Origin of the sequence: Bifidobacterium sp., from assembly GCF_022640935.1 — a bacterium.
Classification (GTDB): domain Bacteria; phylum Actinomycetota; class Actinomycetes; order Actinomycetales; family Bifidobacteriaceae; genus Bifidobacterium.
This window is the reverse complement of the sequence record NZ_JALCCV010000003.1, coordinates 1-115,343: the sequence shown is the minus strand read 5'-3', so window position 1 is coordinate 115,343 and position 115,343 is coordinate 1. Positions and strand designations below refer to the sequence as shown.

87 protein-coding genes, 4 tRNA genes and 2 pseudogenes (1 of these 93 running past the window's edge) are annotated in these 115,343 nt (G+C 61.9%); 36 read left to right on the top strand and 57 right to left on the bottom strand.

Annotation, left to right across the window (positions count from 1 at the left end; all coding sequences use genetic code 11):
- The 3 genes from LKG04_RS02115 to LKG04_RS02105 form a co-directional block, all read left to right on the top strand.
- Positions 1-343: the 3' portion of an ECF transporter S component gene (locus LKG04_RS02115; protein WP_291759013.1), read on the top strand. Its footprint begins 341 nt before the window's first position; 343 of the gene's 684 nt are visible here — the last part of the coding sequence; its start codon lies off the left edge, out of view; its stop codon occupies positions 341-343.
- Between the two features lie 54 nt (positions 344-397).
- A complete protein-coding gene (locus LKG04_RS02110; protein WP_434734831.1) occupies positions 398-2,857 on the top strand; it encodes an energy-coupling factor transporter ATPase in 2,460 nt (819 codons plus the stop codon).
- A gap of 129 nt (positions 2,858-2,986) precedes the next feature.
- Entirely contained in the window at positions 2,987-4,333 is a 1,347-nt protein-coding gene (locus tag LKG04_RS02105; protein ID WP_291759017.1) for a metal-dependent hydrolase family protein, read from the top strand.
- Between the two features lie 171 nt (positions 4,334-4,504).
- Here the strand turns inward: LKG04_RS02105 and LKG04_RS02100 are convergent, their stop codons facing one another.
- The 15 genes from LKG04_RS02100 to hisS all read right to left on the bottom strand — a co-directional run bounded on the left by LKG04_RS02100 (position 4,505) and on the right by hisS (position 25,255).
- Positions 4,505-5,542 (bottom strand): D-2-hydroxyacid dehydrogenase, encoded by a 1,038-nt coding sequence (locus tag LKG04_RS02100; RefSeq protein ID WP_291759020.1) that lies wholly within the window; start codon positions 5,540-5,542, stop codon positions 4,505-4,507.
- A 137-nt stretch (positions 5,543-5,679) separates the two neighbouring features.
- On the bottom strand, positions 5,680-7,092 hold the full coding sequence (locus LKG04_RS02095; RefSeq protein ID WP_291759023.1) for a replication-associated recombination protein A: 1,413 nt from the start codon (positions 7,090-7,092) through the stop codon (positions 5,680-5,682).
- Between the two features lie 593 nt (positions 7,093-7,685).
- Positions 7,686-10,283, bottom strand: a complete 2,598-nt coding sequence (locus tag LKG04_RS02090) for a DEAD/DEAH box helicase (RefSeq protein ID WP_291759028.1) — start codon at positions 10,281-10,283, stop codon at positions 7,686-7,688.
- A gap of 432 nt (positions 10,284-10,715) precedes the next feature.
- Positions 10,716-11,603, bottom strand: a complete 888-nt coding sequence (locus LKG04_RS02085; RefSeq protein WP_291759030.1) for an HAD-IIA family hydrolase — start codon at positions 11,601-11,603, stop codon at positions 10,716-10,718.
- Positions 11,604-11,870: 267 nt separating this feature from the next.
- Entirely contained in the window at positions 11,871-13,151 is a 1,281-nt protein-coding gene (locus tag LKG04_RS02080) for an ABC transporter substrate-binding protein (RefSeq protein WP_291759033.1), read from the bottom strand.
- Positions 13,152-13,235: 84 nt separating this feature from the next.
- The gene (locus LKG04_RS02075) at positions 13,236-14,588 is read right to left on the bottom strand and encodes an MBL fold metallo-hydrolase (RefSeq protein WP_291759036.1); all 1,353 of its coding nucleotides are present in this window, start codon (positions 14,586-14,588) and stop codon (positions 13,236-13,238) included.
- A complete protein-coding gene (locus tag LKG04_RS02070; RefSeq protein WP_291759038.1) occupies positions 14,572-15,390 on the bottom strand; it encodes a carbohydrate ABC transporter permease in 819 nt (272 codons plus the stop codon). Before LKG04_RS02070 ends, LKG04_RS02075 begins: the two co-directional genes overlap by 17 nt.
- 103 nt (positions 15,391-15,493) lie before the next feature.
- The gene (locus LKG04_RS02065; RefSeq protein ID WP_291759041.1) at positions 15,494-16,477 is read right to left on the bottom strand and encodes a carbohydrate ABC transporter permease; all 984 of its coding nucleotides are present in this window, start codon (positions 16,475-16,477) and stop codon (positions 15,494-15,496) included.
- Positions 16,477-17,640 carry an ABC transporter ATP-binding protein gene (locus LKG04_RS02060; RefSeq protein ID WP_291759044.1) on the bottom strand — a complete coding sequence of 388 codons (1,164 nt, stop codon included), beginning with the start codon at positions 17,638-17,640 and terminating at the stop codon, positions 16,477-16,479. The genes LKG04_RS02065 and LKG04_RS02060 overlap by 1 nt, the downstream gene beginning before the upstream one ends.
- Positions 17,641-17,873: 233 nt before the next feature.
- Positions 17,874-19,124 carry an amino acid ABC transporter permease gene (locus tag LKG04_RS02055; protein ID WP_291759047.1) on the bottom strand — a complete coding sequence of 417 codons (1,251 nt, stop codon included), beginning with the start codon at positions 19,122-19,124 and terminating at the stop codon, positions 17,874-17,876.
- Positions 19,121-19,798 (bottom strand): amino acid ABC transporter permease, encoded by a 678-nt coding sequence (locus LKG04_RS02050; protein WP_291759050.1) that lies wholly within the window; start codon positions 19,796-19,798, stop codon positions 19,121-19,123. Before LKG04_RS02050 ends, LKG04_RS02055 begins: the two co-directional genes overlap by 4 nt.
- A 119-nt stretch (positions 19,799-19,917) precedes the next feature.
- Positions 19,918-20,775 carry a glutamate ABC transporter substrate-binding protein gene (locus LKG04_RS02045; RefSeq protein ID WP_291759350.1) on the bottom strand — a complete coding sequence of 286 codons (858 nt, stop codon included), beginning with the start codon at positions 20,773-20,775 and terminating at the stop codon, positions 19,918-19,920.
- Between the two features lie 113 nt (positions 20,776-20,888).
- Complete coding sequence (locus LKG04_RS02040; protein WP_291759052.1) at positions 20,889-21,725, bottom strand: amino acid ABC transporter ATP-binding protein; 837 nt, start codon at positions 21,723-21,725, stop codon at positions 20,889-20,891.
- A 209-nt stretch (positions 21,726-21,934) separates the two neighbouring features.
- On the bottom strand, positions 21,935-23,734 hold the full coding sequence (gene aspS, locus LKG04_RS02035) for an aspartate--tRNA ligase (protein ID WP_291759054.1): 1,800 nt from the start codon (positions 23,732-23,734) through the stop codon (positions 21,935-21,937).
- An 87-nt stretch (positions 23,735-23,821) separates the two neighbouring features.
- Positions 23,822-25,255 carry a histidine--tRNA ligase gene (gene hisS / locus LKG04_RS02030; RefSeq protein ID WP_291759057.1) on the bottom strand — a complete coding sequence of 478 codons (1,434 nt, stop codon included), beginning with the start codon at positions 25,253-25,255 and terminating at the stop codon, positions 23,822-23,824.
- Between the two features lie 91 nt (positions 25,256-25,346).
- Between hisS and LKG04_RS02025 the strand changes: the two genes are divergently transcribed.
- Positions 25,347-26,786: a DUF349 domain-containing protein gene (locus LKG04_RS02025; protein WP_291759060.1), complete on the top strand. Its 1,440-nt coding sequence runs from the start codon at positions 25,347-25,349 to the stop codon at positions 26,784-26,786.
- A 208-nt stretch (positions 26,787-26,994) separates the two neighbouring features.
- On the opposite strand, the gene LKG04_RS02020 is transcribed toward LKG04_RS02025, so the two are convergent.
- A complete protein-coding gene (locus tag LKG04_RS02020; protein WP_291759063.1) occupies positions 26,995-29,595 on the bottom strand; it encodes an ATP-dependent Clp protease ATP-binding subunit in 2,601 nt (866 codons plus the stop codon).
- 102 nt (positions 29,596-29,697) lie between these two features.
- Between LKG04_RS02020 and LKG04_RS02015 the strand changes: the two genes are divergently transcribed.
- Complete coding sequence (locus LKG04_RS02015) at positions 29,698-30,792, top strand: universal stress protein (protein ID WP_291759066.1); 1,095 nt, start codon at positions 29,698-29,700, stop codon at positions 30,790-30,792.
- A gap of 11 nt (positions 30,793-30,803) precedes the next feature.
- Here LKG04_RS02015 and LKG04_RS02010 read toward each other — a convergent pair whose 3' ends face one another.
- From LKG04_RS02010 to LKG04_RS01990, 5 genes are all read right to left on the bottom strand, one after another.
- Positions 30,804-32,027 carry a DUF3027 domain-containing protein gene (locus LKG04_RS02010; RefSeq protein WP_434734826.1) on the bottom strand — a complete coding sequence of 408 codons (1,224 nt, stop codon included), beginning with the start codon at positions 32,025-32,027 and terminating at the stop codon, positions 30,804-30,806.
- Positions 32,028-32,029: 2 nt separating this feature from the next.
- Complete coding sequence (locus LKG04_RS02005) at positions 32,030-32,419, bottom strand: cold-shock protein (protein ID WP_291759069.1); 390 nt, start codon at positions 32,417-32,419, stop codon at positions 32,030-32,032.
- A gap of 119 nt (positions 32,420-32,538) precedes the next feature.
- Positions 32,539-34,353, bottom strand: coding sequence for a sensor histidine kinase (locus tag LKG04_RS02000; protein WP_291759355.1), 1,815 nt, complete (start codon positions 34,351-34,353; stop codon positions 32,539-32,541).
- Between the two features lie 17 nt (positions 34,354-34,370).
- On the bottom strand, positions 34,371-35,114 hold the full coding sequence (locus LKG04_RS01995) for a response regulator transcription factor (RefSeq protein ID WP_291759071.1): 744 nt from the start codon (positions 35,112-35,114) through the stop codon (positions 34,371-34,373).
- Positions 35,098-35,952, bottom strand: a complete 855-nt coding sequence (locus LKG04_RS01990; protein ID WP_291763189.1) for a TPM domain-containing protein — start codon at positions 35,950-35,952, stop codon at positions 35,098-35,100. The genes LKG04_RS01995 and LKG04_RS01990 overlap by 17 nt, the downstream gene beginning before the upstream one ends.
- A 123-nt stretch (positions 35,953-36,075) precedes the next feature.
- On the opposite strand from LKG04_RS01990, the gene LKG04_RS01985 reads away from it, so the two are divergent.
- Positions 36,076-36,366, top strand: coding sequence for a WXG100 family type VII secretion target (locus tag LKG04_RS01985; protein ID WP_291759074.1), 291 nt, complete (start codon positions 36,076-36,078; stop codon positions 36,364-36,366).
- 126 nt (positions 36,367-36,492) lie between these two features.
- Here LKG04_RS01985 and groL read toward each other — a convergent pair whose 3' ends face one another.
- The 3 genes from groL to LKG04_RS01970 form a co-directional block, all read right to left on the bottom strand.
- Positions 36,493-38,118 carry a chaperonin GroEL gene (groL, locus tag LKG04_RS01980; RefSeq protein ID WP_291759077.1) on the bottom strand — a complete coding sequence of 542 codons (1,626 nt, stop codon included), beginning with the start codon at positions 38,116-38,118 and terminating at the stop codon, positions 36,493-36,495.
- 286 nt (positions 38,119-38,404) lie between these two features.
- Complete coding sequence (locus LKG04_RS01975) at positions 38,405-38,608, bottom strand: cold-shock protein (RefSeq protein ID WP_291759080.1); 204 nt, start codon at positions 38,606-38,608, stop codon at positions 38,405-38,407.
- Positions 38,609-38,851: 243 nt separating this feature from the next.
- Complete coding sequence (locus tag LKG04_RS01970; protein ID WP_291759081.1) at positions 38,852-39,487, bottom strand: LytR C-terminal domain-containing protein; 636 nt, start codon at positions 39,485-39,487, stop codon at positions 38,852-38,854.
- Between the two features lie 263 nt (positions 39,488-39,750).
- On the opposite strand from LKG04_RS01970, the gene LKG04_RS01965 reads away from it, so the two are divergent.
- The 12 genes and pseudogenes from LKG04_RS01965 (at position 39,751) to LKG04_RS01910 (ending at position 52,527) form a co-directional block, all read left to right on the top strand.
- Positions 39,751-40,617, top strand: a complete 867-nt coding sequence (locus LKG04_RS01965) for a uracil-DNA glycosylase (RefSeq protein ID WP_434734827.1) — start codon at positions 39,751-39,753, stop codon at positions 40,615-40,617.
- A 41-nt stretch (positions 40,618-40,658) separates the two neighbouring features.
- The gene (locus LKG04_RS01960; protein ID WP_291759082.1) at positions 40,659-41,726 is read left to right on the top strand and encodes an AAA family ATPase; all 1,068 of its coding nucleotides are present in this window, start codon (positions 40,659-40,661) and stop codon (positions 41,724-41,726) included.
- The gene (locus tag LKG04_RS01955; RefSeq protein ID WP_291759084.1) at positions 41,723-42,682 is read left to right on the top strand and encodes a DUF58 domain-containing protein; all 960 of its coding nucleotides are present in this window, start codon (positions 41,723-41,725) and stop codon (positions 42,680-42,682) included. Before LKG04_RS01960 ends, LKG04_RS01955 begins: the two co-directional genes overlap by 4 nt.
- On the top strand, positions 42,679-43,209 hold the full coding sequence (locus tag LKG04_RS01950; protein WP_291759086.1) for a hypothetical protein: 531 nt from the start codon (positions 42,679-42,681) through the stop codon (positions 43,207-43,209). The genes LKG04_RS01955 and LKG04_RS01950 overlap by 4 nt, the downstream gene beginning before the upstream one ends.
- Positions 43,206-44,282 (top strand): VWA domain-containing protein, encoded by a 1,077-nt coding sequence (locus tag LKG04_RS01945; RefSeq protein ID WP_291759090.1) that lies wholly within the window; start codon positions 43,206-43,208, stop codon positions 44,280-44,282. The genes LKG04_RS01950 and LKG04_RS01945 overlap by 4 nt, the downstream gene beginning before the upstream one ends.
- Positions 44,279-45,304, top strand: coding sequence for a vWA domain-containing protein (locus LKG04_RS01940; protein ID WP_291759093.1), 1,026 nt, complete (start codon positions 44,279-44,281; stop codon positions 45,302-45,304). Before LKG04_RS01945 ends, LKG04_RS01940 begins: the two co-directional genes overlap by 4 nt.
- Complete coding sequence (locus LKG04_RS01935; RefSeq protein ID WP_291759095.1) at positions 45,301-46,047, top strand: DUF6466 family protein; 747 nt, start codon at positions 45,301-45,303, stop codon at positions 46,045-46,047. The genes LKG04_RS01940 and LKG04_RS01935 overlap by 4 nt, the downstream gene beginning before the upstream one ends.
- Positions 46,048-46,169: 122 nt before the next feature.
- Complete coding sequence (locus tag LKG04_RS01930; protein ID WP_291759097.1) at positions 46,170-46,490, top strand: hypothetical protein; 321 nt, start codon at positions 46,170-46,172, stop codon at positions 46,488-46,490.
- Complete coding sequence (locus LKG04_RS01925) at positions 46,487-48,055, top strand: alpha/beta hydrolase (protein WP_291759098.1); 1,569 nt, start codon at positions 46,487-46,489, stop codon at positions 48,053-48,055. The genes LKG04_RS01930 and LKG04_RS01925 overlap by 4 nt, the downstream gene beginning before the upstream one ends.
- 32 nt (positions 48,056-48,087) lie before the next feature.
- Positions 48,088-49,521 (top strand): annotated as a pseudogene (gene purB / locus LKG04_RS01920) (adenylosuccinate lyase); the annotation flags it as partial.
- Between the two features lie 68 nt (positions 49,522-49,589).
- Positions 49,590-52,100, top strand: coding sequence for a lysylphosphatidylglycerol synthase transmembrane domain-containing protein (locus LKG04_RS01915; RefSeq protein WP_291759101.1), 2,511 nt, complete (start codon positions 49,590-49,592; stop codon positions 52,098-52,100).
- Positions 52,101-52,245: 145 nt separating this feature from the next.
- Complete coding sequence (locus LKG04_RS01910; RefSeq protein WP_024463720.1) at positions 52,246-52,527, top strand: HU family DNA-binding protein; 282 nt, start codon at positions 52,246-52,248, stop codon at positions 52,525-52,527.
- A 99-nt stretch (positions 52,528-52,626) separates the two neighbouring features.
- On the opposite strand, the gene LKG04_RS01905 is transcribed toward LKG04_RS01910, so the two are convergent.
- The 6 genes and pseudogenes from LKG04_RS01905 to LKG04_RS01880 form a co-directional block, all read right to left on the bottom strand.
- The gene (locus LKG04_RS01905; RefSeq protein WP_291759108.1) at positions 52,627-54,144 is read right to left on the bottom strand and encodes a proteasome accessory factor PafA2 family protein; all 1,518 of its coding nucleotides are present in this window, start codon (positions 54,142-54,144) and stop codon (positions 52,627-52,629) included.
- The gene (locus LKG04_RS01900; RefSeq protein ID WP_291759110.1) at positions 54,144-54,353 is read right to left on the bottom strand and encodes a ubiquitin-like protein Pup; all 210 of its coding nucleotides are present in this window, start codon (positions 54,351-54,353) and stop codon (positions 54,144-54,146) included. The genes LKG04_RS01905 and LKG04_RS01900 overlap by 1 nt, the downstream gene beginning before the upstream one ends.
- A 207-nt stretch (positions 54,354-54,560) precedes the next feature.
- Positions 54,561-55,397: pseudogene (locus LKG04_RS01895) on the bottom strand (inositol monophosphatase family protein); the annotation flags it as partial.
- 79 nt (positions 55,398-55,476) lie between these two features.
- On the bottom strand, positions 55,477-57,153 hold the full coding sequence (gene dop, locus LKG04_RS01890) for a depupylase/deamidase Dop (protein ID WP_291759113.1): 1,677 nt from the start codon (positions 57,151-57,153) through the stop codon (positions 55,477-55,479).
- Complete coding sequence (arc, locus tag LKG04_RS01885) at positions 57,150-58,760, bottom strand: proteasome ATPase (RefSeq protein WP_291759359.1); 1,611 nt, start codon at positions 58,758-58,760, stop codon at positions 57,150-57,152. The genes dop and arc overlap by 4 nt, the downstream gene beginning before the upstream one ends.
- Before the next feature lie 185 nt (positions 58,761-58,945).
- Entirely contained in the window at positions 58,946-59,623 is a 678-nt protein-coding gene (locus LKG04_RS01880) for a DedA family protein (protein ID WP_291759114.1), read from the bottom strand.
- Positions 59,624-59,660: 37 nt separating this feature from the next.
- On the opposite strand from LKG04_RS01880, the gene serB reads away from it, so the two are divergent.
- Positions 59,661-60,380, top strand: a complete 720-nt coding sequence (gene serB, locus LKG04_RS01875; RefSeq protein WP_291759116.1) for a phosphoserine phosphatase SerB — start codon at positions 59,661-59,663, stop codon at positions 60,378-60,380.
- 57 nt (positions 60,381-60,437) lie between these two features.
- Here the strand turns inward: serB and fmt are convergent, their stop codons facing one another.
- From fmt to LKG04_RS01835, 8 genes are all read right to left on the bottom strand, one after another.
- Positions 60,438-61,460, bottom strand: a complete 1,023-nt coding sequence (gene fmt / locus LKG04_RS01870; protein WP_291759362.1) for a methionyl-tRNA formyltransferase — start codon at positions 61,458-61,460, stop codon at positions 60,438-60,440.
- A 183-nt stretch (positions 61,461-61,643) separates the two neighbouring features.
- Positions 61,644-62,357 (bottom strand): HAD family hydrolase, encoded by a 714-nt coding sequence (locus LKG04_RS01865; protein ID WP_291759118.1) that lies wholly within the window; start codon positions 62,355-62,357, stop codon positions 61,644-61,646.
- Positions 62,358-62,471: 114 nt separating this feature from the next.
- Positions 62,472-64,811, bottom strand: a complete 2,340-nt coding sequence (locus tag LKG04_RS01860) for a primosomal protein N' (protein WP_291759120.1) — start codon at positions 64,809-64,811, stop codon at positions 62,472-62,474.
- A gap of 57 nt (positions 64,812-64,868) precedes the next feature.
- A complete protein-coding gene (locus tag LKG04_RS01855) occupies positions 64,869-66,161 on the bottom strand; it encodes a class I SAM-dependent methyltransferase (RefSeq protein ID WP_291759122.1) in 1,293 nt (430 codons plus the stop codon).
- Between the two features lie 164 nt (positions 66,162-66,325).
- On the bottom strand, positions 66,326-67,531 hold the full coding sequence (metK, locus tag LKG04_RS01850) for a methionine adenosyltransferase (RefSeq protein ID WP_291759124.1): 1,206 nt from the start codon (positions 67,529-67,531) through the stop codon (positions 66,326-66,328).
- 251 nt (positions 67,532-67,782) lie between these two features.
- Positions 67,783-68,067 carry a DNA-directed RNA polymerase subunit omega gene (rpoZ, locus tag LKG04_RS01845; RefSeq protein ID WP_291759127.1) on the bottom strand — a complete coding sequence of 95 codons (285 nt, stop codon included), beginning with the start codon at positions 68,065-68,067 and terminating at the stop codon, positions 67,783-67,785.
- 164 nt (positions 68,068-68,231) lie between these two features.
- The gene (locus LKG04_RS01840) at positions 68,232-69,365 is read right to left on the bottom strand and encodes a DUF1648 domain-containing protein (protein WP_291759130.1); all 1,134 of its coding nucleotides are present in this window, start codon (positions 69,363-69,365) and stop codon (positions 68,232-68,234) included.
- A 90-nt stretch (positions 69,366-69,455) separates the two neighbouring features.
- A complete protein-coding gene (locus tag LKG04_RS01835; protein WP_291759364.1) occupies positions 69,456-69,845 on the bottom strand; it encodes a GntR family transcriptional regulator in 390 nt (129 codons plus the stop codon).
- Between the two features lie 513 nt (positions 69,846-70,358).
- Here LKG04_RS01835 and LKG04_RS01830 point away from each other — a divergent pair.
- The 3 genes from LKG04_RS01830 (at position 70,359) to LKG04_RS01820 (ending at position 75,514) form a co-directional block, all read left to right on the top strand.
- Positions 70,359-71,396 (top strand): D-alanine--D-alanine ligase family protein, encoded by a 1,038-nt coding sequence (locus LKG04_RS01830; protein ID WP_291759132.1) that lies wholly within the window; start codon positions 70,359-70,361, stop codon positions 71,394-71,396.
- Between the two features lie 166 nt (positions 71,397-71,562).
- The gene (gene ilvD / locus LKG04_RS01825; RefSeq protein WP_291759135.1) at positions 71,563-73,419 is read left to right on the top strand and encodes a dihydroxy-acid dehydratase; all 1,857 of its coding nucleotides are present in this window, start codon (positions 71,563-71,565) and stop codon (positions 73,417-73,419) included.
- A 208-nt stretch (positions 73,420-73,627) separates the two neighbouring features.
- Positions 73,628-75,514 carry a glycosyltransferase gene (locus tag LKG04_RS01820; protein ID WP_291759137.1) on the top strand — a complete coding sequence of 629 codons (1,887 nt, stop codon included), beginning with the start codon at positions 73,628-73,630 and terminating at the stop codon, positions 75,512-75,514.
- Between the two features lie 143 nt (positions 75,515-75,657).
- Here the strand turns inward: LKG04_RS01820 and LKG04_RS01815 are convergent, their stop codons facing one another.
- Positions 75,658-76,491 carry a PAC2 family protein gene (locus LKG04_RS01815; protein WP_291759140.1) on the bottom strand — a complete coding sequence of 278 codons (834 nt, stop codon included), beginning with the start codon at positions 76,489-76,491 and terminating at the stop codon, positions 75,658-75,660.
- 217 nt (positions 76,492-76,708) lie between these two features.
- On the opposite strand from LKG04_RS01815, the gene LKG04_RS01810 reads away from it, so the two are divergent.
- The 6 genes from LKG04_RS01810 to LKG04_RS01785 all read left to right on the top strand — a co-directional run bounded on the left by LKG04_RS01810 (position 76,709) and on the right by LKG04_RS01785 (position 78,543).
- Positions 76,709-76,781: transfer RNA gene (locus LKG04_RS01810), tRNA-Gly, on the top strand.
- A 27-nt stretch (positions 76,782-76,808) separates the two neighbouring features.
- A tRNA-Cys gene (locus LKG04_RS01805) sits at positions 76,809-76,879 on the top strand.
- A 42-nt stretch (positions 76,880-76,921) separates the two neighbouring features.
- Positions 76,922-76,993 (top strand) — tRNA-Val (locus tag LKG04_RS01800).
- Between the two features lie 37 nt (positions 76,994-77,030).
- Positions 77,031-77,103 (top strand) — tRNA-Val (locus LKG04_RS01795).
- Between the two features lie 55 nt (positions 77,104-77,158).
- Complete coding sequence (locus LKG04_RS01790; RefSeq protein ID WP_291759142.1) at positions 77,159-77,695, top strand: phosphatase PAP2 family protein; 537 nt, start codon at positions 77,159-77,161, stop codon at positions 77,693-77,695.
- Positions 77,692-78,543, top strand: coding sequence for a diacylglycerol/lipid kinase family protein (locus LKG04_RS01785; RefSeq protein WP_291759144.1), 852 nt, complete (start codon positions 77,692-77,694; stop codon positions 78,541-78,543). Before LKG04_RS01790 ends, LKG04_RS01785 begins: the two co-directional genes overlap by 4 nt.
- A gap of 91 nt (positions 78,544-78,634) precedes the next feature.
- Here LKG04_RS01785 and LKG04_RS01780 read toward each other — a convergent pair whose 3' ends face one another.
- The gene (locus tag LKG04_RS01780; protein ID WP_291759147.1) at positions 78,635-79,504 is read right to left on the bottom strand and encodes an undecaprenyl-diphosphate phosphatase; all 870 of its coding nucleotides are present in this window, start codon (positions 79,502-79,504) and stop codon (positions 78,635-78,637) included.
- Between the two features lie 214 nt (positions 79,505-79,718).
- On the opposite strand from LKG04_RS01780, the gene LKG04_RS01775 reads away from it, so the two are divergent.
- Complete coding sequence (locus tag LKG04_RS01775; RefSeq protein WP_291759149.1) at positions 79,719-80,507, top strand: fructosamine kinase family protein; 789 nt, start codon at positions 79,719-79,721, stop codon at positions 80,505-80,507.
- 96 nt (positions 80,508-80,603) lie between these two features.
- Here the strand turns inward: LKG04_RS01775 and dnaJ are convergent, their stop codons facing one another.
- Positions 80,604-81,755, bottom strand: a complete 1,152-nt coding sequence (gene dnaJ, locus LKG04_RS01770) for a molecular chaperone DnaJ (protein WP_291759150.1) — start codon at positions 81,753-81,755, stop codon at positions 80,604-80,606.
- A 123-nt stretch (positions 81,756-81,878) separates the two neighbouring features.
- Positions 81,879-83,018 (bottom strand): heat-inducible transcriptional repressor HrcA, encoded by a 1,140-nt coding sequence (gene hrcA / locus LKG04_RS01765; RefSeq protein ID WP_291759152.1) that lies wholly within the window; start codon positions 83,016-83,018, stop codon positions 81,879-81,881.
- A 553-nt stretch (positions 83,019-83,571) separates the two neighbouring features.
- On the opposite strand from hrcA, the gene tkt reads away from it, so the two are divergent.
- Positions 83,572-85,671 carry a transketolase gene (gene tkt / locus LKG04_RS01760; RefSeq protein WP_291759155.1) on the top strand — a complete coding sequence of 700 codons (2,100 nt, stop codon included), beginning with the start codon at positions 83,572-83,574 and terminating at the stop codon, positions 85,669-85,671.
- A gap of 251 nt (positions 85,672-85,922) precedes the next feature.
- Complete coding sequence (gene tal / locus LKG04_RS01755) at positions 85,923-87,026, top strand: transaldolase (RefSeq protein WP_291759158.1); 1,104 nt, start codon at positions 85,923-85,925, stop codon at positions 87,024-87,026.
- 405 nt (positions 87,027-87,431) lie between these two features.
- Here the strand turns inward: tal and LKG04_RS01750 are convergent, their stop codons facing one another.
- From LKG04_RS01750 to uvrA, 10 genes are all read right to left on the bottom strand, one after another.
- Positions 87,432-88,292 (bottom strand): alpha/beta fold hydrolase, encoded by an 861-nt coding sequence (locus LKG04_RS01750; protein WP_291763185.1) that lies wholly within the window; start codon positions 88,290-88,292, stop codon positions 87,432-87,434.
- Positions 88,293-88,357: 65 nt separating this feature from the next.
- Positions 88,358-89,203 carry an HAD family hydrolase gene (locus tag LKG04_RS01745; protein WP_291759162.1) on the bottom strand — a complete coding sequence of 282 codons (846 nt, stop codon included), beginning with the start codon at positions 89,201-89,203 and terminating at the stop codon, positions 88,358-88,360.
- Positions 89,204-89,230: 27 nt separating this feature from the next.
- On the bottom strand, positions 89,231-89,482 hold the full coding sequence (gene secG, locus LKG04_RS01740) for a preprotein translocase subunit SecG (RefSeq protein WP_291759366.1): 252 nt from the start codon (positions 89,480-89,482) through the stop codon (positions 89,231-89,233).
- A 130-nt stretch (positions 89,483-89,612) separates the two neighbouring features.
- On the bottom strand, positions 89,613-90,422 hold the full coding sequence (tpiA, locus tag LKG04_RS01735) for a triose-phosphate isomerase (protein ID WP_291759165.1): 810 nt from the start codon (positions 90,420-90,422) through the stop codon (positions 89,613-89,615).
- Positions 90,423-90,600: 178 nt separating this feature from the next.
- A complete protein-coding gene (locus LKG04_RS01730) occupies positions 90,601-91,806 on the bottom strand; it encodes a phosphoglycerate kinase (RefSeq protein WP_291759168.1) in 1,206 nt (401 codons plus the stop codon).
- 264 nt (positions 91,807-92,070) lie between these two features.
- Complete coding sequence (whiA, locus tag LKG04_RS01725) at positions 92,071-93,015, bottom strand: DNA-binding protein WhiA (protein ID WP_291759170.1); 945 nt, start codon at positions 93,013-93,015, stop codon at positions 92,071-92,073.
- A gap of 177 nt (positions 93,016-93,192) precedes the next feature.
- Positions 93,193-94,182 (bottom strand): RNase adapter RapZ, encoded by a 990-nt coding sequence (gene rapZ / locus LKG04_RS01720; RefSeq protein ID WP_434734828.1) that lies wholly within the window; start codon positions 94,180-94,182, stop codon positions 93,193-93,195.
- Entirely contained in the window at positions 94,176-95,387 is a 1,212-nt protein-coding gene (locus tag LKG04_RS01715; RefSeq protein WP_291759172.1) for a shikimate dehydrogenase family protein, read from the bottom strand. Before LKG04_RS01715 ends, rapZ begins: the two co-directional genes overlap by 7 nt.
- Before the next feature lie 237 nt (positions 95,388-95,624).
- Positions 95,625-98,213: an excinuclease ABC subunit UvrC gene (uvrC, locus tag LKG04_RS01710; protein ID WP_291759175.1), complete on the bottom strand. Its 2,589-nt coding sequence runs from the start codon at positions 98,211-98,213 to the stop codon at positions 95,625-95,627.
- 31 nt (positions 98,214-98,244) lie between these two features.
- Positions 98,245-101,193, bottom strand: a complete 2,949-nt coding sequence (gene uvrA / locus LKG04_RS01705) for an excinuclease ABC subunit UvrA (protein WP_291759372.1) — start codon at positions 101,191-101,193, stop codon at positions 98,245-98,247.
- Positions 101,194-101,521: 328 nt separating this feature from the next.
- Between uvrA and LKG04_RS01700 the strand changes: the two genes are divergently transcribed.
- The 5 genes from LKG04_RS01700 (at position 101,522) to LKG04_RS01680 (ending at position 108,455) form a co-directional block, all read left to right on the top strand.
- Positions 101,522-102,334, top strand: a complete 813-nt coding sequence (locus tag LKG04_RS01700) for a hypothetical protein (RefSeq protein ID WP_291759177.1) — start codon at positions 101,522-101,524, stop codon at positions 102,332-102,334.
- A 407-nt stretch (positions 102,335-102,741) separates the two neighbouring features.
- Positions 102,742-104,343, top strand: coding sequence for an ABC-F family ATP-binding cassette domain-containing protein (locus LKG04_RS01695; RefSeq protein WP_291759180.1), 1,602 nt, complete (start codon positions 102,742-102,744; stop codon positions 104,341-104,343).
- Between the two features lie 205 nt (positions 104,344-104,548).
- The gene (locus LKG04_RS01690) at positions 104,549-106,411 is read left to right on the top strand and encodes a bifunctional ADP-dependent NAD(P)H-hydrate dehydratase/NAD(P)H-hydrate epimerase (protein ID WP_291759182.1); all 1,863 of its coding nucleotides are present in this window, start codon (positions 104,549-104,551) and stop codon (positions 106,409-106,411) included.
- A 222-nt stretch (positions 106,412-106,633) separates the two neighbouring features.
- Positions 106,634-107,293 carry an HAD family hydrolase gene (locus LKG04_RS01685; protein ID WP_291759184.1) on the top strand — a complete coding sequence of 220 codons (660 nt, stop codon included), beginning with the start codon at positions 106,634-106,636 and terminating at the stop codon, positions 107,291-107,293.
- Positions 107,294-107,528: 235 nt separating this feature from the next.
- Positions 107,529-108,455, top strand: coding sequence for a LysR family transcriptional regulator (locus LKG04_RS01680; RefSeq protein WP_291759185.1), 927 nt, complete (start codon positions 107,529-107,531; stop codon positions 108,453-108,455).
- Between the two features lie 176 nt (positions 108,456-108,631).
- On the opposite strand, the gene LKG04_RS01675 is transcribed toward LKG04_RS01680, so the two are convergent.
- The 5 genes from LKG04_RS01675 to carB all read right to left on the bottom strand — a co-directional run.
- Complete coding sequence (locus tag LKG04_RS01675) at positions 108,632-108,874, bottom strand: hypothetical protein (RefSeq protein ID WP_291759188.1); 243 nt, start codon at positions 108,872-108,874, stop codon at positions 108,632-108,634.
- Positions 108,875-109,521: 647 nt separating this feature from the next.
- The gene (locus tag LKG04_RS01670) at positions 109,522-110,307 is read right to left on the bottom strand and encodes an acetoin reductase (RefSeq protein ID WP_291759190.1); all 786 of its coding nucleotides are present in this window, start codon (positions 110,305-110,307) and stop codon (positions 109,522-109,524) included.
- A gap of 175 nt (positions 110,308-110,482) precedes the next feature.
- Positions 110,483-111,154, bottom strand: a complete 672-nt coding sequence (gene gmk / locus LKG04_RS01665) for a guanylate kinase (RefSeq protein ID WP_291759192.1) — start codon at positions 111,152-111,154, stop codon at positions 110,483-110,485.
- Positions 111,151-111,996: an orotidine-5'-phosphate decarboxylase gene (gene pyrF / locus LKG04_RS01660; protein ID WP_291759374.1), complete on the bottom strand. Its 846-nt coding sequence runs from the start codon at positions 111,994-111,996 to the stop codon at positions 111,151-111,153. The genes gmk and pyrF overlap by 4 nt, the downstream gene beginning before the upstream one ends.
- An 83-nt stretch (positions 111,997-112,079) precedes the next feature.
- A partial coding sequence (carB, locus tag LKG04_RS01655) for a carbamoyl-phosphate synthase large subunit (protein ID WP_291763184.1) occupies positions 112,080-115,343 on the bottom strand: 3,264 nt, incomplete at its 5' end.

The following is a 115,343-nucleotide window of genomic DNA, read 5'->3' as shown; positions in this document are numbered from 1 at the left end:
CAGCGTGCTGGGCTTCATGCCGCATGTGCTGATGGACCCGTGGGGCACGATCATGGCGGTGCTGGTCGCGCTGACGCTGAGCGTCCCTGCGGCCATGATCTACAAGATCCGCCGCACGCAGCGCGGCGCCATCGCAGGAATCCTGCTGGGAACAGTGTGCGCGCTGGCCGCTGCGATATTGGGCAACCTCGTCATTACGCCGATCTACGCGCATATGAGTATCGCTCAGGTCGCGCAATTGATAATCCCGGCCCTGCTGCCGTTCAATCTCATCAAATTCGCCATCCACGGCGTCGCCACATACCTGATTTACAAGCCGGTCTCGAACCTGCTGCATCGCTGAACAATGCTGCACGCGAAACCCGACGAAAATATTTCGAACGAGCCTATGCCTGCTATGAATGACGTCATATCCGCGCACCGCCGGTATGCGGCGGGGCCGACGAACGCCGCTGCTGCGGAATCAACAGCTGTGCAATTGACCGACGTGCGCTTCAGCTACGATCGCGGCGCAAGCTGGGCGCTTGACGGCATCGATCTGACGATCCACGCCGGCGAGCGCATATGCCTGGTCGGCCCGAACGGATCGGGCAAATCCACGCTCTCGCGCATTATCGCCGGTCTCGTGGCGCCGGATGCAGGCGTTGTGGAGCTGCTGGGCCATAGGGTATTCGATGGCGCCAAACCCGACCCGCAAGCCTACCGCGAAGCCCGCCACGGCATCGGCGCGGTATTCCAGAATCCCGAAGACCAGATCGTCACCACCGTGGTCGAAGACGATGTGGTATTTGGGCCGGAAAATCTCGGCCTTGCCCGCCCGCGCATCGCACAGCGGCTTGCCGAGGCGCTCGACGCGGTGGATATGGCACGGCATCGCCATGCCGACCCCACGCATATGAGCGGGGGCCAGCAGCAGCGCGTGGCCATCGCCGGTACGCTGGCCATGGCGCCCGACATGGTTGTGTTCGACGAGCCGACCGCGATGCTGGATATCGCGGCGCAGCGCGAGGTCATGGCGATCCTTGACGATTTGCAGGCGCAAGGCGACACGATCGTGCACGTTACCCATCGCGAAAGCGAGACCCGGCACGCCGACCGCATCATCCGGCTCGAGCATGGGCGCATCAGCGGCGTCGGCACGCCTGATTCAGGCGGTGCCGACGCCGCAGGCATATCGGCACCTCTCACCGCCGTTCCCAACGAACCTCCCACCACGCAATTCCTGTCGTCGCGCAGCGATTCGCCAACGCGCATGGCCCAAAGCATGATCACGCCAGCGGCAACTGATCACACTGCATGCACCGATGCGTTTCCCGCAACGGCGGCACCTGCCGAACACGCCGAGAACCAGGAATCTCCGCCGGCTTCCACCGCCATATCTCCCATCATCGAAGTCAGCCATGTTTCGATGCGCTACCCGAATGCGCAAGAGCCGGCACTGAACGATCTGTCATTGACGATCGAGTCAGGCGACACCGTTGCGATCATGGGTCGCAACGGCTCCGGCAAGACCACGCTTACCCGTTTGCTCGCCGCGTTGGAGAAGCCGATCTCCGGCACGATCCGCATTGCAGGGCTCGATCCGAGCACGCGATCGCGGCGCAGCCGCGAGCAGCTGCGCCGACAGGTGGGGCTGGTGATGCAGCGGCCCGAACGCCAGCTCTTCGCCGAAACCGTGGCCGAGGATATCGCTTACGGGCCGTCGAATCAGCATCTGCACCGGGCAGAAATCGATGATCGTGTACGTGATGCCATGGCGCTGCTGCATATCGACGGGCTCGCCCGACGCTCGCCTGCGAAATTGTCCGGCGGCCAGCAGCGTTTAGTCGCGATCGCCGGCGTGATCGCCTGCCGGCCGAATATCCTCATCCTGGACGAACCGACGGCGAGCCTTGATTCGGCGGCCGTGGCGCGCATCCACGAGCTGGTGCGCGAGCTGCACCGGCGCGGGGTGACCATCGTCATGGTTACCCATTCGCTCGAAGAGGCACATGCTTTAGCCGACCGCGTCATCACGCTGCCCGAAACCGCCGCCCGCCCGCTTTCGGTGGCCAAGCCGACGCCGCAGGGCACGCCGGTCCCGCTTTCGATCGTGGCGGGACTTGATCCCCGGGTGAAAATGGTGTGCTTCCTGGCGCTCATGTTCACGGCGTTCGCGATCCGCACGCCGGCCCAGCTTGCGCTGACCGGGTTGATGGCCGTCGCCGTCATCGCGGCGGCCAAACTCAACCCGCTGCGGCTGCTTGCTTCGATCCATATGTTCCTGGCCCTGTTCGTGATGATGGGCTTGGTCAACATCTTCTTCGTGCGCACCGGCACGCCGTTGTTCACCCTTGTTGCCCTTCCGATCACCACGGATGGGCTGGTTATTGCGACGCTATACACCTGCCGTTTCGCACTGGTGGTGATCCTCGGCGCGGTGTTGTTGGCAACCACAACGCCCACGGCGCTGACCGATGGCCTCGCCTCGCTGTTCTCCCCGCTGCGCCGTGTCATGCACACTCAGGAGCTGGCCCTCGTGATGAGCTTGGCGCTGCGCTTCCTGCCCACCTTGGGTCAGGAGACGCGAGCGATCACCGATGCGCAGTCGGCGCGCGGCGGCAGCATCGAGACTGGTTCTCCGCTCGCGCGCATCAGGGCGCTGGGCGCGATCATCGTGCCCGTCTTCGCCGCTACGCTGCGTCACGCGGATAATCTGGGTTTGGCGCTTGACGCGCGTTGCTACGAGGAGGGTGCGCGCCGCACCCGTTGGCATCAGATGCAGGTGCGTACGCCCGACATCGCGTTCGCGATACTTGCAGCAGCTTATATCGCCGCGCTGCTGGTGCTCGGCACGACGATGGGAACGGTGGCGTAATCTGTGTGCTTTAATCGAAGCCGACGCGCTGCCGCCGCAGTTGCGCCATAAGCGTTAGCACCGCCACGCGCCAGCGGCACAGAGTGATAGAGTGAGTCGGAAACCAGTGACTATCGAAGGAGATTGACCATGGCATCACGTAAGCGTCATACCACAGTCGAACCGTTTGCTCTCGAGCATACGAATATCGTCACTGGCGACGACGAAGGCCGCACGCTGCACGATATGACGATCGTGATCGATGAGAGCGGCCGGATTTCGGATGTTATGCCCAGCCCGCAGATCGCGGTGCCGCAGGGCTACCACCGCATCGACGCCTCCGGCAAATTCGTGGCATCGGGCCTTATCAACATGCATGTGCACCTCTTCGCCGACGGCAAGCCGATCGATCCCAGACAGGCCACGCCGCGCGGCCAGGCGCTGCTTGCCGGTCTGGTGCGCACTCCGGTCGGGCGCGCGTATATTCGCAAAAAAGCCATTTCAGGCCTTGATACGCTTTTGAATTCCGGTGTCACCACCATCCGCACTGTTGGCGATGTGGGCTACACGGTGGTCGGCTTGCGTGACAAAATCGCGGCCGGCAAGCTGCTTGGGCCCAGGGTCTTCGCATCCGGTCCGATGCTCGCATCCCCCGGTGGGCACGGCGCCCCGCTCGTGGCGTTGGAATGCAAGGACGAGGAAGCCGCCCGCAGGAACGCCGAGGCGAATATCGATCATGGCGTCAATGCGATCAAAATCGCGGCCACCGGCGGCATCACCGATTCGCAGGTGGCCGGCGAGGCCGGAAGCCCGCAGATGGATGTCGCCAGCATGCGCACGATCTGCGATGCCGCGCACGCCTGCGGCCTGATCGTCGCCGCGCATGCGCAAAGCCCCGAAGGCGTCATGAACGCGCTGACGGCAGGCGTGGACACGATCGAGCATGGCAGCGAGCTGACTGACGAGATGATCGCCTTGTTCCACGAGAACCCCAATTCGCTTCATGGCTATTCCTCGCTCATTCCAACGTTGTCCGCAGGCATGTCGATCAATGCGTTCCCGCGCGAGGTCACGGGCATCACCGAGATCCAATACGAGAATTCCAAGCCGGTGGCCGAAGGCATGCTCGAAGGCGCACGGCAGGCGCATATGAACGGCATCCGCGTGGGCGTCGGCACCGACACCGGCATGACCTTCGTCACCCAGTACGCCACATGGCGCGAACTGTATCTGCTTACCCATTACGCCGGTTTCACCGCAGCCGAGGCCTTCTACGCAGCGACGCGAGTCAACGCGGAGATCTTGGGCATCGGCGGCGAAACAGGCTCCATCGAAGTCGGCAAATGCGCCGATCTGCTCGTGCTTGATGCCGATCCGACCCAGAATTTGCGCACGCTCGCCGCGCCGAAGCTCGTGGTCGCCGCCGGCCGGCCGGTCTGGCGCCCGAGCGTCAAGCGCTTCGACGACATCGACAGGCGGCTTGACGAACGGCTCTGAGGGGCAGTGTGATGTCAAGCGGCCTCAGCTAGCTGAAACGCGCCCGGCCATCTTCTCTTCTTATGTGACGCTGCGCAGTGCATAGCGATGCCGTACACCGCCGTTTTCGTGTCGCTGCAGGTGCCATGGCATCTGCCAAACATGATCAACGATCATGGTCAAGGCCGGAAGTCAGCGCCGGCGGTTGATGAACGGCTTGCCCGCCGCGTATCGCCGCACGTTTTCGAGGGCGATGCTGATGATCGCCGTGCTGGTCTGCGCGAGATGATTGCCGCCCGCGACATGCGGCGTGATCAGGCAGCGCGGTTCGTCCCATAGCGGATCGTCCGCGGGCAACGGCTCCGGCTCGGTCACGTCCAGTCCGGCGCCACGGATGCCGCCCTCGTGCAGCACATCCAGCAGCGCCTTGGGATCGATCGCGTCGCCACGGCCGGCGTTGATCACGATGGCGTTGGGTTTGAGCAGCGCAAGACGGCGGGCGTCCAACAAGTGATGCGTCTGCGGTGTGGATGGAACGACCATCGCCACGACGTCAGCGAGCGCAAGCAGGTCGTCCAGATCGTCGAAGCTGTGTATTTCGTCGATACCGTCAGCGCCGCGCGAGGCGTCCCTGCGCACGCCGTAGGTGTGCATGCCTACTGATTTGGCGAGCCGCGCGAAATACGAGCCGATGTCCCCGGTCCCGATCACTACGACCGAGCCTCCTTGCGGACTCAGCACATCGCCGGCGTCTTCCCATCGGTGCGCCGCCTGATTGCGGCTATAGTCGGGCAGCTGCTTCATCAGCGCCCACATGAGCGCGAACATGTGCTCGCCTACGGGCAGGCCGTAGGCTCCGGTGGCATTCGTGACGACTGTATGCTCGCCCAGTGCACCGGGCGCCACATACCGGTCGACGCCTGCGCTCCAAGTTTGCAGCCATTCCAAGCGCGGGCATGCGCTGGCCTGCTCCGGCTTCACATTGCCCAGGATCGCAGTTACCTCAGTTTGCAATTCTTCGGGGACTTCGGCATGCCACAGCATGTTGCCGCGGTCGGCCACACTGTTGACGAACTTTTGGCGTATCCCGCCGGCCGCCTGCACGAAGCGTTTCCGTTCCTCGTCGTTCACGGGCAGTGCGTTGACGATCAGCCGTGAAGAGATGTTGCGATTGCCCGATGAGGCGCCCGCAGATTGCGCCTCGGGCGCTGTATCTTGCTGTGATTCCATAGCTTCAATCTAATCCCCGCCGTTACCTTCCCGTTGCCTACGCCTCGCGCGAAGCCTGCACAGAGCGACAAACAGACATGCACGACAGTACGCCGGCTGATCCCCGCCCAGTCCGCTGCCGTCATCAGCATGCGCACTCAGGCGATATTGCCGTCGCCGTCTGTATTCGTGCCACTGGCGTTTGGTGTTCCGCTTCCGCGCAGGATCGAGCGAATGCGTTCCAGCCGCGGGCCGAGCTCATGTTCATAACCACGCTCATTGGGGTGGTAATACTCATGCCCGATCAGCTCGTCGGGCATGTACTGCTGCGCGGCGACAGCGCCAGGTGCATCGTGGGCGTACTGGTAGCCCTCGTGATTGCCCCAGGATTTCATGAGCTTGGTCGGTGCGTTGCGCAGGTGCAGCGGCACTTGGCCGATCAGTCCGGCGTCCACGTCGGCGAGCGCGGCATTGATCGCGTTGTAGCTGGCGTTCGACTTGGGTGCGGTGGCCACGGCGATGGTTGCTTCGGATAGGATGATGCGGGCTTCGGGCATGCCGATCATCGCGACAGCCTGGGCTGCGGCCACCGTCACCTGCAATATCTGGGGCGCTGCCATGCCGACTTCCTCGGCCGAGGCGATCATGATGCGCCGCGCGATGAATCGAGGGTCCTCCCCCGCCCTGAGCATGCGCGCAAGATAGTGCAGCGCGGCGTCGGGGTCGGAGCCGCGCATCGATTTGATGAAGGCCGAGATCACGTCGTAGTGATCATCGCCTTTCTTGTCGTAGCGCACGGTGGCCGCGTCCATGACCTTGCCGACTACTTTCGGCGTGATGATCGGCCTGCGAGCGCCCTTCCTGCGCTCCTTGTCACCGGTAACCGCGCCTGCTGCGGCTTCGAGGATGGTCAGCGACCTGCGTGCGTCTCCCGAAGCCATGCGGATGATCTCGTCGATGGCTTCGTCGTTGGCCTTCACCTCGCCTTTGAGCCCGCGCTGGTCGTCGAGCGCGCGCGTAAGCAGCACCTGCAGATCGTCAGGCTCCAAAGATTCGAGCCTGACGACCACAGAGCGGCTCAGCAACGGCGAGATCACGGAGAAGCTCGGGTTTTCGGTCGTGGCACCGATAAAAGTCACATCGCGGTTCTCCACACTGGGCAGCAATGCATCCTGCTGCGATTTGGAGAAGCGGTGCACCTCGTCGATGAACAACACGGTTTCGCGCCCCTGCGCCACCAGCCGCTCATGCGCCCGCTGCAACACCGCGCGCACATCCTTGACCCCGGAGGTGACGGCAGAAAGCTCCTCGAACACACGCCCTGACTGCTTGGCGACGATATAAGCCAGCGTCGTCTTGCCTACTCCTGGAGGTCCGAACAGAATGATCGAACTCGGCGCAGTCAGCGAGCCCTTCGATGCGGGATTGGCCAGCCGACGCAGCGGCGAGCCCTCCCCCAGCACGCGATCCTGTCCCACCACCTCGGCCAACTTTGAGGGCCGCATCCGCACCGCCAGCGGCCGCGTCATATCCTCAGGCGCCTCAGCCGCGCCAAACAAATCCTCAGTCATACTGCCAGTGTAGTCAGGCGGTCACAACAGTGCGCCGCCACCTTGAACCAAAATGGAGCGGCAACAGGCCTTCGTGCCTCATATCCGACTTGACTGCCTCAATCGTGAAAGTTTTCTTCATCGCATAAAGAGCATCTGAAAAACATCCTGGGCACCGCGCCATTATGTTTTCACACTGCAGAACTGCTGCGCGGCAACAGGGACGGCCCATGCCTAACTAAAATGGTTGCACTGGAGAAGACGGCGGGAAACGGCATGCGGGAAATCTTACGAGTGTTCTTGTATTCGACAAGAATGAGCGTTGCGTGCCTGTTGCGCAAGAACCACGGGGATCCGCGTGAAGACGCCTGGTGGATCAGGATTGGCGTGGGCTTTGAACACGGAGAGTCTCAGTCCGAGACGCTTGCCCGGGAGATATTGGAAGAAGCGGGCATGGCGCTGACTACAACCTCCAAAATCTTCGAACTGGCAACACGACGAACCGAGCGCGTCGGAAAGCCCTTGGCGTACGCATAAAAGCACGAAAATCCACTATTCGGCAGACTCATACAGCATACCGGTGCCATCAAAACCGCCATTTGAAGAAAAACGTCTCACACCGTCGCGACCGGGCCAACGTGGTAGTCGACGAACACGACTTCGCCGCCTTCCTGCGTGGCATCGAGATCTACGGTGCCGGTGATGGCCCAGTCGTGGTCACCATCGGAATCATCGATGATCTGGCGGACCTTCCACGTATGCTCGTCGCGCTCGTGGGCATCGTCCAGGATGAACAGCTCGCCGCTGCGGGCCTTCGCGTCGATGCCGACATACTCATGCTGGTCGTAGTAGCCGTCGAGCGTATCCTCCCACTCGTGCACGTTGTAGCCCCAGTCCTTGTCGAGCGCGCCGAGTTCGGCGGGCTTGTCGAGATCCATGAGCTGGACGCGGCGGAACACGGCGTTGCGGATGAGCACGATGAGCCCGCGCCGGTCCTCCACTACCTGATTGGCAGCGCCCGGCGCGGCTGCAGACAGCGCGTCCAATTCGCCCGGCGAAGCTTCGCCTGCATGCTCCCATTCATCGATAAGGCTCGAATCGACCGAGCGCACGACGACGCGCAGCCAAGAGATCACATCCTCGAGCTGCTCGTTGCGTTTCTCGACCGGCACGGTGCGGGCCAGCGAACGATAGGCATCCGACAGGTAGCGCAGCAGCGTGCCCTCGGAACGCGCGATACCGTAGCGGGAGATGTACCCCGTGAAGTCGCTCGCCGTCTCGACCATGTCGCGCACCACGGATTTGGGACTCAGCCAATAATCGTTCGCCCATGGCACATCCTTGCAATACTGCTCGAAGGCAGCATCAAGCAGTTCCTCCAAGGGCTTGGGGTAGGTGACCTCCTGCAGACGCTCCATGCGCTCTTCGTAATCGAGCCCATCCGCCTTCATCGTCGCCATCGCCTCGTCGCGAGCTTGGCGTTGCTGCGCCTTGAGCACTTGGCGCGGGTCATCCAGCGTGGCCTCGACCATCGATATCACGTCGAGCGCATAGCTGTCCGATTCAGGGTCGAGCAGTTCCAGCGCGGCCAATAAGAATGGCGACAGCGGCTGGTCGAGCGCGAAATTGTCCGGCAGGTCGACGGCGAGATAATAATCCGTGCCGCCGCGCCCGTTGTCCTCCGTCTCAATGAATTCGGAATCGAACATCGTCTGGAATATCTCGCCGACCCGCTCGTGCAGATGCTCCTTCTGATCCGTCGTCTGCGCGGAATCGTCAACGAGCTGGTCGAGCCGCGCCCGAGCGTCGCCGCCCTGCGCGACTTCGTTCAAGACCATGGCATGCGTGATGACCATATGCGGCACCAAGGTTTCCGGCTCGGCGTTGACCAGTTTGCCGAACGTGCCCTTATTCCACGTCACAAAGCCTTCGGGCGCGCTCTTGCGCTTGATCTTCTTAAGCTTCTTCGGGTCGTCGCCTGCCTTGGCAATCGCCCGCGCGTTCTCGATCTCAAATTCAGGCGCCTCAGCCACCACCAAGCCTTCGGTGTCGAAGCCCATGCGGCCGGCGCGCCCGGCGATCTGATGGAATTCGCGGGCGCGCAAGCGGCGCATTTTCGTCCCGTCGAATTTGGTCAGCGCGGTCAGGACCACGGAGTGGATCGGCACGTTGATGCCGACGCCGAGGGTGTCGGTGCCGCAGATGACCGGCAGCAGCCCTTGCTGCGCCAGCTGCTCGACCAAGCGCCGGTAGCGCGGCAGCATGCCGGCATGATGAATGCCCACGCCGGTGCGCAGCAGACGTTGCAGGATCTTGCCGAAGGCCGTCGTGAACTTCGTGTCTTGCATCGCCTCCGCAATCGCCTTGCGCTGCTCCTTGCTCGACACTCCAGAGCCGGCCAAGGCCTGAGCAGTCTCCAGCGCCGCGTCCTGCGAGAAATGCACAACGTAGATCGGCGTATCCTGCCGGTTGAACAGCAGCTCCACAGTGCCGGCGAGCTGTTTGTCGGTATACTCGTAGCTCAGCGGCACCGGTCTGGGCGCGTCGGCGATGACATCGACGTCGGTCCCGGTCATCGTTTCCAGCTTGTCGGCGATCGCGTCGACATTGCCCAACGTGGCGCTCATCAGCAAAAATTGCGTATGCGGCAAGGTCAGCAACGGCACTTGCCACGCCCAGCCGCGCTCGCGGTCGCCATAGTAATGAAATTCGTCCATCGCCACGCAGCCCACATCGGCGCGCGCGCCCTCGCGCAGCGCCTGATTAGCCAAGATCTCCGCCGTGCAGCAGATGATCGGAGCATCGGCGTTGATGCGTGTGTCCCCCGTGATCATGCCGACATTCTCACGTCCGAAAGCCTCGACCAAATCAAAGAACTTCTCGGAGACCAGCGCCTTGATCGGCGCGGTGTAATACGAACGTCTGCCGGTGCACAGCGCAGCGTAATGCATGCCCAACGCCACCAACGACTTGCCCGAGCCCGTAGGGGTGCTGAGCACCACATGATCGCCGGCCAGCAGATCGGTGATAGCATCCTCCTGATGCGGCCACGGCTCGATGCCTTTGGCATCCTGGACCCAGTCGAAGAAACGCTCGTAGATCTCATCGACATCGATTGACCGATCCTCGTCGCCCCAGCGTGGCGCAAGCTCGGCCAGTGTTTGCCTACCCAGTGTTTGTTGCCTATCGTGCTTTTCCTGTGAATCCGCCATAATGCCACCAAGTCTATCGTCCAGCCGTTACCGCTGGATCAGCTTGTTAGACCGCGTGGGCAAAGAACCTCGTCCACAGCCGCGCATCATTGACGAAATGCCTTCCGCGTACTGCTTCGAGAGTGCAGAGCCGTGCGCAGGAACGCCGGCATCAGCTGCACGGGCTCGAAGTCGTCGGTCGGCACCCATCTGAACGAATGGATGGCGGACAGGTCGATGTCGCCGTCATCGACATCGTAGTAGAAAGCGACCTCATGCGCCTGCTGATGGTCGGCTTACTCAAAGGAGTGTTCGCTGGAAAATGAAAATACGCCCCTATCAACGTGTAAGCCCATCTTTTCGCGCAGTTCGCGCCTGCACGCCTCGATCGAGGACTCCCCTTAGCCTCTCACCTTGCCGTCCGCCAGACGATAGAGAATCGGACGTCCGACGCTACTTGCGCTTTGCCGCAGCGGCGAGCGGCGCCGATTGAATCGATCGCACCGGCTTCGAAATCCCATTGGGCGCCTCAAGCGTATCGGGATTCTCCCCTTGCGCTAGGGGAATGAGATCCTTGATGCTTTTGACGACATGGGAGGGCTTATAGGGGTATTTGTCGACCGAGTCGGCCTTGGAGATGCCGGTGAGCACGAGGAAAGTCTCGACGCCGGCTTCAAGGCCTGCGCGAATGTCCGTGTCCAAACGGTCACCGATCATCGCGGTGGTCTTGCTGTGGGCGGCGAGCTTGTTCAAAGCCGTCCTGAAGAAGATCGGGTTCGGCTTGCCGATGAAATACGGCTCGAAGCCCGATGCCTTGTGGATCATCTCTGCCACGGCGCCGGCCGCGAGCAGGTCGCCGCTTGACGAAGGACCGGTATAATCCGGATTCGTGCAGATGAAACGGGCGCCTCCCTGGATGAGCTGGAGCGCCCTGGTCAGCTGTTCGAAGGAATAATTGCGTGTTTCGCCGATGATCACATAATCCGGGTTCTTGTCGGTGAGCACGTAGCCGACATCATGCAGCGCCGTGGTGAGTCCCGCCTCGCCGACGACATACGCCTTGCCGCCCGGCATCTGCTGATTGACGAATTCGGCCGTGGCAAGCGCGCTCGTCCAGATGTTCTCCTCAGGGATGTCAATGCCGCTGGCGTGCAGCCGCCAGTTCAGATCGCGTCGCGAGAAAATCGAGTTATTGGTCAGCACCAGGAACGGCGTGCCCGCTTCCTTCAGCGCCTCGATGAATTCGATGGCGCCGGGAAGCGCCTCGTCCTCATGGACGAGCACCCCGTCCATATCGGTAAGCCAAGCCTGGATGCCGCGCCTCTTCATTGATTCACTCATACTCGTAAGCATACCCCCCGTGGTCTTGCGCTGACGTCGAAAAAAAAGAAATCCGCATGAATACAGCGGTGAGCCGAATCGGGCCCACCAACTGGTCAGTTCGACACCACAGCAGTTCGATGAACAGGCAAAAGAGAATCCCCGTGTTCCGGCCAATTATTCAAGTCAGAACACAGGGATCCACATCACTGCCCATTCACCGGGTCACCGGGTCACGAAATTACTGTTTCGCGGTCTCACAGCCCTATCGGTTCACCGGTCGGCGGCTCACTGATTCCAATCGGAATCGTAGGTCGTCTTGAAGTTCGACAGCGCGCTCTTGACATCGTTATTGGGCTTGGCAAGGAAGGATTCCAAGGCCTTTTCGGTGTCGTCCATCGCCTGCTGATAGCCATCGGTGACTGGCGGGGTGAATACGTTCTTGGTCGCGTCGGCCAGGATCGGGGCAATGGCGCTGTCGGAACCCGAGTACTTCGGGTCGGCGATGGCGGACTTGCGGATCGGCATGTAGCCGGTGCCTAGCGCCCAGGTGACCTGGCTGTCTTTCGTGGTCAGGAACTTCTCATAAAGGTAGGCCGCTGTGCGCTGCTCGGGGCTGGCCGAGGTGAACATGTAGATATCGGTGCCCTGTTGGAGCGCGTACTTGGCCGGGTACGGCGCGGCGCTGTATTCGAACTTGCCTGCGGCGCCCTGTTTGACGAAGGTCTCGCCTGCGTTCGAGCCGATGTACATGGCCGCCTTCTGGCTGCCGAACGGGCCGGACATGTACTTGTCGGTGCCGGCGATGCGGAAGCTGCCATCGTTGATTCCGGAGCCATAGTATTCGAAGGCCTTGGTAGACTCCGGGCCGGTTACATCAAGGTTCTTGTCAAAGGTTTTGCCTTCGTTCTTCAAGTAGGTGATGTAGAAGTTCGACAGCGAATCGAAGCCGATGCCGGGGATGCCCTTGGCCTTCTGGATCTGCTTGGAAGCTGCTGCGAGCTCGTCGTAGCTGGTCGGCGGCTTGATGCCAAGAGAATCGAGCATCGTCTTGTTGTACCACAAGACCTCGGTCGACTTGTTGAAGGGCATGCCGAGGGTCTTGCCGTCGAAAGTCACGCCATCACGCAGGCCGGGCAGCACATCGCTCGTCCAGCCGTCGAAGGCGAGCTTGGAATCCTTGGAATTGATGTAGGGATTGAGATCGACGACCTGATCGTCGCCGAACGCCTGGGTCAGCCAGCTCGGATAAGCCTGCGTGATGGTCGGCAGGTTCTTCGGACTCTGCAGCGTCGACGTGAGCTTCTGCTGCAGATCGGCGTAGCTGGACTGGTTCTGCAGATTCACCTTGATCTTCGGGTTCGCCTTCATGAATTCGTCGGTGAGCGTCGTCAAGGTCTTGCCCTGTTCGCCGGTCATGCCATGCCAGAAAGTTATCTCGACATTGCTAGTGATATCAGTCACCGGCGCGGCCGAATCCGAATCGCCTGAACCGCTGCCGCCGCATCCGGCGAGTATAAGCGCCGAAGCTATCGCGGCAGGCAGCAGCACGGTATGCATTTTTTTCATGACATCTCTCTTTGCTCTGTGGTTGGTGGATGGTTGGGATGTTGCCCGGTGGGATGCCGGGCAGGTGTGTTGTCAGATCGGAGCCTATAGCTCGACGACGAGCCCGGGCTCGGGAAGCACCATTGAGCCGTACTGGTTGAAGTAGCGCTCGGGATGTTCGCCATGCACGGGAAACAGCACGTGCGGCTTGATGGCGTCGATGATGCTGAAGGCGGCGTCCACGTATGCATGACCGGTGCATGAAATCGCCTCGGTCTCGATGCCGTGGTCCGCGAACGCTTGGAAGAACGGCGCATAGGAGGGGTCGTACGGCCCCAGCGGCGTCGCACCGGTGTGGATGTACAGCCCGCCGCGCGCCAGATCGTCCAGGTGCGCGCCGCGCACCGCATCGTCAAGCTGCCAGAAGTATTGGTGGTCGTCGTGGATCAGATCGGCCAAGGAAATTTCGTACTCCGGATCAAGCTCGCCGCATGTGCAATCGCATTCCGAACGGTAGTAATGCACTGGCCGGCCGGTCACTGCGCTGAACACGTAGGCGGCGTAGTCGCTCAGCACCGTCGTGCGATCAATAGCATCGATGAGGTGCCCGATGCGTTCGATGTTGGTCAGATAGTAGTTGAAGGTGATCTGGCGGTCGGGATTGCTGGCTACCAGCTGTGCAATGTCTTCGCACACGCTTGTTTCGGTTGGTTTGTCGTCGTTGCCGCACCCACCCGGTTTTCGGAACGACAGCGATGTGCCTTCCATGATGAGGGCGTCGGCGCCGGCGTTGGCAGATAGGAACGCGCGTGACCTGTCGGCGAGGAATCCGTGGAAACGGATATCGCCGGTGTAGGCGATGGCCTTGTCCGGGGTTTCGATACGGAAACCGCTGGCGCCGTAAGCGTCGTGGTCGACTTGCAGCACCGTCACTTTAATCTGGCCGACCTGCACGCTATGGCCCCATGCCACGCCCTCGATGGGTCTGGTGTGCGGGCCGCCTTCACCGCGTTCGATCGCGTAAGGCGGGTAGTCGAAATCGTCGGTCGTGTTCATCGCCTCGAGCACGGCCTTGGTCTGTACGGAGGCATACAGCGGGATGTCGCGGTCGATGTAATTGATCATCTTGCTGTGGTCGAGATGCGCGTGCGAGATAAAGACCGCTGCGTGAGCGTGCGGATCGGGATGCCAGTCATGACCGGGAACAGGAATATCGCGATCGAATATTCCCTCGATGTACGGTACGTAGCCCAAGTCCACCAGATCGGGCAGATTGCTCGGCTGCTGCGGTTCGGCGGGCTTGTACACGGTGCCAAAGTCGAAGAGAATATGGCTGTCGCCGTATTCCACGTCGATGAGATTGCCTCCGATGGTGCGGATCCCCCGGTAGAAGGTGATCCGCGTCCTCAGAGGACGACCCGACGCCGAGACCGAGGTCTCGCTATCCTTTGATGCCATTTCTTGACACTCCTTCGATGATCTGTTTGTGGAACATGATGTACAGCACGAGAATCGGTATGATGGTGATCGCGCTGGCGGCCATCTGCAATTGCACGGCAGTGCCGCTTTCGGTGGCGAAGGCGCTCAGGCCATTGCCGATCAGGCGCATATCGGTGGAATTGGTCACGAGAATGGGCCACAGGAAGGAGTTCCACCCTTGGATGAACAGCAGCAGCCCCATGGTGAACAGCGCCGGCCGCGACATGGGGACCATCACTTTCCAGATGAACTCCAAGTCGCCGCAGCCGTCGACCTTGGCCGCGTTGTAATACGTGTCCGGCACCGCGGTGAGATACTGCTGCAGATAGAAGATGTAAAATACGCTGGCCAGCGAGGGCAGGATGAGCGCCCAATAGGTGTCGATGAGCTCCAGCTGCGCGATCGTGCGGTAGTTGGTGAACACCACCACCTCATAGGGCACCATGAGCAGCGCCACCATGGCGTCGGCGAGGATCTTCTTGCCGCGGAACCGCAGCCGCACCAAAGCGAACGAGGCCAGCACCGTGGTGGCTATCGTGCCCACGGTGGACGCGGCCGAGACCAGGATGGTGTTGAAGAAATAGCGTGCGAACGGCGCCTGGCGCATGGCTTCGGCGAAGTTGCTCCAACGCAGCGTATGCGGCAGCATGGTCGGCGGGATGCTCGTCGCCTCCTGATAGCTCATCAGGCTGCCCGAAAGCATATAAATGAATGGGAATACGGTGATCAACGCCATGATGATGATGAAGACATGGATCGTTGCGGTGTTGAAATGCCTCATACCCTCCCCTTCCTCATTGCGGCCTTCGCTGCAATAATCCTCGCCGTGGCCGCCATCACATCGGCATCCTTCGCATGAGCCATATCGATGGGCGCCGGCCCGATCATTTCGACAGCTTCCGCAGCGCGAGGTTCTGCAGCAGCGTGAACACGAGTATCAGCAGGAAGAGCAGCACGGCGCCCGCCATGCCCTGGCCGTACTTGTTGTCGACGTAGAACTTGTTGTAGATGTAGAACACCGCGGTCGACGCGGCCCCGGCGATGCCAGCCTGCCCGTTGAACAGGGCATAGACCTCCGTATACACCTTGAACGAGCTGATGAAGTCGACGATGGACAGGAAGGTGAGGATCGGGATCATCTGCGGCATGGTGATGCGCCGGAACTGCTCCCATGCGCTCGCGCCGAACATATCGGCCACCTTGTAGTAGTCGGGGTTGATGCCGCGCAGACCGGAGAGCATGATGATGATGTTGAAAGCGAGCGAGGACCAGATGCCGAAGATGATCAGGGTCGGCATGTTTAGGCTCGGGTTGTTCAGGAAGTTGAACGGCCCCAAATGCACCAGGCCCAGCAGGTAGTTGATCAGGCCGTAGTCGCCGTTGAACAGGTAGCGGAAGACGATGCCGATGGCGATGACGCTGGTGAGATAAGGCACGAAGAACAGCGCTTCGAAGAAGCCCTTGGCTTTCATCCGGCTATGGATCATGATGGCAATGAGCATCGAAAGAATCAGACCGACAGGCACCACCACGAAGGCATAGAGCGCCGTGTTGATGATAGCGGTATGAAATTCCGGGTCACGCAGCACGAAGGCGAAATTGCGAAAAGCATAGAACTTCGGGTGCAGCAGACTGCCGCCTTGGAATGCCATGACGAAGATGCGGATGAGCGGCAGGATGTTGAAAGCCCCGATGAACACCAATGCGGGAAGCAGGAACAGCCAAGCCCGCGGCTGGCTTTCAGCGCTGTAATGGCCTCGAAAGCGGCCGCGGCCCGTGCGTCCTCCCTTGCGTCCAGCCCGTTTCCGGCCGATCGCCTTGGGCGCTGTAGCCTCTTCGGCCGTTGCCTCTGCGCGGCTGACGGTCATCAGTAGACCCTCGTTCCGTCGTGCTGAAAGAGATAGATGTTCGGGTAGTCGATGTTGAACGGCACCAGCTGTCCGGCGCGTATCGCGGCACGGGCGTCCACGATCGACCTGGCGTGCACGCCGTCAACGTCGAAATGCAGGACGCTGTAGCGGCCTATCATCTCGACTGATTCGATTCGGGCTTCGAACACGGCGCGCCGTGCCCCGCCAAGCGCGGCGCCTCCGCCTACCAGTGAGCCCTGCGCGGCATCGATGCCGGGTTCGGAGGCGTCTACCAAGAAGTGCTCGGGACGGATGCCCACCTGGTATGACTCCCGGTTGAGCCTGCCTCCGGCGGCCGGGTTCCGGAAGCGGCTCGCATCAAGGGCTGCGAGCGGGATGTCGAATGCCGGGCTCGTCAGCATCTTGGAGTCAGGATTATAGGCCATGTCAATGATATTGATGATCGGGTTGCCCATGAAGGTCGCGACGAACAGATTGGCCGGATCCAAGTAGAGCTGCTGCGGCACGTCGTACTGCTGCACGACACCTTCGTTCATCAGCACGATGCGGTCGCTGATCGAGAGGGCCTCCTCCTGGTCGTGCGTGACGAAAATCGTCGTGATATGCATCTCTTTGACCAGTCTGCGGATCTCGGCGCGGATGCGCAGCCGCAAGCGCGCGTCGAGATTGCTCAATGGCTCGTCGAGCAGCAGCATCTTGGGCTTCTGCACCATGGCTCTGGTGATCGCGACGCGCTGCTGCTGTCCGCCGGAGATGTCATTCGGCTTCTTGTCGGCCAGATCCTCGATATTCGTCACGGCCATGTACTGCTTGGCAATGGCCTCCGCCTCCGCCCTGCTTTTGCGGTGGGCGCCGACGCGCAACGGGAAAGTGACGTTCTCCAGCACCGTCATGTGGGGATACAAGGCGTAGTTCTGAAACACCATGCCGATGTTGCGATCCTTGGGATGCCGGTGGATGACCGACTCTCCGTCAATGCTGATGTCTCCCCCGGTAGGGTCGAGCAGCCCGGCGATGAGATTGAGCGTTGTGGATTTTCCGCAGCCGCTGGGGCCGAGCAGACACACCAGATCGCCGTCTGCGATGTCGATGCTGATGTCTTTGAGTGCCTGATGCCCGTTATCGTATGTCTTCTTGAGATTGCTGATCGTGATCGTCATGAATGTCCAATACACTTTGCGCACTAAGATACATGACCACTATAATTCGCCGTCGCATTCACGCGCCGCACTTTACCTGTTGTTTACAATGGGTTTGCCGTGACATCATGTACGCATTTCCTGCCGGGAGCCGGAAGACATCCGGGTCCCGGCAGTCATCACGCGCGTCGTCGATTCTCTATCGCTAATGCAATGCATTCCCTGCCGGGAGGCACAGCCTGCGCAGCGGCCGGTTATGCCTCGCCGCGGGGCCGCCCGCCGCGTTTGCGCCTGTCCTCAGGCCGGCCGGCAAGCCGGGGCTTGAGGAAGTCAAGAATCTGCAAGGCACGCGGATCGATCTGCGTCTCGGGATGCGTGAAATCATAGCCTTGGATGTAGGAGATGCGCTGCCAGTCCTGGATTGCGGCGTTAGAGCCCCGGTAACGCACATGGTGCTGGAGCGGCGCGCCGCCGTAAGGCAGCTCTTGACTCTCCTTTGCCACGGCGATCTGGCTGAGGTTCGAGGCGTCGAGGATGGCGATCGGCGCAACCGGTTCGAGTTCACTCGCACCCGTGGTACGGCGTTGCATGCGCGCGGGCAGCCATTCGGCCAGCCGCGACAGCAACCAGCAGACGATGAAATAGATGACCGCGGCCACCAGCAGCGTCTGCAGGATGTTGAAGTACGCCGAGCCCAAGCGGCGCGATTCCTGCAGCAGATCGGTGTATACGATGATCGAACCAAGCGCCGTATCCTTCAGGACCACGACAAGCTGGGTGACCGCGGCCGGCAGCATGGCAATGACGGCCTGCGGCACTTCGATGGACAGCAGGGAGCGCAGCGGACTCATGCCGAGCGCTATAGCAGCCTCGCGCTGGCCTCTGGGCAGATTGCCGACTCCGGAGCGCACCAGCTCGGCGATCACCGAGCCGTTATACAGGATCAGCCCCAACACCACCGCGTAGAAGGAAGCAGCGTCTGAAATCCCTATAGCCGAGAAAAGCCTCCAGAAGAAGATCATGAAGAGCAGCACCGGCACGGCCCGGCAGAATTCCACGATCACCGAGCAGACCGCGCGCACAGGCCATAGGGGCACGAGTCTGCCGATGCCGAAGACAATTCCGAAGACCACGGCGCCGATCACTGCGACGACAGCGGCCTCAATCGTGCCGATGATACCGGGAAGATAGAAATCCGTCCATGCTTCAAGCGAAAGCGCCGGTTTCCACAGCGCGCCGCTGAGTTGGTTCTGGCCGTGCGGCGGGGCGCTCAGCCGCAGCAGCACGAGTGCCAGCAGCCCGAGCAGCACCAGCACCCCGATGACATTGGCGACAGCGATCTTGCGCCGGGTGCGCGGCCCCGGCTCATCGAACAGCAGCGACGAGGAAGCTCGATTGCTCCGGCGACGCTGCACCTTCACAGGAGTAGGTTTCGGCGAAACCGGATTCGCGGATGGCGCAGCCGAACCGGCAGGGCTCATCGCCAATGCAGAATTCCCACTCATCGTCTTACCGCCAATCTGTTGGAAAGCCATGTCGTGAGCAGGCCGAAGGGAATAATCAGAATCACATAACCGAAGGCGAAAATCAAGAAGATGCTGACGATGGCGTTCGCATTGAATTCGATCATCGTGCTCATCAGGCTTGATGTTTCAGTGGCCACCGAGGCGGCTGCGGCAACGGTCGAGTTCTTCAGCAAAGCGATGAAGGTGTTGCCCAACGGCGCCACTGCACCGCGGAACGCCTGAGGAAGAATGATCAATAAGGCCGACTGCCCGAAGCTGAAGCCCAATGATCGGGCCGCCTCCGACTGGCCGATCGGCACGGTGTTGATGCCCGAGCGCAACGATTCGCACACGAATGCGGAGGTGTAGAGGGTCAGACCGGTGACCGCCAGCCAGAAGAAATTCATGTTGAAATTGCTCGAAAACTGGAATTTCAACTGTCCGAAGACCCCCAGCACCATGAAGACCATGATGATGGTCAACGGGATGTTCTTGAACAGCTCCACATAGCCCGAGGAGAATATCCTTAGCGATGGCACCGGGGAGATTCTCAGAATGACAAGAATCACGCCGAGAATCATGGAGAACAAGGCGCTCCACAAAGTCAATTCAACGTTGACCACGAACGCGCCGACGATGTTGTATTGGCTGAACAGCCGTATCACGTCATCCATTGCACCTCACCTGCAACCGTTGGCACACCCTGCCGGGCGCGCCGCGTATACCTGCACGAAGAAGAGCATCCTGCCGCCGCGGAAGCCATGGCTGGCCCTGCGGCGGCCGAAAGCCTCTCTCACAGATTCTGGACCCAGCTCGCATCGCCGATGTTGGTGGGCGGGTTGAACTCCGCGTTCGGCGTATAGCCCGTGCCCTTCGTGGCATTGTCCACAGCCTTCTTCCATGACCCATCCTTGATCATGTCCTCGATGGCGCTGTTGATCTTCTTGACCATATCCGTTTTGCCCTTCTGCACCCCAATGCCATACGGCTCCTTAGAGAACGGCGTGCCGAGCACCTTGAGCTGACCGTTGCCCTTGGCCGCAGCCAGACCGGCGAGGATGATGTCATCGGTGGTCACGGCGTCAACGGTCCCGGAGATGAGCGCGGTGACGCATTCCGCGTAACCGGGCTGTTCCATGAGCTGCACCTTGTTGGAATACTCCTGCTTGACGCGCTCGGCCGAATTCGAGCCGGTCACGGAGCACAGGTTCTTGCCGTTCAGCGTCTTGGGGCCGGTGATGGACTTCTCATTGGAGCGCACCAGGATGTCCTGGGCGGCCACGAAATACGGTCCGGCGAAATCGATGACCTCAGAACGAGGCTTGTTCATCGTGTATGTCGCCACGACCATGTCCACCTGCTTGTTCTGCAGCAGGCTTTCGCGCTGGCTGGAAGGAGCCTCCTTCCAGACGATCTGATCTTCGGAATAGCCGAGCTTCTTGGCGACATAACGTGCCACGTCAGTGTCGAGGCCGGTGTAGCTGTTGCCTTGCTTGAAGCCGAGGCCGGGCTGATCAAATTTGATGCCGATGGTGATCTTCTTGCCGCTGTCGGACTCCGATCCGGACGACGAGCCTCCGCACGCCGCCATCGACGCCATCGCCGCAAGGGATGCCGCTGCGGCAATAGTCCTCGTAATCATGCGCTTCATCATGTGCTCTCTTTCTCACTCTCTTCTTGGGTGATTGGTTGGTGTTTTCGATTATGAGATAACGGTTAAGGGTAAACTTCCGTCCGCGCCCTCCCCACATCGGGCAGAGGACGTCAATGCGTGAGAATCTTGCCGAGGAAGTCTTTGGCCCGCTCGCTCTTCGGATTCTCGAAGAACTCCTCCGGCGTGCCCTCCTCGAGGATCTGCCCATCGGCCATGAACACGACGCGATTAGCAGCCTGACGCGCGAAACCCATTTCGTGCGTGACCACGATCATCGTCATGCCCTCTTTGGCCAGGTTCACCATGACGTCGAGAACCTCGTTGATCATCTCCGGATCCAGGGCCGAGGTCGGCTCGTCGAAGAGCATGACCTTGGGGTGCATGGCCAGTGACCGAGCGATGGCGACGCGCTGCTGCTGACCGCCCGAAAGCTGCACGGGAAGCTTGCCGGCCTGCGAATCCACACCTACCCGCGCCAGCAACTCCATGCCTTCCTGCTCCGCCTTAGACTTGGACATTCCCCTGACTTTGCGCGGGGCAAGCGTCACATTGTCCAATATCGTCTTATGGGAGAACAAGTTGAAGGACTGGAACACCATGCCGACCTCGGCGCGGAGCTTGGTGAGCTGCCTGCCCTCTTGGGGCAATGGCTGGCCATCGATGAGTATCTCGCCCGAATCGATCGATTCAAGGCGGTTGATAGTGCGGCACAACGTCGATTTGCCCGAGCCGGATGGCCCGATGATCACCAGAACCTCGCCTTTGGACACCGACAGGTTGATGTCCTTGAGCACGTGCAGATCGCCGAAGTATTTGTTCACATGGCGCAGCTCCACCAACGGACGCCCGGCATCCGCCGTGGATCCCTCATTGGTTGCAGCGGCAGGAATATCTGCCCCGTTGGTTTTGGCCAGCGTACCGGCCATAGGCGAATCCAAGGATGTCATAAGCGTGTTGCTCCTCTCCAGCACTAATTTGAAAACCACCTTAGCGGAAAATTATTACGCTTGGAATACGAATCAGGCCTGCGCAGTGTTTCCAGCAGGACCATATGATCCGATGGAAAAGCCGTGCAGGCCTGAAATCGCAGGGCCAGCGAGGTGCCCTTGCCGCCGTCCGCATGATGAGACGGCTACGCTAAAATTGTTGTAGCCAATCAATCCTTGTCTTCATCCGGGTCGTAGTCGACGCCAGTTTCGGCGCGCTGCGCATCGGAGATCGGCGCGGGGGCGCCTGTGAGCGGATCGCGGCCGCCGCCTGCCTTCGGGAAGGCGATGACATCACGGATGGAATCCGTCCCGGCGAGAATCGACACGGTACGATCCCAGCCCAGGGCGATGCCTGCGTGCGGCGGCGCGCCGTATTTGAAGGCCTCGAGCAGGAAGCCGAATTTCTCTTTGGCCTCCTCGGGCTCGATGCCGAGCACGTTCAGCACCCGATCCTGGATATCGTCGCGGTGGATGCGCACCGAACCGCCGCCCATCTCCTCGCCGTTGCATACGATATCGTATGAATCGCTCATCGCATGCCCCGGGTCCTTGTCGAACCTATCGATCCAATCGGCCGATGGCATGGTGAATGGGTGGTGCATCGAGGTCCACTTGGAATGCCCCACGGCCACATCGTCGTCATCCGGGTCGTCAGTGCGCTTGAACAGCGGGAAATCCACGACCCAAGTGAAGGCGAACTCGTCGGGGTGCAGCATGCCGGCGCGCCGCGCCAGTTCGACGCGGACCGCGCCCAGCAGCAGTTGGGAGGATTCGCGGGAGCCCGCGGCGAAGAACACGGCATCGCCGTCCTCCGCGCCGACTGCGGACTTCAGCCCGTTGCGCTCCTGATCCGACAGGTTCTTGGCGACTGGACCCTTGAGCTCGCCATCGGCGGTGAACTGGACATATGCCAGTCCTTTGGCCCCGCGTTGTTTGGCCCATTCCTGCCAGGCGTCGAACTGCCGGCGGGGCGTGGAAGAGCCGTTCTTGAAGACGATCGCACCGACATAGGGTGCCTGGAACACACGGAAAGGCGTGTCCTTGAAGTACTCGGTGAGCTCGACGATGGGATTGCCGAAGCGCAGATCCGGCTTGTCGGAACCATACTTATCCATGGCGTCCCGCCAGCTGATTCGCGGCAGCGGCAGCGTGACCACATAACCACGGGTTTTCCAAATCGCCGCGATGACCTTCTCGGCCATCGCCATGACGTCCTCCTGGCTCACATAGCTCATCTCGATGTCGAGCTGGGTGAACTCGGGTTGGCGGTCGGCGCGGAAGTCCTCGTCACGATAGCAGCGGGCCAGCTGGTAATAACGTTCGACGCCGCCGACCATCAATAATTGCTTAAGCAGCTGCGGAGACTGCGGCAGCGCGTACCAGGAGCCGGGCACCAGGCGGGCCGGCACCACGAAATCGCGCGCGCCCTCCGGCGTGGACTTGATGAACGTCGGCGTCTCCACTTCAGTGAAGTCCATATCCTCCAAGGCATGGCGGGCGGCACGGGTCATATCAGAACGGAGCTTGAGGCTCTTCTGCATCTGCGGGCGCCGCAGATCGAGATAGCGGTACTTCAAGCGCACGTCTTCGCCGGGAAGCTTGTTCTCGGACTCGTTCTCGAGCGCGGTCGACACCTGGAACGGCAATGCTTCCGACTTGGCGAGCACAGTGAGCTCGCGCACCACGACCTCGACTTTGCCGGTGGCCAGATGCACGTTCTCGTTGCCTTCAGGCCGTTCGCGCACCTTGCCGACCACCTGCACGACGAATTCGCTGCGCAGCGGCCTCGCGATCTCTTCGTCGTTGATGACGACCTGCACCAGACCGGTGCTGTCGCGCAGATCGATGAAGGCGACGCCGCCATGATCGCGACGACGATCGACCCAACCGGCGAGCGTGACCGTGCTGCCGATCAGCGCCTCGGTCACTTCGATGGCATGATGTGTTCTGTAAGCCGTGCGGCCCATGCTGCCTCTATTCCTTGAATTCTTGTCCATCCGTACCAAATTCTCATGCCGCGTCCGAAACGCGGCCACCCTGCAAAGCCTTGGAAATCAGGCCTTGAGACTGACGGTTTGCCGAGCGTACACAGTATCCGGCTCCCACGACTTGGGATCGGCCGGGAGCTGTTGTCCGGACACGATATCGCGCACTTCGTCGCCGCCGGTCTCCTCCTCGCTCTCGTCGCCCTCTGCAGCCGTCCCGGCATCATTGCGCGCAGCCTGTGCCGGGAACCACACATAGGGTATGCCCAGCCTGTCCGCATACCTGATCTGCCTGCCGAGCTTCACGGCCTTCGGCGCGACATCGGCGGCAATGCCCCGAGTCCGCAACACGTTGGCGATGGCGTTCGACTGCGCCCGATCGCCCTCGTTCCACACGGCGACCAGCACCGCGGCAGGAGACACACGCGATGCATGAGCTCCCGCCGTGTGCAGCATGTACGACACGAGCCGTGACAAACCGATGGACAAACCCACCCCCGGGTATCGTTTGGAGCCTTGCGCCGCCAGATTGTCGTAACGCCCGCCCGAGCAGATCGAGCCAAGCGAGTCCGCGTCCTCGAGGAAAGTCTCGTACACCGAACCCGTGTAGTAATCCAACCCGCGCGCGATCTTGAGATCCGCGATCACCGAGCCCGGGCGGATTTTCGCAGCCTCGTCCACGATCATTGCCAGCGTATCAAGACCTTCGCGGGCCAGCGCATAGGCGTCGTTGTCGTGGCCGATGCCGCAGCTGCCGCAGAGCATATCAAAACGTTTGCCGAGCTCGGCACCATTGTCGGCAGTCAGCTGCGCGAGTTCGAGGCAGGCTCTCGCCTGGGACTCGTTCGCCCCGCAGGATTCGATCAGCAGTCGCACCACTTCGTCGGCGCCGACCTTGTCGAGCTTGTCGATCTCGCGCAGCACGCCTTCGATGTCGCTCAGCCCAAGCCCGCGATAGAATCCTTCGGAAAGCTTGCGGTTGTTGGCATGCACCGTAGCCTTGGGCAGTCCGAACGCACGCAGCTCCTCCAGCGCGCTGACCATCACCAGCGGCAATTCGACCTCGTAATGCGCCGGGAGATCGCCATTGCCCACCACATCGATGTCGGCCTGCACGAATTCGCGGAAACGGCCCTCCTGCGGGCGTTCTCCTCGCCACACCTTCTGGATCTGCCAGCGCTTGAAAGGAAAGGCGAGCGAGCCCGAATGCTCGACGACGTACCGGCTCAGCGGCACAGTCAGATCGAAATGCAGACCGAGCCGATCCTCGATCGGAGTATCGGATTCATGGCCGACCTCCTGCAGACGCGAAAGCAGGTAGATCTCTTTGCTGGTCTCGCCTTTTTTGAGTAGACTGGCCCCCTGCTCCACCGCGCGTGTCTCGATGCCGATGAAACCATTCAGCTCGAAAACCCTACGCAGCGTATCGATGACGCGCTGCTCCACGACCCGTTCGGAAGGAAGCCACTCCGGAAATCCTGATATTGATGCACCTTTTGACACGATTCCCTATAATAGGTGAGGTCGCGGAAAAACACGGGAACAACTCCCGCGCCTGCGTACCCTGTGCACCACAAGCCGTAAGGAGCTGGCCATGGCCGACGAAACCGTCACCGAATCCGAACACACCCCTAAGACCACCGAACAGCCCGCGACGCCACAGGCCGTGGCTTCGACGTCAAAGGCCCCCGCACCCAAGGCTTCGGTGCCCAAGCCGCATATCCCCTCCCCTGCCGCACTGGCGAAGAAACCCGTGAGGCACAAGGTGCCGGTTCCAGCAAATGTCCACTCGCAAGCCGATGTCAAGGCCGCCGAGGCCTTCGGCCGCGTGGACGAGCAGGGCACGGTATTCGTGCGCGAAGGGGAAGCGGAGCGCGAGGTCGGGCAATTCCCCGGCGCGGCCAATGAGGAAGCGCTGAGCCTGTATGCGCATCGCTTCCTCGATCTCAAGTCGAAGCTCGAGGTCTTCGCTACGCGCCTGGATGCGGCGAATATCAAACCGCGCGAAATTGACGAATCGATCAAATCGCTTGGCGAAGAGGTCGCGAGGCCGGCGGTCGTCGGTGATATCGCGTCTTTGCGGGCGCGATACGAGGAATTGAAGAAGTCAGGCTCGGCAAAGAAAGCGGAACTGGCGAAGGCGCGCCGGGAGGCCACGGCGAAAGCGGTAGCCGAACGCACAGCGATTGTGCAGAAGGCCGAGATGCTTGCGGCGTCGTTGGACGACACGACGAACTGGCGATCCACCGCCGACAAGTTCCGTTCCCTGTTCGACCAGTGGCAGCAGCATCAGCGCACATCGGTCAAAATCGACAAAGCTGACGCCGACGCGCTGTGGAAGCGCTTCTCCTCGGCGCGCACCGTGTTCAATCAGGCCCGGCGCAAGTGGGCTCAGGCGCGCGACAGCGAGCGCAGCGAAACCAAACATGCCAAAGAGCAGATCATCGCCGAGGCCAACGAGCTCAAGGATTCGACGGCATGGGGCGAAACTTCGCGCAAATTCAACGACCTTATGGACCGTTGGAAGCAGGCTGGACGCGCCGGCCGCACCGAGGACGACGCGCTGTGGACGCGCTTCCGCGAGGCTGCTGACACGTTCTTCAACGCACGTCAGGCCGATCGCGAACAGACGAACTCTTCCGAACGGGAGAATCTGATCAAAAAGGAGGAGCTGCTCACGAAAGCCGAAGCGCTCGTCCCGGTCAAGGACGCCAAGGCGGCCAAGCAGGCTCGCCAGGCGCTGGCTGCGCTCCAGGAGCAGTGGGACGAAATCGGCTATGTGCCACGTGAGGATATGCGCCGCATCGAAGGCCGGCTTGATGCCGTAGACAAACAGATCAAAGCGGTCGAGGATGCCGAGTGGAAGAGCCGTGACCCTGAGGCCGACGCCCGCAAGTCGAGCTTCGAAGAGCAGCTGACCGCTCAGCTCGCCGAATTGGACGAGCAGATCGGCGCGGCTGGCGATCCCAAGAAGAAAGCCAAGCTCGAAGCCGAAAAAGCAACCAAAGAGCAGTGGCTCAATGCTGTGAAGTAGGTCGGTGGCTCTTTGGCAACGAGAACCAAAGGCCACCGACCTACGCCATCCGGCTTTTTTCTGCCAGTACGCGAGGCAATTGGCAGAAAAAACCACTGCGCAATAAGCAGCCAAACAATGCGCAATGGCCCGGTTGCAACCTGCATCAACAGGTTGCAACCGGGCCATTGCCATATGCCTTTCGGGCTCAGCTACACTATAGCCAGTGTCAACTATGCTGCTCGGCGCCGTCCTCGGCAATGTCGTCGTTGGGACTATCGCCCGATTCATCCAAATCGTTCGCGCCCACTGAAGCGACGACCAGCTCGTCCTCGTCTTCCGGCTTGGGTTCCTCGAAAGCCACGCCCTTGAAGGTGAACTCCCCGAGAATGCCCTCGCCTTCGGAATCGACCAAGACACGCTGCCCGTCTTCGAGCTTGCCCATCAGAATCTGCTCGGAGATGGCATCCTCGATGTCGCGCTGGATGACGCGGCGCAACGGACGCGCGCCAAGCAGCGGGTCAAAGCCCTTCTGCGCGAGCAAATCCTTGGCGCTCTCAGTCAGCTCCAGCGACATATGGCGTTCGAAAAGACGATCATTGAGCTGTGCGATATCGAGATCGACGATCTGACGGACCTGCGGCTCGGTGAGCTGTTGGAAGACGATGATGTCATCCAAACGGTTGAGGAACTCGGGACGGAACTGCTGCTTGAGCTCGCTCGTGACCTGGTCCTTCATCCGCTGGTAGCTCGTCTCGACGTCCGAACCAAGGTTGAAACCGGTATTGGCCGCCTTGGCGATGTCGCGCGTACCGAGGTTCGTGGTCAGGATGATGATCGTGTTCTTAAAATCGACCTTGCGTCCCTGGCCGTCGGTCAGATGGCCATCATCCAGCACCTGCAGCAGAGTATTGAAGATGTCGGGGTGGGCCTTCTCGATCTCATCGAACAGCACCACGGAAAATGGCTTACGCCGCACCTTCTCGGTGAGCTCGCCGCCCTCTTCGTAACCGACATACCCCGGAGGGGCTCCGAAGAGCCGCGAAGCCGCGTACTTTTCGGAGAATTCGGACATGTCGACGCGAATCAGCGCATCCTCGTCGTCGAACAGGAACTGCGCCAGCGTCTTGGCCAGCTCGGTCTTGCCCACGCCGGTGGGTCCGGCGAAGATGAACGAACCCGCAGGGCGCTTCGGATCCTTCAAACCGACGCGCGTGCGCCGGATCGAACGGGACAGGGCCGAAACGGCCTCGTCCTGGCCGATGATGCGTTTGTGCAGTTCGGATTCCATGCCCAGCAGCTTCTTGGATTCAGCCTGAGTGAGCTTGAAGACCGGGATACCCGTGCTGTTCGAGATCACCTCGGCGATCACGTCCTCGTCCACGACCATCTTGACGTCGGAGCCGCCTTCGCGCCAAGAGGCCTCTTTCTCCTTGCGCTGGGCCTCGAGCTTCTCCTGGCTGTCGCGCAGCTCGGCGGCCTTTTCGAAGTCTTGGTCCTTGATCGCCTTGTCCTTCTGAGCTGAGATCTTCGCGATCCTCGCATCGAGCTCTTTAAGCTCGGGCGGGGCGGTGAGCCGCTTGATGCGAAGCCGGGCACCGGCCTCGTCGATCAGATCGATGGCCTTGTCGGGCAGGTTGCGGTCTTGGATGTAGCGCGCGGAAAGCTCGGCAGCCGATTGCAACGCGCCATCGGTGATCGTGACATGATGATGGTTCTCGTAGCGTTCGCGCAGGCCTTTGAGGATCTCGATGGTCTCGGCGATCGTCGGCTCATGGACCTGGATAGGCTGGAAACGGCGCTCCAGCGCAGCATCCTTCTCAATATACTTGCGGTATTCGTCGGTGGTCGTAGCCCCGATGGTCTGCAGCTCGCCGCGTGCCAGCAAGGGCTTGAGCATATCGGAGGCGCCCAACGCACCGTCCGCGCTGCCTGCGCCCACGATGGTGTGGATCTCGTCGATGAACAGCACGATATCGCCGCGCGTCTTGATCTCCTTGAGCACTTTCTTGAGCCGTTCCTCGAAGTCGCCGCGGTAGCGCGAACCGGCGACCATCGAACCCAAGTCAAGCGAGTACACCTGCTTGTCCTTCAAAGTCTCAGGCACATCTCCCACGCTGATCTTCTGCGCCAAGCCTTCGACGACGGCTGTCTTGCCGACGCCCGGCTCGCCGATCAGCACAGGGTTGTTCTTCGTGCGGCGCGAAAGCACGACCATGACGCGTTCGATCTCGTTCGACCGCCCGATGACCGGGTCCAGTTTGCCTGCCTCGGCCTCGGCCGTAAGGTTGCGCCCAAACTGGTCGAGGATAGCCGAGCCGGTCTGCCGGGCCTTGTCCTGCACGCCGCCTGCATTGGCGAGATCGCCCTTGGCTGTGGCATCCGGAGTGGTCGAGTTGCCACGGATCATGTCGATGGTGGAACTGCGCAGTTCTCCCAGATCCACATCCATCTTGATGAGCACCTGGGTGCCCACGCCTTCGCCTTCGCGTATCAGGCCGAGCAGGATATGCTCGGTGCCGATATAGCTGTGCCCCAGCTGCAGCGCCTCGCGCAGACTCAGCTCCAGCACCTGCTTGGCATGCGGCGTGAACGGGATGTGCCCGTTCGGCGCGGCATTGCCCTTGCCTATCATTTCCTCGACCTGCTTGCGGGTGTCTTCGAGGTTCACGCCTTTCACCGCGAGCGCCTTGGCAGCGACTCCTTCGCCTTCGCGTATCAGGCCGAGCAGCAGATGCTCGGTGCCGATATAGTTGTGCTGGAGCGCTCTGGCCTCTTCCTGTGCCAACACGATCACACGCCTGGCACGGTCGGTAAACCGTTCGAACATGCTTGTCCTTCCACTTCTTGATAATCTACTTCACTCTACCGATTCGCGGTGACGTTTATTTCCTGGCTTCTGCGAATTGCGCTGAGAACGCAACGGGGCGATATGCTTGAAGGCATCAGTCGGCAGCTCGAGGAGGATGCTATGGACGACCAGCGGCAATTGCATATCAACGACGGCGGCAAGGCTCGCCCGGAAGGCGGCGGCGCAAGCGGATACGACGCCGATATCGTCGTCGGCTTGGACGGCTCGCCTGAGTCTTTCGCCGCCCTGCGGTGGGCCCTGCGCGAGGCCGAATGCAGCCGGCAGCGCGTCAATGCGGTGTTCGGATGGACGCCATCCTGGGAGCTGGGCGCCGAACCGGACAACGACAAAGACTGGGACACCATGCGCGAGCGTATGCTCGGGCGATTGCACGGCTGGGTCAAGGAGGCGAGCAAAGGGCTTGACATTGACCTGGGAAAGATCGAGCTTACGCCGGAGCGGGCCTCTGGCGAAGCAGCCTTGCTGCGCATCGGATCGCATGCCCAGCAGATCGTCGTCGGGCGACGCAGCATGGGGCGCGTGATGCGCTGGCTGACGAATTCGACATCCTCCTCGCTGGCCGAGGAGTCGCAGGTGCCTGTCACGATCGTGCGTGGTGCGGACGCCGACGAGCATGACGTGCAAGGCGGCATCGCCGCAGCCCTAGGGCCGACGGTTTTGGGGCCGGCGGCCGGCGATGATCGGGTCAAGCCGGAGAACGGATCGGGCGCCGAAGCCGCTGGCCGGACAATCGTGGTAGGCGTGGACGGCTCCCCCGCTGCCGACCGTGCGTTGCGCTTCGCCATATGCCGCGCTGCTCTGCACCATGCCTCCGTGCATGCCGTATACTGCTGGCAATTCAAAGAGCTCGGCGTCATCCCGGGCTACGAGAACGCGATAGCCCCCATTGAGGCCGGTCAGGAATACGCGGCGAAGCTTGTCCGTGACATTGTCACAGCCCGAATTCACGACTCGCCGGCCACGGCCGAGGCTCTGTCCATCAGCACGCACGCCTTCCACGTTTCCGCGGTCAAAGGGCTGCTCAGCGCCTCACGCTACACGGACCACATCGTGATCGGCACCAGGGGCCTGGGCGGGCTAGACGCGCATTTCCTTGGATCAGTTTCGAGGCAGGTCGTAAATCTGGCTCAATGCACCGTCACCGTCGTGCACTGAGCAACGCATACTCACGCCTTATCGTTCTTGTTCTTATCGTCACCATTGCGGCTGCTGCCATCTGCCTTGCCATCATTTGCGCCGGTCTTGGCCTGAGCAGCATCGGCAGGAGCATTCGCTTCGGCGCCGTCAGGCGCCCCCTCGGTTTCAGTGCCGTCCTCGGCGGCAAGTTTTTCGATGAGTTCGATTTCGCTGCGCTCCTCGCGCGGCGTCTGCGCGAGGACGTCGATATGCAGATCGTCGAATGCGGTCTCGGGCTGCACCCACAAGCGGCTGGGCTCCGGCGGATCGATCTCGGAGTGCTCACCGCACCCGTGATCGATGGACACCACGCGGCCGTCGTCCGGACTCCATTTGTTGGCGCATACCCCGAATAACACGTTAAGATCGCCCTTGAGCGGGATGAAGAAGCCGCAGGTGGAGCACACCTCGCCCGCCGCCGTCTTGGTCGAAAGCGATTTGGGGCCGTGCTGGCCCTCATACCAGCGTTTCGCCGTCTGCGAGCGGCCAAGGAGGCTCATCACATGCCGCCGTGAAAGGTCGAACTCCTCCACGGCATCGTCGACATCCTGCTGCGAAGCCGTAAGCCGGGCCTGATCTTGCCCGGCGCCGCCGGTTTGGCCGTCAGCGCCGGCATTATCAGCATGGTCGTCGCCAAATTCGCCCGCCGGAGACTCGTGTGCGGGTGCCGTCGAAACTGAATCCATTGCCGCGGCGCTTTCTGGAGTGCCAGCGGAATCGGCAGAATCATCGCGCGTGGATTCGGTTTTGCGAAAACCGTCCTCAAGGCGCGGATCATTGGGATCGGTGCCGATCGAATCGGTCACTGACAGATCGGCCGCCGTGAGGCGGTCCTTCCACGGCACCCATTGAGGCGGCCGCAACGCGCTGTCAGTGGGAATCAGCGTGGCCTCGTTCACGGTCCATCGGCCGAGCTCTGCGTCGTGATACAGCGTGACCGACCACTGCCAGCCCTCGTAGCCTCGGTTCAGCGCGACGAAGCGGAAATCGGTGACGTCGCCACCAAGCTCGATGCTCTGTACGAATCCGCCGACCAGGCTTGGGTCTTCGGCTGTCTCACTGGCCGCCTGGCGGGCGAGATCGCTCGCTTCAAGCAACGGGTCGCCCGATGCCGATTGCCCCGATGGTGATTCACCATGCGTTGATTGGCTCAGTGCCATGCCGCGTGATATTTCGTCGCCGGGCGTCCTATCATTCGATGATGTTGTGCTCATATTCAATCCTGTACGTCGAAATCGTCTGCGACAGCGCGCAGCAGTGTGGCGAGCTTCTTGCTCTCCACAGCCGACGGATAACGGTGACGTCGCAAGGCGTTGCCCGCCGAGTCAAGCAGTTTGATGAGATCTTCTACGATAGCCACCATGTCGTCGGGCTTGGGTCGTGTCGCCTTCACAATCGACGGGGCAGGGCCAGCCACGCTCAGATCCATGGCCTGGGGCCCCTTGCGCCCGTCCACCACTGAGAATTCGACTTTGGCGCCTTTGCGCAGGGTAGACACTCCCGCAGGCAACGCCATCTTGGGGAGGAACACATCCTTCCCGTCGTCGCCGGTGATGAACCCGTATCCTTTGTTCGCATCGAACCAACGTACCCGTCCGCTGGGCATATCACACCTCACTCGTTCCGACTCGTTCTTCCGCGGGATCGTCCATGCGCCCCGCGAACCAAATCACCAGTTTAGCGCAACCCGAGCCGGGCGCCGCATCCCTGCGCTGCAGGCACATCCTAGGCTGAAGCCGGTTTGTTCGCCTTAGGCTCCTTGTTTCGCCGCGCACGCCTCTCCGTTTTCTGCCGAGGCTTCGTCTTGCCCTTGGACCGTGCGCCTGCATCATCCTTGTGCGGAGGCATCGGCACGTTTCCGGCAGACAGCGCCACTGTGAGCGTCAATCCGCCACCAGGAGTGGTGGAGGCGCAGATGAAGCCATGATGCGCCTTGACCACGGACTGCGCGATCGACATGCCCAGTCCGGTACCGCCCTTCTGCCGGGCCCGCGAAGGATCGGCAGTATAGAAACGCTCGAATATCTGCGATTGGGATGAATCCGCAACGCCCGGGCCATGGTCGATGACCTGCACCACTGCGTAGTTCGTCCCTGTATTCAGGGACTGGCCGACCTCAGCGGCCTCGAGGAAATGGCGCAGCGAGGTTCCATCGGAAACCATGTGCGAGAGGCTCAGCGGATCGATAGCGGCCGGGAATACACCCAGCGCCACTTCGACCGGGGAATCCGGCGGCGTGTAACGGTGGATATTGCCCACGATATTGGTCACGACCTGCCGCAGCCGCGACGAATCCCCTGTCAGAGTCACACCGGGAAGCGGAACCGCCTCGAAGCATAGCATGGCGCCTTGCGAACCTGGTTCGAGATGAAGCGTGCCGCATGTGATGCTCCGGTCCGGATCCAGCGCGTGCAGGTCGTCGGCCGCGTCGGCGAGCAATCCGGTCAGCCGCACTTGCTGGGTGATGTCGATTCCCCGGCCTTCGTCAAGCCGCGCCAAGGAGAGCAGATCCTCGACCAGCACCGTCATGCGCGAGCTCGACGCCTCGATATGGGCTATGGACTCGTCGGCCCGCTCCAAAGCGCCGGGCATGTCGCGCTGCATTGCATAGAGCTCCGAATAGCCGTGAATCGTGGCAAGCGGCGTGCGCAGCTCATGGCTGGCATCAGAGACGAAGCGTTTCATCTTCTCTGTGCTCTTCTCCTGCTCGCGGAAACTGCGCTCGATGCGCGCCAGCATGGTATTGAGCGAGGCTGCGAGTGAGCCGACTTCCGTGTTTTCCGGGGCCGCGGGGACTCGCTGGCTGAGGTCGCCGGCGGCGATTTTGGCGGCTGTCTTCTCGATGCGTTTCAATGGCGACAGTGTCTGCTGGATCAGCAGCGAGGCAATGACGCCGCCGAGCAGCACGATGGCTATGCCCACCATCGCGCAATAGCGTGTCAGGGTGTTGACTGTGTCGATCTGGTCGCTCAGCGACAGGCCGATATAGACCACGCCGCCAACCCTGGTGGTGTCGTCATCGAGTTTCGCCACCCACCGCAACGCCACCACCCGCCACGGCGCCTGCGCGGCCATGAGCGTTGCGCGCGAGACCGGCCCTTCTCCCACCTTCACGCTCGCCGGGGCAGTGAAGGGCCGGTCGAGCTCCACATCACCCATGGAGCCGTTCGGCGGCAGAATGGGCACTGAGACGACGTCATCCTTGAGCGTGGGAACCAGCAAATCGCCCACGATCTTGTTCTTTGTATCCCGCATCTGCAGGAAGTAGTCGGTTGGGCCGGCGCTGCCTTGCTGCGAGTCCTTATTGCGCAGCAGGTCTATGTTCTCATAGACCAGCTGCGCCTGATCCATGAGCTGCGTGTTTGTCCGCTCGAGCATGTAGTTGCCCACCAGCTCACGGATCGACAGCGTCATCCCTGCGGCGCCAATCATGAGCAGGGCGAGCGTGACCGCAAGGACCTTGGTGCTCAGCGCAATGGCATCGAAACGTCGGCGCACGGCCCGGCGCAGCCAGCCGAACAGTCGGAAACGCGCAGGCATGCCTGCATCCGCCGACATCAGGCGCCCTGGCTCGTTTTCGGCTCACGGATCATGTAGCCGATGCCGCGTTTGGTCTCGATCAGCGGCACGACCTTGCGTTTGCCGCCTTGGCCGTCATCCACTTCGATCCCGTCGACCTTCTTGCGCAGATACGAGATATAGGATTCCACAATGGCCGCATCACCGCCCCAGTCGTACTGCCAGACGTGGTCGAGGATCTGCGCCTTGGACAGTACACGGCCCTCATTGTCCATAAGATAGCGCAGCAGCTTGTATTCCGTGGGGCTCAGATCGATGCCTTGGCCGGCGCGTGAGACATCGTGGGAGTCTTCGTTGATTTCAAGATCGCCGACGCGGATGATCGGATCGTCCTCGATCTGATCGCGGGTCCGCCGCAGAATGGCACGGATCCGCGCCACGACTTCCTCGAGGCTGAACGGCTTGGTGACATAGTCGTCGCCGCCGACGGTCAATCCCATGACTTTGTCCTGCGTGTCATCGCGAGCCGTGAGAAACAGCACGGGGGCGGTGATGCCCTCCTGGCGAATGCGCCGGGTCACCGTGAACCCATCGATATCAGGCAGCATGACGTCCAAGACGATGAGATCGGGCTGGATCTTCTCGATAACCTCAACTGCCTGCGAGCCGGAAGCCGCGGTCTCAACCTCGAATCCGGCGAAATGAAGGGACGCGACAAGCAGCTCACGGATAGAGGGCTCGTCGTCGACAACAACAATCGATGCTTCAATGGAATTGCTCATGCCCACCAGCTTGGTCCGAAGTGCTGAAGGTTTCCTGAATGTTCGCTGAGCCTTGCGCAACAACATCGTCGGAATTCTTGGAGTAGAGCCGCTCCCCACCTCGTTTCCTTGCGTGTCGATGACGGGCGCGACGCAGCCGTTGACGACGCCGCAGCGCCAGCGCTACCACAATGCCAATGATCAATGCAGCCAGGCCCACGCCCATCAGCGCCGCTCCCAGCCGCGAAACGCCGCTCGCCGTCGAAGTCTGTTTCAGGGTGGCGATCCGGTCCATCATCGCCATCGCGGAACCCGACCAGTCCGGGCTCTCCCCTTTGGTCAGCGGCTCCAAGGCAGCTGCTGAAAGCTCGTCGGCGGTTTCCTTGCTTCTGAGCCATTCATCGGATCCGGATGAGACGACAACCACGAGGTTGCCGTCGCTGGAAGCCACGGCGAGCATAACAGTGTTTGGTGCGGGCTTGGTCGATCTGAGCACATCCTCGGCCCAATGTTCGGGATTGGAGACATCGCCGAATGTGGACACATACAGCAGCCTGACGGTGACGCCGGTCTCGGCGTGCGTTTTGGCGATGGCATCGCTGATCGCCCCGACATTGTTCCCCAGCAGATTCTCGGTGTCAGTGATATTGTCCGTCACCGTCAGCTCGGCGTTCGGCGTCTGAGACTGCTCCGGAGCGGGGGTGCCTTCGTCGGCGATCCCGGCCGCGGGAAGCAGCATGCAGGCCAGCGCCGCGACCATGGCGGCCAGCAGCATGGCAAGGCTGCGCAAGGCGCCCAGCCAGTTATAATCGCACCTCGACACGCCGAAGGGGTGGAAAACACCCAAGCCTTCGACCACATCACCTGCTTTTCCTCGCCTGATCTTCGTCGCCCGCATAGCCTCTAGAGTAGCGGCCGGGTCCACCAACCTGGGCGCTGAAGCAATCTATGCACGATCTACCGCACGATCTAAGGAGTCATCATGGCACAGTATCAAGTGGACTCGGAGGCAATCCAGTCCTCAAGCGCGGCGGTATCCGCCTCGGTTTCCTCGATTCGCGAGGCCGTAGCCGGCATGTACGCCAACCTCGCCGCACTGCAGGATGTGTGGCAGGGAGCAGCTTCGACGCAATTTTCAGCCGTGGCCGAACAATGGCGAGGCGCGCAAAGGCAGATGGAAGCCTCTCTGGAATCCATCCAGAACGCCTTGGCCCAGGCCTCGACCGTCTACGCGGACGCCGAGACGCAGGCCTCGCATCTCTTCGCACGCTGAGAATCGTGCACCGACCGACATCATATAGACAGGAATCCTACGGATACGTCGAGGCCCCGATCCATAGCGGATCGGGGCCTCGACGCTTGCCATCCCGAGGGACGGCTTGAACTCACCTAGCTAGGCTCAGTAACCCATGTCAGGGTTCGGCGCCGCGGCTGCTGCCGGCGGCTCCGGTTTGTTGGCCACGACGGCCTCGGTGGTCAAGAACAGTCCTGCGATCGACGCCGCGTTCTGCAACGCCGAACGGGTCACCTTGACCGGGTCGGCGACGCCTGCGGCAAGCAGATTCTCGTAGTCGTTCGTAGCGGCGTTGAAGCCTTCGCCGTCAGGCAGCTCGCGCACCTTGTTGAGCACGACATCGCCCGAAATGCCGGAATTCTGCGCAATCTGCTTGATCGGAGCCTCGATGGCGCGGAATACGATGGCCGCACCCGTCGCCTCTTCGCCGCTCAAGCCGGTGATCGCTGCGGAGCTCTCCGCCTTCTTGGCGGCCTGGACCAGCGCCACGCCGCCCCCGGGCAGCAGACCTTCTTCGATGGCGGCCTTGGCGTTGCGCACGGCATCCTCGATGCGATGCTTGCGTTCCTTGGCCTCGACCTCAGTGGCCGCGCCGACCTTGATGACGGCCACGCCGCCAGCAAGCTTGGCCAGCCGTTCCTGCAACTTCTCACGGTCGTAATCGGAATCGGTGTTCTCGATCTCGCCGCGAATCTGGGAGACGCGCGCAGAGACCTCGTCCTTGGAACCGCCGCCGGAGACGATGGTGGTTTCGTCCTTGGAAACGATGACTTTCTTGGCGGTGCCGAGCACGGACATGTCAATGGAGTCGAGCTTCAGGCCCAGCTCGTCGGACACGACCTGCGCACCGGTCAGAATGGCCATGTCCTGCAGCATCGCCTTGCGGCGGTCGCCGAAGCCCGGGGCCTTGACGGCGCAGGAATTGAAGGTGCCGCGGATCTTGTTGAGGATCAGGGTCGGCAGCGCCTCGCCATCGACATCCTCCGCGATGATCAGCAGCGGCTTGCTGCTCTTCATGACGAGCTCGGCGATATGCACGACATCCTGCTGGCTCGAGAGCTTGCCGGAAGTGAGCAGAATGTAGGGATCGTCGAGAACGGCGGTCTGCTCTTCGGCGTTGGTCACGAAGTATGGGGCGATATAGCCCTTGTCGAAGCGCATGCCTTCGGTAAACTCGAGGTCCAGACCGAAGCGGTTGTTGTCCTCGACGGTGACCACGCCATCCTGGCCGACCTTGTCGAGCGCCTCGGCGATCTGTTCACCGACCTCAGGGTCAGCGGCGGAGATCGTCGCAGTGGCCGCGATCTGGTCCTTCGTCTCGACTTCCTTCGCGGAAGCGACCAGCTCCTTGACGATTTCGTCGGACGCCTTTTCGATGCCGCGACGCAGTGCGATCGGGTTCGAGCCGGCGACTACATTCTTCAGTCCCTCGTGCACGAGGGACTGAGCGAGCACAGTCGCGGTGGTCGTGCCATCGCCCGCCACGTCATCGGTCTTCTTGGCGACCTCCTTGACCAGCTCGGCGCCAATGCGCTCGTACGGATCCTCGAGTTCGATCTCCTTGGCGATCGACACGCCGTCATTCGTGATGGTCGGAGCGCCGTAGCTCTTGTCGAGCACCACGTTGCGGCCCTTGGGTCCAAGGGTCACCTTGACGGTATCGGCGAGCTTATCGAGGCCCGCGAGCATTCCCTGACGAGCTTCCTCGTCATATGCAATCATTTTTGCCATTGTTCCTCCACATATGGCTACACGGACAGTTCCACACCGGATCAAAGGATGACGACCGACCGTCAGCTGCCGATTATCACTCTCCAGCTCCGAGTGCTAATTGGGAGATTAGCACTCGATATGCTCGAGTGCCAACACGGCGCTTTCAATTGCGCTGTTGGCAAGAAAAATCACAAGGGCCCCGACTTTCAAGTCGGGGCCCTTGTGTTAGGAATCAGAGCCGATCCAAGTCGTCAGGGCTTATGCCCTAGCACTTGGGACCAGATCGCTTATTCAGATCAACGAATCAGATCTTCGTCACCGTAGTGGCCTGCAGACCCTTAGGGCCTTGCTCGGATTCGAATTCGACCTTGTCGCCATCATCCAGCTTCTTGAAGCCGTTGCTCTGGATAGCGGAATAGTGCACGAACACGTCCTCGCTCCCATCGTCGGGGCTGATGAAGCCGTATCCCTTGCCTGCATTGAAGAACTTAACAGTGCCTTGTGCCATAATATATCATCTCTCGTTCGAGTGGCCGCGAATACATACAGAAAGCCCGGATGATTCCGGACCTCCCACCTCGCAGCTAAGAAAACATTGTAACGTTGAGCCGGGAGAAAAACGCCGAACACCGCATTCTCGTGTCACGAATGTAACAATAAAGCGCCCTGCAGGTCCGAAACGCCGATGATCGACCTTCCGCCTCGCGAGGCGCTTCACACACGAATATCCTGCAAATCAGGCCGTTCGGCCTCAGCTCATCAGCACAACGACCACGGGCGACTTGATCTGCTGCATCTGCTGCACATTGGAGATGCCCAACGTCTTCGCAACATCCTGCGCGGTCGACAGATCGGTTTCGTTCTGATACCAGACCACCGTGGCGGACGGAACCTGACCGGTGGGGGTTGCTGCAGTCACGCTGGTGTAGCCGTTGCGAGCCAGTATCGTGGCCTTGCTCGCCGCGTACTTATTGATGCGAGTGGCGTTGATGACCTGCACGGCGACATTCTTGTTGACCGTCTGCTGCGCAGGCTCCTGCGAGCTGGTCGAAGGCGAGGACTCAGGGGTCTGGCTGCTCTGCCCTGCGCTTGCCTGCGGCGTGTCCGATGCGGATGGAACGTTACTGGCCGAAGCCGCGGGGCTGCCAGCCACCTGGCTTAGCGAGGCGGCCGACTGCCATGGCAAACGGACTTTGGCTGCCTCGCCCGAATACACGCCCCAAGCCAACAGCCCGGCCAACGCAGCCACGACGATGATGACGATGAACGGCGTCAGCCGGCGCGCCACGGAGCGCCTGCCCCGATGCACGCCCACAGGGCCGTCCGGCGGGGTGTCGAACGCATCCTCGACATACGGATCGGCCGTATCCTCTTCCATACGCGCCATGGCTGTCCTTTCCCTAGAGATTCTCCCCATGAGTATATAGCGCCCTGCATGCAGGCGCCCCTGACACCAGGGCTTCGGCACGCAGCAATATTGATACCAGCCCAAGCATATATGGTGTGGCAATGGCGTATAGCCACCACGAGTCTATCGCCACCCAAAGGCCACACTCATGAATTGCGGCATGCGCCGCCGCAAGCATGCGGCGAGGAGCGCAGGTCGGTTTCGCGAATGCCCGCTCATGCGGCATGGCTAGAGTGGAGGCCATGTCTCAGACTTTTCAGGCCGCCGACGCCCGGCAAACCGTCCCAAACCCTCAGCATCCCCACCATCATGCGCAGGCCAAGCCGCTGCGCGAGCTCATCGATCCAGGCTGGGCCGAGGCACTCGCCGCCGTCGAGCCCAACGTGCACCGCATGGGCGATTTCCTGCGCGGCGAACTGTCGCAGGGCCGGCGCTATCTGCCCGCCAGCAAGAACATTCTGCGTGCCTTCACGATCCCGATCGACTCCATCAAGGTCCTGATCGTGGGCCAAGACCCCTATCCCACGCCAGGTCATCCGGTGGGCCTGAGCTTCAGCGTGGCACCCGACGTGCGGCCGCTGCCCAAGAGCCTTGTCAACATCTATCACGAACTCGGCGATGACTTGGGACTGCCGATGCCCGCCAATGGGGATCTGACGCCGTGGACGCGCAGAGGCGTCATGCTGCTCAACCGGTGTCTGAGCGTGCAGATCGGGCGGCCCAACAGCCATCAGGGCAAAGGCTGGGAGAAGATCACCGATGAGGCGATCCGCGCGCTCAACGCCAGGACGGACGAACAAGGCCGTCCCAAGCCGCTGGTCGCCATTCTGTGGGGCCGCAACGCGCAAAGCTTGGAGCCTCTGCTCACCAACGCCGTCGTCATCAAATCGCCGCATCCCAGCCCGCTGTCCGCTTCGCGCGGATTCTTCGGCTCGCGGCCGTTTTCGAGGGCCAATCAGGCACTTCGCTCCATGGGAGCCGAAACGGTGGATTGGAGCCTCCCCGCAGCTGCGCCACAAGTCGCCGCGCATGCCGCGCTTGAACCGCATCCCAGGCGCATCTCAGGCGCGGCAGTTACAATGCCTGAAGAACACAGCAACCGTATATAGCACCTAATAAACCATTTACCGATTCCGATAGAGTGAATGCCATGGCCTTATTGCCCACCCAACCGCATATATCCGCACAGCCAGATCTCGCGCCGCCGCAGCCGCGGCGCATGCCTGCTCTTTCCGGCGCCGACGTCGCGCGCGCGCACGTTTTGGCGGATCGTATCCGCGCCCGATTTTCGCAGACCCTTGTCGGCCAGGATACACTGCGCGAGTCGCTGATCGTCACGCTGGTCGCCGGCGGACATATCCTGATCGAGTCCGTGCCCGGACTGGCCAAGACCACGGCGGCGCAGACCCTTGCCACATCGGTCTCCGGCACATTCAAACGCGTGCAATGCACGCCGGACCTCATGCCGTCCGATCTCGTCGGCACGCAGATCTTCGATTTCTCCACGCAACGTTTCAGCACGCAGATCGGCCCGATCCACGCCAATTTCGTGCTGCTGGACGAGATCAACCGCTCGAATGCGAAAACCCAGTCCGCCATGCTCGAGGCGATGGCCGAAGGCGCTACGACCATCGGCGGCGAACGCATTGCCCTGCCCAGGCCGTTCATGGTGATTGCCACGCAGAACCCGATCGAGGAGGAGGGCACATTCGTCCTGCCTGAGGCGCAGATGGACCGTTTCATGATGAAGGCGGTCATGTCGTACCCCACAGCCGACGAAGAGGAGCATATGCTGGAAATGCTTACGCGTCGTGGCTCGGACGTCTTCGATCCCGCGAGCTTGGACAAGAATGTCCTTTCGCTGCAGGACGTCGAGTTCCTGCGCTCCGGCGCACGCCGGGTGCACGTCTCCGAATCGATCATGCGCTATGCCGTGGAATTGGCAGCCACGACGCGTGGCGCGGGACCCCATCCGCTGCGCAATCTTTCGTCGCTGGTACGCCTGGGCGCAAGCCCGCGCGCCTCGATCGCGCTGACGCGCACCGGGCAGGCCCACGCCTTGCTGGCAGGACGCGATTATGTCGTGCCCGAAGACGTCAAGTTCTTCGCCCACGAGGTGCTGCGCCATCGCATCGTGCTCACTTTCGAGGCGCTGGCCGACGGCGTGGCCGCCGATCAGGTGGTCGACTCGGTGCTGCAGGCGGTTCCAGTCCCATGATTGATTCGCAACGCCACTCGATGCCGGTGCGCAGACGGATAGAGGCGCTCGCGGCATCGCTCAGCCTGCCGACCGTGCGCAAGGCCTTGGGCGTGGTGGAGGGCGAGCATGCTTCCGGTCGCCGCGCAGGCAGCGGAGACACGATGGAAACTCGGCTCTACACGCGTGAGGACGAGGCGCGGCTCATCGATTGGAAGACGAGCGCCCGCGCCGGACAGCCCATGGTGACCCAGCGCGAACGGCTGGTGACCTCTCGTGTCTGGCTGCTCATGGACGTCGGGCGCCAGATGCTGGGCGCCTGCCCCTCCGGGGAGCGCGCCTGGCAGGTCGCGGCCAACGCCATGTGCATGTTCGCAGGGCTGAGCCTGAAACGTTCCGACGAAATCTCGCTGGTTTTCGGCGACGCGCACTCGATCACGCGCGTGCCGTTCCACGGCGGCTTCGCCCAGTTCGAACGCACGTTGGACGACGCGCTGGAGCGAGACTGGGCGGGATCGCGCAATATCGGCGCGTTGCTCGACTACGCGCTGCGCATCGCGGACCGTCAGGCGCTGATCGTGCTGGCCACTGATGAGCATGCACTGCGCGAAGAGCATCTGCACACATTGCGTATCATCGCGCGCACGCATCCAGTGGTGCTGATCGATGTCGCCACACTTAATCCTTTCGCGCCAGACGCATTTGCCAAGGTCGTCGACGGCTCAAGCGGCCGGCGTATTCCCGCATTCCTGCGCCGCGAGCAGCCGGCCAGGGAAGTGGCTGCGCATCGCGCGTTCCTCGCCGCAGCCTTGGAGCATGAACTGGTCACGACCGGTTCGACAATGATTCGCGCCTCGTCGAGCGAAGCGATGTTTGCGCGGTTCGTGTCACTGGTCTCGGCCGCGCTTTCGCGCTCTACCGGCAACCAGCTGGCGGCTGTTGCACATCTCAACACCCAGGAGCTGATGGCCCGATGACCGCGATCGCCATCGAATACCGCGATCTGCGGCCTGTGCCGCAGATCGCGAGCACCACGACGCTGACAATGCTGCTGATCGGCTGCGCGGCGCTGCTGCTTGCATCGGTCATCGTGATCGTTGTGCTGTCCCAGCCAAGGCGCGCACCGCGGCGCGCGCGGGCGGTCGGGGCCCATAGCGGTTCCAACGACAGGAATGTCTGGCATGCACGCATCGACGCCATTGTGGAGCAGCATGCGCGTGGCGCCATCACCCGCGCCGAGGCCTTCGACGAGCTGGCGCAGGTGGCGCGCAATTACGCCTCGGTCGCAAGCGGCGCGGACATGCGCACGCAGACACTGCTCGAACTCAGCCGACGGCCGCACAGCGCTTCGGACCAGCACAGCTTGAATTTGCTGAAGCAGACGATCGGCGCCCTGTACCCGCCACAGTTCGCCGATGCGCAAGCCGACGTCCAAGCGCGCGACACGAGCGTTGAACAGGCTGGGGAATGGGTGTCGCGGCTCGTCGAAAGGTGGCGGAGATGATCTTGGCCTGGCAATGGCCTGCGGCTTTCCTCGTCGCCATCGCCGTGCTGGTGGCGCTGTTCCTGCTCATGTTCGCCTTCGGAGCGTTCCGGCGGGGACATGACCCGGACGCTGCACAGGTATTCGATCTTGACGACGACATGCAGGGCGAGCATGCCTCGCGACTCATGCGGCAGTGGCTCATTATCGGCCTTGCGGCAACCGTTGCGCTGATTCTGGCATTGGCGACCGCGATCGCCTTGATCGCGCGCCCTGCGCAGGTCGATCAGGGCGCAGAACATGCCGGCAGCAGGGATATCGTGCTATGTCTCGACGTCTCCGGTTCGACGCTGCCTTATGACCGCGAAGTGATCAACACCTATTTGTCGCTGGTTTCCAGCTTCCGCGGCGAACGCATCGGCATGAGCATCTTCAACTCGACGTCGCGCACCGTCTTTCCGCTGACCGACGATTACAGACTGGTCGCGAGCCAGCTCACTGCCGCGAGTTCGGTGCTCAAGGGCGTGGAATCACAGAATGATATCGATCAGATGAGCGATGCGGACTACCAGAAGATTTCGGACTGGCTCGATGGCACGCAGAACCGCACGGACGAGACTTCGCTGATCGGCGACGGCGTGGTCAGCTGCGCCGCGATGCTGCCGGGGTTCGCCTACGGCGCCGAGGCCGGACGGACGGGGCAATACGCACAACGGCAGCGCTCGGCATCCATTGTGCTGGCGACTGACAATGTGGTCTCCGGCAAGCCCACCTACAGCCTCAAACAGGCGCTTGATCTGGCGTCGCGTGCGCATATCGCCGTGGATGGGCTATATTCCGGTCCTACGGCCAGCGAGGGAGACGACGCCACCACGCAGATGCGCACGCTGATCCGATCCCACGGCGGCTCCTTCGTCACCCAGCGCGATGACCGGTCGGTGAATGATCTGGTACGCGATATCGAAACCCGACGGCACGCCGCCGATCAGAGCGGATCGCGCGCCGCAGTACTCGATGCCCCCGGCTGGTGGGTGTTGGCGCTGGCTGTGCTGACCATGCTCTGGATGCTTGCGGCATGGAGGCTGAGACGATGAATGCAATGACCCTCTCCCCCGCTTTGGGCTGGCCCGCAGGCGCCGCCATATCCGTCATCATGGCGGCATTGGCCATCTTGGCGGCCGTTGTGCATGCCCGCCGCAAACGCAGCAGCGACGAGACGCTGCTGGCGTGCATACGAAGGATGGCGCTGTGCCTAGTGATCGCCGTCATGGCACTGACCCCCAGCGTGCCGCAAGCCACAACATCACGCGCGGTCCAGGCGACCGACGTAGTGGTCGCGCTCGACGTCACCGGGTCGATGGCGGTCAAGGATGCGCAATACGGTTCGCCAGCCACTATGACTCGTCTTGACGCCGCAAGACACGCCGTCGCGGATCTGACCGCGTCATATGCGAATTCGAGCTTCGCGGCGATCCGCTTCGGTGTCAGCGGCACGTTGGACGTGCCGCTGACACCGGATACGTTGGCGATCCGCAACTGGGCGAACACGTTGGAAACCGAGCCTACCTCGATTTCGACCGGTTCGCGTCTCGACGCTCCGGTCGACCAACTGCTGACCACACTCAAAACGATTCGCGACGGGCATCCTGATGACGCGATCGTCCTGTATCTCATCACCGACGGCGAGCAGACCTCGCCCAAGGCGCGCCGCACCTATTCCTCGCTGCGCCGCTACCTCGACGACGCCTACACGCTCGGCGTGGGTTCGGCCAAAGGCGGGGCGATACCGCTGATCCGGCCAGGAGACATGCAGAACAGCACCAGCGGACAGTGGGTGGAAGACCCGGCCACCGGCAAACCGGGCGTCTCGCGCATGGATGAGAAAAACCTGAGAGCCATCGCCGATGAGCTCGGCGGCGAGAATATCATCCTCGGGGCGAGACAGACCATGGCCGACAGCGTTTCCAGCAAGGCGTCGCAGCGGTGGAAGACCACGGCAGGCGACGATCAGCGCGAACGACTCACGCCTGTGGTATGGCCGCTGGCGATCTCTGCGGCAGCGCTGCTGGCCTGGGAGCTCGGCGCATGGCTGCTCATGACCAGGAGGATGCTATGACCGTGAACCAAGACATTGCCAGAAGCGGTGCAAGGCACGGCGGCGCAGGACGCAGCGGTGTGAAAAGATACGGCGGCCCGAGGCACAATGGCCAGCTCTCGGAACATGCGTTGGGCAATCCGGCTCCGGCATTGGCGATCCCGCCTGCTGGCACGTCAACAGCTGGCTCGACAGGCAGCCCATCACCGCGCAGATCGCCGCTCGCGGTGCGGCTTCTTCTCGTCGCGTCCGCCATTGCGCTGGGTGCCGCCATGGTGTTCTGCGCGCTTAATCTGCATGCGATCGGCGTCTACAATCAGGCAACGCAATCGCTGAACGCGAATCTCAAGGCCGCCGCCAGCCCCGAAGTCGACTTGGGCACGCTCAAAACCCGTCAGCAGCAGACCGATGCCCAGTTCGGCGACGTCCAGGCCTTCACGCCTATTCTGCTGCCTGCGGTGAAGGCACCGGTCCAGGCCAACGCGCGGATATCGCAGACGCTGACCGCACGCATCAATCAGGAACTCGCCAAACAAAGCAAACAGGACGCCAGCTCTGGCGGAGCATCGCCGGACACGCCAGGAAAGGCAACTCCCAGCCCTACGCAGAGCAGCGGGCTGAGCCACGAACAGCGCAGCAAGGTGGAAGACCTGCTCAAGGCGAATCAGCAGCGGTCTTCGGACGCTACGAGCAAGAATCCCAGTGCCTCGCCCACCTCAGACGGCGACGACGGCAACACTGCTGACGGCGCCAAGCCGTGGTGATACGCAGGCGCTGCCAATCGATCATTGTCACGAAACGCCAAGCATGTGGATAAGTCGAGGCGTTTGACCACAGGGGTCATTCCGGATTGCGCAGGCGGGGATTGGCATCCTTCAATAGGGATATGCACATTACCAGGTTGAATCCCATTCGCAGGCACCCGCCTGTGCAGATCGCCGGCGGAGCCGCAGTGAACGCCGCCAGCTGCCCTTGCCATGCGGTGGCGCAGCAGAGCAGAGACCAGATCGCCGTGCTGATCCGGTCCACGGCGCAGGCTTGCGAACACACGCGCAGCGTGACCGCACGTTCGGCTTCGATTCAATGGACCGGCGCCGCCGCAACGTTCTTTCGCGACCGACTCGCCGCCGATGCTGCGGCGACAGCGCTGCTGGACGATCAGTGCCATGACATGCAGCTCTTGTTATGGTCAGGAGGCGGATTATGAGTCGGCAGGTCTCCTCCAGCATCACCGGCGGATATGGCTACAACGCGGCCACGCGCGAGCAATATGCGGCCGTCGCGCGGATGCTCAGTATGCAGGCGCAAAACCTGCTCGCCTTGGCGTCCTCTTGGAGCGCCACGGCGCTGCAGCTGCGCAGCCGGCGCTACGGCACCATATGCCCGGCTCTGTCCGGCATCTCGCCGGCAGCCGGTTCGGATCACGTGACGCTACCTTACGGTCGGCTGGAACGCGGCTGCTACGATCAGGCCGCCCGGTGCCGCTCGCTCGGACAGGAGCTGAGCGTACTCGCCAGCTTGCTGGTCCGGGCGCATTCCCTGTATTCGCAGGCAGAAAGCACCACGCGAAGCCTCATAACTAAAATGGTGAGCGCAGGTGCCGCGCTCTCCCCCGGGTACGCCGCCGCAGGCTTCGGTGTGCTCGCCGCAGGCGGCGCCGTATCCAGCTCGCTGGAATCAGGACGCTTCAATTTGGTCGGCGCACTCACCAGCACCGCCCTGATCCAGGAAGGGATGCTTTCCGTGTTGAGCCGATACGTCAACGCGGCAGGGCTGCGCCCCGGCGGCGGCGTGGACCGGTCGGCCGGCATACTCGCGCAGGCGAGTTCCCGGATCAACGACGCCGTCCAGGGCAAGCTGCTGCTCGTCAACGCCGTGCATGCGCAGACGCCTGTGGTGCGGGAGACGCATGATGTTGCCGGCGCTTTGGCGAATCTGCGCGCGCTGGGAGCCCAACGCATCGGCGCAGGATCCTCCAGCGGGCTCGACTACGGCACTATCGCCATCCAGCGCTACCGCGACGCGAAAGGGAATGCCTCATGGTTGGTCACGATCCCGGGCACAGACGGCAAGGCGGACTCGCCTTTCGGCTGGCCGCAAAACCTCGAAGTGATGAGCGACGACCCGCGCCAACGCATGAATGCCGACGGCGCGCGGCTGGTGGCCCAAGCGATGGAACAGGCGGGCATCGGCGCCACGGAGCCGGTGGCGCTTATCGGTCATTCGCAGGGCGGCATTGTCGCCGCCTCGATCGCGGCTGACATGAAAAACCGCTACCGCATCGAGCATGTGGTGACGGCTGGCTCACCCATAGCCAATCATCCCGTGCCGAACAGCACTTGGGTGACCAGCATCGAAATGGAGGACGAGCTCGTCAGGGCACTGGACGGAGCCGCCAACCCCGTACGCGACAACTGGCTCACCATCAGCGGGCATGTGCAGGGTGCCGAAGCCGGCCCGCCACGCATCACCCCGGACGGCTCATGCTCGCCGAGCGGCAGCCCAGACGCGAATCCGTTCACCGCAGCCGAAGTCGAGGACGCGGGCGGAAACAGCGAGATCAGCCATCATATGCAATATCATCAGGCCGCCTACCGGAATGCGGCCGACTTGGGATCGCCCGCATTGCAGCGGCACGACGAGCATTTCCGGCACATTGTCAGCGGCAGGCTCGAAGAGACCAGCTATTGGCAAGGGCGCGTCTATTCGGGTCCTGCCATGGCACCGCTGGAACATGACGGAATACGCTCACTCGGGCCACGCAAGCCCTGAGCTGGTTCACGGCACAAAGTACGCTGGAGCTTATGCAGCTGACCGATATCTCTCCCTCTATTGCTCTCACTTCTCTCGATGGACGCTATCACGCGCAGACCGCCGCGCTGACGGAATATCTCAGCGAACCGGCACTGAACCGGGAACGCATGAAAGTCGAAGCCGAATGGATGATCCTCCTAGCCAACGGCTTTACCGGCAATGGCTCGAAGCCCGTGCTCGACGGCGTCCAGCCGTTGAACGAAGCCGAGCAACGCTACCTTCGCGGCATCCCCGAGCGCTTTGGCGCCGAGGGAATCAAGCGGCATGCCGCTTATGAGGCGGTGACCCACCACGATGTGAAGGCGGTTGAATACTACATCGACGACGAGCTGGACCAGGCTCGCACAGAACTCGGCGCAGCGACCAGCCTGCCCGATCTCAAAACCCTCGTCCATTTCGCCTGTACATCCGAGGACATCAACAATCTTGCGATCGCCCGCTGCGTGAAGAATGCCGTCGAACGCATCTGGCTGCCGGCGGCGCGCTCCGTGGCCGACGCTTTGGAGGCCATGGCCCGGCGTCACCGTGATCTGCCGTTGCTTTCACTGACCCATGGCCAGCCGGCCACGCCGACCACGCTAGGCAAGGAACTCGCCGTCTATGTGCACCGATTGGACCGTCAGCTGAGCCATATCGAATCCCAAGAGTATCTGGGCAAATTCAACGGCGCGACCGGCACATTCGGCGCGCATGTTGCCGCACGCCCCGACGTCGGATGGATCGCGCTGTCGCGCGAATTCGTCGCCAATCGCATTGGGCTTACGTGGAACCCGTTGACTACGCAGATCGAAAGCCACGACTGGCAGGCCGAACTCTATGGCACGATCAGCCACACGAACCGCATCCTGCACAATCTCGCCGTGGACGTCTGGATGTATATTTCGCGCGGCGTCTTCGCCCAAGAACCGGTCAAGGGGGCCACCGGCTCTTCGACGATGCCGCACAAGGTCAACCCGATCCGTTTCGAAAACGCCGAGGCAAATCTAGAACTATCCTGCTCGCTGCTCGACACGCTGTCCGCCACGCTTGTGGAAAGCCGTTGGCAACGCGATCTGACGGACTCTACCACGCAACGCAACATCGGCGCTGCGCTGGGATACAGCCTGCTGGCATTGAACAATCTGCTCGGCGGGCTCAATTCCATACATCCCAACCAAGTCGTCATCGCACAAGAACTGGATGAGAACTGGGAGGTGCTCGGCGAACCCATTCAGACAGCGATGCGGGCAGCCGAGCTGGCAGGCCGACCCGGCATGGACAAGCCATACGAGAAGGTCAAGGAGCTTATGCGCGGCCGTTCGATATCGCGCGAGGACGTCGAGCGCTTCATCGATTCCCTCTCCTTCGACGATGCCACTGCGGCACGCCTCAAGGCGCTGACCCCGGCAGGATACACCGGTTTGGCGGGTACGCTGGTGGACTACGCGCTGGCAGATCAGGCTTTGGCGAACCACAATCAGTCAGACCACAATCAGTCAGACTACGCTGCGCAATGAGCAATTCACAAACACCAGGGCCGCCATCCGCTCAGGCGCCCGACGCCGCTGCGCGCCCGGCACCGGGCGGCGAGCCCTCGACCCGCTCGCAGCATCCGCAGGTGCATATCGAAGACGAGGCGCCAGAGCGAACCCGTGACTTCGCCGACCTCTTGCATGCCGCGCTTGCGCTGCTTATAGCGGTTGCGGTCGTCTTCATGGCCCTGTATCTGCGCGGCTTCACCACCGGCGTCGAATCGGACGCGCGCACCGCAGGCCAAGCATTCGGCTGGCTGATGGACATGCCGGCGACGATGCTGCAGCAGCTGGCCACTTTCGGCATCATCATCAGCGTGCTGATCCATATGCTGGTGAGCCGTGAATGGCTGCAATCCTCGATTGCGGTCATTGCGCTGTTCGCGGGCTACATCGCCATTCGCTTGCTCTCGCTGGCGCTTTCCGGCTTCGGCGGCGTGAGCATGGTCACGGCTTTCGATTCGACCGGCGTCGGCCCGGGCAGCGGTCTGCTGCCGGACATCTATGCCGGCATCGCCGCGTTCCTGACCGTTGCCGGCCCGCGTCGCACCCGTTCCTCGGTGAAATGGGGATGGAACGTCCTTTACGCGGTGGCGGTTGTGCTTGTGGTCGTCTCCTGGCATTCCGTATCGGGCATTCTCGTCTCTTTTGCGATGGGTCGCTTGATCGGCATGCTGCTGCGCTTTGCTGTCGGCACGCAGAACAAAGGCGAGTGGGGCGAGCAAATCGTGCAATCCCTGCGCTCGATCGGTCTGAACGTCACTTCGCTCTCCCGCCGCCAAGAGCGCAACACGAACGTCGGCGGCGTGTTGCAGGCCGCGCTGGACGACGATCTCATCGAGAATTCGCGTATCTACGACGCCCGGGATGACTCCGGAGATCATTACATCGTGTCCGTGCTGGACGCCCAAACCCATACCGCTGGTTATCTCAACCAACTATGGCAATGGCTGCGTCTAACCGGGGTCTCGATGCGCCGCGACCGTTCGGCCACTGATGCGAACCATCATCATCTCGCGATGATCCTCGGCTTGGGGCATCTCGGTCTGCGCGCCCCTGTGCCCTACGGCGTGACAGACAGCGAGGAATCCTCCCTGCTCGTCTTCGAGGCCAAGGACATTGCAAGCCCGCTGGACCTTTCCACATTGGGCGACGAGGATGCCGAGTCGCTCATGCGTTATCTGAAAGCGGCGAATGCGCGTGGCTATACGCACCGGCGCATCACCCCCGAGTCGATCGCACGCATGGGAGATGGGGAACCGATCATCGCCGGCTGGCATAACGGCGATTGCGCGAGCGGGAGCGCCAACGTCGCGCTCGACAAGGTGCAGCTGCTCAATTTGCTCGGCGCGACGATCGGCGTAGAGCGCACGGTGAGCATTGCGCAACGCATTTGGGGCAGAGATACGCTGATCCGTCTTGCGCCATTCGTGCAGAAGGTCGCGGTCCCTTATGCCACACGTGCGCTGACGGGCTGGCACAAGCAGCTTATGGGCGATTTGCGGGCCGCGCTGGACGCACTGGCTCCCACGGATGCGAATGAATACATGGGCAACGCGACGCTGTCGCGCTTCAGCGTGCGCTCCTTCATAGCCATTGTGCTGGCGATCGTGGCGGTCGCCGTCATCTTCACCCAGCTGCAACCCGACGAAGTCGTCGCCGCAGTGACCAAGGCCAAGCTCAGCCAGGCGGTCCTATGCTTCGTCTTCGGCATGGTCGCCTGGGCGGGCGCGGCGTTGAGCCTAGGCGCATTCATGGACAAAGGAAGACGGCACTACTTCGCGTTGTTCTGCTCCCAGGCGGCATCCGGTTTCACCGCCGTTTCGATGCCGGCAGGAGTCGGCCCCGCATTCGTGAATCTGCAGCATCTGCGCAAAAGCGGATACCGTAACACTGTCGCCACGGCGATCATGAGCGCGACATGGCTGATCCAGGCCATCACCACGGTGCTGCTGCTGCTGGGCATTGGGATTTTCACCGGCAGGAACACGCTTTCGGGCATGATCCCGACGAACACATTGATCGTAGTGATCGGCGTGTTGGGATTGCTCGTCTCGATCGCCATGGTGATTCCCCCGCTTCGCCGACTCGTCACGACGAAATACCTGCCGGTCGTCAAAGCCTATGCCGTGCAGCTTATCGATGTGATGTCGCAGCCGGCGAAAATGTTCGGCAGCGTCGTGGGTTCGCTGGTGCTCAACATCTCGACCGGGCTTGGCTTCTGGTCCGCCATGCTCGCCTTTGGCTACCACGTCAATCCGGTGGAGACCATCTTCATCTTTCTGCTGGCCAATACACTGGGCTCCGCGATTCCGACCCCCGGCGGCCTGGGGGCAGTCGAAGCCGCATTGACCTTCGCATTCACTTCGGTCGGCGTGCCCGCGGCGGTGGCCCTGTCGGCCACGCTGCTCTACCGCGTTTGCTTCTACTGGCTGCGCATTCCCATCGGCGCGCTGGCCATGAAGTGGCTCGACCGGCATAATCTGATCTGAATGTTCCTCATTTGGAAAAAGATCCGTCGAAACCCTTGGAAAATGCCCGTAGAATGCAGCATTTGCAGCGAATGTGCGCTAGTATCGGTTGATGAACATGGCTTTCGAAGAAATACGAAGGCCCCTGACTCAAGAAGGATGCTTTATGGCATACAACAAGTCTGATCTCGTCTCGAAGATCGCTCAGAAGTCGAATCTGACCAAGGCGCAGGCCGAAGCAGCGGTTAACGCATTCCAGGACGTATTCGTCGAGGCTCTGCAATCCGGCGAAGGCCTGAAGCTGACCGGCCTCTTCTCCGCCGAACGTGTCAGGCGCGCTGCGCGCACCGGACGCAACCCGCGCACCGGCGAAACCATCAAGATCCCCGCCTCCTATGGCGTGCGCATCTCCGCTGGTTCGCTGTTGAAGAAGGCCGTAACCGAGTAAGACCCGCTCCTCCTTCGTCAAAACCCTGGCCAATGCATGGTCAGGGTTTTTTCTTACTGTGCCGCCAGGCACCCTGCCCGTTCCTAGCCTTGAGCTCGATCACGACTCGAGATAACGCATTATGCGCTGGTAGTCCTCCCCCGCCTCGACGCCGAAGGGGTCGAGCAGCACCGCCTCTAGGCGCCCCGGCTGCGCCTCCTCCCCTGCTGCATGCCCCTCATCATGCCCATCGAGAGTCAGACGCGTCCAATCGCAGGAGAAATGGACGCCACGCTGCAATGCCTTGGTGATGAACGCCCCGCGCAATGCAGCACGGGTGTCTTGCGGAGGCCTGGCTAACGCCAGCTCGGCATCGTGTGCAGGCACCAGCTCGCGCATCGCACCATGGCGTAGAAGCGCCTCGTAAGCCGATCCGTTCGCCACGTCGTGGTAATCCATGTCGATCTGGGCAAGCCGGTCGTCGCAAGCTCCCGGATGACGCCGCGAGAACGCCTTGATCAGGCGCCGTTTCATGACCCAATCCACGCTAGAAGAAAGCACTTGCCAGTCGCCGGAGGAGATCCGGTCCAGGTCCTCCACCCACGCATGCAGCACCTGCTGCGGGTCCACGCGTGGCATTGCCTCAGCCATCTCCTGGCCATAGCGCTCCAGGAATCGCCGCACGACGTCGGCATAATGATATTGGATGTCCAAGGCGCTGAAATTCTGCTGATGCCGACCGATGCCCTCCGGATCCACCAGCTGCAATGGCACATGTCCCAAGCTCATGTCATGGCTGATCACGCGGTTCGCGTCGCTGGGATTCGCCAGCGCACAGGATTCCAGACCCGAAGGCTCGCCCGATCGGATCGATTGCTCGATGACGCACAGCACCAGATGCGTCGTGGCGAGCTTGAGCATGGACACCGTCTGCGATCGATTCGAATCGCCGATGATTATGTGCAGGCGGCGGTATTGCTCAGGATCGGCATGCGGCTCGTCGCGCGTATTGACCAATGGCCTTGCGCGCGTCGTAGCCGAGGAGATGGATTCATCCAAGAAATCAGCGCGCTGGGTGATTTCGAAACCGCGTCCGGACAGCCGCCCCGCGCCGCAGAACAGCTGCCGCGTGACCAAGAAGGGCAGCAGTTGCCGTTCGATGGCATGCAACGGCACGCAGCGCCGCACCAGGTAGTTCTCATGGCAGCCGAAGGAGTGTCCGGCGGAATCCACGTTGTTTTTGAACAGATGCACGGTCGCATTCGGTCCATACGATTCACGCAGCCGTTCCTGAGCATGCAATGCCAACCGCCGCATCATCCGCTCGCCTGCCAGATCCTGGGTCACGGCGGTGAGCGGGTCGCGCGCCTCGGCCGTCGCATATTCAGGATGCGAACCAACATCAAGATAAAGCCGCGAACCGTTGGGCAGATATGTGTTCGTTGAACGCGAGCGCGAAACGACCGGGCGAAACATGGCCGCTGCCGCCGCCCCTGCCGAACAGGAGTGGTCTGCGCCGGTCACGCTCACGCCGTATTCGGTTTCGATGCCGAAGATCCTCGCGAATCTGTTGACGCGCAGACGGCGATCCCCGACCGGCATGCTGCGGGAATTGCCGCTGTCGCGCAGCTGGGGCATCACTGCCCGCCCTTCTGCACGAAGCTGCCGACATATTCCTCTGCATTCGACTCCAAGGTCGATTCAATGTCATCGAGGATGGAATCCAGCGCCTCGGCCTGTTCGGAGGCCTTCGCCGAGCTCATTGCGTGCACTGCCTTTCCGGCTTCCTGCTGCTGCGCCGATTCGCGCTGCCGGGATGATGATTTGCGTTCGAACTGCTGTGGCATGGCTGTTCGCATTCCTTCCACTATGGTTGTCGTTGTCCTGCATGGTGTTGCCGGTCCTCGCCCGTTGCCGCACCGTGGGAGTTGCAGGTAGTGCACGGTTTGCCGTTATTGCACTGCCTGCCGCGGCTCGTCGGCGCCTGCGTTTTCAACTGCGGCATGTCGTCCCTCTGGCTCAGCGCGATCATCGAGTGCGGCGCCGCCAAGCTGATGCAGGTATGGCTGGAGCTCCTCGATGATCAGTCCATTGGAAGCCACGACGTCGTTCTCGCGCCGCCAATGGATCATGCCGCCATTCCATTGTCGCAGATTGCCCTGCGCCTCCCAGACCACGACTGCGCCGGCGGAGACAGCGGGCACGTCCCACTGGTGCAGATTGGGCTCGAAATAGGCGTCATAGGTGCCGTCCGCGACCTTGCACAGGTCGAGCGATGTCGGTCCCACGCGTTTGATGTCGGCAGGTCCACCTGCAATGGCGGCGACGACGTCCAGCGCACGCTTGGATTCCTCGGGGAAATACGACATGCCATAGCACACGATGGAGCCGGCGAGTGTGTCCGTCGTGGAGGGCATGATCTTCTCGCGCCTGTCCCCGGCCGACGAGCTGCGCACACGTATCGCCCCTTGCCCTTTGGCCGCCAGATAGGTCAAGGAAAGCGCAGGGGCATGCACCACGCCCAAGATTGGCTGGGCCGAGCCTTGGTCGTTGAACTCGAACAGCGAAATCGTTACCGTCCACTCGGCCATATTGCGCATGAAATTGATGGCGCCGTCGATGCCGCTCACACACCAGAAGCGATCTCCGGGCGAACACTGCGCGGGGCGCGACTGCCAGAAGCCATCGAAGGGCTCAAGGATCGCCAGCCGCGTGCTGATAAGTCGCTTCAAGCGTTCATCGACATATGAAGTGACCTGTTCGCGCGCCTTCGTGCCGTTCGGCGTGACGGCGGCGACAAGGTCGCGCGGGGTCAGCTGGTCCTGCAGCGCATACTTGCCTGCATCCTGCGCCACGCCGGCGACCTTCATCGCCAAATCTCGTAAATGCATAAGCTTATCTTTCACCTTCGCACGCACTGCCATGGCCGCGCCCTACGTCCGGCAGGTCTTCCGTTGCTTCAAGCCGATTCTACCTGCTATGCATGATGTTCACGAGCACCGACGCCGCCGTTTTCCGGCCGCGTTCGGCACCGAATCCGTCGGCCGCACCACCGCTGCCGCCAACCTCGTCAGCAAACCCGTCGGCGCACAACGCCGCGGTATAGCGGTAAGGGTCGCTCATATCCACACTCAGTGCGCCTCCTGGCGAACCGGGGTCGCGCACGGTGATCCTCGACCACGACAGCGACATGACTTGCTCGCCATAACGCCGTAACAGTTGGCCGCGCAGCCAAGCGCGCGTATCGTCAGGAGGATTCGTTTCCGCATGCTGCAGCTGCGCGGGACCATCGAATCGCACGACGCGCGAGGAAAGTTTTCCCCATGGCGAAATCGCCGGATCAAGCGCCGCCAAGCGCAAGTCGAGCGCAGCGATGCGCGGGTCCGACCATGAACAGGAGAGACGCAGCCGCAGCCGTTCCAGAAGCTGCCATTTCAGCAGCCATTCCAGCCGTGAAGCCTCGTCCGCCATGGCCATGCGCTGCCTCTCGTCGCTGTGCCGCAGCGCCGCCGTATCAGCCAACGCCTGCTTCCACATCGCGATGATACGGGTGGTTTCAACGTCCGGCCAGAGCGGCTCGCCACGGCTGTCGGTGTCATAGGCTCGCGCGCCCGCCTCATAGACGAAGGACAGCAGAATGGTCTGCAGCTGCCAGGCAGTCGTCGTTTGGCCATCAGCCAACGCCAGCATGGCCGAAAGCGACAGGTCATGCGACACCGTATGCAGCGCCGTGACCGGATCGGCCAGACGGATCTTCGCCAGCAAGGCGGACGGATCCATGCCCCGGTCGTCGGCTTGTTCGAGTGCCCACAGCAGCAGGCTGGTGGTGCCGAGTCTGAGGGCCTCAGGCACGTCCATGCGGTTGGCGTCCCCGACGATGACGTGCAGGCGGCGGTAACGCCGCCCGGCGTGGGGCTCGTCGCGCGTGTTGATGATGGGACGGTCGAAAGTCGTCTGCAAGCCGACCGCGGCATGGATGTAGTCCGCGCGCTGGCTCAGCTGATATCCGGCCGTTTCGCTGCGCTCGCCCAGTCCGACCCGGCCGGAGCCGGTATATATCTGCCGCGAGACGAAATGCGCGGTCATGAGCTGCGCCACCTGCTCGAAAGGCACGTTGCGCAGCATCAGGTAGTTCTCATGCGAGCCCCAGCTCGCACCTTTACCGTCGACGTTGTTACGGTGCAGGACGATATCCTGGTCGCGCTGCCGGCTCGCGCGACGCGCGGCCGCGAGCATCAGGGCGTCGCCGGCACGGTCGTAGCGCACGGCTGCGAAGGGACCCAAGGTTTCGGGCGCGCTGTATTCAGGGTGGGCGTGGTCGACATAAATCCGAGCGCCATTGAACGCTGGCGCATTGGCGATATCACGTTGGGAGCCGTCGACCAGAGCGCGTGCAGATGCGCTGTCGAGCCCGCCGATGAACTCGTCCGTCAGCATGTCGGAACGGGCCTGAGTCCGGGGAAAGCGACCGGTGCGCGCGTCGTTGACCGGATCTTCACGGCCGTAATCCCAGCGGACATGCGCGGTGCGCGGATCGGCAGCGGCACCGACGACGGCGAAAGACAGCCTCACTGGCTCATATGGCTGTGTTGCAGGAGCCGAAACCGCGTATTCGGTTTCGGTCCCCATGACGCGCTGTACGCTCATGGCAGCACCTCCTGCGACCGCGTTGCGCCGTCTGCCGTGTCCCCGCGCAGCTGCTGGTCCGCCGGCTGCAACGCCACGACGCGACCGCCAGCCACCCCGTTGACGCGCGACCACTGCTGCGGATCCGCGTCCAGCACCGAATCCTTGGTCTCGGCATACTCCTCCTCGACCGCGGCGGCCAGCAGCCCCACGTCAAGCCGGACATCCGCCCCGGAAACGATGGACTGCTTGACCGCTCTGGTCTTTGCCCGATCGACGATGTTGCGCAGCATGGCACCCGACACTACGCCGGAAAGATACAGCGGCGTCCACCGGCCCTGCTCATCGCGCAGATCGGCGATATGACGGCACTCTTGGCGCGCAAAGATATCACCGGCAAGTACCCCCGCCAGCACCTCGGCATCCTTGGCCGGATCCAGCGGCAGATCGTCGGTCAGATAGTGCAGGATGATCTGTCTGGCCTGTTCGATATCGGGCCGGTCGATGCGGATCTTGATGTCAAGTCGCCCAGGCCGCAACACCGCGGGATCGATCATGTCGACGCGGTTGGAGGCACCGATGACGATGACGTTGTCGAGCCGTTCCACGCCATCGAGCTCGGCCAGAAACTGCGGCACGATCGTTGTCTCCACATCGCTGGAGACCCCGCTGCCGCGCGTGCGCAGCAGCGAATCCATCTCGTCGATGAACACGATGACCGGCCGGCCGGATTGGGCCCGTTCGCGGGCCCGTTTGAAGATCATGCGGATCAGCCGCTCGGATTCGCCGACGTACTTATTGAGCAGCTCGGGCCCTTTGACCGAAAGGAACACACCCGAGCCGGTGCCGGCGCCTTCGGCCAGCGCGTGCGCCACGGCCTTCGCGATCAGCGTCTTGCCATTGCCGGGCGGGCCGTACAGCAGCACGCCCTTAGGCGGGTTGAGATCGTAGCGCTCGAACAGGGCACGATGCAGGAATGGCAGCTGCACGGCGTCGCGTATGCGTTCGATCTGCGCGTCGAGCCCGCCGATGTCGGCGAAAGTGACGCCCGGCGCCTCTTCGAGCACAAGGTCGGCAGTGTCCTCGTTGGGCAGCAGCTCGAGCGCGAAACGCTGCGCCGGATCGACGATCACGCGATCGTTTGGCGACAGGCTCGTATGCGCCAGCGCCGAAGCGCGACGCAGGACCGCGTCATTGCCCGAGCTGTCGGCGACCACCAGCCGGCCGTCGTCCAGCACCTGCGTGACGCTGCGCACCATGCCGGAGCCTTCGACGCCGCGCTGCTCGACAAGCACCATGTTTTCGTTGAGCAGCACGGTGCAGCCGGCGGCCAGCCGGGATGCGTTCACATTCGATGCAACCGGAACGATCAGGCGTCTCGTGCCCGCAAGCACTTCGGCGCTGGCATGGCGCACGCCCTGCTCGTCGGTGTTCGCCGAGTCGACGCGGACCATAGTCGCATAGCTCAGCGGCGGCTGCGCCAGCTGGGCGAGCTGCGCCTTCGCCTTGCTCAGTTCCTTGCCGGCCCGTTTGAGCGCGGCGGCGAGCGCGTGATTCTTGGCTGCAAGCCGGTCGTTCACCGCCTCCGGACCCTCGTCAGGCGCCGATTCTCCAGGATCGGTCGCCATGCCATTGAGACCACGATCGCTGTCAATCACTGTCGCTCCCCTGTCGCTCTTCACTCAGCACCGTTTACGCAGCGCTATCTACTCATTGTCGCCTGTTCAGCGCCGCCTAGCCGGAGCGGTTTCACCCGCCATCTGCCTGCAGTGTCCAAATGTACTGCACGCCGCCTTCGCTCGGTGCCGTTGCCTCAACGTCGCCTGCTCACCACCAGATTACGCACCCATCGCGCAAGAAGGAAGACGACAATCGCGACAAGCAGCACGATAACAACGTCTTCCATCGCGCCCAGCACCCCAAGAATCGAGCACCACTGGTCGCCGAGCAGATAGCCGGCCGTCACCAGAATCGTGTTCCACACCGCCGAGCCAAGCAGCGTCCAGCCGGTGAAATGCAGGAAATTCATGCGGTTGAATCCGGCGGGGATCGAGATCAGCGACCGCACGACCGGTATGACGCGCCCGAGGAGCACAGACCATGTGCCGTAGCGCGTGAACCAGCTGTTCGCCTTGTCGACGTCCGACCGCGACACGCCGGGAATCGCATCGGCTGCGCGATGAATGCGCTCCAAGCCGATCAGCCGCGCGATGCCATACAGCGACCAGGCGCCGAGCAATGAGCCCGCGCTGGACCATGCGATCGCAACCAGCAGGGTCATCGAGCCGCGCGCTGCCGCGAATCCTGCCAACGGCAGAATCACCTCGCTGGGAATCGGTGGGAAGATGGATTCCAACGCGATGGCCGCAGCCACGCCGACGCCGCCGATCGTGTCCATGAGCGAGATCAGCCAACCGGTCAACACGCCGATCAGACCCTCGGATGTCGTCGGGCATGACGGGATCGTGTTTGCGAGTGTCATTATATGCATGGGAGCCATTGTCCCAGTGATTTCGCAGAATCGAGGGATGCATACGCAAACTTCGCAAGCCTTTGACAACCCGCGCCTTGCAAGGCCGCATCCAGCACAGTCGTATCGCAACAAACCAAGCCTTGACAAGCCGGGGTTGCTTGTCATGGATGTGGATTCGACGCTGATCGAGGAGGAAACCATCGATCTGCTTGGCGCGTTGGCCGGTGTTGGCGAAGAGATGGCTGCCATCACCGCCCGCACGATGGCTGGCGGGTTTGCTTTCGCGCAATCGCTGCGCAGGCGCGTCGCGCTCCTGCAAGGGCTTGACGCATCGGCGCTTGATACGGCCTTTCGCAATTCGCATTTCACCGATGGCGCGCTCGAGCTCGTCGATGCCCTGCATCGGCACGGCTGGAAAGTGGGGGCGGTGTCAGGTGGATTCCATGAAACCGTCGACCGGCTGGCATCCGCGGCGCATCTCGACCATTGGCTCGCCAACCGGCTTGAAACGCATGCCGGAAAGCTCACCGGGCGCCTTGCCGGCGACATCGTGACCCGGCAGACCAAGGCCGAGGCGTTGCGCACTTGGGCGGGCTCCGAGGGCATCGCGATGGGTCAAACCGTGGCTGTCGGCGATGGCGCGAACGATATTCCCATGCTCGAGCAGGCGGAGCTCGGCGTGGCGTTCTGCGCGAAGCCTGCCGTGCGCCAGGCAGCGGACGCCTGCATCGAAACGCATGATCTGCGACTGGTGCTCACGCTGCTGGGCGAATAGCTCAGCTGGCGATCAACGCCAATTCCCGGCAGGGTCGTGCCTCGGCGACCGCATGTTTCAGCGGCAATGCGCGTCAGACGATAGTCGCGCCCCGCGCGCCCAGTCCGCCGCGGACATAGCTTTCTTGCCTTGGGCTTTGACGCGCAGCAGTTCGATCGGAGCGGAGGAGGTGCCTACCCATACCTGGGATTTGCGGGCAAGCAACTCTCCTGGCGCCAGCCGTTGCGCGAAATTGCCGTGCTTGGAATCGTCGCCCACGCTATCATCTCCGTCGGCGGCACCGGAATCGTCAGCTGCCCGCGCTTCGAGCACATGCAGCATGGTCGCCGGGTTCTCCCCACTTTCGTCGCCTGCATTGGCCAGCACCTGGCACCACGCGCCGGGGTTCGGCGTGCAGGCGCGAATCTGCCGATCCACGGCGAAAGCCGGCACGTCGAAACGGATATGCGCATCCTGCGTGCGGATCTTCTCGGCGATCTCGTAGGCGCCCAGCGGCTGCTCGACCGGCTGGATCTGACCGTCGGCCATGGCCTGCAGGGTGGCGGCCAGCAGTCGCGAACCATCGTCGGCCAAGCGGCTGAGCAGATCGCCGGCGGTCTCGTGCGGGCCAATTTCCGTGGTCGACTGGGCCAGTATCGGACCGGAATCCATGCCGCGCGTGATGCGGAAGACTGTGGCACCGGTCAGTGTGTCGCCCGCCCAGATCGCCCGCTGGACCGGAGCCGCGCCGCGCCATTGCGGCAGCAGCGAAAAATGCAGGTTGTACCAGCCCATGGGCAGGGCATCGAGCACGGCCTCTTTGAGGATCTTGCCATAGGCGACCACTGCCGCGGCATCCGCCCCGGTTGCCAGCAGCTCATCGAGGAACGCAGGCTCGTTGGGGTCGCCTTCGAGAACCGGCAAGCCAAGCTCGAGCGCCGCCTGCTTGACCGGGCTGGACTCGAGACGCTGGCCGCGCCCGCGCGGCGCATCCGGCCGGGTCAGCACGGCGGCTATCTCGAAATGCTCCGCATCGCTGGCCAACGCGCGCAGCGCCGGCACAGCCACCTCAGGTGTACCTGCAAACAACAGTCGCAACATCAAATGACCTCGTTCCTCATACTTCGTTGAATCCGATTGCCTCACATAAGGTAATGCCACGCGCAGCGGAGCCACGCAGGCACAGAGCAACATACCCCGGGTCCTCTACACGCAGATTCTCCCACGCCCGCCAGCGCCGCGCAGCGACAGCCGCCAAACCCGCCGGCTTCCGGCTACGCCGGGCTACTGCACCGACTGCACTGGCGGAATACCGACCCCCAATCCGATCAGCGTCTCGCGCAGCCGGTACGGATCCGAGAAGCGGATGCCGCGCAAGCCGGCGTCGTTGGCGCCGATGATGTTCATGGCCTTGTCATCGATGAACACGCTGGTGCGCGCGTCGATGCCGAAGCGGCGCACAGCCAGTTCGTAGATGCCGCGATAAGGCTTGCGCATCTCGACGAAACCGGACACGACCGCATCATCGAGCTGATGCAGGATGCCGCAAACCTCCTGCGCTATGCCGAACGTGTCGCGCTGCCAGTTGGACAGCCCCCAGACTCCGACGCCCGCATCCCTCAAATCATGGATGAGCATGCGTGCGCCGGGAACCGTGCCGGTCAGCGAATCCTCGAAATGCTCGAGATAGTAACGCATGACGCCGATCCAGGTGTCGCCGTGCGCGGCGCGCATCATCGCGATGGCATCGTCCATCGAACCGCCGCCGTCCATCAAATCATTTGCATCGTAGAAGCCCGAGACGCTGTTGTCGAGGAAGCGTTCGATAGTCGCACGGTCATAGCGCGGTACCAGCGCCGCAGCTGGGTCCCAGAACAACAGCACATTGCCGAAGTCGAAAATCACGTCCCGCACCGGCCGCCCTTGGGCGCCTGCGGCCTCGCCTTCCGCCTGAACCGTATCGTATTGCATGTCGGGGTCTCCCGGCCATCCGCGCATAGCATTCTCCTTATGGTCTTCGTGATGATGCGGCGCCTGGCGTTCCGCGTCTGCATAGCGGGCGGAAATGGTGCCGCCGACTCTTAAACCATGGTTTCACGTCGTGCAGACCGCCTACAGCAGATCCTTGGGGTCGAGCTGGAAGCGCAATTCGCCCGGTTCGCGCGCGGCGACATGGCGGGCAATCTCGTCCCTCAGGCCACGAGCAAGCCAATCCCGTCGGACCGGGCTTACCCTAAGAACCGCCTTGACACGGTCGCGCGTGGCTTCGAATTCGCGCGCGTCCATGGTTTTGGGCGCAGCAATCGGCACCGGGCCCAACACAGCCGGCAGTTCCAGGCTTTCAACGCCGGTCGCTCCCCCGACCATGGCGTGCGCACCGTCCGGCGTCATCCCAAGATGCCGCAGCAAGCCCATCACGGCATCGCGCCGCCCCCAGACACAGGCGCAGGACAGCGCGGGAGGCAAGCCTGTCTGCTGACGTTCTTCGATTTCGCGCGCGGCCAGCAGCGAGGAATCCCACAGCACCAGCGATCGCGCCAAGACGGGATCGCTTTCGCCGATCAGAAACGCCTGACCGCCCCTAGATCGCGGCGCGCATAGCGATATCGCCTTCATCCAGGCGTTCAGCGCGTCCACACGCGCATCCACGCCGGGCGCGTACAAGCTTGTCCACGCGTCCAGAATCGCGACGGCGCTGTATTTGCCTGCCGCCGCATGATCGGTATCGCCGCTTGATTCGGGTGCGCCGGCGGGGCGCACCCTAGGCTCCGCCCCGGGAGTGGCGATCGCCAGGATCGGGCGACACGGAATCCACTCGATGACGCCGCCGGGCTGGCTGGGGCTGGAAATCACCATCGGCACACCTCGGAACAGGCCTTGCAGTTCGGCAGCTGTGCCTGCGGCGCCGACGCGCACGACCCGCATCCGCTCGGCGTCGCAATGCGGGCAACGCCAATTCACCGCCGCCGCCCCGCACCATCGGCAGCGCGGCGTGCCGTCAGAGCCGCGCATCAACGGGCCTGTGCATCTGGGGCAGCGGGACTGTCGCCTGCACCGGGAGCAGCTCAGCGCCTCGCCGATGCCCTCATGCGGGATCGAGAGCAGCACCGGTCCGCGTCCCAGCGCCTCGTTCAGCGCCCGCACGGCGATATGCGGCACGCGCGAGCCGACGGTCGGATCGGCTAGGCGCGCGAGCTCCTCACGATTGAGCCACCGCACCCATGGAGCCGTGTCCTTGATGACGCCCGGCAAAGGATGAACCGCCCTGCTTGCTCCGCCGAGGGAGTTTTCAACCGAACCGTGTCCGGCAATCCCGTATTCACCATCGCCATGCCCGTCTGCGCCTGAGCGCATGCCGCCCGATCTGGAGACCTCCCATTGGCTCAGGGCGCTTCGCGCATTGGCCATTGCCACGAACACGCCATGATGGGCCTCGGCGCGCAGCCGCATCACGCCGCGCGCGTTGGCGTACGGCATCATCCCGTCGGCGTTCTGATAAGCGGCATCTTCGACTATCGCGAACAGCGCCGGACCTTCGACCGGCGCATACATGGCGGCGCGCGTGCCGATCACGCAGCGGATGCCACCGCTCGCCGCCGCCGCGTAGGCACGATAGCGCTCGGTCGGCGGCAGCGCGGCGCTCAACACGATGAAATCGCCCCGGTATTCCCCCTGCACCGGCCGGCCGGCGTCGAACGCCTTCAAGCCCATGCGACGCAGCGCGCCGGCGACATCCTGCGTTTCTCGCATGCCGGGAAGGGCCAGCACGGCGGCTTTGCCGGCATCCAAGGCAGCGGCCGCCATGGTCGCCAGATCACGAGCCCATAATCCAGGGCCGGGAAGCACGTCCATAACAAAAGAGGCGAAGCCGCGTTGAGCAATCGCGTTGAGCAATCGCGTCGCCTCGTCGTATTCGCGCCGCAACTGTTCGGTCCCGGCTTCCAACGTCTGCCTAGAAACCGCTGCAGCAGAACGGTTTGCGGAACGTTCGCCATAATCGACGACCGTCTGCCGCTCCTTGTCGACGCGTGCGACCCGCGCTGGGACGGCCACTCGTATGATATTGGCGCGCGTACCGCCATACGCATCGGCGATCAAGGCGATATCGCGGCGCATCTCGTCGCCCACCAAAGGTTCGGGCCCGAGCACCCGTTCAAGATAACGCAAGGATGATGCGGAGACGTTTGAGCGTTCGGCACGCTTCCAGACGATGCCGTTGACCCGTTGGCTGCCGAAACGCACGCGCACCATTGCGCCCGGCAGCGCGCCATCGGACTGCCGGGCGTCGACAAGGTAATCGAATGTCTGCCCTAAATGGGTAGCCTGCACATCGAGCACGACCTGGGCAATGGGCAGTTCGGAAGCCGGAACGCGCCCCGCAGGTGCATGCTTGCGGTGCCTGCGGGGCGCAAGCCCGTCAAGCGCCGGCTGCTCGGCATACGATTGGCTCATAGCTATAGAGGATACGCCATCCGTCGCCTCATCCCGGGGATGCCGGGACCGGGTCGGCTACCGCTTCGCAGCCCGCACCCACCATGGGCGCAGCGGGTACGTGTCAGTCCCGGTCTTGCCGGGTTTGACGCACAGGAACTGGTGAATCTGGATGTTGTTGAGCTCGAAATTCAATGCGCTCCCGGCGATGTACAGGCCCCACAGCCGCGCCTTCGGCTCGCCGATCATAGCGACGGCATCGTCCCAATGGTCTTGCAGATTCTTGTTCCAATGATGCAGGGTCAGCGCGTAATGCTGACGCAGATTCTCCTGATTGACGATCTCGAAGCCGGTGTCTTGGATCACTGTTTCGATTTCGCCGGGCGAGGCCAGCTCGCCACCGGGGAAAATGTAGCGGTCGATGAACTGACCGGCGGTTTTGCCCTCAGTGGACTGCGTGCGTGTGATCTGATGGTTAAGCAGCGTGCCATTGGGCTTGAGCTTGCCCAGGATCTCTTTGAAATACGACGGATAATGCTTGAATCCGACATGCTCCATCATGCCCACCGAGCAGATCGCATCGAAACCGTCCTCCGGCACATCGCGGTAATCCATCAGCCGCACCTCGGCCAACTCTTCAAGACCTTCGCGTTTGATCCAGTCCTGCGCCCATTCGACCTGTTTCTTGGACAACGTGACGCCGAGTACGTGGATGCCGCGCCTAGCGGCCAGCACCTCCATCGAACCCCAGCCGCAGCCGATGTCGAGCAGCCGGTCGCCGGCCTTGACGCCGAGCTTGTCGAGAACCAGATTGAGCTTGCGTTCTTCGGCTTCTTCCAGTGTATCGTCGGGCGTATTGAACACCGCGCAGGTGTAGGTCATCGAAGGGCCGAGGAAGAGGCGGTAGAACTCGTTCGACTGGTCGTAATGGTAACTCACCGTGGCGGCGTCGCCGGCCTTGGTGTGCGGCAGCAGGCCTTCGGTGATGCGCCGCAGCCTGCTCGGGCCCTCGATGGACGGAGCCACGGGGTGCTTCACGCCGTGCTTGGCGACGGTGGCCAACGCCTTGGCCAAGCCAATCGGGTCAGGCCGGTGCAGGCTGCCTTTAAGCCCGACCAGTCGCTTGAGCACTTCGTAGGGATCGCCGGGAACGAGCTCGGACGAAGCGATATCGCCTTGCAGATAGGCGCGGGCAAGGCCCAGATCGTTGGGATGGTCGATCAAGTAGTAAATGGCTCTCGAATTCCTGATGACCAGATGCAACGGCGCGTCTTCAGGCCCGAATTGCGAGCCGTCGAAGGCTCTGACGTTCACCTGCCCGGTGTCGTCCACAAACAGCCTGATCATGTCCGCAATGGTCATATCCGCCATATTCCAAGCCTCCAATCATGATGATAACCCTCTTTCAGCCTAGCTCCCTCATCGCTGCGCCTGCGCCGATTTCGCATTCGGTAAAGATTCGACTTACACCAGGGGCGCAAGGAATCGGCCCACGCTTTTCGCGCTCCAGGAAAAGCGTGGGCCGAACCGTTCGATCACTGCAGCGCGGCCTTGAGCTCTTCGACCTTGTCGGTGCGCTCCCAGGTGAAATCGGGATCGGTGCGGCCGAAGTGCCCGTAAGCGGCCGTCTTAAGGTATATGGGTCGCAACAGGTCGAGCTCGTCGATGATGGCGGCTGGGCGCAGATCGAAGACCTTGCGCACTGCGATCTGTATCTGCTCGCGGGTCACGCCTGCGGCCTCGGTCCCGTAGGTCTCGACGTTGACGCTGACCGGGTCGGCCACGCCGATGGCATACGCGACCTGCACCTCGACCTTGTGTGCGAGCCCGGCCGCGACGATGTTCTTGGCCACCCAGCGTGCGGCGTAGGCGGCCGAGCGGTCGACCTTGCTCGGGTCCTTGCCCGAGAACGCGCCGCCGCCGTGATGCGCCGCCCCACCGTAAGTGTCCACGATGATCTTGCGTCCGGTAAGGCCCGCATCGGCTGCCGGCCCGCCCAGCACGAATGAACCGGTGGGGTTGACCAGCACCCGGTAATCGTCGTGTTCGAGATTCCTGCCACATACGTCGTCGAGCACCGGCTTGATGACATGTTCGGCAAGCTGGCCCAGCAACCAGTCGTGGTCGGCATCAGGGTCGTGCTGCGTGGAGATGAGCACCGTGTCGACGCGCGCCGGACGGTCCTGCCCGTCATATTCGATGGTCACCTGCGTCTTGCCATCCGGACGCAGATGACTGATGACGCCCTGTTTGCGCACTTGGGCCAAGCGGTAGGCCAGCCGGTGCGCCAGATAGATCGGGAGCGGCATGAGCACAGGCGTCTCATCGCAGGCGTAGCCGAACATTACGCCCTGATCGCCGGCGCCTTGGGCTGCGTAGCGCTCTTCGCGCGATGCTGCTGTCTCGCGACTCAGCCGCTCCACACCCTGGTTGATTTCGGCGCTCTGCCCGGTCAGCGAGACCAGCACGCCGCAGGAATCCGCATCCAGCCCGATGTCCGAGCTCGTATAGCCGATACCCCGCACCACCGAGCGCACGATGTTCTGGATATCGCTGTATCCGTCGCTGGTCACCTCGCCGAACACGAAGAACTGGCCTGTCGTGGCCGAGGTCTCCACAGCCACGTGCGAATGCGGATCCTGTCGCAGCATATCGTCGAGGATGGCGTCCGAAATCTGGTCGCAGATTTTGTCCGGGTGTCCCTCGGTGACGGATTCCGCCGAAATCAGCCGACGTTCCATACATTCCCCCTGCTCCATGTGATGGAGTTCCGCCTTGCCGTCCGCCGGGTCGCATGGACGGGCGCATGCCTCGCCCCAGCTGCTTGTCTTGCCGCATATAGTACGCTCCGGCCCGCGACGCGCTGATTGTTGCGCGTCGCGGGCCGGAGCGAATGCGTTATAACCGCGAGGATTTCCTAGCCGGTGGCACATGCCGCCCGGACTCATCGTTTATCGAGACGATGGGCTGAAACGGATGCGGCAGGCGGGCGTCAGTTGCCTTCGCTCAGATCGTCTTCGCCGAGCGTCTCTTCGAGCAGGCCCTCGTTGATTTCGCGGAAAGCGATAGACAGCGGCTTTTCTTGGTTCTTGTATTCCACAAGCGGCCCGACGTTCTGCAGCAGACCCTCGTTGAGCTGGGTGAAGTAGGAGTTGATCTGACGCGCCCGCTTGGCCGCGAAGATCGAGAGCGCATACTTGGAATCCGCGTGCTCCATCAGATTGTCGATCGTGGGTTTCGCCAGTCCCTGCGGATTAGGCTCGGTGCCAAATGCCATGTGTTTTTCTTCCAATCGTCATCACAAGCCGCCGCGAACCGTGCGGCTTTCAAATATGTTATTCTATCGCATCATGCCGATTTCGTTATTTTCTGTAAGACTACCAAACCGGCTTACGAAATTGGCGCCGTCAAAAACTCCCGAACCGAGGCCCGGCCGCAATCCTATTGCAGCGCCAGCAGCACCGGCACGCCAATGACAGTCAGCGCAAACACCAGGATAGCGAACCATATGTTCGGGCGGGCGAAGTTGAGCGTCCAGCCCACGCCGAAGCGCTTGGGTATGATAGTCGCAGAATCATTGCGATTGGCGTAGAACACGCCGAGCTTCCAGAAATGATCGTCGCTGGACGATGCCGACGCCGAGTCCGAGCTCGCGGATCCGCTGCTGCCCAGCACTCGGGACCCGTTCTGCCCGTAAAACACGGCGAGCACTACGGCTCCGGCCAGCACCGCCACGGCGGCTGCCAAGGCTGCGGCACCAACCGTATCAAGACTCGCGGCGCCAATGACCGACGCCTGCAGCGTCAGCCCTAGGACCGAGACCAATACCATGCCGCACGACACCATATAGATGCTCCACGCCCGGGCGAACAGGCCATACGCGTACGCAGTCTCAGCAGGCCGGTCGGGATCCACGGGCCGCTTCGAAACCGCAATCAGCAGTTGCGCCGCGGTGAAGACCACCGCCAGCAAAAGTTGCAAGCCCGGAGCCATCCACAGCAGGCCGTGGCTTTTGCCCGCCCAGCCGTCGACCATCCCTGCAGCGTTTTCGTGCAGGGCGACCCGCGCAGGTATAGCAGCATAGTTCGCGTAGCCCATGACCAGCGTGATCGCGATCGGCGCAAGATAGAGCAGATTCCATGCCGCTGAGATCGGTTTGGGCATATTGCTGTCCGCTAATATCGCGGCACGACGGTCGCTGTCAACAATCCAATGGTTCGACGCCTTGATCACCATGACCTTGCGTCGGAATGCCTGCTGAAGCGCTAAGCCCGCTCCCAGCTGCGCGAAGACAGTGGCGATAAGCGCCCAGAACCCGATTGTGCGCCCATAGATCTGCGACAGCAGCAATGAAACGGCCACGCACGCCACGCCGAAGAATCCCACAGCCAGCGAAAACATCATCGTGTATCGGCGTACACGCCGGTCGCCATGCGCGGCGCCCGGCACGCTGACGCCGAAGCACTCACGCCGGTCAGCGACCCAAGGCACGACGGCCAAGCCTACCAGCTCGAACAACGGCAGGAATATGAGCATGCCGAAAAATACGGCGGAAGCAACAGTGGAATCATTCATCGCAATACCTTTCCCTGAAATTGCTGTGTCATTGAAATTGCTGTGTCATTGGGATTGATGCGGTTCATCCGATGGTTGCGATCGAGATGATCAATCTGTACGGTCGGATCGGGCTGATTGATCCGACCGGTTCGAAGACCGATCGAAGACTGTGGCCGCCTGCTCATCCGCAAGCGCCGCGAATCGCTCGCGGCTCCCCCCACGCGCCTTGTACGCCAGCGCGATGCGGTGCAGCTCTTCGCGCATCCGCTGGTCTTGGGCGTCGGCGCGTTGGCTAGCGGTCGGCATGCTGCGGTCCGAAACGATGGCCCCGGCCCGCCGCCGCATGAGCAGATAGCCCTCCTCTCGCAGGATCGCATATGCCTTGTTGACGGTGTGCAGGTTGATGCCGAGGTCCGAAGCCAGCGAACGCACGCTGGGGAGCTGATCCCCAGGGCGCAGCTCGCCGTCGGCTATGGCAGCGATGAGTTGGCGGCGCAGCTGCTCGTAGATCGGGGTTCCATCGCCCTGATCGATTTCGACGATCGTGTTTGTCTCCGTTCCCTATTCGTTGCGATCACGACGTTCACGACATTCTGACCATGCAATGTTCTCGCCAAACAACGTTTTGCCCAGCAGCGCCTTTACCAAACGATGTCGTTTTATTGTTCTATATTAACTATAACATTGTAGCGTCATTCAGCAAATTCGACAGGCTGAACTCTGCCCAGCCGCCCAACCGACCGGCCGCACGTCTGCCCAAATCCAAGCCTGAGCGATAACTGCGAAATCGCCGATCTGGTGGAGGTATCCCCCAATTGCCCGAACCCGGCAGCGCAGCCTCCTACGATTGCTCTTGCGTCACGGGGTGATCGTGGTACATTCTGTGTGGTTCCTTCAGATCCCGTTTGCCGAGATCGTAGGCGATATCCTGCGGCGCAATGAAACGCGTCAGTGCAAGCACACTGAAGGGCGAATACACGAGTTACAGCAGTAGAGTGAGGAGACAATGCGATGAGCGCTACCAAAGTGGGCATCCTGTTCGGCGGCATCGGCGAAGAGCATGACGTATCGGTCAAATCGGCATGCGAGGTGGCCGAGAATCTCGACACAGAGCGGTACGAGCCGTACTGGATCGGCATCACCCGCCAAGGGTCATGGAAGCTGTGCAAAGGCCCGGACACGGATTGGGAGCATGATTCGGTGCCGGCCTCGCTTTCGCCGAACAGGGACCTGCATGGATTGGTGGTCTGGCATGGCGATGAAGCCAGCGTCATCCGCCTTGACGTCGTATTCCCCGTGCTTCACGGTACCATGGGCGAAGACGGCACGATCCAAGGGCTGCTGGAGCTCTCCGGCATCCCCTACGTCGGCTGCGGCGTCGAAAGCTCCGTCGCCTGCATGGATAAATCGCTGGCCTATCTGATCGTCGGCAATGCAGGAATACCGACGCCCGGCTTCCAGATCGTCATGGATGGCGAAAGCCCTGATCCCCAGGCGCTGGACTACCCGGTGTTCGTCAAGCCCGCGCGCTCGGGCTCCTCATTCGGCATCAGCAAAGTGAATGGGCCGGACGAGCTGCCGGATGCGCTGGCACTCGCACGGCGTTATGACAGCAAGGTGCTCATCGAGCAGGCCATCGTCGGCAAGGAGATCGGCTGCTCTGTGTTGGAGACCGGGTCGGGGCTGACGCTCGGCGAAGTCGACCATGTTGCGTTGACCGGCGGCTTTCTGCGGATCCACTTGGAGAAAACGCCTGAAAACGGCTCGCAGAACTCGCAGTTCATCGCTCCCGCCGACATTCCGCAGTACCAGCAGAGAATCGTCAAGGATGCCGCGGTCAAGGTGTACCGTGCGCTCGGCTGCACCGGCATCGCCCGCGTGGACATGTTCCTGACCGACGACGACACGGCAGTGCTCAACGAAGTCAATACGTTGCCCGGGCTGACCTCTTACAGCCGCTACCCGGGGATGATGAAGGCGGCGGGTCTGACGTTCGACAAGGTCGTCGACCAGCTCATCGCGAACGCATCGGCCGACAGCCGCCGCTGAGGTTATCCCAGCAAGGATCCGACGCAGCATCCGGTCTTTGCCTAATCCGGCTTCTTTGCTGAAACGCGATCGCGGGCACGGCCTTTCGCTTCGACCTGTGCCCGCGCCGTGTTCACCATGCGGGCGCATGGGCGCGCGTGTCGCGGTTTTCCCTTTGAATGGTGCTATGAAGATGCGTTCTGAACAACTCATGAAGGGCCGGATGTTCGCGGGGGCGCGGGCGCTGTACCGCGCAGCTGGCGTGGACGGCAAGGATTTCGGCAAGCCCATCGTCGCCGTCGCCAACTCGTTCTCCGAATTCGTGCCGGGCCACGTTCACCTCAACAAGGTCGGGCGGCTGGTGTCGGAAGCGGTCAAGGCCGCTGGGGGCATCCCCCGCGAATTCAACACCATCGCCGTGGATGACGGCATCGCCATGGGCCACACCGGCATGCTCTACTCGCTGCCGAGCCGCGATCTGATCGCCGATGCGGTCGAATATTCGGTCAACGCCCACTGCGCCGACGCCCTGGTGTGCATCTCCAACTGCGACAAGATCACCCCCGGCATGCTGCTAGCGGCGATGCGACTCAACATCCCGACGATCTTCGTCTCCGGCGGCCCCATGGAAGCCGGCACCACGACGCTGTCGGACGGCACCAGAAAAAGCACCGACTTGATCGACGTCATGTATGCTTCGGCCGACGACAACGTCTCCGACGCCGACCTGCTCTCCTACGAGTCGAGCGTGTGCCCGACCTGCGGCTCGTGCGCCGGCATGTTCACGGCGAATTCGATGAACTGCCTGGTCGAGGCGTTGGGCCTCGCGCTGCCGGGCAACGGCACCGTGCTGGCTTCGCACATCTATCGCAAGCAGCTCTTCGAACAGGCTGGCGCGCTGATCGTGCGGATGAGCGACCGCTACTACCACGAGGATGACGCCTCGGTGCTGCCGCGCGGCATCGCCACCAAGCACGCCTTCGAGAACGCAATGACCATGGACGAGGCTATGGGAGGCTCGACCAACACCGTGCTGCACATTCTGGCCGCCGCGCAGAGCGCCGACGTCGACTTCACCTTGGAAGATATCGAGCGCATCAGCCACAGTGTGCAATGCATTTGCAAGGCCAGCCCTTCCGGGCCTTGGGAGATCTCGGACGTGCACCGCGCCGGCGGCATCAGCGGCATCCTAGGCGAACTCGATCGCGGCGGCAAACTGCACCACGATGTGCATTCGATCGACTTTTCTTCGCTGGAGGACAAACTCAACGATTGGGACATCATGCGCCCGACCTGTAGCGACAAGGCGCGCAGACTCTTCCGCGCCGCTCCCGGCGGCATCGTCTCCCCCGAACCATGGACGCATGAGACGCTATTCGACGAGCTGGATACGGATCGCGTCAACGGCGCCATCCACGATGTCGCGCACCCGGCAGTGAGCGAAGGCGGACTCGCCGTGCTGCGCGGCAACCTTGCGCCCGACGGTTGCGTGGTCAAGACCGCGGGCGTGCCCAAGGAGATCTGGAACTTCCGTGGGCCGGCGCTCGTCGTCGAATCGCAGGAGGAGGCCGTGGAAGTCATCCTCAACGACACGCTCAAGCCCGGCCAGGCGCTCGTCATCCGCTACGAGGGGCCCAAAGGCGGCCCGGGAATGCAGGAAATGCTCTACCCCACGTCATTCGTCAAAGGCAGGGGCATCGGCAAGGATGTCGCGCTGATCACTGACGGACGCTATTCCGGCGGCTCCTCGGGGCTGGCCATCGGCCATGTGGCGCCGGAGGCGGCGAGCAAAGGACCGATCGCGCTGATCCGCAGCGGCGACATCATCACGATCGACATCCCGAATCGGCGCATCGATGTCGAACTGAGCAACGAGCAGCTGGCCCAACGCAAAGCCGAAATCGAGGCTGGTGACGGCTATGTGGCGCACCGCGAACGCAAGGTCTCGCTCGCACTCAAAGCCTACGCAGCCTTCGCCCGCTCCGCCGACAAGGGCGCGACCAGGGATCCCGACCTGATCAACCGCTTGTCCGGCTTGGCCTGACGCGCCAGTCGCACTGCCGGCAAGAACTTGAAGGGCGAGCCGGGTGCGGGGCGACGGCGTATCATCGAAGAACTGGGTAAACTCAACTAGGAAGCCAAGGGCTGCGTCGGCGTGTCATCGCCTGTCGACGCAGCCCTTGTGATGTCACAGATCGCTTGAGCCCAGACTCCGGAAGACGTCCGAAGAGAAATTAAGGAGCAGAAGAAGCATGCCTACCATGAAATTCGCCGATGTCCTTTTGGAGGATAACCCTAGGGCGCTCGCCAATCCGGGTATGTACTGCAGGGCTGACCAGCCATTCGCGCCCGAGGACAAGAGCGGAATCTGGGCGTTGAAACGCGCCGGGCGCTATGATTTCACCACGTATTTCAACGCGCTTTCGGTTTCCAAACTGCTTGAATACACCATCGCCACCGGTTTCCGCCTGCACGTGGAGCTTCGCGGAGCGGCATGCGAAATCCAACAGACGACGGTGGACGCCCTTGCCTCCACTCCGACCCCAGTCGAAGCAAATACGGAAAGCCTTCCGGCGAGCGACCAATGGCAAATCGTTGATATGCCGCTCACGGTCGGCAAAGGCGCAGTGCTGGTCGGCTTCACGATCACGACGCAAGGCCGGACAGAGATCAGAAACAGCTGGTACGGGGCCGAATGCCCGTCGCCGCTGCGCGATGTAGAGCTTATGCTGTCCACTACGACATTCAAAAAAGAACACTACGTCATCAGCAACATCGATTTGGTCAGGCGGCATATCCTGCAGTCTGCGGACGACATCGCACGGCATTTCCACATGGTCGTGGTCGACAACGGCCGCACGTTGGACGCACAGTCGTTGAGCGGCGATGGCGTCGAGGTCATTGCGAACGATAACGTGGGCGGCGCGGGAGGGTTCGCGCGCGGCATGCTCGCGGCGCTGGATCAGATCCCGAAGGCGACGAACGTGCTGCTCATGGACGACGATGTGGCGGTCTCGCCCGAAAGCATCAAACGCACCTACAACCTGCTGCGGATCGTGAAAGACGAATACCGCGAGGCGATGATCTCCGGCGCGATGCTCAACTACGAGATACCTGACATGCAGAGCGAGGACATCGGGTTCGTGGATCCGGAAGGCCTCTGCCATGCATGCAAACCGCCGCTGCGACTGACGAAATTCGAGGACATCGTCTACAACGAGGTTTTCAAGCCCTATTCGTGGATGCGCAAGACCATGTATGCCGCATGGTGGTACTGCTGCATCCCGCTCACCGTGATCGAGCGCGACGGGTTGCCGCTGCCGCTCTTCGTACGCTGCGACGACGTGGAATACGGCAACCGCTGCAAGACACGTTTCATCTCCATGAACGGCCTGTGCGTCTGGCATATGCCGTTCGAGAAGCGTTACAGCGCGGCGGTCGAACGGTATCAGATGACGCGCAACTGCCTGATAGCGCAGGCATCCAGCGACATGGCCCCGAATGTGGACTTCATCCGCAAGCTCAGGGAGGATGTGCATCTGGAGCTCAAGAAATTCGATTATGCCGATGCGCAGCTGTGTCTCGACGCATTCGAGGACTTCCTCAAAGGCCCCGAATTCATCGGCGCCAAAGGCCGCGCCACGGAGAGGTTCATGGCCGCCAACCGCAACAAAGAGCGGCTCGTGGACCTCGATGAACTGCAGCGGCTCACCGGCCAGGACCCCGACCTCGCCGACTTCGATATCACAGGCCTCGACCGGCAGCTGATCGACGGCGACAAGCCGCGTACCCTCTCCCAACGTCTTTTCGACTTATTCACCGATAACGGGCAGCACCTGTTCAGGACGCAAGGCGACGGCTATGTCGTGATCCCGGCGGCTGGCTGGGTGTATCCTGCGGGCGTCCTGCATGGCAAACGCAAACTCGTAGCCGTGGACTGGGCCAATCGCAAGGGCGTCATCCGCATCAAGGATACGGGGCTCTACAAGGCGATCACGAAGCGTTTGCAGGACGATCTGCGCGCTTATCAAAAGACCGGCAAGCAGACGCGCGCCGCCTACCGTGAGGCCTTCCCCGAATTGACCGGCGAGGGCGCGTGGCGGCGCGCCCTCGGCATGCCGACGGCTCAAGACAACTGAAACGCCTGCCAGGCGTCTTGCAGCGGCGTCGCCGGCAGACGTGTGGATAGGCCGCCGCCTGCCGGCGACGCCACTCAAGTGATGGCCATGCCGCGTGCACACAGCATGGCTAGGATACAGCAACTACAGCAAGGCGAAATCGCCTACTCCTGCATATGCGAGAGGTATTCCTCAGTCTCTTTGACAAGCTGCTCGGCCTGCGGGGTTCCCAGATCGGCGAATATGCGGGCGTTGAGCTCCATGTCGTATTTGCGTTCGAGCTTACGCACATAATCCGCCAGCTCGTCGTTGCAGCGCGTGAGCACGGAGGCCTGCGCCTTCCAGGCCTTCGCCTTGCGCGGAAGGTCCCCCTCATCCAGCTCGATGCCGAGCACCTTGGAAAGCCGTTCGAGCATCTGCAGCGTGGCCTGGGCGCAATCGTCGCTTCCCAGGTATTGCGGTATCGAAACCCATAGGGTGCTCGTGCTGAAGCCATCTTCGCAGGCGATCGAATCGAGCACGGTCGGGATGCCCACCGGGCCGTTGTATTCGCGGTCCATGTCACAGCGGCAGCTGTCATCGGATTCGTCCAGCGGCAGTGGCCGGGTGTGCGGGCAGTCGGCGAACATGGAGCCCATCGTCACAATGCGTTCGACGTCGAATTCCTCGGCGATGCGCAGGCTCTGCCGGCTGTATTCGATCCAGCGGTAATTGGGCTCTGGAGCGATCTGCGCGAAGACGTGCGTGCCCTCGCTGATCTGGATATCGTAGAACGTGGTCTGCGGCCAGAGGATGCGTCGGCGACCGGTCACCGTGCATGTCATCGGCCGCGTGACCTGATAGTCGTAGTATCCATCGCAGCGAATGTACCGGACCTCACGTGCATCATAGCGTGAGAGGAGGTGGCGAATGACGTTGGTAGCCGCCTGGCAGGCGTCATTCCAACCCTCAAAGGCGCATATCATCGCGGTTTTCCGTGGCTTCGCTTCTTCAGTCATACGTTCTAATGTAACGAATGCCGATCGCATCTCGTGTGCTTATGCCATAGGTGAATCGCATCAGAACGAACTGACGGCCTGTTGCGAAGGCCGTTCCTTCGCATGCGAAAGGTCTGGATTCGTTATTTCCAAGGCGACACGCTGGGGTTGCGAATGCCACGGATGTGGTTATAGTAGTGACTCGTGCTTCGGCGGCGATTCATTGCTGGAAACACACGCGGACATAGCTTAGTTGGTAAAGCGCGACCTTGCCAAGGTCGAGAGCGCGGGTTCGAGTCCCGTTGTCCGCTCGAGGTCCGAAGAGTTGACGACCTATCGGTGGGTTAGCCAAGCGGTTAGGCAGCGGCCTGCAAAGCCGTATAGACGAGTTCGACTCTCGTACCCACCTCTTGGTGCGCTGGATGCGAATCTGGCAAGCCAAGGCAGACCCGGGCGGTTGGCGCAGAGGTAGCGCACTTCCCTGACACGGAAGGGGTCACAAGTTCGAATCTTGTATCGCCCACGCAGAGCCGAGAAATCGGTTTTGCCAATTGGATTATGGGTGATTGGCGCAGCGGTTAGCGCACTTCCTTCACACGGAAGGGGTCACAAGTTCGATTCTTGTATCACCCACGTTTGATCTTCTTCTCTCACGTTGTTTCGGCGTAGCCACGTTATACTGAAGCGTATGAAGCACCTCGTCAGCCGGTTTGATACTTCGGTTACGCACTATATCGTCAATTTGTCGCCGTCGCTCAGGCCGTTGTTCCTCGCCATCACCGCGTTGGGTTCCCCCGTTGCCGCGATGACTATCGGCGCTGTCGTCGCAGGCTGGGGATACTTCCGCGCAAACCTTCGGCTGGCATGCTCAGGCGCATTGATTTGGCTGACGCTCGGCGCGGGCTCCATCATCAAACTCATCGTCGACCGCGAACGGCCGCACACCGCTTATGCGGCGCATCTGCTATTCGACACCAACAGCTTCCCCAGCGGTCACACGAGCGGGTCCACCATCGCCTATGGCTTCCTCGCCTACCTCGCATGGCATTTGCTGCCGCGGCCATACAACGCCATAGCAGTTGTGCTGCTGATCCTCCTCATCATCTTCGTCGGCATCTCCCGCATTTATCTCGGCGCTCATTTCCCGAGCGATGTCGTCGCGGGCTGGCTGCTCGGCGCCGCCTCGCTGTGCGTCGTCATATTCGTTCTAAGGCCACTGGCATGAACATAATACTGGTAGATAATCCGGAATCCGGCTCGGCGATCCCTCGACAGAAATTACGCGAGAAATGCGAAGCCGCCAAAATCACCGTCGAAGAATTCATAGCGATCGGCGACGGCTTCGAGGGCAGACTCAAGCCATTCATCCAGGCAGGCAAACCCATTGCCGTCATCGGGGGCGACGGCACCGTCGGCACCGTCGCCGGATTGATCGCCGACACCAAGTCGATCCTCATCCCCCTTCCGGGAGGCACGCTCAACCATTTCACGAAAGACCTCGGCATCCCCCAAGACATTGATCAGGCGCTCGCGCGACTCGCCACGCTCTCCCCGCGCAGCATCGACATCGCCAAGGTCAATGACACGATCTTCATCAATAATTCCAGCATCGGGCTCTATCCCTCCTCGCTGCGCGGCCGCGACCGGCTCGGATCGGCTCTCGGCAAATGGCCGGCGGCCATCGTCGCATCCTGGCGGGCATTCGCCAGCTTCAAGACGTATCATCTTGTCACCATCGACGGCGAAACATTCGAAACCTCATTCATCTTCGTCGGCAATAACCGCTACGACTTGGATGCCGGCGGCGGCGTCAATCGCACCCGTCTTGACGAAGGCGTCCTGACCGTCTACGCCGCCAAAACCCCGTCCCGACTCGCGCTCCTCAAGATCGCCCTCTTTGCGCTCATCGGCCGCGACAAACAACTCGCCGAATTCGAGGAGTTCTTCCCCGCAGCCGTCACCATCAAAACCGACCATGCCGAGCTCTCGGTTTCGCACGATGGCGAAGTCTCGAAACTCGCGCCGCCGCTACGATATGCCATACAGCCGAAAGCATTGACCATACTCGGATAGGCGCGGCAAAACCAACGTCCGCCGCATCGCAATGCCTTCAGGAACGGGTCCTATAACATGTCGAGCCCGCTCGGCGCAATGGACCGAAAGATCACACGGCGGGCAGCACGTTGGTGAGCAGCAGAAGCGCCACGACGACAGCCAGGCCGATGCGATAGATAGCGAAGGCCTTGTAGGAGAACGTGGAGACGAATTTGAGGAATCCGATGATCACGATATAGCCGACGAGGAAGCTGACGGCCGTCGCGGCAAGGGTGGCGCCCCAGCCCGGGAACGTCGCCGCCACCTGCGGGTCGCTCAGATCGGAAACCGCGGAAATCGATTCGAGTATTCCGGCCCCGAACACGGCCGGGATGGCCATGAGGAAGCTGACGCGCACGGCCGCCTCACGGGTGTAGCCCAGTGCGCGTCCGAAGGTGATGGTGCCGCCGGAACGCGAAACGCCGGGAATGAGGGCCAGCATCTGGCCGATGCCGAACACGAGCGCCTCCTTCGTATTCATATCGTCGAGGGTTTTGACCTGACGAGAGCGCGCGTCGGCGATCCACAGCAGCACGCCGAAGATGATCAGCACAGTCACTGTGATCCACAGATTGCGCAGCGTCGTCTCGATCGTGTGTTTGAACAGCACGCCCGCGACCACGATCGGGATGGTGCCCAAGATGATGTACCAGCCCATCGAAGCGTCCTTGTCGCCCGCTCCCATGCGGGAATGCAGGCTGCTTCCGTTGCGCCCGAACAGGCAGCCGAACCAATGGCTCAGGATGCGCGCGATATCGCGGCGGAAGTACAGCAGCACGGCGAACTCGGTGCCGAACTGGATGATGGCGGTGAACGCCGCGCCGGGATCGTGCCCCAGCATGAGATCGCCGATGATGCGGATATGGGCGCTTGAAGACACCGGCAGATACTCGGTCAGCGCCTGCACCAGCCCTAGGAAAATCGCCTGGAAGAAATTCATGACCCCTCTTTGTACTCAGTGCGTTGATGGTTTCACATCGCAGTGACCATACTACCGAAGATGCCCTAAGATCCGGCCGGGAATCAGGACGTGTCATGCACGGCCTGCACGGAAACGTTCCGCGTTCCGCGCATGCAGCGCCTCGCGGCACTTGTCGCCTCTCGTGCACACAATGAGGACGGGAGTGTCGGCAGGCACAGCAAGGAGGCACGTGATGAACAAATACCGTAAAAGCAGGGTGCATGCGCCGGAAGGGTTCTTCGAATGCGAAGGCCGCGGATTGCAATGGCTCGGCAAAGCGCAGGAGCTCGGCGGTCCGCGTGTGGTCGACGTGCTTGACTGGGGACGTGACTGGCTCGATATCGAGCGCGTGAGCTCCTCCTCCCCCACGCCGAAGGCTGCGCATGATTTCGGCGTGGCGTTGGCGCATATGCATGATGCGGGCGCGCCCTACTTCGGCTCGCCGCCCGAAGGCTATGCAGGCACATGCTATTTCGGGCCTTTGCAGGATCCGGTGCCGATGGATACCGGCGAGTGGAATGACCCGGCCACCTACTACGGGCAGGGTCGTCTGCTGCCCATGGTGAAGCTGGGCGTCAGGCGCGGCACGCTGAACCAGGGCGATCTTGAACTCACCCAGCGCGTGGTCGACAAGCTTCCCGAATTGCTGGGCCGCGCGGCCGGCGACAAGCCGGCGCGCATCCACGGCGATTTGTGGAGCGGTAATGTGATGTGGACCTCTGATCGAGGCTACAGCGAGGCTGTGCTCATCGATCCTGCGGCGCATGGCGGCCATCGCGAGGAGGATTTGGCGATGCTGCACCTGTTCGGCATGTCGTATCTGCACGAGATCATCGACGGCTATCAATCGGCGCATCCTTTGCAGGCCGGGTATCAGGACCGTGTCACGCTCTGGCAGCTCTACCCCATCGCAGGCCACTGCGTCTTCTTCGGCGGCGGCTATGTGAGCGAATACCGCTCGATGTGCCATTCGCTGCTATAGGCGCCGCATACACAAGAGACATGCAAAACCGGCTCGCGATTTTCCATTGGAACCGACACCTGCGGGCCGGACGCCAGTGGTTGCCGATACATTCAGTTAGCTGAGCGCATCCTTCAATTTGCCGAAGAAGCTTTTCCTGCCGCTGACCGCAGGCTTCGAACTTTGCGCGATGTGTTGCGAATCCACGTCATGGGAGTTGGCGAAGCGCTCGATGAGGTCGCGCTCCTCATCGCTGAGTTTGGTGGGCACATGCACGCCGATGTGGGCGATCAGGTCGCCGCGTTCGTCATTTCTGCGCATGCGGGTCATTCCGAGCCCTTTGATCGTCACTGTCTGATCATTCTGGCAGCCGACGGGAATGCTCAGCGTCTCTTCGCCGTCGAAGGTGTCGATATCCAGATCGTGGCCGAGCACCGCCCAGCTCATCGGGATCTGGACCCAGCAGTGCAGATCGTCGCCGTCGCGGGTGAAGCGTTTGTCGGGCTTGATGCGGATGTCGATATACAGATCTCCTGCAGCGCCGCCCCCTTCGCCGACCTCGCCTTGATTGGCCAGTCTCAGCCGAGCGTCGTCGGCGATGCCCGCGGGGATGCTTACCCCGACCTCGCGTGCGGTGCGCACCCGCCCGTGACCCATGCAGGCCGGGCAGGGATCGCTGATGATGGTGCCATGGCCCTCGCAGCGCTCGCATGGGGCCGTCGTCATCATCTGGCCCAGCATGGTGCGCACGACCTTCTGGCGCACGCCTCGCCCGCTGCAGTCGGGGCAGGTCACCGGCCGACCCCCGTTGGCGGAACCGGAGCCGCCACACTGCTGACATAGCCCGAACGTGGTGATCTTTACATGCGCGGTGCCGCCGAACACCGCCGTTTTCAGGTCGATGGAGACACGCGCCAGCGAATCGCGGCCCGGCTGGGTACGCGGCACGGGTCCTTGTGAAGCCCCGCCGAACGCACCGCCGAAGAATTGGCCGAAGACGTCGCCCATATCCCCCATGTCGAAGCCGCCTGCGCCATAGCCGCCCGCACCGGCATTGGGATCGTTAGGATCGACGCCCGCGTCATACATGCGCCGCTTGTCGGGGTCGGACAGCACTTGATAGGCGTTGTTGACCTCTTTGAACTTGTCCTCGAATTCCGGACCGGCGATATCGGGATGGTATTTCCGGCTCATCTTGCGATACGCGCGCTTGATGTCATCCTCATTCGCCGAGCGTTCGACGCCGAGTACCTCGTAATAGTCTGCCACTGCTTAATCCTTGGTTCTCTTGTGCCCGCACCAGTCATATTGCGAGCCGTGTTCGCGAGTCATTCATTCGCGAGTTATTGTGCCATAAGGCGCGGTCACCGCGTCAGCCCTCGTCGCCTGATCTCATTCCTCGGCTGGCCACTGCTTTCCTGCGTTCTGCTCGTCGTGGGAGACCAGCACGGTCAGGTAACGGGCGACCGCCCGCACCGCCGCCATGGTCGTGGAGTAATCCATATGCGTGGGCCCGATCGAACCCACGAAAGCCACCGGCTGATCGTTGACCATGCCGATCGCATCGTCGCCCCGCGCCGGCGCCGTATCCTGCGCCTCGGCCACGCTATGCCCATAGCCGCTCGTCACCACGGACGAGTGCATAAGACCGGGCGTATGAGTCTCCGAACCGATGGCGACGCCAACCCCCGCATGCTCTTCGCTCAGCGAACTCATGAGCTTCATCAGCACGACCTGCTCCTCGAGTGCGTCGAAAAGCGGCGCCAGATCGGTTACGCCCCGCTGATGCGCGAGGCGTGAGGTCCCGGCCATATACAGGTCGCCGACAGTCTCGTCATCGGCCATGCTGTCGAATGCCCGGGCCAGCACGCCGGCCAACCGGCGCACGTTCCCCGCCTCGGCGCGCGCCCCCAGCCCGTTTCCGGGCAATGCCCCCAGCCGATGCACCTGTTCGGCCGCCCTGGCCAGGGAAAGCCCCACGCATTGTTCATTGACCAAGGCGGAGAAATCGCCCACGGCTTCCCATGAAGGCAGGGCGGACAGATTCAGCGTGTGCTGGGCGACGCTGCCGGAATCGGTGATGATCACGGCCAGCACGGTGCCCATCGCAATGGGCACCAGCTCCACATGGCGCAGCGTCGAACGGGACAACGCCGGCGAGGAGACGACGGCCACCTGGCCAGTGATATTGGCCAGCAGCCTGGCCGCCCGCTGCAGCGTATCCTGCAGGCTGATGGAGCCGCCCAGGAATTTTGTGATGCCTCGGCGCTGCGCGCCTGAAAGCGGCACGACCGTGGAAAGGCGGTCCACGAAATAGCGGTAGCCCAGCTCTGTAGGGACCCGCCCGGCCGAGGTGTGCGGCTGGATCAGGTAGCCTTCATCCTCCAAGGCGGCCATATCGTTGCGAATGGTCGCCGAGCTCACACCCAAGTCATGGTGCCGGGTCAGCGACGAGGACCCCACCGGCTCCTGGGAGCGGATGTAATCCTCGATCACGGCGCGCAGCACTATCATGCGACGTGACTGTTCCATGTTCCCTCCCTTGCCGCCTGTCGATTGCAATCATGCAACCACGGCGCCTCCGATCCGGTTATGCTGCGCTCCGGATGCGTTCCACACATACCTATATATAGTTGTTCCGTGTTCCGGGCCTGTAATGTTCGATCAGGCAGGGATCTGGCGCAACATGCGCCGCGAAACGGTCACCGGCGAAACGTCTGCCGCGCTCCGAAGCGGGATTGCGACGGGTTAGCCGACCGCACCGGGCAGCAGGCATGCCATGGTCACTGTATTAGCACTCGATTGCCACGAGTGCTAACGCGTTCGTTCTAAGATGATTTTATGCTCGACAGGCCGGCGGCGACTGACGGTGTTTGCGCTCAACGCCTGTGCCCATTGCCTTCGGACACTGCTGCCCGCATGGCGTTTGTGAGCGCTAACGCCGATAACACGCAGCGAACACGCCACCGGCGAGATGCCAAGTCTGCTGCGAAAGCTACCATTGAATGGCAATGTGAGGGCATATATGGCGCGGCATAAGCCGTATGCATGATGCTCGCAGTATTGGAAGGAAAGTAGATCACCTATGACCGATTTCACCTGGTCTGACTTGGACGAACGCGCTGTGAAAATGGCGAAGGTCCTCTCCGCCGACGCAGTCGAGAAGGCCGGACACGGACATCCCGGATCCCCCATCTCGCTCGCCCCAGTGGCCTATACGCTGTATCAGCACTACATCAAGCACGATCCCGCCGACCCCCAGTGGGCCGGACGCGACCGCTTCATCCTCTCCGGCGGCCACGCCTCGCTCACGCAATACGTGCAGCTCTTCTTCTCGGGCTATGGCGTGACCCTCGACGACCTCAAGTACTTCCGTGGCGGTGCCGACACGCGCACCCCGGGCCATCCTGAGGTCGGGCTCACCCCCGGCATCGAAATGACCACCGGCCCGCTGGGCCAGGGCCTTGCTTCGGCTGTCGGTTTCGCCTACGGACAGCGCTACGAACGCGGCCTGCTCGATCCCGACGCTCCGGCCGGCACCTCGCCTTTCGATCACAAAATCTGGGTCATCTGCGGCGAAGGCGACGTCGAGGAGGGCGTATCCTCCGAGGCCAGCTCGCTTGCGGGGAACCAAGGACTGGGCAACCTGACCGTGATCTTCGACGCCAACCATATCCAGATCGAAGGCGACACCAAGCTCACCTTCTCCGAAGACATCCTCAAGCGCTACGAGGCGTACGGGTGGTACACCGACGAAGTGAGCTTCATCCAGCCCGACGGCTCCTACAAGGAAGACACCGCGGCGCTCTCCGCAGCCTTGGACAAGGCCGAAAAGGTCACCAATCGCCCGAAGTTCATCAAGGTCGACACCCTGATCGCATGGCCGACCCCGGGCAAGACCAACGACGAATCCTCGCACGGCTCCAAGCTCGGCGCCGGCCCGGTCGCCGCGCTCAAGAAAGTCCTCGGCTACGATCCCGAGGCCGACTTCCCGGTAGACGAAGAGGCGCTCGCCCATGCCCGCAAGGTTGGCGAACGCGGCGCTGAAGCCCACAAGGAATGGGACGAGCAGTTCGCAGCTTGGAAGCATGTCAACCCGGACAAGGCTGCGCTGTACGAGCGCATCAAGGCCGGCGAGCTGCCCGAGGGCTTCGACAAGGCCATCGACGATCTGGAAGCCTCCTTCGAAGCCGGCTCCAAGGTCGCCACCCGCAAGGCCTCCGGCGCCGTGATCAACGCCATCGCGCCGGTCATGCCCGAACTGTGGGGCGGCTCGGCCGATCTCGGCGGTTCGAACAACACCAACATCAAGGGCGCCAAGTCCTTCGGCCCCGACGCCGATGCGACCCGCACCTGGCCCGAGGTCTCCCAGTACGGCCGCCAGCTGCACTTCGGCGTGCGCGAGTTCGCGATGGGCGCCATCACCAACGGCATCCTGCTCGGCTCGGACACCCGTCCGTTCAACGGCACCTTCTTCCAGTTCTCCGACTACGAGCGCCCGTCAGTACGCCTCGCCGCGCTGATGAAGATCCCGAACCTCTACGTATGGACCCACGATTCCGTGGCACTCGGCGAAGACGGCCCCACGCATCAGCCGATCGAGCACCTGACCGCTTTCCGCGCCATGCCGCAGGTCGAGGTCGTGCGTCCCGCCGACGAGTACGAGACCGCGGAAGCCTATCGTTACTTCTTCGAGAAGGACAATACCCTGCCTACCGCTATGATCCTAACCCGCCAAGGTGTTCCGACGCTTGCCGAGACCGCCGAAAAGGCCAAGGACGGCGTCAAGAAGGGCGCCTATGTACTCGTCGACACCGACGGCACCCCGGATGTCATCCTGATGGCGAGCGGCTCCGAGGTCCAGTGGGCCGTGGCCGCCGCCAAGACCTTGGCCGGCGAAGGCATCAAGGCCCGCGTCGTCTCGTTCCCCTCGATGGAATGGTTCGAGGAGCAGGACGAGGCCTACAGGGAGTCCGTGCTGCCCAAGGCCGTCGCTGCCCGCGTCTCGATCGAAGCCGGAGTTGCCATGCCGTGGTACAAGTACCTCGGCGCATACGGCGAGCCCGTCTCCATCGAGCAGTTCGGTCTGCAGGGCGACGGCGCGCAGAACATGATCGATCTGGGCATCGACGCCGAGCATGCAGTCGAGGCCGCCAAGGCCTCCATCGCCGCCGTCAAGGCCTGATCGCAGTTTTCGGGCCGCAGTCTCAGCCTGAATACGGCATCGGATAATTGAATACGGCCGGGGGCGTGACGCATAGCCTCAATCCCCCGGCCGAAACCCACGGATATGTTTCCACGACGAGCTGCTGCTAACGCCCAGCTTCCTGCTGCCGCGCTCATGGAAATGCGAGGCGTGAATAACGACAATGGGTTTGCACAATAAGATTTGCACCATCGGTTGTATGACCGATGACTGATAAGGAGATACACAATATGACTGAAGCAACGCAGCGCACCAGCGATTCCGGCGTCTCGATCTGGCTGGACGACCTGTCCCGCACCCGCATCGAGTCCGGCTCGCTGCAGGACCTCATCGCCAACAAGAACGTCGTCGGCGTCACCACCAACCCATCCATCTTCCAGAAGGCCCTGAGCCAGGTCGGCCCCTATGACGCGCAGCTCAAGGAGCTGGGCAAGGTCGATGTGGAAACCGCCGTGCGCGAGCTCACCACCACCGATGTGCGCAACGCCACCGACATCTTCCGCGAAGTCGCCGAGAAGACCGATTTCGTCGACGGCCGCGTGTCCATCGAGGTTGATCCCCGCTTGGCCCACGACACCGAGAACACCAAGAAGCAGGCTGTGGAGCTGTGGGAGAAGGTCGACCGCCCGAATGCGATGATCAAGATCCCGGCGACGCTCGAAGGCCTTCCGGCCATCACCGCCACGCTCGCCAAGGGCATCTCGGTGAACGTCACCCTGATCTTCTCGCTCGAACGCTACGAGCAGGTCATCGACGCCTTCATCGAGGGCATCGCGCAGGCAGACGCCAACGGCCATGACCTCAAGCACATCGGCTCCGTCGCCTCCTTCTTCGTCTCCCGCGTCGATACCGCGGTCGACAAGCTGCTCGAGGAGAACGGCTCCGACGAGGCCAAGGCGCTGGAGGGCAAGGCCGCTGTGGCCAATGCCCGCTTGGCTTACCAGCTCTTCGAGAAGAAGTTCGCCGGGGATTCCCGCTGGGCCGATCTCGAAGCCAAGGGCGCCAAGAAGCAGCGTCCGCTCTGGGCCTCCACCGGCACCAAGAACGCCGCCTACTCCGACTGCAAGTATGTCGATGAGCTGGTCGCCCCGTTCATCGTGAACACCATGCCGGAAAAGACGCTGAACGCCCTCGCCGACCACGGCAACGGCGCGCCTTCAATCAAGGGCACCTACGAGGAGAGCAAGGCCATCATGGACAAGCTCGCCGAGCTGGGCATTGATATCAAGAAGGTCACTGATAAGCTCGAAGCCGACGGCGTCGCATCCTTCATCAACTCTTGGGATTCGGTGCTTTCCGACACCCAGGCCGGCATCGACCGTGTCAACGGCTGATGCTGAACGGTTAGAATCTTTTCGATTCCGCTGAGCCAGGAAACCCTCCCGATCCTGTGACCGGGAGGGTTTCCTGTATTGCGTCATCTCACACTGCTCTAGGCCGTGCTCGTATGCTGCATCTCCTGCACTGGCGGGATGCCGCCGTGCATTGCAACTCATGGGCACGGTTTTCCATCACGAATCTCGCATTATCTCGAGCGCTGCAAAGGTTGCGATGATTGGCAGGCAGGAAAACGCCGTGATCCACGCGCAGGGGGGGGCACAATGATGCGGAAATCGTAATGCCTGCGACTAAAAAGGCTTGTGGGCATCGGTATCGGCAGCTCACATGCATCTTGAGCCTGAATGCGCATCGCTGGACCCGGAGCCGAATCACCGCCGAGCCACAACCATCCGCGTGAATCACACCGGCAGCAGGTCGATCCAATCGCGCAATGCGGCGCGCACTACGTCAGGCTGATCAATGTGCACATTATGGCCCGCGCCGTTTACCACGGTATAGACGGCATTCGGGTAATGCGGCAGCAGATCGCGCTGGTCCTTATAGCCGACGATCTGGTCTTCATGCCCGCAGATGATCGCGACCGGTCCTTCAAAGGCGCCGAAACGATTCTCCGGATCGCCGTTGAGATAGTAGCGCGCATCGAGTCGCATCATCGCACCCCGGTCGCACAGCAGTGTGCCGGGCAAGATGAACCGCTGGTATCGCCGCCAGGCTTCGAACGACTGGTTGACGCCCATCGTCAGGAACTCATCGGCCTGTTCGGGCGGCAACGTCGCGATCAGCGATTCGTTGGGATGACCGATAATATGCTTCCCGACGCGGCGATGAGCTTTGACCGGGTCAACGACCGGCGCGATTAGCGCCATGCCGGCGATATGCTTGGAATTCCCGGCAACGAGGTCACGGGCCAATGCGCCGCCCATCGAGTTGCCGACCAACGCGTAATCTCGATTTCCACCAAGAGCAAGCACAATGTCACGCAGCCAGTCGGAAAGGTCCTGCAGACCGCCGGTCCCATGCAAGGCCGGCGTTTTGCCGAAACCAGGCAAATCAATATAGATGCGTTCTGTGCCCTCAGGGAAAGCGTCGTCGAGCAGCATCAGCGAACGATGGTCCACACCCATGCCATGGACGAAGATAATCGGGAATCCTTTGCCTCGTACCGTGTAAAACGGCGCTGCTCGGAGCTCGGTGTTAGCCAAGGCCGCACAAGGCGAACCTGCGCAAAGCGGCTTTTTTATGTCATTCATATCAGCCATCGGACCTCGTAATCGTCGAGTTTTGCAAACTGCGGCGCCTGTACATCACGCTGCAGGTCAGCCGGTCAGGCGATCAGCTGTTCGACCCATTGCGCGACGCCGTCCTCGTTATTCGCCGGGCACACTTCGTCGGCTATGCGCAGCACGTCCGGCCGCGCATTGGCCACAGCCACGCCCCGGCCGGATGCTTTGAGCATATCGATATCGATGAGGTCATCCCCGAAAGCGACTGTCTGTTCCAATCCGATACCCATGCGTCGGCACAGCGTGCGCAGCGCATCGCCCTTGTTGGCCAACGGATTCATCAGCATCCACATCGTTCCTTCGGAGACGCTCACGCCGAAGTCCGGCGGCAGCATGCCGGCAAGCCGGGAGCCCTGCGCGGGGTCGGGAATGATGAAGATCTTCTCGGCTTCGCCCTGCGGCACGTCATGGAAGTCGGAGTATACGAATTGCTGCGTTTTCCACATGATGCTGGTATCGAAGTTCGTGTAGCGAATATCGTTCATGACGATGCCCAGATGCAGGCCGGGCATGGCCTGCAGCAGAGAGAGACATACATCGCAGGCCCGCTGCGAGGAGAAGCCCACGCGCCTCACGTGCCCATCGGCGGGAACCACGGGATCGGTGAGCGTCTCTTCATTGGAATGCCTTGGATCGGTGTCGATCAGCGCGCCATTCAGGTAGACGCATGCGTCAACCGGGAGCCGTCGCGCGAACGACAGCGCCGTGCTTACCGGCCGCGCGGTGGATATGGCGAGTTTCACGCCCTGTTCATGCGAGCGCTCAAGCACATCGACGGAATGCTGCGACATGAAGCGTTCCTCGAAAGTAGGCGCATCATGCAGCAACGTGCCATCGAGGTCAACGACGATCAGACGCGTCGATTTGGGAATACCGGTAACGGCCACCGAATCGCAGAGTTCGCGGTCAGCGGATCAGGCGCCGAGGCCGAATTTGGCCATCAGCCCCAGCGCGATGGCGATCGCCACCCAGACAAGCGCGATGATCACCGTCCAGCGGTTCAGGTTCTTCTCGGCCACGCCCGAGGTGCCGGCATTCTGGGTCAGGCCGCCGCCGAACATGTCGGACAGGCCGCCGCCCTTGCCTTTGTGCATGAGGATCAGCAGCGTGAGCAGGACGCTGAAGACGACAAGAATGATTTGCAGGACAAGCCTGACAACAGCGATAACAGACACCGGTGAACCTCCATAGTTACGTTACTGAACCCAAGAATAGCGCAAGGTCGTGAACAATGCGACGCGCGAACTCCGCAGGCGCGCAACAGCCGGCAGCTTCCCTATTATCGCATCCCGTAAGCTACTTCCCCACGGGATTCACCGTTGATTTGATGGTGAGCCTGGCGATGCGCGCCAGCTCTTCGACATCCAGCGAAGCGCCGCCGATGAGGAAGCCGTCGACGTCTTTTTCCTCGATGAGCTGCGCGGCATTGCCCGAGGTGACCGAGCCGCCGTACAGGATGCGCACGCTGTCGGCCACCTGCGCACCGAAACTCTCGCACAGATCGTCGCGGAATGCCTTGGCGGCATCCTGGGCGGTCCGAGGCGTCGCGACCATGCCGGTGCCGATAGCCCAGACCGGCTCGTAGGCGATGATGAGCTTCGCCGCCTGGGCATCGGACAGGTCGCGCGTCACATCGCGCACTTGGCCCACGGCGAAATCCAGCTCAATGCCTTGGCGGCGTTCCTCGAAGCTCTCCCCCACGCATAGGATCGGCTGCATGCCTGCTGCAAGGACTGCGCGCACTTGGTCGACGATATTGGCGTCGTCCTCGGGATGGTATTTGCGTCGCTCGGAGTGCCCTACGATCACATAGCTACAGCCAAGATGGGCGAGCATGTCGGCGGAGACATCGCCGGTGAAGGCGCCTTGCGTGGTGACAGAGACATTCTGCGCGCCATAGCGGATCCTGAGCTTGTCGGCTTCGACAAGCACCTGCACGCTGCGCAACGAGGTGAAGGACGGCATAAGCGCCATTTCACAACGTTTGTAGTCGAAATGTGCGTCGCGCAGCAGCCACGTCAGCTTCTGCACGAAATAGGTGGCTTCACGGTGATCGAAATTCATCTTCCAATTGCCGGCTACCAAAGGGATGCGCCGCTGTGCCATCCGCTGTCCTTTCCGTATGCCATTGCCGAAGCTTTGCGGCAAATACATGGATTCGTATGGCTCCTCGCTGCAAAGGCAGATGCGAGGCCGATTATAGGCATTGCGGGCATGTCCGGCAAAGGATATGCCCGCAATGATTGCGAGTGTTTGGGTCTGTTGCGGCCGTGAGCCCAGTGGACTACTCGAGCACTTTCAGGCCCGGCAGCTCCTTGCCCTCGAGGAATTCGAGCGAGGCCCCGCCGCCGGTGGAGATGTGCGAGAAGCCGCTTTCTGGGAACTTCAGATTGCGCACGGCCGATGCGGAGTCGCCGCCGCCCACGATCGTGAAGGCGCCGGCTGCGGTCGCGTCCACCAGCGCCTGCGCGATGGCGCGGGTGCCTTCGGCGAACTGCGGCACCTCGAACACGCCCATCGGGCCATTCCATACCACCGTTTTGGAGTCGACGATCTTGTCGTGGAAGAGCTTGTCCGAATCAGGGCCAATGTCCAGTCCCATCTTGTCGGCCGGAATCGCGTCGGCCTCGACGACTTCGGGGTTGATCGGAGTATCGCCCGCGGGGAATCCCGCGTTGACGACGATGTCGGTCGGCAGCACGAGCTCGACGCCGTTCTTTTCGGCGGTCTCGACGTAACCCTTGACCTTCTCGAGCTGATCCTCTTCGAGCAGCGAAGTGCCGACCTCGTAGCCCTTGGCCTTGAGGAAGGTGAAGACCATTCCGCCGCCGATGACGAGGCGGTTGGCCTTGCCCAGCAGGTTCTCGATCACGCCGAGCTTGTCGGATACCTTGGAGCCGCCCAACACCACGGTCAGCGGTCGCTCGGGGCTGTCGGTGGCCTTGGACAGCGCGGTAACTTCCTTCTCGACCAGGAGACCTGCAGCGGCGGGCAAATCGGCGGCCACGTCGTAGTTGGATCCCTGCGCGCGGTGCACGACGCCAAAGCCGTCGGAGACGAACACGTCGCCGAGCGCAGCGATCTTCTTGGCGTAGGCGGCGCGTTCGGACGCGTCCTTGCTGGTTTCCTCGGGGTTGAACCGCACGTTCTCGAGCAGTACGACGTCGCCGTCCTGCATGGCGGCGACCTTGGCCTGGGCGTCCTCGCCGTAGGTGTCGGAAGCCAGTGGCACATCGGTGGCCAGCAGCTCGCCCAGTCGCTTGGCTACAGGCGCCAGCGACAGTTCCGGGACGACCTTGCCCTTCGGACGGCCCAAATGCGCCATGAGGATCACCTTGGCGCCTTCGCCGCGCAGAGTCGTGATGGTCGGCAACGCAGCCCTGATACGACCGTCATCGGTGATGGTGGTGCCCTTGAGAGGGACATTGAAATCAGCACGGACAAGGACGCGCTTGCCACTGAGATCTCCAAGATCTTTGAGAGTCTTCATGAATATCCTTTCCTAACCGCCTTGCCGTATCCGTCGGATACGGCTGAAACAGACAGAGTATGACGTGATATACGCCACATTTCATGGTACCGTCAGCAATAAACAATGCATTGTTCCCGCTCACATTATCCGACAGCGAATATGCCGGGTGCGCGGGAACAACACCGACGCATGATAGGCAGAAAGGTGCCGCCGTGCCATGCGGCGAGCAATCGCATCCAAGGCACGAACGGCTGACAAGCAGCCCCACTTCGGAATCCGGAATCAGCCCTGCCGGCGCGCTTTATCGGTTTTGTCCGCGAGCTGCAGCAGGCGGCGGATGCGCCCCGCGATCGCGTCCTTCGTGATCGGCGGGTCGGCCAAGCGGCCAAGCTCTTCGAGGCTGGCGTCAGTATGGCCTAGGCGCAGCAGCCCCGCGGCCTTGAGGTTCTCCGGCATCTCATCGCCGAGGATCTCGAAGGCATGACGGACTTTTTCGCTGGCCTCGGCCGCCGCCTTGGCACTGCGGCGCATATTCGCATCGTCGAAGTTGGCCAGACGGTTCGCCTTGCCCCGGGCCTCGCCATCCGAACGCTTTCCGGTCCATTCGCGGGCCGAACGCGGGGCTCCCATGAGAATGAGCATGCGTTCGATCGCGTCGGGGTCGCGCAGCGTGACGCGCTCCGAGCTGCGCACCTGCCGTGCCTTGGCGCTAATGCCCAACCGCCGCGCGGCGCCCTGCAGCGCCAGCGCGGTCTCATGCGAGGAACAGATGATCTCAAGATAACTGGCCTTGCCCGGATCGGAGATGGCTCCGCGAGCCAGGAAGGCGCCGCGCCAAGCAGCTTTAATCTGGGCTATGTTGCCACTGACGATGTCGGCAGGAAGCCCTTTGACCAGCCGCATGCGGCGGTCCAGTAGGCCTGCTTGCAACGCAAGCGCTGTCGCCCCGCGCTCGACGAGCACGTCGTAGCGCTGCACCACGCCATAGGGCGTCTGGCGCGTCGTACGGCTGACGGACGCCTCTTTCTGGAAGATTTTGGCGATGGTCTCCTGGAGCCACGTTGCTGCCTGTACCGAATCGAACTGCGCCCGAATCACCGCCTGGTTATTCACCGGACGCAACCCGCCGCCAAAACGCATCATCGTCGAGGCCTGCGCCATTCTCGCAGCCGGCGAATCGTTCTCTATTGCGGCGAGCTCGCTTTTGACATCGTCAAGAAGTGCCAAGAACCGACCTCCTCATTTCCCGTTCTTCAATGCTGATAAGGCATGACAACGGGTACTCGTTCCCGCAACGCCACGGCTATCTGTGTTACCCAACGACTTGGACAAGATTACCCCTTCATTTCTGTTTTTGAGACGAAATCTCTCGCGATATGAATGCCTTGGCCCGGCCGCCGGCGCTCACGCCTCACCGAGTTTGCGCTGCCGACGGTGCAGCTCGCGCGCCGAAACCGTCACCGACAGTCCGTGCGCACGCAGCCGCTGGGCCAATGCCGCGCCCATCGCCACAGACCGGTGCTGCCCGCCTGTGCAACCCACCGCGATGGTCACATAGTGCTTGTCCTCTTTCGCATAGCCTTCGACGGCGACCATCACAGCCTTCTCGTAGGCGGCGAGGAATTCCTTCGCGCCGTCGCTGGAGAGCACATAGTCGCTCACCGGGCGATCCAGGCCGTTGAGCTCGCGCAGGCTGGGAACCCAGTAAGGATTCGGCAGAAAACGCACGTCGGCGACGAAATCCGCGTCGAGCGGAATGCCGTATTTGAATCCGAAGCTGAAAATATGCACGGAGACCGTGGACGCTCCTGACCCCAAGAGCGCCTCGTAGAGCTTGGTGGAAAGCTGATGGATGCTCAGGCTGGAGGTGTCGATGACTGTATTGGCACGTTCTTTGAGGTTGGCAAGCAGTTCGCGCTCCTCATGGATGCCGTCGATCAGGCGGTTGCCATGCTGCAGCGGGTGCGGCCTGCGCACGGATTCGTAGCGCTTGATAAGCACTCCGTCGTCGGCGTCAAGGAACAGGATCCTGGTTTTCACCCCCAGATCGTCCAAGTGGCTGAGCACCGCCGAGAGGTCGTCGAAATAGCTGCGCGAGCGCACGTCGATCACGGCGGCGAGCCTGTGGACTTTTGACGCCGACGCGGTCATCATGTCGACCAACGGCACCAGCAGCTTCGGCGGCATGTTGTCAACCACGTACCAGCCCATGTCTTCGACGCAATCGGCGGCATGAGAACGGCCGGCGCCGCTCATGCCGGTGATGAGCAGCACCTCGAACTCACCCGCAGGCCTCGGGATCTGCGTTTCGAATGCCTTGTCTCCAGATGCCTCATCCCGGAGCGGTTTCTCCCGGGATCCACGCTCCTGGGGTGCGGTTGCCTCGCTCACCATGCCTCCTGTAATGCTGCTCTCATACTCTGCTCCAACCGTACATCGTCTATGTCACCAGCGTTGTCATCGTCACCGACGTCACGCAGGCACCCGGCGATTGCGTTCTCGGATGCCATGCTCTGTTTCGGCATCTGTTGCGCTGCGCCTTGCTGGGTTTCTCCCCTCGCAGCAAAATTTCCTGCATCCTGTTCGGCGACGCGCCAGCGGCTCGCGTCACGTCCCGTCATCAGGCATACCTGCACGATCGCCTGATACAGCAGCATTTCTTCGCCGCCGATCGACATGCCTCCGGCATGCATCCATGCGCGCTGCAAGGCGGTGGGCCGTGGATCATAGGAGACGTCGAGCAAGGTGCCATGCACAGCGGCGGCTGCGCGCTGCGCGCCCAGACGCTGCGCGATAGCGTCAGCGGCATGCGCAGGCAAAGTGCTGATCACCACGTCGGCGCCGGCCATGCGCCCTGCGACGGCACCCAGATCAGCGCCGAGCATGGAGAGCATTCCTAAGTCAATCTCGTCGGCATGCTGGGCGCAGAACTGCGCAATGCCGGCATTCGCATCAGGGTGCCGGGCCACGACAGTGATGGCGACATGCGCCGCCTCCTCGCGCATCACTAGGCATGCGGCGAGGGCGGAGAGCGCCGTGCTGCCATTGCCTAAAATCACGACGCGAGCCGGGCCGTCGCCGATCGTCGGCAGCGCCTTCCGGCCCTTGGCTTCCCACGCATGCCGGAAGGCGAGCACAATGCCGTCGACATCGGTGTTGTACAACGCGATGCCGGACGGGGCAACGCAGTATGCGGCAATATTGGCCGGAGCAGCCTGCGCGGCGACATGAACGTCTGGCCTGCCTCTGAACACCGCCGTATTCGCCAAGCCGAGCTCCCGGCTCCAATGATCGCATGGCGTGCCGTGCAACATAATGGTTTTCTTCAACGGCATGGTCAGACTCAGGCCTTCCCATGTGCCGTCCAAGGAGGAAAGGAACGCTTCAAGTTCCTGCTGGCCGACTTCCTCGCGGCCGTATTGCCAGCCGTCGAGATTCAACGCACGATACGCGGCGTTGTGAAGCACGGGCGATAAGGAATGAGCGATGGGTTTCCCCAGCACCGCGCAGCGATGCATCGGCACGGACAGCGCAGTCTGTTCGTCCCAGTCCAGATGACTTGCATGACATGCATGCCCCGCATGATTCGACGCCGCCAAGGCCTCCTCCTTATTGCTGTGCTGTGCACATCTCATGCTAGCCGAAGCCCAGCGACGAGCGATCACACACATGGCAACGCGCATGATCATGCCGCGGACGATGGTTTGGCTGCACGAATTCTGCTGCGCATACGGATGGATTCGAAGGGGTGCGCCGCGCCTTTCACTCTGCGCTGTATTCCACAGAACTGTGCTGCGTTCTCGGCTGCGCCGCGTTCTCGTAAATCGAGCATGCCTTCAAGCTGGATTGCGCCGGGACTCCAGACCTTGAGAGGATTTGCGCAGAGCGTCATGGATCATCTTCGCCTTCGCTTCGCCGACGCCTTTGACCGCCATGAGGTCTTCGAGCGAGGCCTGACGCATCGCCCTGACCGACCCGAAGGCGTTGAGCAGGCGCTTCTGGTAGGCTTGGCCGATGCCCGGGATATCGTCCAGCGCCGATCGCAGGACCCCTTTGCGCCGCGTCTGACGGTGGTAGGTGATGGCGAAGCGATGCGACTCGTCGCGTACGCGCTGCAGCAGGTACATGCCCTCTGACTGGCGTTTGAGGATGATCGGATAGTCATCGTCCGGCACCCAGACCTCTTCGAGCCGTTTAGCCAAGCCGCATACGGCCACATCGTCCACACCGGAGTCTTTCAACGCCTTGGCCGCGGCCATGACCTGCGGTTTGCCGCCGTCGACGACGATCAGGTTCGGCTTATACGCGAAACGATGGCGCTCGGCATTCTGTTGGACGATCGGTTCTTCGGGCGCGACGGAACTCACAGCCGCTGCAGATTGCACGGATATGACGGGATTCGCCGTCCTAAAGCCCGTCTCAGGCTCGGCTGTTGCCGCAGTCGCCTTGACGGCCAAGTCCGCTGCGACAGTAGCGTTGCCGGCATCCGCGATATTCCCGCTGTTCGTGCCTGCGCTGTCATCATCGGCCAAACGATGCTCCGAAGCCTTGCGGATGCGCTGCTCGCTTTCGAGGTCTTCGCCGGAGTCGCCCGCGATATTGCCGTGCCTGAATCGCCTGGTAAGGGTCTCATAGACGGCGCTCAAATCGTCGAGCGCGCCTTTACCATCGTCTCCGCGTATCGCGAAACGGCGGTATTCCGATTTTTTCGCGATGGCATCCTCGAATACGACCATCGAGGCGACTTGGAAGGTGCCGCCGATGGTGTTGGAGATGTCGTAGCCTTCGATGCGCAGCGGTGCCTGTGCGAGCCCTAGTGCCTTGGCGACGTCGTTCATCGCCTGGGTTCGCGCGCCCATGTCGCTGATTCGGCTGAGCTTGCTGCGCTGCAGCGCCTGCCTGGCGTTGTCGTTGGCGCGCTCCATCAGCGCCTTTTTCTCGCCGCGCGAGGGAACGCGGATCGTCACTGCGGAGCCACGCAATTGGCCCAGCCACATTTCCAGCTCATCGCTGCGCGCAGGCTTGATCGGCACGATGATCTCGCGCGGGATCGGGGCGATCGGCGCCAGCAGATCGGCGCGGCCGGTCTGCTCCTGACGTTCCCTGCGAACGCGTGTCGCTTGGGCGCGAGCCGATGCATCCGTGGCGGTGACGGTCTGCGTGGAACCGAGGGCGTCACGCCTCGCAAGGATATGCACTGATGCAGGATTCGATTGCATGGCATCGGATTGCGTCGCACTAGACTGCCCTTTGTCGTGCTGCCCTGCATCTGAATCAACCGAATCGGCCGGATCATCGTCTTCGGCTCCCTCAACGCGCCTCGCTCCGCCCGCGCCGCCGCCCGCCTCGGCAACCGGCGCGACGGCCGCTTCCCGTCCAAGCAGAGGCGAGCCACCGGAATCCTGAGCGTCTGCGATATCCGAATACACCTGGACGATGAGATCTGAGATCAATTCGGCATCGCTGACGTCTTCGACGCGTTCGACGCTCCAATTGCGTTCGCCGCGTATCGAGCCGGAGCGCACGAAGAACGCGTGCACCGAGGCTTCGAGCTCGTCGGAATCCAGGCCGAACACATCCGCGTCGACGTCTTGGCTGAAGACCACGGCGTTCTGCTCGCCGACGGTCTGCAGCATCTGGATCTGGTCGCGCAGCCGCGCCGCCCGCTCGAACTCTGTGTCGGCGCTGGCCCGTTTCATCTCGCGGGTCAGCTGGCTGATGTAGCTCTTACCGAAACGCCCGGTGAGCACGCCGACGAGCCGCTCGCAATCGCGCCGGTGTTCGTCCAGACCGATCCTGCCCACGCAGGGCGCGGAGCATTTGCCAATCGAGGCGAGCAGGCACGGCCGCCCGGTCAGCTGGGCCCGATGGAGCACGGCAGGCGAGCAGGTGCGCACCGGAAAGGTTTTGAGCAGCTTGTCCAAGGAATGCCGCAAATCCCATACTTTCGCATAGGGGCCGAAATACCGGGTGTCCCTGCGCTTGCGATTACGCGTCACCCAGACTCGGGGCACCTTCTCGCCTACTGAGACGGCCAGATACGGGTAGGTCTTGTCGTCACGGAACACCACGTTGAACCGTGGGTCGAATTCCTTGATCCAAGTGTATTCCAACGTGAGAGCCTCAAGCTCGGTGCCGACCACGGTCCATTCCAGGCTTCTGGCGGTGAGCACCATCGTCTGGGTGCGCGGGTGCAGCTGTTCAAGTGGCTGGAAGTAATTCGTCAGTCGGTTGCGCAGATTCTTCGCCTTGCCGACATAGATCACGCGCCCTTCGCCGTCACGCCATTTGTAGACGCCGGGCTCCGCTGGGATGTCGCCGGTCTTGGGCCGGAACAGGTCGCGTGAATCACCCAGCCGTTTGGCCGTCGTGTTGGCGGTTTTGCGCCATTCGTCCGAACTGTGCTTCTCGATGATTCCCGTCATAGCCTTTCCTCTGCTGGATTTGCCGGCGTGCTCATGCCAGCATGGGCTTGAGGAAACGCCCCGTCCAGCTTTCCTCGCATTGGGCGACCTGCTCAGGCGTTCCTTCGGTCACGATGGTGCCGCCGCCATCGCCGCCTTCTGGGCCGAGATCGATGAGCCAGTCGGCGGATTTGACGACGTCGAGATTATGCTCGATGACGATCACGGTATTGCCTTTGTCTACCAATTCCTGCAGGACGAGCAGCAGCTTGCGCACGTCTTCGAAATGCAGCCCCGTAGTGGGCTCGTCCAGAATGTAGACCGTGCTGCCGGTCGAGCGGCGCTGCAGCTCGGTGGCCAGCTTGACACGCTGTGATTCACCGCCGGACAGCGTCGGCGCCGGCTGCCCGAGGCGGATATAGCCCAGGCCGACCTGCACCAGCGTGTTGAGATATCGGGCGATCGAAGGATAAGCCTTGAAGAACTGCGCAGCCTCTTCGATCGGCATGTTGAGCACATCGGCGACGGTTTTGCCGTTGTATGTGACCTCGAGCGTCTCCCGATTATAACGCCGGCCGTGGCATTCCTCGCATTCCACATAGACGTCCGGAAGGAAGTTCATTTCGATTTTGAGCGTGCCGTCACCATGGCAGGCTTCGCAGCGCCCGCCTTTGACGTTGAAGGAGAAGCGTCCGGGGCCGTAGCCGCGCACCTGCGCCTCCGGCGTCTTGGCAAAGAGCGTGCGGATCTTGTCCCATACGCCGGTATAGGTCGCAGGATTCGAGCGCGGCGTTCTGCCGATGGGATTCTGATCGACGTGGATGACCTTGTCGCACTGCTCCACGCCCTCGACGCGGGTGTGCTTGCCCGGCACGATGCGCGCGCCGTTGAGCTTGTCAGCCAGCACCGGGTAAAGGATCGAGTTGACGAGTGTGGACTTGCCCGAGCCGGAAACGCCGGTCACGCAGGTCATGACGCCTACGGGGAAGTTCACGGTCAGATTGCGCAGATTGTTTTCGCGCGCGCCCACGACTTTGAGCTGTTTGGTTTTGCGCACTCTGCGGCGCTTGGGCGGCACGGCGATGGACCGTCGTCCAGCCAGATAGTCGCCGGTTATGGAACGGGAGGCTTCGACGATATGCTGCGAGGGGCCGGAGTAGATGACCTCTCCCCCGTGCTCGCCGGCGCCCGGCCCGATGTCGACCAGCCAATCGGCCTTTTCGATGGTCTCCTGATCGTGTTCGACTACGATCAGGGTATTGCCGAGGTCGCGCAGATGGTGCAGCGTGGCAATCAGCCGTTCGTTGTCGCGCTGATGCAGGCCGATCGACGGCTCATCAAGCACATACATGACGCCCACCAGCCCGGAGCCGATCTGCGTGGCCAAGCGGATGCGCTGCGCCTCGCCGCCGGACAGCGTTTTCGCGGCGCGGGACAAGGTCAGGTAGTTCAGTCCGACATCGTTGAGGAAGCCCAGCCGGGCGCGGATCTCCTTGAGCACTTCACCGGCGATCTGCACGGCCGATCCTGTCAGTTTGAGTCCTTTGACCCAGCTCAGCGCGTGTTCCACGGGCATATCGCAAACGTCGGCGATGGACTGGTCATCGACGGTGACCGACAGCACTTCGGGGCGCAGCCGTCTGCCATGGCATGCTTGGCAAGGCACCTCGCGCATATAGGATTCGTAATACTGCTTCATCTGGTCGGAATCGGTTTCGTCATGCCGGCGCATCAGCGAACGCACCACGCCTTCGAAACCAGTCGAGTACTCGCGCATACGGCCCCACCGGTTGCGGTATGACACGTTGACTTTGAAATCGTGGCCATACATGATGGAATGGCGCACATCTTGGGGCAGCTTCCTCCATGGCGTATCGAGGCTGAACCCCATTTCCTCGCCCAGGCCTTCGAGCACATGGCGATAGTATTCGCCCGTGCCCTTAGACATGCCCCACGGCTCGATGGCGCCTTCGTTGAGGCTTTTGCCCGGATCGGGGATGACCAGCTCCGGATCGATTTCGAGATTGAAACCGATGCCGGTGCATTCAGGGCAGGCGCCATAGGGCGCGTTGAACGAAAACGTGCGCGGCTCGATCTCATCGAGGTCGAGCTGGTGGCCGTTCGGGCAGGAGCGCTTTTCGGAGAAGGGCCGGCGCCGGTTCGGATCCTTGGCGTCCAGATCCACGAAGTCGACGATGACGATGCCTTTGGCCAGTTTGAGCGCGGTTTCAATGGAATCCGTAAGCCGCTGGCGCATGCCGTCTTTGATCACGAGCCGGTCCACGACGACTTCGATCATGTGCTTCTTCTGTTTCGCGAGCGAGATGTCGTCGGAAAGCTGGCGCATTTCGCCGTCGATGAGCGCGCGCGAATAGCCGTCGCCGCGCAGCAGCTCGAGCAGGTCCTCGAACTCGCCTTTGCGCCCGCGCACGACGGGCGCAAGTATCTGGAAACGTGTGCCTTCGGAGTAGCCGAGCAACGCATCGACCATCTGCTGCGGCGTCTGCGCGCTGACGAGTGCGCCGCACACCGGACAGTGCGGGATGCCGGTGCGTGCGAACAGCAGGCGCAGATAATCGTAGATCTCGGTGATGGTGCCGACCGTGGAGCGCGGGTTGCGGTTCGTGGTCTTCTGATCGATGGAGACTGCCGGGCTCAACCCTTCGATGAAGTCCACGTCGGGCTTGTCCATCTGGCCCAGGAACTGGCGGGCGTAGGCGCTGAGCGACTCGACGTAGCGCCGTTGTCCCTCGGCGAACAGGGTGTCAAAAGCCAACGAGGACTTGCCCGAGCCGGACAACCCGGTGAATACGACCATGCGGTTGCGCGGTATCGCCAGGTCGACATTGCGCAAATTGTGCTCGCGCGCTCCCTGGATGGTGATCTTCAGATCGTTAGGGATATGCGAAATATCCGCTACGAGCGAACCATTCGAGGACTTCAGCTTCGCCCTCGCCAGCTCCCCTGAGAGGAACGTCTCGCTATCCAGGATATGCTCCATTACCGTGCCCTGCTGCGCCGTAGCGCTGCATACCGCCGAATGAGATGGCGCCGAATGAGAAGCCACTGTTTGAGAAGTCACCGCTACCTCCGATAAGCCGTCCGTGATTCCACCCAAGAATACCGCATCTCCGGACAATTTTCGAACATGTGTTCGATTTTGTGCTCGCAGTCTTCCACCGGCGCGATGGACAGCTGCACAGAGCGGAGATCGGTCCGATATACTTGGGTCTCGGGTCACCAGACGTATCGCGCGACGCCGTCCTACAACGGACTGTGCGGCACGTCGCGCGTGTGGCATCCGACAAACGCATCGCAGAGGAGCCCCCATGGAACCAACATACGACGATGGCAACGCCACAGTCGATCGGCATTGGACCCGGACCGAGGCGATAGTCCTCTGGGCGGCATGGGCACTGACGCTGGCCTTCAACACGTTCGCGCAGATCGGCAAACTGGGCGGCGTCTCCACCGCGGATATCTCCAACGAGGTCTTCTCCTGGTTCACGCCGGCGGGATATGCGTTCACGATCTGGGGCGCGATCTATCTCGCTCTCGCACTCTGGCTGGTGGTGCTGTGCCGCGACGAGAGCCGCACGCGTCTCGGCCTGCTGCCCCTAACCACCCGCGGAGCGCTGTTTGTGCTCACCTGCGCGCTCAATATCGCTTGGCTCATCTCTTGGCATTACCGGCAATTCGTCGTCAGCATCATCCTGATTGCGCTGCTGCTGACGGCCGTCTGGACGCTGTACGCGACGGGCAGACAGGGTCTCCAGGAACGCCAAGGGCGCAATTTCCTGGACTGGGTGCCGCTGTCGCTGTATGGCTCATGGCTTGCCGTGGCGACCCTTGCCAACATCACGCATGTGATCTCGCGTTACTACGATCCCAACGGCAGCGATACGATCGCGCAGGCCGCTTCGACCGCGGCGCTGGTCCTGCTGCTGGTGGCCGTGTCGGCGTTCATGAACGTCCGGCTGCACGATTGGATGTTCGGACTGGTCGTCCTCTGGTCGGCCGTGGCCATTGCGGTAAAGCTGATGGATGCGTCGAAGGCTTTCGCCGTGATGCTGATCGTGTTCGCTACGCTTGGCGCGATCGTGATCTATACCCCGTGGGCGCGATTGCTGCCGCGGCATTGATATCGATGGAGCGTTCCGAGCCGGGCCATCGCAATCGACAGGGTGGCTCGCCCAACCTCGCCTAGCCGATGGGAAAATTGTCACCATGCCGCGAAAGAGGACCAGCCCGGGACTGCCAGAGACACGGCGTGCGAGCCGCCACAGCACATCATCATGTCCGGCAGCCGGGTCTCTTTGCGCGCCCCGCAACGCCATTCATCTATACCCCCTCGCTATGATGATGCTCCGTTGGATGACAATCATACGATGACGGTCACATGCTGGAATCATGCGAGAGCCTTGCATGTGGTGCACGCGCATGCACGCAAACACGGCGATTGACGCTCACGCGCGCAAACACGCATTGTGCACGCATATGATCCACGCAGGAATGCCCAAGCGGCAAGAGGAAAGACGGTAGGTAGGCCATGGCGATTGAGGGACAGGGACTCGAGATTCAGATCGGTGCGCGCACGCTGCTCAATCCCACTGACTTTCATGTAGCCAAAGGAGACAAGATCGGCTTGGTCGGTCGCAATGGCGCCGGCAAGACGACGTTGACCAGGGTCATTACCGGCGATATGCTCCCCACATCGGGCAAGGTGCGTGTCAGCGGCAAGCTGGGCTACCTGCCGCAGGATACCCATGCCGCCGATCCACAGCAGACCGCGCTCGATCGGCTGATGAGCGCCCGCGACATCGCCAAGATCATCACCCGGCTGCGCAAATCGGAGAAGGATATGACCAATCCGGACCCCGCTATCATGATGAAGGCCATGGATCATTACGACAAGGCCACGCAGGACTTCGAGAAGGCCGGCGGCTACGCGGCGCAATCCGAAGCCATCGCCATGGCCGACAGCCTAGGACTGCCGCAGGAGACGATGGAGCAGCAGATGGGCACGCTTTCCGGCGGCCAGCGTCGCCGCATCGAGCTGGCGCGCATCCTGTTCTCCGATGCCGACACGCTGATCCTGGACGAGCCGACCAATCATTTGGACGCCGATTCTATCGAATGGCTGCGTGGCTATCTCAAACGCTTCGAGGGTGGATTCCTCGTCATCTCCCATTCCACGGAGCTCCTGGACGAAGTGGTGAACAAAGTCTGGCACTTGGACGCGCAGCTGGGGCAGATCGACATGTATTCGCTCGGCTGGAAGGCTTATCTGCGCCAGCGCGTAGTCGACGAAGAACGTCGCCGGCGTGAGCGCGAGGTCGCCGAGAAGAAGGCCGACCGCCTCATGAGGCAGGGCATCCGCCTGCATGCCAAGGCCACCAAGGCCGTCGCCGCACAGAACATGATGCGCCGCGCCGAACGGCTGCTCTCCCAGACCAGCGAAGCCGAAAAACAGGAGAAGGTGGCGGATATCCGGTTCCCCGAGCCTGCTCCCTGCGGCCGCACGCCGATTACCGCCAAGGAGATATCCAAGGCTTACGGTTCGAATATCGTGTTCGCCGGCATCAACCTAGCCATCGACAAGGGCTCGCGCGTAGTCATTCTCGGATACAATGGCGCCGGCAAGACCACGACACTGCGCATTCTGGCCTGCGAGGAACAGCCCGACACCGGCGAAGTCGTTTATGGCCACGGCTGCAAGATCGGCTATTTCGCGCAGGAGCACGATACGCTCGATCTCAATGTGTCCGTGCTTGAGAATCTGCAGCATGTGGCCCCCGAACTCGACAACACGCAGGCCCGTTCGATCCTGGGCAGTTTCCTGTTCTCGGGCGACGACGCAATGAAGCCGACCAAGGTACTCTCCGGCGGCGAGAAGACGCGGCTCGCGTTGGCCACGCTCGTGACCTCGCGTGCCAACGTGCTGCTGCTCGACGAGCCGACCAACAACCTCGACCCGGTCTCGCGCGACGAGATCTTGAAGGCCATCGCCAAATACGAGGGCGCAATCATCCTGGTCACCCACGACGAAGGGGCGGTACAGGCGCTCAACCCCGAGCGCGTGCTGCTCATGCCCGACGGCGACGAAGACCTCTGGAACGACTCGTATCTGGATCTGGTCGCCGAGGAATAAGGCGGACTGCCGGCGCCACTGCTGCTGATGCATCCAGCGGCGGCACCGTTGTTGTATTGACGCCGTGCGGTCGGCGGCCGTCATTATCCCGATCCGGCGTGGCCGCGTTTCTAGGGCGCTCAGCCTAAGGCCCAAGGCAATCTGCGATGCCTGCGCAGGACTACAGTTGATACGGTAAGCAACCGCTGCGATCGGGAGGCCTTGTATGGAAAGCAACGTGGAACGCATTGCCGAGGATTCTGGACGTTTGGCCACGCTATTGCACGCCGCCTATGACGTGCGTACGATACGGGCGATGGAGCGGCCGCTGCTTGAGCGAGACGTGCCGCTGATGCGTATGGCTGCGGGAGCCGCAGCCCGCATGGCTTCGCGCATGCTCGCCGACGCTGGTCTGGACATCGGCGAATCGCAGGTCGTGCTGCTCGCCGGCGCCGGCGACAATGGCGGCGACGGCCTGTATGCGGCTGCGGAACTGGCCCATGAAGGCGCTGCCGTTACGGCCGTCGCCGTGGGACGCTCGCTGCATCAGGCGGCTTTCGCCGCCTTTGTGCAGGCTGGCGGCAAGATGCTGGTGCTCGACCCGCAGTCCGACATTCCCGGATGTGCTTCAGGCTTCAGTGCAGGAGAGGCCGGCGAACGGCTCCACACGGCCATCACTTTGGCTTCGCAGGCCGATCTGCTGCTTGACGCGATGACCGGCATCGGCGTCCATGGTGTGCTGCGCGGCATTCCCTCGACGCTTGCGAAGTCCCTGGGGCTCGAAGGAGAGCTGCCGTCCAGCCCGGCGATCCACGATCAGCGGCAGGACTATGACCGCGATACGCCTCTGGTGCTTGCCATCGATACTCCATCAGGCATCGGCGTAGGCGATGGCACGTTGCCCGGACCGTATATCCCGGCGGATGCGACGGTGATGTTCGGCGCAATGAAGCCCTGCGCGATGCTGCCACCGGCCGCGTACGCCTGCGGCGCGGTCACGCTGGTGGATTTCAGCTTCGACATCGATGAACAGCGGCCTGCAATCGAAGCCGTCGATGACGAGCTGGCGCGCCAAGCCATCCGGCTTCCCTGTCTGGACGACGCCAAATACTCGCGCGGCGTCGTCGGGCTGATCACCGGCTCCACGCGTTTCCCGGGCGCCGCAGTGCTGGGCGCTGCTGCCGCAGCCCGCACGAATACCGGCATGATCCGCTACATGGGGCCGCAGCGTGCGCAGGATATGGTGCTGAACGCGCTGCCCGAAGCCGTGATCGGCAAAGGCCGCGTGCAATCATGGGTCGTCGGGTCTGGCGTGCCTACAGCGAACGCGGACGAAACCGGCATCGACGTGCAGCGCAGCACGATCGCCGCCTTGCTCGCCCACTATTCGACGGGCGATGAGCTGAATGGCGATGGCATTGAACCAGACACCGAGATCACGACAGCTGCCGGGGATAGCGCGGATACCGATGCCACGCACAATGGTCCGAGCACGATCGAGGCTTACGACATGCCTGCACTATGCGTGGATGCGGGGGCGCTTGATCTGCTTCCCGCCCACGTTCCGCCGCAGGTGGTGCTCACCCCGCATGCGGGCGAGCTGGCCGACTTGCTCGCCGACCTTGGCGAGGACATCGACAGCAGCCAAGTGCAGGCCGAGCCGTGGCGCTGGGCGCAGCGGGCGCATACGATCACCGGCGCGACCGTGCTGCTCAAAGGCGCCGTCACCATCGTCGTCGGCGATGACGGCGACGGCGGCACGCGCACGCTTATTTCCGGGTCAGCTCCCGCATGGCTCGCCACTGCCGGGGCCGGCGATGTGCTCGCTGGAATCATGGGTGCGCTGCTCGCCCAGCAAGACGGTCTCCTGCAGCAGGATACGGCGCTGAATGCCGAAGTGGCCGCCGCGGCTGCGTATCTGCATGGTCTGGCCGCCGGCATCGCCGCAGACAGCGATCAGCAAGGGTGGCGGCCGCCGCAGGTGTTTGGCGCGCCACAGGCCACAACCGAACGCAACGTCGGGCATCCTATCGTTGCCTCGGACGTCGTTCATGCGATCGGCGAAGCCGTCGAAGAGCTGCTGCCCTGAGACCGGCGCGCGTCGAACGCCGACACGCCTGCACAAGTATGCCCATGGGATTATGCAGCGGCGGAATGCCGCCATCCGTAACTGCCAACCCTTGACTTGGGCGGCGCGACTCGGGCACGTCGCCAGGGCATTTCACCATGCCTGCAATGACGGATGCTGGCCATGCGTTACGCTGGTTCATGCGTACCTTGCGCTGCACACCATTACGAAACACGGAGCTGGATGATGACCGACATATCCCGAGCGGTTGGCAACGCCGATGACACGATCACCGATGTGATTTTCGACTTCTGCGGCGTGCTCATCGACTGGCAATGCCGGGCGTGTCTCGAGGGCCGTTTCCCTAGCGACCTGGTGGACGCGATCTGCGCCGACAGCGACCCGTATGGCTTTTACCGCTACGAGGACCATATGGATTCGGGCGAGGAGTTCGCCGAACTTATCGTGCAATACCGCGAGGAATTCGGCGATGGCATGGCCCAGGTCTTCACGTATTACATCGAGCACTACGCCGATGCATTGCCTCGCATGATCCCCGGCATGGAGGTGCTGCTCGCTGATCTGCGCAGCGCGGGCATCGGCGTGTGGGGGCTGACCAACTGGTCGCACGAGACCTTCCACACGGCTTTTGACCGTTTTCCGCAGCTCGAAACCTTGCTCGGCGGCACTGTGGTCTCAGGCTTCGAACACAAACGAAAGCCGAATGCCGATATCTACGAGCTGACGCTGCGCCGTTTCGGCCTTGAGGCAAATCAATGCGTATTCTTCGATGACACCGCCCGCAATGTCAACGGCGCCAACGCCGTCGGCATCCACGGCCTGCAGTTCACTGATGGAGGCACGGCTCGGCGCGATCTGCAGCGCCTCGGCGTGCGTGTGTAGCCAGTCCAGCATTCGGATAGGAAATGCGCAACGAAACCGTGCGAACCATCATGCGGCGCATTGATCGCCATATGCGGTTTTTGAGAATTCGGAAATGGCGGAATCCTGCGGTTTTATCGTTTCTGAAAACGTCATACAACGATATTGACGCCACACCATGATCGAGCACTCACGGCAACCCGATCTTCGTTATAAGTAGCATTTCCGTATACCCTCGATGCTATACAAGATATTTATGACACTGCTCCAGCTCAAATACATCGTCAAAATAGTCGAATGCGGCTCCATGAACGAGGCCTCACATGAACTCTATGTGTCGCAGCCTGCCCTGAGCTCCTCGGTGAAGGAGCTGGAGAACGAGCTGCACATCGAGATCTTCACCCGCTCCTCACAGGGCATCGCGCTGACCATCGACGGCGCGGAATTCCTCACCTACGCCCGGCAAGTGCTCGACCAGGCCGCGCTGCTCGAGGAGCGTTACAAGAACGCGAAGCCGCGCAAGCAGCTGTGCGCCGTCTCCACGCAGCATTACATGTTCGCCGTGGAGGCTTTCGTGGAGATGATCAACTCGACGAAATCCGACGAGTACGAGTTCACGATCCGCGAAACCCGCACGAAAGATATCATCAATCAGGTCGCCAACATGCTCTCCGAGGTCGGCCTGCTGTACCTGTCGGATTTCAACAAGGACGTGATCGGCAAGCTGCTGCGCGAGAAGCATCTGGATTTCCATCCGCTCTTCCGTGCGCCGCTGCATGTATTCATCGCTCGCAGCAATCCGCTCGCTACCAAGCGCAGGGTGACGATGGACGATCTCAAGCCCTACCCGTTCATCCAATACGAGCAAGGCGAGGAAGGCAGTTTCTACTTTGCCGAGGAGGCGGTCTGGCCGGACTACTCCCCCAAGCAGATCAACGTGACCGACCGGGCGACGATCCTCAACTTCATCATCGGTCTCAACGGTTACACGGTGTGCACCGGCATCGACAACGGGGATCTCAACAACGAGAAGATCGTCACCGTGCCCCTCGAATCCGACGAGACCATGCTGCTGGGCTGGATCAGCAACGAACGCGCCAAGCTTTCCAACGCCGCCGAAACCTATCTCGTCAAGTTGCGCGAAGTCGTCGCGTCGCACGGCTACACGCTTATCGACGTCTGAAACCCGAGGTGTACATATCAATACCGGCCTTCCTGAAATCACAGAAACCAGTACGATCGCAGGGGCATACCCGCATAAGCCTCAGACATGCACTCCCATGTTCGCCCACGTATCCTCGGCAATCCCAACTGCATCTTAGCTGGTCGCCCCGCCGCCGACTTCCACCAGGCAGTTTTTTAAACCTCGATCTCCTTGTGCGGATTGCAAGGCATGCTGCCACTGCCGGATACGCGCCCTGGCAGCACCATCGCACTGAGCATGCCGCCGACCGTAAGCAGCAGCAGGATACCCATCCCGACATGGGCCAGATCGGCATCAGCCGAAACAGCGCATACGATCATGCCGATCATCATGCCGGCGGCCGCGACAATGCCCGCTGCAGTCAATGCCGCCGACTTTATCCATGTTTTCCTGTTCATATGCCTTCGCTCCCCTCGGCCATCCACGTTCCGACCCGACGGGCCTGTTCCCGTCTTCGATTCCACACTATCCAAGCATGGCCACGCAGATCGTCTATATCGAACGCTTTTCATCCGCGGTTTGCCGAAGATTCATCTTGTCCTCCTGTCTCTGCTGGAACGGCTTGGCAAGCCGAAAATCTCCCGCGTTTTGCGTACATCGGGCTTATATCTGAGGCAGGTTTGAGGTGTCGCGGACATCTATCAGGCTTGTTGGTGGCACCGCTTCACTGCGACCTCGAATATATTGCACCGAAATACGTCGTTTAGCGGCGGCAGCACCCGAAGTCGATGCCACCCGCGCATAAAGGCCGGCAGATGTTCGCAGAGACTGAAACCTACCACACATAAAGCCGATACTATCGTTGCCGGATCATTGCAAGGTAGCCACGAGGCCGACACTACGAGATTCCGACGCGCTGCATCATATACAAGAAAACAACCCAACAGAAAGCGGATAGAACATGACGCAGATATGATCAAGGCCCCGCCGCGAACGGCGAGGCCTTTGAATGGAACGCGTGATGAGCTACTGCATGTCAAGCAGCACGTGCAAGGAAAGAACTCGCCACGCTGCCATGCCAGACCCGCCGTGCGGGCCAACGAAATCAGATGAACTGGATGCCGCCGTCGATCTGCACCGACTGTCCAGTCATGTAATCAGAGTCCGGCGATGCGAGGTAGGACACGTAGTTGGCCACGTCTTCCGCCGTCTCCACACGGCCCAATGTAATCGACTGCGCATACTGCTTGAGGTACTGGCCCGTTTCGCCGCCCTTGAGCTCGACCATTTTCGCGTCGATCAGGTCCCACATATCGGTGCCGACGATGCCCGGGCAGTAGGCGTTGACCGTGATGTGGTCGCGGCCCACTTCCTTGGCCGCGGCTTGGGTGAGTCCGCGCACGGCGAATTTGGTCGCCGAATACGCGCCGAGCAGGTCGAAGGCGATATGGCCGGCAATGCTGGAGGCGTTGATGATCTTGCGGATACGCTCGCCATCATCCTGCCTGCGGAACTGTTCAGTCGCCGCCTGGATGCCGTACAGGTCACCGAAGACGTTGATCTTGAAGATCCTCTCCATATCCTCGGGGGTCACGTCCTGCAACAGCTTGATCTGCGCGATGCCGGCGTTGTTGATGTACGTATCCAGCCGGCCGAACTCTTCGACCGCCTTGTTCACGAACTTCTCGTGATCCTCCTTCTTGGATACGTCCCCCGCGACGCTGACCGCATTGAAGCCTTTGCCGACAAGTTCCTGCGCCGTCTCCCCGGCGGTCTTAGGATCCAAGTCGGCGATGACCACGGCGTAGCCGTCTTTCGCAAGGCGCTCGGCAATCCCCTTGCCGATGCCCCGGCCGCTGCCGGTGATGACTACAACTCTTTGATCAGACATATGAACCACTCCATTCATGTGCTACGGTGCAACTTTGCTACTGTATGCTGCCTTGTCCACGAGCCGTTTGGCTCAAGACAACTCTAACACTTCGCGGTGTCTGGGTGAAGCACCCTGCGCTCTAGATAGACATGCATTAGCATTGAAATGGCAAAGGGTACAGAACCCGTTTCATCTAGCGCTCAAGCCCATATTCCTTGGCGATGATGGCCCAGAGATCCTCGGCGCATTGTTCGATGCTGTTGTTGACGATGGTCACATCGAATTCGCCCTCCGAGGCGAGTTCCAGCTTCGCGGTCTCCAGGCGTTTTTTGCGCTGCTCTTCGTTTTCGGTGCCGCGGCCGACCAGGCGACGCACCAGCTCGTCATAGCTTGGCGGGGCGATGAATACATAGACGACGTCCAGCCCCATGCCTGCAGCCTTGCTTTTGACGCGCCGCGCGCCTTGCAGGTCGATTTCGAGAATCGTGGGCGTGTTCTGGGCGATATGGTCGAGCACAGGCTGCAGCGGTGTGCCGTAATGTGCCATATTGTGCACGATGGCGGTCTCGAGGAACCAGCCGTTGGCCTCTTTGCTGAGAAAATCCCCTTCCGACATGAACCAGTAATTGCGGCCGTTCACCTCGCCGGGGCGAGGGGCACGCGTCGTGGCGGAGACGGATACCCAGACCTCGGGATGGTGCGCTCTGAGCTCGGCCTCCACAGTGCCTTTGCCGACGGCTGTAGGACCGGTCAGGACGATCAGGCGGCCGTTGCGATTCCCGTGACCATTGCGGCTCTCGCGGCCGGCCTCGACTCCATTGCTCGAATCCGTCTCGCGAGCGTGTACATCTTCAGTTTCGGTCATCTCCGCCTCTCCTCGGTCGCTTCCAACAACGCCTGGCGTATATCCAATGCGATAGATTCGGTAGCCTGCGACAATTCGGAGATGTCCGGCCCATGCGAGGCGATGAAGCGCGACACCGTGACCAGCACATTGCCTTTGGTGCCGTGGAATACAGTTTTGAGATCATTGGCCTCAGCGCCCTGCCAGCCGTAGCCTGGCGAAAGGATCGGCCCGGAGAAACTGGCTGGATCGACGCCGATTTGGTTCATCCATTGGCCTATGGTCGCGCCGATGATCAGGCCGACCGAACCCATGCAGTCAATGCCGTCGTTGAATTTCTGTGCGCAGCTTGCGATGCCGTAGGCCACGGTCTGGCCCCGGTATTCGCCACTCTGCCGAATGGCGGTCTGCAGACTCGCGCCCTCCTGATTCGAGGTAAGCGAAGCCACGAACACGCCGCGGCCATTGTTGAGCGCCTCATCTACCAGCGGATTGATCGAGCGCGCCCCGTAGTACGGCAGCAAGGTGATCGCATCGGCCAGCATGGGCGAATCAGGCCTGAAATAGGCGTCGGAGAGCGCCGAGATCGTAGTGGGCAAGCCGCCGCGCAAACAGTCGACGATAGTGATGATGTTCATCTGCCGTGCGGCATACAGCACGCGCTCAAGCGCCGCAAAGCCTTTGGAACCGTAGCGTTCGAACATCGAAGTCTGGAATTTGACAGCAGCCGCTCGGCCGCGTGACGCCTGCAGCATACGCATCGAGAACATCTCGGCGCCCCCGGCGTCCACGTTGTAGCCCCAGTCGGTCAGGATCTTGCGATGAGGGTCAATCCCGATGCACAGCGGCCCGTATGTCGCCATCGAATTGCTCAGCCGCAATCCGAAGCTGGAACGCTTCGCAGTGCCCTCCTCTTGGCCGGGACCCTGGCTCGGGCGCGCGGGGATCATTGCGCACCGTGGCCTTCCGCAGCCTCGTTCTCCGTACCATTGGTTTCCATGGCGAAGAGCTGGCGGGCATGTTCCTGGATGCTCATGATCTGATAATCGTCCTTCTTCACTGCCTCGATCGCCATGAGCACAGCCGAGAATTCAGTCATGGTGGTGAACTGAGGCAGATCGGCGGCAATGGCGGCCGCGCGGATGGAATACCCGTCGGAGCGCGAGCCACGCGAATTCGGCGTGTTAAGAATCATGTCGATCGTGCCGTCTTCGATGAGATCAACGACATTCTTGCCGATGCCTCCTGCAGCGCGTTCGATTGACGCAGGCGCATCGGGAGCGGTATCCACGCGGGTGGAGATCTTGTCGACGATCTTCGACTCGATGCCATAGCGGCGCAGCACCGAAGCCGTGCCTTCCGTAGCCCAGATGGTGAAGCCGAGCTCGATGAGGCGCACGGCCATCAACGGCAGCTGACGTTTGTCCGCATCGTTGACCGAGAGGAACACGTTGCCCGAAGTCGGCAGGCCGCCCGCATAAGCGGCGAGCTGACTTTTGGCGAAAGCATGCGGGAAGTCGCGGTCGAAGCCCATGACCTCGCCGGTCGAGCGCATCTCGGGTCCGAGCAGCACATCGACGGTTTTGCCCACCGGGGTGCGGAAGCGCTTGAACGGCAGTACGGACTCTTTGACGGCCACCTGTTGGCCGGGGCGGATCATGCCGCCATCGCCTTTCGGCAGCAGCAGCCCGTTGGCGCGCTGCTGGGCGATGCTCTCCCCCACGACGATGCGTGCGGCGGCCTTTGCCAATGCCACGCCGGTCGCCTTGGACGCAAACGGTACGGTGCGCGAAGCGCGCGGATTGGCTTCGATCACGTACAGCGTATTCGCCATGAAGGCGTACTGCACGTTGATGAGCCCACGCACGCCGCAGCCTTGTGCGATGGCCAGCGTAGCCTCGCGCAAACGGCGCATCTGGTCGTCGGACAGCGTGCTCGGCGGCAGCGTGCAGGCGGCATCGCCGGAATGCACGCCAGCCTCCTCGACATGCTCCATGATGCCGCCGATGTAGAGCTCGTCGCCGTCGTACAGCGCATCGACATCGATTTCGATGGCATCCTGCAGGAACTTGTCGATGAGCAACGGCGATGGCAACCTGCCGGACACCACGGTGTCGGCCTTGGCTTCGTCAAGCGCCCGGTTGACGTATTTCTCGAGCTGGATGTCGTCGTAGACGATTTCCATGCCACGTCCTCCGAGCACATAACTGGGCCGCACGAGCACCGGGTAGCCGATCTCGTGGGCGGCGTTGCGAGCCTCATCCAGATTCAGCGCGGTGCCGTAACGCGGCGCGTTCAGATGCTCACGGCGCAATACTTCGCCGAAGAGCTCGCGGTTCTCCGCCAGATCGATGCTTTCGGGCGAGGTGCCCAGAATCGGCACGCCGGCGGCCTTCAACCGCGCGGCAAGCGAAAGCGGTGTCTGCCCGCCGAGCTGCACGATGACGCCCTTGACCGGGCCCATTTTCTTCTCGGCCGCATAGATCTCCATCACGTCTTCGAAGGTCAATGGCTCGAAGTACAGCCGGTCCGACATGTCGTAATCGGTGGAGACGGTCTCCGGGTTGCAGTTGACCATGATCGTGTCATAGTCCTTGCCGAGCTCCTGCACCGCATGCACGCAGGTATAGTCGAATTCGATGCCCTGGCCGATGCGGTTGGGGCCGGATCCCAAGATGATCACCGCCTCGCGCTTGCGCGGTCGCAGCTCCGACTCATCGGCGTAGCAGGAGTAGTAGTACGGCGTGAGCGCGTCGAATTCCGCGGCGCAGGTATCGACGGTCTTGTAGACCGGGCGTAGCCCGTAGTTCCAGCGCAGTTCGCGCACCGTGTTCTCGCCCTCGTCGCCGAGATTCCTCAAATGCGCGATCTGCAGGTCGGACAGGCCTGCCAGCTTGGCTCGCCTGAGCAGGCGTGCGTCAAGCGTTTCAGCCTCACGCACCTGCATAGCAGTCTGGTTGATCAGCGCCAGCTGTTTGACGAACCACGGGTCGATTTTGGTCGCATCGAATATCTGCTCTTCGCTCGCCCCGCCCCACAGCGCCCGCTGCACCTGCAGATAGCGCTGCTCGGTCGGCGTAGACATCTTCGCGAGCAGCTCGGCGACCTCTTGCGCGCCAGGCCGCTCACCGTCCCAGTTGAAACCGAGATGGCGCTTGTCGATCGAGCGCAGCGCCTTGCCCAATGATTCTTGGAAATTGCCGGCCAAAGCCATGGCCTCGCCGACGGATTTCATCGACGTGGTAAGCAGCGGGTCGGCACCCGGGAACTTCTCGAAAGCGAAGCGCGGCACTTTAGTGACCACGTAGTCGATCGTCGGCTCGAAGCTGGCCGGCGTCGACTGGGTGATGTCGTTGCGGATCTCGTCGAGCGTATAGCCCAACGCCAATTTGGCGGCGATTTTGGCGATCGGGAAGCCAGTGGCCTTCGAAGCGAGAGCGGACGAGCGCGAAACGCGCGGATTCATCTCGATGACGATCATGCGGCCGTTCTTTGGGTTCACGGCAAACTGGATGTTGCAGCCGCCGGTTTCCACGCCGACACCGCGGATGATGGCGATGCCGAGATCGCGCATACGCTGGTATTCGCGATCGGTCAGAGTGAACAAAGGCGCGACGGTGATCGAATCGCCGGTGTGCACGCCGACCGGGTCGACGTTTTCGATCGGGCAGACGACCACGACGTTGTCGTTCTTGTCGCGCATCAGCTCGAGTTCGTATTCCTTCCAGCCTTCGATGCCCTCTTCGACGAGCACTTCGTTGGTCGGCGAATAATGGATTCCGGCCCCTGCGATGCGACGCAGCTCCTCGTGATCGTGCGCGATGCCGGAGCCGAGACCGCCCATGGTGAAACTGGGGCGGATGACGACCGGATAGCCGAGCTCGTCGACGATGCGGTCCACTTCCTCCAAGGTATGTGCGATGGCCGAACGCGCGGATTCGCCGCCGACATCGTCTACGACTTTCTTGAACTGTTCGCGGTCCTCGCCGCGGTTGATCGCCTCAAGCGAGGCGCCGATCAGTTCGACGTTGTACTTCTTGAGGATGCCCGCCTCGCCGAGGGCCACGGCCGCGTTCAGCGCGGTCTGGCCGCCCAAGGTCGGCAGCAACGCATCCGGGCGCTCCTTGGCGATGATGCGTTCGAGGATCGGCGTGGCGATCGGCTCTATGTAGGTGGCATCTGCCATTTCCGGATCGGTCATGATGGTTGC

Excerpts from the sequence above, each read along its gene's own strand:
- LKG04_RS02000 (WP_291759355.1), bottom strand. The coding sequence starts at position 34,353 with ATGCCTGCGCGTTTCCGACTGTTCGGCTGGCTGCGCCGGGCCGTGCGC.
- metK (WP_291759124.1), bottom strand. The coding sequence starts at position 67,531 with ATGGAACGTCGGCTGATTTCGGCGGAATCCGTCACCGAGGGACACCCG.
- LKG04_RS01915 (WP_291759101.1), top strand. The coding sequence starts at position 49,590 with ATGAGCAATTCACAAACACCAGGGCCGCCATCCGCTCAGGCGCCCGAC.
- LKG04_RS01930 (WP_291759097.1), top strand. The coding sequence starts at position 46,170 with ATGCACATTACCAGGTTGAATCCCATTCGCAGGCACCCGCCTGTGCAG.
- LKG04_RS01880 (WP_291759114.1), bottom strand. The coding sequence starts at position 59,623 with ATGCATATAATGACACTCGCAAACACGATCCCGTCATGCCCGACGACA.
- LKG04_RS02080 (WP_291759033.1), bottom strand. The coding sequence starts at position 13,151 with ATGAAAAAAATGCATACCGTGCTGCTGCCTGCCGCGATAGCTTCGGCG.
- LKG04_RS01995 (WP_291759071.1), bottom strand. The coding sequence starts at position 35,114 with ATGAGCAATTCCATTGAAGCATCGATTGTTGTTGTCGACGACGAGCCC.
- LKG04_RS01780 (WP_291759147.1), bottom strand. The coding sequence starts at position 79,504 with ATGAATTTCTTCCAGGCGATTTTCCTAGGGCTGGTGCAGGCGCTGACC.
- LKG04_RS01965 (WP_434734827.1), top strand. The coding sequence starts at position 39,751 with ATGTCTCAGACTTTTCAGGCCGCCGACGCCCGGCAAACCGTCCCAAAC.
- uvrC (WP_291759175.1), bottom strand. The coding sequence starts at position 98,213 with ATGACGGGAATCATCGAGAAGCACAGTTCGGACGAATGGCGCAAAACC.
- LKG04_RS01910 (WP_024463720.1), top strand. The coding sequence starts at position 52,246 with ATGGCATACAACAAGTCTGATCTCGTCTCGAAGATCGCTCAGAAGTCG.
- LKG04_RS01945 (WP_291759090.1), top strand. The coding sequence starts at position 43,206 with ATGATCTTGGCCTGGCAATGGCCTGCGGCTTTCCTCGTCGCCATCGCC.
- LKG04_RS01960 (WP_291759082.1), top strand. The coding sequence starts at position 40,659 with ATGGCCTTATTGCCCACCCAACCGCATATATCCGCACAGCCAGATCTC.
- LKG04_RS01935 (WP_291759095.1), top strand. The coding sequence starts at position 45,301 with ATGACCGTGAACCAAGACATTGCCAGAAGCGGTGCAAGGCACGGCGGC.
- aspS (WP_291759054.1), bottom strand. The coding sequence starts at position 23,734 with ATGGGCCGCACGGCTTACAGAACACATCATGCCATCGAAGTGACCGAG.
- ilvD (WP_291759135.1), top strand. The coding sequence starts at position 71,563 with ATGAAGATGCGTTCTGAACAACTCATGAAGGGCCGGATGTTCGCGGGG.
- LKG04_RS01670 (WP_291759190.1), bottom strand. The coding sequence starts at position 110,307 with ATGTCTGATCAAAGAGTTGTAGTCATCACCGGCAGCGGCCGGGGCATC.
- LKG04_RS01690 (WP_291759182.1), top strand. The coding sequence starts at position 104,549 with ATGGAAAGCAACGTGGAACGCATTGCCGAGGATTCTGGACGTTTGGCC.
- LKG04_RS01855 (WP_291759122.1), bottom strand. The coding sequence starts at position 66,161 with ATGGCGGATATGACCATTGCGGACATGATCAGGCTGTTTGTGGACGAC.
- LKG04_RS02070 (WP_291759038.1), bottom strand. The coding sequence starts at position 15,390 with ATGAGGCATTTCAACACCGCAACGATCCATGTCTTCATCATCATCATG.
- LKG04_RS02075 (WP_291759036.1), bottom strand. The coding sequence starts at position 14,588 with ATGGCATCAAAGGATAGCGAGACCTCGGTCTCGGCGTCGGGTCGTCCT.
- rapZ (WP_434734828.1), bottom strand. The coding sequence starts at position 94,182 with ATGGTGAGCGAGGCAACCGCACCCCAGGAGCGTGGATCCCGGGAGAAA.
- rpoZ (WP_291759127.1), bottom strand. The coding sequence starts at position 68,067 with ATGGCATTTGGCACCGAGCCTAATCCGCAGGGACTGGCGAAACCCACG.
- hrcA (WP_291759152.1), bottom strand. The coding sequence starts at position 83,018 with ATGGAACAGTCACGTCGCATGATAGTGCTGCGCGCCGTGATCGAGGAT.
- LKG04_RS01860 (WP_291759120.1), bottom strand. The coding sequence starts at position 64,811 with ATGAGCCAATCGTATGCCGAGCAGCCGGCGCTTGACGGGCTTGCGCCC.
- groL (WP_291759077.1), bottom strand. The coding sequence starts at position 38,118 with ATGGCAAAAATGATTGCATATGACGAGGAAGCTCGTCAGGGAATGCTC.
- LKG04_RS01680 (WP_291759185.1), top strand. The coding sequence starts at position 107,529 with ATGACACTGCTCCAGCTCAAATACATCGTCAAAATAGTCGAATGCGGC.
- LKG04_RS02005 (WP_291759069.1), bottom strand. The coding sequence starts at position 32,419 with ATGCCCAGCGGACGGGTACGTTGGTTCGATGCGAACAAAGGATACGGG.
- LKG04_RS01820 (WP_291759137.1), top strand. The coding sequence starts at position 73,628 with ATGCCTACCATGAAATTCGCCGATGTCCTTTTGGAGGATAACCCTAGG.
- LKG04_RS01975 (WP_291759080.1), bottom strand. The coding sequence starts at position 38,608 with ATGGCACAAGGCACTGTTAAGTTCTTCAATGCAGGCAAGGGATACGGC.
- LKG04_RS01815 (WP_291759140.1), bottom strand. The coding sequence starts at position 76,491 with ATGACTGAAGAAGCGAAGCCACGGAAAACCGCGATGATATGCGCCTTT.
- LKG04_RS02095 (WP_291759023.1), bottom strand. The coding sequence starts at position 7,092 with ATGACTGAGGATTTGTTTGGCGCGGCTGAGGCGCCTGAGGATATGACG.
- LKG04_RS01900 (WP_291759110.1), bottom strand. The coding sequence starts at position 54,353 with ATGCCACAGCAGTTCGAACGCAAATCATCATCCCGGCAGCGCGAATCG.
- LKG04_RS01685 (WP_291759184.1), top strand. The coding sequence starts at position 106,634 with ATGATGACCGACATATCCCGAGCGGTTGGCAACGCCGATGACACGATC.
- LKG04_RS02015 (WP_291759066.1), top strand. The coding sequence starts at position 29,698 with ATGCTTGAAGGCATCAGTCGGCAGCTCGAGGAGGATGCTATGGACGAC.
- tpiA (WP_291759165.1), bottom strand. The coding sequence starts at position 90,422 with ATGGCACAGCGGCGCATCCCTTTGGTAGCCGGCAATTGGAAGATGAAT.
- LKG04_RS02010 (WP_434734826.1), bottom strand. The coding sequence starts at position 32,027 with ATGAGCACAACATCATCGAATGATAGGACGCCCGGCGACGAAATATCA.
- LKG04_RS02055 (WP_291759047.1), bottom strand. The coding sequence starts at position 19,124 with ATGAGTGGGAATTCTGCATTGGCGATGAGCCCTGCCGGTTCGGCTGCG.
- LKG04_RS01775 (WP_291759149.1), top strand. The coding sequence starts at position 79,719 with ATGAACAAATACCGTAAAAGCAGGGTGCATGCGCCGGAAGGGTTCTTC.
- LKG04_RS01830 (WP_291759132.1), top strand. The coding sequence starts at position 70,359 with ATGAGCGCTACCAAAGTGGGCATCCTGTTCGGCGGCATCGGCGAAGAG.
- LKG04_RS01950 (WP_291759086.1), top strand. The coding sequence starts at position 42,679 with ATGACCGCGATCGCCATCGAATACCGCGATCTGCGGCCTGTGCCGCAG.
- LKG04_RS01790 (WP_291759142.1), top strand. The coding sequence starts at position 77,159 with ATGAAGCACCTCGTCAGCCGGTTTGATACTTCGGTTACGCACTATATC.
- LKG04_RS01925 (WP_291759098.1), top strand. The coding sequence starts at position 46,487 with ATGAGTCGGCAGGTCTCCTCCAGCATCACCGGCGGATATGGCTACAAC.
- LKG04_RS02050 (WP_291759050.1), bottom strand. The coding sequence starts at position 19,798 with ATGGATGACGTGATACGGCTGTTCAGCCAATACAACATCGTCGGCGCG.
- arc (WP_291759359.1), bottom strand. The coding sequence starts at position 58,760 with ATGGCGACCGATCCTGGAGAATCGGCGCCTGACGAGGGTCCGGAGGCG.
- LKG04_RS01970 (WP_291759081.1), bottom strand. The coding sequence starts at position 39,487 with ATGGCGCGTATGGAAGAGGATACGGCCGATCCGTATGTCGAGGATGCG.
- LKG04_RS01750 (WP_291763185.1), bottom strand. The coding sequence starts at position 88,292 with ATGGCTGATATGAATGACATAAAAAAGCCGCTTTGCGCAGGTTCGCCT.
- LKG04_RS01700 (WP_291759177.1), top strand. The coding sequence starts at position 101,522 with ATGGAACCAACATACGACGATGGCAACGCCACAGTCGATCGGCATTGG.
- LKG04_RS01695 (WP_291759180.1), top strand. The coding sequence starts at position 102,742 with ATGGCGATTGAGGGACAGGGACTCGAGATTCAGATCGGTGCGCGCACG.
- uvrA (WP_291759372.1), bottom strand. The coding sequence starts at position 101,193 with ATGGAGCATATCCTGGATAGCGAGACGTTCCTCTCAGGGGAGCTGGCG.
- pyrF (WP_291759374.1), bottom strand. The coding sequence starts at position 111,996 with ATGGCGACATACGGGCCGCTGTGCATCGGGATTGACCCTCATCGCAAG.
- LKG04_RS02110 (WP_434734831.1), top strand. The coding sequence starts at position 398 with ATGAATGACGTCATATCCGCGCACCGCCGGTATGCGGCGGGGCCGACG.
- dop (WP_291759113.1), bottom strand. The coding sequence starts at position 57,153 with ATGAGCGTACAGCGCGTCATGGGGACCGAAACCGAATACGCGGTTTCG.
- LKG04_RS02045 (WP_291759350.1), bottom strand. The coding sequence starts at position 20,775 with ATGAAGCGCATGATTACGAGGACTATTGCCGCAGCGGCATCCCTTGCG.
- LKG04_RS01730 (WP_291759168.1), bottom strand. The coding sequence starts at position 91,806 with ATGAAGACTCTCAAAGATCTTGGAGATCTCAGTGGCAAGCGCGTCCTT.
- LKG04_RS01905 (WP_291759108.1), bottom strand. The coding sequence starts at position 54,144 with ATGCCCCAGCTGCGCGACAGCGGCAATTCCCGCAGCATGCCGGTCGGG.
- LKG04_RS02020 (WP_291759063.1), bottom strand. The coding sequence starts at position 29,595 with ATGTTCGAACGGTTTACCGACCGTGCCAGGCGTGTGATCGTGTTGGCA.
- gmk (WP_291759192.1), bottom strand. The coding sequence starts at position 111,154 with ATGACCGAAACTGAAGATGTACACGCTCGCGAGACGGATTCGAGCAAT.
- LKG04_RS02105 (WP_291759017.1), top strand. The coding sequence starts at position 2,987 with ATGGCATCACGTAAGCGTCATACCACAGTCGAACCGTTTGCTCTCGAG.
- fmt (WP_291759362.1), bottom strand. The coding sequence starts at position 61,460 with ATGTTGCGACTGTTGTTTGCAGGTACACCTGAGGTGGCTGTGCCGGCG.
- LKG04_RS01840 (WP_291759130.1), bottom strand. The coding sequence starts at position 69,365 with ATGAATGATTCCACTGTTGCTTCCGCCGTATTTTTCGGCATGCTCATA.
- LKG04_RS02065 (WP_291759041.1), bottom strand. The coding sequence starts at position 16,477 with ATGACCGTCAGCCGCGCAGAGGCAACGGCCGAAGAGGCTACAGCGCCC.
- LKG04_RS02025 (WP_291759060.1), top strand. The coding sequence starts at position 25,347 with ATGGCCGACGAAACCGTCACCGAATCCGAACACACCCCTAAGACCACC.
- LKG04_RS02060 (WP_291759044.1), bottom strand. The coding sequence starts at position 17,640 with ATGACGATCACGATCAGCAATCTCAAGAAGACATACGATAACGGGCAT.
- tkt (WP_291759155.1), top strand. The coding sequence starts at position 83,572 with ATGACCGATTTCACCTGGTCTGACTTGGACGAACGCGCTGTGAAAATG.
- tal (WP_291759158.1), top strand. The coding sequence starts at position 85,923 with ATGACTGAAGCAACGCAGCGCACCAGCGATTCCGGCGTCTCGATCTGG.
- LKG04_RS01865 (WP_291759118.1), bottom strand. The coding sequence starts at position 62,357 with ATGCGCGGATGGCCGGGAGACCCCGACATGCAATACGATACGGTTCAG.
- serB (WP_291759116.1), top strand. The coding sequence starts at position 59,661 with ATGCATACGCAAACTTCGCAAGCCTTTGACAACCCGCGCCTTGCAAGG.
- LKG04_RS01785 (WP_291759144.1), top strand. The coding sequence starts at position 77,692 with ATGAACATAATACTGGTAGATAATCCGGAATCCGGCTCGGCGATCCCT.
- LKG04_RS02090 (WP_291759028.1), bottom strand. The coding sequence starts at position 10,283 with ATGGCGGATTCACAGGAAAAGCACGATAGGCAACAAACACTGGGTAGG.
- LKG04_RS02040 (WP_291759052.1), bottom strand. The coding sequence starts at position 21,725 with ATGACATCCTTGGATTCGCCTATGGCCGGTACGCTGGCCAAAACCAAC.
- LKG04_RS02085 (WP_291759030.1), bottom strand. The coding sequence starts at position 11,603 with ATGAGTGAATCAATGAAGAGGCGCGGCATCCAGGCTTGGCTTACCGAT.
- LKG04_RS01985 (WP_291759074.1), top strand. The coding sequence starts at position 36,076 with ATGGCACAGTATCAAGTGGACTCGGAGGCAATCCAGTCCTCAAGCGCG.
- LKG04_RS02100 (WP_291759020.1), bottom strand. The coding sequence starts at position 5,542 with ATGGAATCACAGCAAGATACAGCGCCCGAGGCGCAATCTGCGGGCGCC.
- LKG04_RS01940 (WP_291759093.1), top strand. The coding sequence starts at position 44,279 with ATGAATGCAATGACCCTCTCCCCCGCTTTGGGCTGGCCCGCAGGCGCC.
- LKG04_RS01955 (WP_291759084.1), top strand. The coding sequence starts at position 41,723 with ATGATTGATTCGCAACGCCACTCGATGCCGGTGCGCAGACGGATAGAG.
- LKG04_RS01675 (WP_291759188.1), bottom strand. The coding sequence starts at position 108,874 with ATGAACAGGAAAACATGGATAAAGTCGGCGGCATTGACTGCAGCGGGC.